Source organism: Coprococcus sp. AM100_B19A (assembly GCF_027662015.1).
Classification (GTDB): Bacteria; Bacillota; Clostridia; order Lachnospirales; family Lachnospiraceae; genus Allocoprococcus; species Allocoprococcus comes.
In genome coordinates this window covers 115,343-230,685 of record NZ_JAQDKN010000003.1, presented here as the reverse complement: position 1 = coordinate 230,685, position 115,343 = coordinate 115,343, and the positions used below count along the sequence as shown (strand labels likewise).

Below are 115,343 nucleotides of genomic sequence, written 5' to 3'. Positions count from 1 at the left end.
TTTATGCACTGAATAATTTCTTTTAACTGTCCTGTACTGCCTCCGATAAAAGCATGGGTCGGCATTTCCAGTGCTTCCAGTGCTTCCGGTGCAACTCCTTCTATAACCTGAATCTGGTCTGCCCGGAATTTCTGCATATTCTTCCTGATCAGTTCTGCACCCTCCGGATTCTTCTCTATTGCATAAACGCGGAGATTCTCTCCCTGAAGAGCAGCCTCTATAGACACTGAACCGGTTCCGGCCCCCACATCATATATTACTGCATTCTTTGTAAGCTTCAATTTTGCAATGCTGACTGTCCGCACTTCCTCCTTCGTCATCGGAACACTTCCACGGATCAGCTCCTCATCTGCAAGATGAATTCCTGTTCTCTTTTCCGGCTTTGGATTCTCGATCAGAATAGTGGTAAGATCACCAAAATCTTCTGCCAGAAGCTCGTTTCCTTTTTTGATTACAATCTCTTCATCCGGATAAGACAAATGATTTCCAACCGAAACGGTTACTTGTTCCAGATGGTAATATTTCAGTTTTTCGCAGATCTCTTTTCCCGCACTTTTTCCAAGGATCAGAAATGTCTTTTCATGGTTTGCAACTACATGGATAAAATTCTGACTTCTTCCATGCATGCTGAGAATCTTCGCATCCTCCCAGCTTTTTCCAAGCTTTGCCGCAAGATAGATTACAGATGAAATCCCCGGAAAAATCTGTACTTCATATCCGTCTTTTTTCAGAATATCCGCCAGCTTTTTTGCCCCGCTGTAAAATCCGGTATCCCCGGAAAACAGCACCGTACATCTGGTCTTTTCCTCCTGCTCATCTAGGATTGCTCTGATTTTTTCCGGCAGATACTCTGCATAGCAGCATTTCTTTTTTTCCCGGAATCCTTCCAGCATCCGCGTAGCTCCGATCAGCACATCACTTTCCGCAATGATCTTTCTGACCTCTTCCGTAAGCGTTCCTTTGCTTCCCATCCCGATCCCGGCAAGATTTACCTGGCATTTTCGGTTTTCCACAGTTATTCCTCCAATCGATAGCCTCTCGGTGTCACCATTTTCCCATCCACATTTCTCGTCTGGCTGTTGCCGATATAAACGGTTGTAAACATATCGACCTCCGTATCCTTCAGCTCAGAAAGTGTCAGAATATGTGCATCTTCGCCTTCACGTCCGATGTTCCGCACATAACCGCAGACTGTATCCGGGCTCTGGTACTCCAGGATATACTCGCATGCCTTTTTCAGGTAATCTGCCCGTTTCCGGCTGGACGGATTATACAGACAGATCACAAAATCCGCCATCGCAGCTCCGCGGATCCTCTTTTCAATCTTCTCCCACGGTGTCAGAAGATCACTCAGACTGATCACTGCAAAATCATGCATCAGAGGTGCACCAAGAACTGCCGCACCGCCATTTGCCGCCGTGATCCCCGGCACGACCTCCAGCTCCACCTCCGGGTAGCCCTGTCCCATCTCATAGAGCAGACCTGCCATTCCGTAAATTCCGGCATCCCCACTGCATACCATAGCTACCGTTCTTCCTTTCATCGCCTCATCCATTGCCATCTCACAGCGGATCACTTCCTGCCGCATTGGTGTGGAAAGATACTTTTTATCCGGAAACCTTTCCCGTATCAGTCCCGTATATACGGTATACCCGATAATAACCTCACTTTTTTCCAGTGCCGTGGACGCCTGGTATGTCATTTCTTTCTCAGCACCCGGTCCAAGACCGATTACATAGACTTTTCCAATTTTACACATTTCCTGCACCTTCTTTTCCTTTGCCCTGCCTGAACTCTGTTGTAAACTCCGGATGATATAGAAGTGACCGTTCATACTCTCCGCCAAGAACCTCACCAACCACGATCAGTGCTGTCTTTGTAATTCCATTCTCCTTTGCTGTCACCGCAAGATCTTTCACCTTACATCTGCACACCTTTTCATCCTCCCAGGTTGCCTTGTAAACGATCGCTGCCGGAGTCTCCGGCTGATAACCGCCTTCGATCAGACGCTTCGACAGTTCTTCCAGCATCCCGGTACTTAAAAAGATTACCATCGTTGCCTGGTGCGCAGCGAAGCTTTCAATGGATTCTTTTTCCGGAACCGGTGTTCTTCCTGCCATCCGTGTGATCACCACAGACTGTGAAATCCCAGGAAGAGTATATTCTGCATTCAGTGCAGATGCCGCTCCGCAAAAGGAGCTGACTCCCGGGCACACTTTATAAGAAATATTCTCCTTTTCCAGCAGATCCATCTGCTCTTTGATCGCACCATACAGACACGGATCACCCGTATGCAGCCGGACAACTTTTTTTCCCTGCTTCTCTCCGGAAATCATCACTTCCGTCACTTCTTCCAGCGTCATCTTCGCACTGTTGTAGATCTGACAGTCCTTCTGACATACGGTAAGAAGCTCCGGATTTACCAGTGAACCGGCATACACCACTATATCTGCTTCCTCCAAAAGCTTCTGCCCCCGTACTGTGATCAAATCCACAGCACCGCTTCCTGCTCCAACAAAATGAATCATTTTTCTTTCTCCTTTGCTATTACAATTGAAAAATATCCCGCATCTTCCGGTATTTCTTCTGTGCGTTTGTAAATTTTTTCTCCATCCATTCCGCAGTTCATGACCATTTTCGCCTGCTGTCCTTCCTCTTTCAGAACAGCTTTGACCTGCGCCATCTTTTTCCCGGTCTTCATAAGAACCTTCGTCCCCGGAAGCTTCAACTTTTCTTCAATTCCATAGGACACCGGAAAAACATGCAGCTCCTGCCGGTTCTCCACAAGCGAGATCTCCAGCCTTGCTGCCGCAGCACAAAAAGACGGAATCCCGGAAAAGATCTCCCCCTGATATCCCATCTTTTTCAGTCTTTTATAAATATAAATTCCTGTCGAATACACGGTCGGATCTCCAATCGTCAGAAAAACCAGATTCTTTCCTTTCTCCAGAAGCTCTGACGCCTTTCTTGCACCCGCATCGTGTATCTCTTTCAGTAGCTTTTTTTCCTTGATCATTGGCATAGGAAGATACAGCCGCAGCTTCTTTTTCGTCTCCGGCTCTGCCTCACACGCAATCCTATATGCCAGACATTCTTTTGCAAATGTCTCTTCTTCCCCCTCTTCCAGTTCCGGTTTCTTTAACTCCGGACTGCCAATTGGAAGTACCAATACCTGACACGCTTTAATCGCACGAATTGTCTTTATCGTCATCAGTTCCGGATCTCCCGGACCTACACCCGCAAGGTCAAATCTTCCTGCCATTTTTTTGTCATACCTTTCTACCTATCCGATCTTTTCCCTCAGTTTGTCCACAAGAGATGTCTTCCCAAGAATCCCGAGCTCATCCGAAAACATCAGCGCCCCGACCTTCATCTTCTCGCCTGCACGCTTCGCCAAATGATACTCGATCTTCTCCATCACGGTCCGCATCGTCTCTTCCAAAAGTCCTCTTTCTTCCAGAATGTCCAATGCTTCCTTCGTCGTAAAACACTTCATCAGAGCACAGACTGTCTCACGGTCTGCCCCTGCCATTGCCGCATGGACGGCAAGCACTTCCATTCTTGCATCTGCCTGTCTGGAATGGGTATTCATTACACCTGCCGCGATCTTGACCAGCTTTCCGATATGTCCTACAAGCAGCAGTCCGTCCATCTTCAGCCGCACGCCGTCATCAATCGCATCCCCGATATAATTGCTGCATTTCACCGCAAGCTCCTGGTCATACCCAAGTGTCTGCCTTAAAAAATCATTTCCATAATTTCCCGGTGTCAGATAACAATACCGGTGACCTTCATCACGAAGCATCTTCATTTCCAGGAAAATAGTCTGCGTCAGTGCCTGTTCACTCATCGGTTCTACGATTCCTGATGTTCCGAGTACCGAAATCCCACCTTCGATCCCAAGTCTTGGATTAAACGTTTTCTTCGCGATCTCCACGCCCTGCGGAACATAGATCAGAACGTCCGCGCCACCATCCCAGTCATATTTCTCAATCTGGCTTTGCACCGCTTCCCGGATCATCTGCCGCGGAACCTTATTGATCGCCGCTTCCCCTGCTTCCTGCTCCAGCACCTTCCGGGTGAACCGCCCTACTCCGATCCCACCATCTAAGGTCATTCCTTTTTCCCTTTTTTTCGTGACCTTGGCGTAAACGAAGATCCCGTTCGTCACATCCGGGTCATCTCCGCTGTCCTTCTGAATGGCACAGCTGACAGATTCATTTTCTCTTTGGATCTTTTCTACTTCCAGATACAGTTCGATCCCTTTCGGCGTCATAAGAGATACCTGGCGGATTTCCTCCCCGGAAAAGAGCATTGCCGCTGCCGCCTTTGCTGCTGCCGCAGCACAGCTTCCTGTTGTATATCCACACCGCAGTTCTTTTTGATTTTTCCACACGACCTGCATCTTGTCCATTTCCATTTCATCTCCTTAGTATTCGATGCCTTTCCTTGCCCGGATTCCTTTTTCAAAAGGATGCCGTACCATCTTTACTTCCGAAATATAATCTGCCAGCTCCAGAACCTCATCTGACGGATCCCGTCCGGTCAGAACCACTTCCAGATTGTCCGGTCTGTCTTTTAAGAACTGCACCGCCTCTTTATTCGGGATCAGTCCATACCGGTATGCCGCCATAAATTCATCAATCACAAGCATATCATAATCCCCTGTACTGATTTTCCCCAGGATCGTATTCCACAGCCTGCCATACATCTCTCGGACTTCTTCCTGTTCCTTTTCGGAAAGTGTCTTAAAAAATCCATAGCTTTTTTCCAGATGAAGTACCTCGATCTCCGGGATCCGATCCAGGATCTTCAATTCTCCCGAAAATTCATTTTTTAAAAAACGGGCAAACAGAACCCGCATACCACTTCCAGCTGCGCGAACTGCAAGCCCCGTTGCCGCCGTCGTCTTTCCTTTTCCATCTCCACAGTAAATGTGCAAAAGTCTATTTTTCATATGATTCCAGCTTTCCCATTTCTTCTGCAAATACAAGCAGTTCTTTCATCTTCCGGTTGGTTGTTCCAATCACAATTCCTGCATTTATCACCTTTTTACACTGCCTAATCATCTGCTTTGCCCGTTCAAATGCACGGTCGCTTACCGGTTCAAATGGCTCTTCTTCGATTACGCTGACCGCCAGATGTTCTGCCAGATGATAGTCAATATCATTAGTATACAGGATTCCTGCCGAAAATGGAATCTTTGCTTTCTGAAGGTTCCGGTAAACAGGGATTCCACTGCCTCCGGAAGAGATCACAAATACTTCTGCCTCTCCCTCCGCCTTTGCAAGCTCCACACTTCCGAACACAGGATCAAAATGCCCGTTGTCGATCTCATAAAGTTTCTGGATAAAATCTTCTTTAAAAATCGCCTCCGGCTCTCCATAACCGAAAATTGTATCTCCTTTAACGCACAGGATCTTATCCGAGATCTTCTGCGCCAGATCGATCTCATGAAGTGACATAATGACCGTGATCTGCTTTTCTTTCGCCATATTTTTCAAAATAGTAAGCAACTCCAGCTTATAACGGATATCCAGAAAAGAAGTGGGTTCATCCAGGATCAGTACCTCCGGTTCCTGGCAGATCGCTCTTGCCAGAAGGATCCGCTGTCTCTGCCCGTCACTGATCGCCTCAAAACTTTTTTCTGCGTATTCTGTTGCATGGACAATTTCCAGTGCTTCCTGTGTCTTTTTCTCATCTCCTCGCGTTAATATCCCGAGCCGTCCTGTATAAGGATACCGCCCTGCTGCTACGACCTCATAGCAGGTCATCAGCTCCGGCTTTGCCCGCTGTGTCAGTACCACTGCCATCTGCGTTGCAAGCTCTTTGTAAGATAAGTCTTTCAGATTCTTTTCACCGATCGTCACCTTACCTCCAATGAGCGTAAGCTGCTTGGTAATACTTTTTAAAATCGTAGATTTCCCGGAACCGTTTGGTCCGATCAGTGTCAATATCTCACCTTTTTTAATCTCTGTACAGATATCATGGATCAGTACATTTCCATGATATCCGACAGAAAGATCTTTCATCTGAAAATAGTTCTCACTCATATTTATTTCCCTTTTCTTCCTTTTATCATCATGAAAATTACGATCGGTGCACCAAAGATCGAAGTCACAGTACTGATATTCAGCTCCAGTGGTGCAAATGCCATACGCGCGATCAGATCACATCCCATACAGAACACCGCCCCGCCAAGGAATGTTGCCGGTATCACAACCAGCGGTTTTGCCGTCCCGAGAAGATGCTTGATCAAGTACGGAACTGCGATTCCAACGAATGAAACCGGTCCTGCAAATGCGGTCACACATGCGGAAAATACACTGGAAAGCAGAATCAGAAGCACACGGAACACACGAATATTGACCCCCATACTCTGCGCATACATTTCTCCCAGCTGATACGCTCCGATCGGCTTTGACAGGAAAAAGGTAAGGATCAGTGTGATTCCTACCATAAGCGCTGCTACCTTTACATTGCTCCAGCTCATACCGGAAAAGCTTCCCTGTGACCAGCCATGCAGATTCACGATATCTGAATCCTCCGCAAAAGTCACTACAAAATCAGTTACTGCCGAGCAGATATAACCGATCATGATTCCGCCCACCAGAAGAGTTGCCATATTCCGGATTTTTCTTGCAAGAAGCAGGATAAATCCAATTGAAAGCATAGATCCGATAAATGCTGCAATGATCAGTATATAAGATGATACCAAAGTGTAATATTTTAAAAAGATGATCATCGCCAGAGCGACCATCATCTTTGCACCCGAAGAAATCCCCAGTACATACGGTCCTGCGATCGGGTTGGAAAAAAATGTCTGCAATAAAAATCCGGAAAGGGCAAGTGCCCCTCCCAGAATCCCCGCCATCAGGACACGCGGAAGACGGATTTTCCAGATAATATTCATCTGCACCTGTGTTCCTTTTTTCAGAAACAGGATCCGTAAAATCTCAGGAACCGAGATCTGTACATTTCCGGTATTGATGTTCAGCACTACGATCATGCAAAAAAATGCTGCCAGCACCGCAAAGACTCCCATATATCTTGTATTCCTTTTCCAGTTATTTTTCATTCCTGCCTGTCCCATTTTCTTCTCCGTTTTCTATTTTACATGGTATAAAAATGTCATCTTGCTTTCATCGCCGCCTGTCAGCATCAGATTCATATCCGTGATCAGTTCCCCAACGATATCGGTTGCCTGATACAGATATTTACCGGTACACCATACATTTCCTTCTTTGACTGCTTTGAAATCAGAAAAAAGTGCATCTTTTTCTTCCAGATCTTTTACACTGTTGATTGGATTATCGATACTTGAATTATAAATCAGATAATCTGCATCCGCCGCCTGTGCGTAAAACTCTTCCATTGTAAGTTTTACTGCTGAAGTATTACTGTCATCGCCAGTCAGATCATCGAATACATATCTTCCACCGGAAAGTTCGATCATTTTCGGAATATAATCATCACTTCTTCTTACTACCACCGTTCCGTCACTGCTTACATAGAAAAATGCAACTGTCTTCTCGGTATTCTTAAAATCTTTGAGCGCATCGACATTTTCCACCTGCTTTTCAAAAAATGCATCCGCTGCATCTTCTTTATTCAGCATTGCTGCATAAAGTTTGATCCATTCAGTTCTTCCTAGAGGATGCGATTCATAGCTGGACCGGTCGATCATCACCGGGATATCCAGAGATTCGATCATCTCCTGTACCTTCGGTGTGTGAAGGATCATGGTCGATTCGATGGCAAGATCACAGTCTTCGTCTACCAGCATCTCATAATCCGGTTCACTGTATTTCCCTGCAAATTTCATTTTCCCGTCATCCATCGCTTTGACTGCATTTTCAATATACCATCCGGAAGCCTGGGTACCTGTCATTGTGATATTATCCAGAGAATCGATCGCATTAAAAAGTGCCATTGCAGATGTCGCCGCAAGATAAATATGATCCAGCGGCTGCTGAAGGATCACGTAATCCTCCTCGGCTCCATCCGGCACATCCTGATTTTCCGGGACGACCAGAAATTTTGCATCGTCTTTGATATCGATCATCTTATAGCCGTCTTTGTAGTAATATACCTGAAAACCTTCGGCATATTCCAGATCCATCGCGGATTCATAAGTGAGTCCGTCAATCTCCGGACCTTTTTTTTCTTTGGCACTTTCTTTCGTACTGCTGCTTTCTGTTTTTTTTGTATCTGTTGTATTCTTTTTCGTCTGCCCGCATCCGGTCAGTGCTGCCGTCCCAAGCAGCACTGTACTCAAAAGAATGCACCCCAGACGCATCGTTCTCTTTTTCATTTTCTACCTCTGTATCCAAAAAAGAATCTACCTAGTTTTTTGCAGAAGAATCTGTACTGTCTGTCTGCGCGAAAATTGCCTCGTAAACCTTGCTCCACTCTGCTTTTGCATCATCCTTTTCCTCATCTGCTGACCGGTCAACGATCATCGGAACATCCAGAAGAACAAATTTTTCTGCCAGCTCTTCGTATCTCTTCTGCTGATCTTCTACCGACATTTTCTTCTCATTCTTTTCATCCGGAAGAATTTTATTGGAAAGGATTGCAAGATCACACTTACTCTTCATCAGTTTTTTATTTTCCGGTTTCTTATAGGTTCCTGCATAAATGATCTTCTTAGCTTTCATTGCTTTTGCAATGCCTTCTACCTTACAGTTCTTCTGTTTTACCCCTACTGATGTAATCTGGTCTGTTGCATTCAGCTTATCCAGGATTCCCAGTACTTCCTCTGAACCTACATATGCAGACTTCTTTGGCTTCTGGATCACGATCATTTCTTTATCCAGACCTGCCGGAATTTCTGCGTCTTCCGGGACGATCAGATAACGGACGATCTTTGCTTTGTAAAGCGCAAGCTGTTCTTCCTGTGCCGGTGTCAGTCCGGAATCTGTATCTTCTTTTGTATCCTTTGTCTTGGTCTCTTTTGTATCCTCATCTTTTCTCTGATCGATTTCTAAAAGAGTGATTCCCTGATCATAATGATAGATCTTGAAGTACTTAGCATGCTCTACCTTTGTCTCAGACTGATAAGAAAGTCCCATGATTTCCGGCGCTTTCTCATCCAGTGTATCTGCACTTAAATTGGTCTCCCCACTTACTGTAGTTCCGTCTGCTTTTGCTGCAGCACTTAGGTAAATGAAAATCGAATAGCTGATTTCATGCGCTGTTGACATCTTGGTTGTCATACCGATGATCGTATTGTTCTTGTTCAGTTCTACCGGAATGACAAATGTAGACGTACTTCCGGTTGCTGTCGGATAATAGGTATTTCCATTCGCTTTTACATAGCCATAAGAACTACTGCTAAATACAATGGTAGCATATGCCTGACCGCCTGTCACGGTAATCTTGGTACAACTGATACTGACCTTTCCGGTTCCACCTGACCAGGAAAATTTATCCGGTGTATAGACACCGTCTGCAAGTGTTGTTGCACTGTTTACACGGGCAGTTCCACCATTTAAATCTGCCTCGTATTTGGATTCTTTGTCCGGGGTCTGGTTTGTGCCTGTGCCTCCGGAAGTGGTGCCGGTTCCAAAGTTGGTGTTCTGGCTGGTGTTATTTCCCTGGTTGGTGTTGCCATTATTTCCAGTAGTTCCATTTGTGGAATTGCTATTGTTCAGATTCTTCATGCCTGCTGAGGCGAATGTCAAGGTACGGTCATACCATACTTGCTTTTTATGAGAAAATGCTGCCACTGAAATTCCTGTGTCTAATAAAGAAACCGGAATCGTATAGGTATACATACCATTTTTGTCCACAACATAAGGAATCCACTTGGACTTATCTGCAAGTGCTGCTTCTGCACTTGTTCCTACATACAGATAATCATATCCTGTACCACTGAGTGTAATTTTTGCAGTCATCTCTCCATTTTTTGATGTTAAGATGCAATCCGTAACTTTAAACATGGATGAACTTGAAGTTACGTTTACTTTATAAGAGCCATCACTTACCTGAACATATTTGGTCATTCCTTCTGTCTTGAATGTTAATGTACGATCAAACCATTTACCACCTTTTTTCCCATGTGCTGCAATCTGAATCCCAGTATTCATGCTTTCCACCGGCACTGTAAATACACATTTTCCTTCTACAATTTCTTTAGGCGCAATTAACTGATCTTTTGAAGCTTTTTCAGCATCCTTAGCGGTTCCCACGTATAAATAATCATATCCTGTTCCACTAAGTGTAATATCTGCCTGCATCTTGCCACCAACAGATGTCAGCACGCAATTTACTACACGAAACATTCCACTAGCTGAAGCTGCATCAACATCTACTACATACTTTCCAGTATCCAGTACGTTCTTGTCCTCATTTCCCGGTTTCTGGTTTTCGCCACTTCCGGTTCCCGGTTTGTTCTCTCCTGAATTGCCTCCCTGTTCAGGATTTTCTGTGTCGTCTTTTTTATTTTCTGCTGACGATGAGATATGAAGCGTGTAATCTCCGTCTGCTTTCCTACTCTCCCAACCGTTCTCTTGGCTATGTGGTACAAAGGCAACATCCGTTCCATCTGCTGACAGTGGAAGTTCAAACGTAAATATATACCCTTTGCTTGTTCCCGTTCCAACTATCGCCTTTTCTTCTTTCCGTTCAACTATATCAGCTTTACTTCCAATATAAATTTTATTGTAAGTTTTACTCTCTGTTTCTATCGAAACTTTCAGGTGATCATTTTCTTTTACAACAGAAGACGATCCAACCTTAAACATTTCAAAATCACTGGTAACATTTTTCGCTTCCTGCGTCTTCACTTCCCCGGCATTTTCCGCCGTTTCTTCCGACTTAACCTTCTGCTCCTTTGCAGCCTTCTCTTCGCTCTTTCCGTCTTCGCCCGCTTCTTTTTTCTCTGCCTCAGTTACATTCCCTGTTGCCGCATTTTCTTCTGCTTTCGGCTCTTCCTGACTCTTCTGATTCTCGTCCGTTCCCTGTCCGGCAGTCGTTTCTTCTTCCTGTCCAGTCACTTCTTCAGCCGGCTGACCTGCTGCGTCTGCCGCACCGATTTTTCTGTCTGTTACTTCTACGGTCTGCTGACCTGATTCTGTATTTTCTACTCCTGCCACTGCACTGTCCTCAGCGTAAGCATAAGAAACCGGTGTAACCGACATTGCAACTGCCATGAAAAGTGCAAGAAACTGTTTTGAATTCCTCTTCATAATCCAACTCTTCCTCCTGATGTCCTGATCTTTTGTCGCTTGACAGCTCGATGATGTACATTCGCCAAATTCAGTTCCTCGTGCAAGCATAAATCTGCACTTGGCTCATCGTATGCAAAAAAATCTGCTTCCTTTTTCCTGAAAGCAGACTTCACCTACATCCTCTGCCACCGGAACTCTTTTCCGTATATATGGCAGCACAAAAATCTTGCTTTCATACTCAGTATGAAGCAAGATATCATTTCTTTGTGTATGTAAACACGCTTTCATCGGAAGCAATTTACTCTCTTTCAGCAGGTCTCCTGGCTTATGGATCTTAACAAAGCTGCACCTTCTCACATTTTTTATGCAATGGCTTGCCGCCGCTTTGCTCCTCATTTACAGTGACCGGATCGCTCAGGACTTTCACCTGATTCCCTTTTAAGCCGACCAGAAATTCTTCTGCCTAGCACTGAAAAAGTTTCTTTATTTATTCTTACTCACTATAACAGATATGTTTCTTCTTGACAAGAGTCATCTTTCCTGGTTTATTTCCCTATTTTTCCAAACTCTCCATTAAAAATCCCGGAAGTTTTTGTTTCAAAATCGACACCTTAATGACTATATGTTTATCATAATTTCATGACCTACTTCATTTATATATAGAAAGCGAAGGGGATCGAAATGAGAAAAAAGTGCCAGTGAATGTATGGAAATATTCTGAAATAAGACAATGCAGCCGCCAGATCGACGACTGCATTGTCTTATACTCTTTTTCGTACAATTTTATTTTTTCGCTGCCTCAAAATTACGATGAAGTAATTCGTGGGTCTTTCCTTTCAGAAGTTCATCATATAATGACAGGATCAGCGGATTCTCATTCGACTTCTTAATCTGCGTATTGATATCGGTATCATACAGGCCTTTGCTTCTGGCTATCCTGCTTCTCGGACCTGCCGGGACTGGCTGTCCGCCACCCATGATACATCCGCGCCTGCATGCCATAACCTCAACAAAGTCGTAATGTACCTCGCCCTTCTGGATCTTCTTCATCAGCGCATCTGCATTTCCAAGTCCACTGACAACAGCTGCATGGATAGTACGTCCGTTGTAATCAAACTCTACTTCTTTCAGTCCTTCTTCTCCACGAACTCCACTGAATTTGATCTTATCCATTTCCACACGGTTATGTCCTTCACGAAGGCGCCTGAGTACGGCTTCTGTCACACCACCGGTTACTCCGAAGATCACACCTGCACCAGATCCGATACCAAACGGCATATCGGATGCTTCGATCTCCAGATTTTCAAAGCGGATACCGGATTTCCGGATCATTGTAATCAGCTCTGTTGTAGTCAGTACATAATCAATATCCTGTTTTCCATTCGTGGAAGATTCCGGTCTTAAAATCTCTTCTTTCTTTGCAGTACACGGCATGATCGATACAGAAACGATTCTCTTTCCACCATTCTTTTCCGGATCTTTATAGTATTCACGGATCACAGCACCAAACATCTGCTGTGGTGAACGGCAGGTTGACAGATTTTTTGCCAGATCCGGATAACGGTTCTCACAGAATTTTACCCATGCCGGACAGCAGGATGTAAATAATGGGAGATTTTCTCCGGATGCAAGTCGTTCAAGAAGCTCTTCAGATTCCTCGATCACCGTAAGGTCTGCACCATAAGAAGTATCATAAACTTCATCAAATCCAAGGCGGTGCAACACATTGACGAGTTTTCCCATCACATTTTCCCCTCTTGGAAGGCCGAACTGATCGCCGACTGCGACCCGGACTGCCGGTGCGATCTGTGCGATCACCTTTGTATTCTTATCTGCAAGAAGGTCCCAGATCACTTCGATATTGGTATTGATACTGATCGCACCTGTAGGACAGACAACCCTGCACTGTCCACAGTTTACGCAGTCTGTCTCTGCAATCTTTTTGTTAAATGCCGGTGTTACCAGAGCCTTTGTTCCCCGGTATGCAAAATCAATCGCATTAACAGACTGTACATTGTCGCACATACGGACACAGTCACCACAGAGAATACATTTATTCGGGTCACGCACGATTGACGGTGAACTGAAATCCAGTGGATACTGTTCTTTTGTATTTTCAAATCGGACGGTTGTGACGCCCATACGGTGTGCCAGCGCCTGAAGCTGACATTCTCCACTCTTGATACAGGTTGTACAGTCTCTGCAATGTGCAGCAAGTAAAAGCTCCAGAATCATCTTACGATATTTCATAAGACGCGGAGTATTCGTGTAAATGACCATCCCATCTCTTGGCGGTTCTGAACAGGATGCAAACGTCTTTCCTCTCTCATCTTCTACGGTACACAAACGACAGGCTCCATACACAGACAGTTCTGAATGGTAGCAGAGTGTCGGTATATCTATATCTGCATTACGGATGACAGAAAGTACATTCGGCTCATCTGTAAACTCTACCTTCCTTCCATCTATTGTCATATATCCCATGACTCATTCCTCCTATTTCTCGATATGAATTGCTTTAAACGGACACTGTTCCATGCAGGCTCCGCACTTGATACATTTCTCCTGATTGATATGATAAGGAGATTTCAGCACGCCTTCAATTGCACCTGCCGGACAGTTTCTTGCACACTTCGAGCAGCCCTTGCATATCTCCGGATCGATCTGGAATTTACGCAGATTTGAACAGACACCTGTCCGGCAGCGTTTCTCGTTGATATGTTCCAGATATTCCTCTTCAAATGCATTCATGGTACTGATAACCGGTTTCGGTGCGCTCTTTCCAAGTCCGCAAAGCGCCGTACTCTCAATCATATCTGCCAGTTCACGAAGCTCGTCCATATCGGATGGTTTTCCGTTTCCTGCTACAATACGCTCCAGGATTTCAAGCATTCTCTTTGTACCTTCACGGCAAGGAACACATTTTCCACAGCTTTCTCTCTGTGTAAAACTCATGAAGAATCTGGCAACCTCTACCATACAGGTATCCTCGTCCATGATAACCAGACCGCCCGAACCGATCATTGCCCCGATCTTCGCCAGTGAATCAAAGTCCATCTTACTGTCCAGCTGATCCTCGGTCAGACATCCACCGGACGGACCACCGATCTGTACTGCTTTGAATTTCTTGTCATTCTGGATTCCACCGCCGATGTCATAAATAACTTCGCGCAATGTAATTCCCATTGGTACTTCGATCAGTCCTGTATTTCTTACATTACCGGTCAGTGCAAATGCTTTCGTTCCGGGACTCTCTGGTGTACCGATTCCTTTGAACCAGTCTGCACCATTTGTTACGATCATCGGAACATTGGCATAGGTTTCTACGTTATTAAGAACAGTTGGTCTTGCCCATAATCCCTGCTCTACTGTACGTGGCGGTTTTACTCTCGGCATTCCACGTTTTCCTTCAATGGATGCCGTCAGTGCGCTGCCTTCTCCACAGACGAATGCACCTGCACCACGGTTGATATGTAAATGGAAACTGAAATTGGTTCCAAGAATGTTGTCTCCTAAAAGTCCGATTGCCTCTGCCTGGCTGATCGCTGTCTTCAGTCTTTCAATCGCAAGCGGATATTCTGCACGTACATAGATATAGCCTTCCTGTGCCTGTACTGCATATGCTGCGATCATCATGCCCTCGATCATACGGTGCGGATCACCTTCCATGATACTTCGGTCCATAAATGCACCCGGATCACCTTCATCACCATTGCAGACCACATAGCGGATCTTTTCTTTCTGGGAAGCAACCTGCTGCCACTTTCTGCCGGTGCGGAATCCGGCACCTCCACGTCCACGCAGATTCGAATCATAGATTGTCTGGATCACTGCTTCCGGTGTCATCTCAAAGAGTGCCTTTTCGATTCCGGCATAAGCACCGACTGCAAGTGCACCCCCAATATGCTCTGCGTCGATATGTCCGCAATTCTTCAGTACCAGTCTGGTCTGCTTTGCGTAGAACGGAATCTCTTCCTGTGACGGATAGGTCACTCCATCCATTTTGTAGAGAAGTCGCTCTACCGGTCTGCCACCCAGGATTGTTTCGTTATAAATCTCTTCGCAGTCTTCCAGTTTTACTTTAATATATAAATAATTATATGGCTCAATTCTTACCAGAGGTCCCATCTCGCAGAAGCCATGACATCCACTCTTCATAACCTTTGTATGTGCGATTTCTTCCCCGATCTTTACTTCTACCCCTGTATGATCTTTTGTCAGTTCTTTTAACTTTTCATAAATCTTGCCTGATCCACTTGCCAGACATCCGGTTCCCCCGCAAACCAGTACTCTGCAGTCAGCCGATTGTTTTTTCTGACATTCAATACGATATTCCTTCAATTCCGTTCTGTTTTCAATTTTCATTTTCTTCACCTCTCAGTTCTTCAAGAAGTTTGATTACCTTCTCCGGTGACATCTTCGGATGTACTTCATCATTAACTGTGATCGCAGGTGCAAGTCCACAGGCTCCAAGACAGGATACAGTCTCTACTGTAAAAAGCATATCGTCTGATGTATGCTTGTGCTCATTTAACCCCAGCTCTTTATACAGCGCTTCCAGGATCGGAATGGATTTACGCACATGACAGGCTGTTCCGTCACAGACCTTGATCACATACTTTCCTTTCGGTTCAAATGAAAAATTCTCATAAAAGCTTGCCACACTGTACGCTTTTGCCTCTGTAATCCCGATCTGTTTTGCTACATAGGTAAGCAGTTCCGGTGGAAGATAACGGTATTCCTCCTGAATATCCTGAATGATCGGTATCAATGAGCGTTCCTCCCTTGTATGCATGGCAATGATCTCATCCGTTTTCTGATAATAAGATGCATCTAACATTCCATTTCCTCCTTCGTCATATTGTACATTTCCTTCTTATTATTCTATTATTTTTATGACATTATAACATATATCTATAGTTTTCGTTTATACGTTTCATATATGATAGCTATATATTTTCCAATATATAATAATACAAGAATCAAAAGTATTAGTATTTGTGAATAGACGGATAAATGTGTACCCAGCTCATCAAATACACAAAAAGAGCAGAATGGATATATCTTGGTCCGATATATCATTCTGCTCTCATTTACATCATTTCACGGATTGTTTCTTTTAAATGCTCAATAAATTCTCTTTCGTACAATTTTTTCTGATAACCCTTTTTGTAGATCAGCACATCCCGGATCATCTGTCTGGAAAATCCGGCATGCTTCTGCACCAGATTGTAGTTTTTCCTTAATTTTTCCGGTACTGGCGATACCCACATATAACTGTTTTTTACTTCCCGCAAAATATCAAACTGGCTTCCCCTTTCAAAAATATAAATTTTATTATGTGGATGAAGCGACTCTCCATTCTCACTCAGCTCGGTGTATTCTCCGGTCGGAAGTTTCCAGTCCCCATGCAGGATTTCCACACCATCTTCCAGTTCTTCTCTTGTCTTTAACTCCCTCTTTGCAAGATCTCCATCCGCAGAAGTTAAGATCACATACGGAAGCTCTGCCAGAAGTTCTGCATCCAGCCCTTTCAGATCAAGAAGCGACTGAAAATAAGGTTCATTCTCGCACAGATACCGGATGATTCCCATGGAATACCCGTTCTGCAACACATTTTCAATGGCATGCATAGAACTGTTTTCCTGAAATTCTGCTTTGATCGCCGTTTCCTTGCTCTGCATTCCGATAAACTCTGCAAATGCACTGGAAATGTAACTTGCCCTCGGAACAGTAATCTTAAATGAGAGATTTTCTTTCCCCAGATCACTGCAGTCCCTTTTCATTTCCTCTATTTCGTAAATGATCCTTTTGGCATACTCCAGAAATTTCTGTCCTTCTCTTGTCGCCTTAACTCCCTTTGACGACCGCTCAAAGATAGAAATTCCAAATTCCCGCTCCAGATGCTTGATCGCTTTACTAAGATTTGGCTGCGCCACATAAAGTTCCTTCGCCGCCTTTGAGATTGATCCACTCTTATCGATTTCAACTACATAATGCAAATCTGTCAGATTCATCTTCCCCATCTGCCTTTCTGATCTCTGACTTTATCTCCCCATAACTATTTTCTGAACTTTTATTACAGATTCTTTTCCAGCCATTTACAGACTTCTGAAAATGTTCTCCCTGTTTCTTTTGGTCTTCCTACCGCAACAAGAACTGCCCCTGTTTCCTTTGCTGCCTGTACCTTTTCTCCAAAGCCTCCGGCTTTTCCCGATTCTTTGGTCACAAAATATTTTGCGCCTGTCTGATGGATCGTAGCCACGTTCATCTCCTTTGAAAATGGTCCCTGCATTGCAATGAGATGCTTTCCTTCAAAGCCAAGCGCGACCGATTCCATAACCGCCTGCTCCGTAGAGAGGACTCGCGCAAAGCAGCGCTCTTTATACTCCGTAAGCTTTGTATATTTTATCAGTTCCTTGCTTCCGGTGGTAATCAGGATCTTTCCTTCTGTATTTTGCAGATATTCCACCGCATCTTCAACCGACTGCGCCCAGATCACCCTATCCGCTTCATCCGGCACTGCTTCCATCTTCTCCCGCAGGCAACGCAGATACTGCACACCGGAGATTTCGCAGGCCCTCCTTATCTCCCCAGTCACAAGCTGTGCAAATGGATGGGTTGCATCGATCACCAGATCGATCTGCTTTTCCTTTATCATCTCTGCCATCTGCCTCTGATCCATACGTCCAAAAAAGACTTCCGCATTCTCATGCTCTCCGGTACATTCTTTTCCATATTCGGTTGCGGCACTGACATAAACTTTTACATTTCTTCCATCTAGAAATTCCGTAATCCGCCTTCCCTCTGTTGTCCCTGAAAATATTAAAATCCGCTTCATATTCTGATCCTTACCTTCTTTTCTGCCACTGCTATTGTCACCCGATTCATGCACTGCTTCGGCATCAGAAGCCTGCCATCCTCTCCGGCTGCAAGAATCGCCGCCCGCTCACAGACATTGTCCACACCCGTGACCTTCCTGACAAACTCCGAATGGGAGCTGACACATTTAACTTTTCCCAACTCTTCTGCTGAAAACGTGTAAAATGGAAGCTTCCACTTTGCCGCATAAGAAAGTAATCCCTCTTCTTCTTTTTTCAAATCAATACTGTCGATCTCAATGACTTCCTTTTCTGTAAATCCAAGGATCTTTTTTGCCTCATTGACCGCGCTTTGGATTTCTTCTTCGGAAATCCCTTTGCGACATCCGATTCCCAGCACCAGGTTCTTCGGCGGAAGATCCAGAATCGTCTCTTCTTCCCGCCTTTCACCACTTCTTCCTGCAATCCGGATTCCATATGGATAGTTTCTGAGAAACTCTTCTGTTTCACATAGCTTTAATTCCTCCGGAAACTTTCCTTCTACTGGAAATACACTGTAAAGTCCAATCTTATTCCCATCCAGAACCACAGCTGAAATCTCCTTTGCCTTTTTCCGGTCTGTCAGTACCAGACCATTGCTTTTTGCAAATACATCTACTGCAAACTTTTGTTCTACATCCGTTGCTGTAGTAAGTACTGCCTGCGCATTTATTTTCTCCGCGATTTCCTTTGCAAGCTCTACAGCTCCGCCCACATGTCCCGACAGGAGCGGAATCACATAGCTTCCTTTTTCATCCATCACCAGAACCGGCGAATCGGTAAATTTGTCTTTCACATGAGGGGCGATCATCCGCACTGCGATTCCTGCCGCCCCGATAAAAAACAAAGCCTTCTCTCCCCAGAGGCTGCCTATCCAGCTTTTCTTATCTTCCGGAAAAGCATGAAATCCGTATAATCTGCAAAACCGTGTCAAAGTATACACTTTGACACGGTATCCGCTTTGTATGAAATTCTCTCTGACTTTACAGGCCATCTGACAGCCTGCATCTGTAAAACTCAAGATTACAATTTCCATAAACTTTAGTATTTCTCCATCTGCTCCACGTTCAGTACAAAAATCGTACTTCCGCCTACCTGCACATTGATCGGAACGGACGGTGCTGCGCTCATGCTGCTCTGTCCTGAGATCAATGCCGGGTTTGCATAAGTGATCGTCTTTCTTTCGCCAGAATTCTTCTTGATGATCTTCAGTGCCTCTGCTACCTTCTCATCATCCACTACAACCATGATCGTGGTGCTCTTTTTCTTCAGAAATCCACCGGTTGTAGCCAGCTTTGTTACCATGTATCCGGCAATATTCAGTTCCTCTATCGTCTCCAGTTCATCATCCTTATGCAGGATCGCCATAATCATCTTCATACAAAAACCCTCCTGTCTTATCTGGCTTTTGATGCCAGATCCCTTTTTCTTTTATTTTACCGCATTTACCTGGAAAGGTAAACGAAAATGTTGCATTTTAAAAGATTAGTTGAAATCCAAAACGAACTTTAACTTTGTGCATTACCTGTTACAATAATCTTCTTCAATCCTGCCATCCAGTATCCGGATCACCCGGTGTGCCTGACTGGCAATCTCTTCATCATGTGTGATGATAATAACCGTTCTGCCTGACCTGTGCAGTTCTTTCAGGATTTCCATGATCTCCTGTGTTGATTTCGTATCCAGATTGCCGGTCGGTTCATCGGCAAGAATGATCGGCGGTTTTGCGGCAACCGCTCTTGCCACCGCAACTCTCTGCTGCTGTCCTCCGGACATTTCATTCGGCTTATGCTTCATCCGGTCTTCCAGACCGACACTTTTCAGGGCTTCCATCGCAAGTTGCTTTCTCTCATTTTTTGACACCCCGCGGTATACCAGCGGAAGCTCTACGTTTCCAACTGCATCCAGATTACTGATCAGGTTGAATCCCTGGAAAATGAAACCGATCTCTTTATTCCGCACATCTGCAAGCTGATTATCTGTCATACTCGCCACATCCTGCCCGTCCAGAACATACTTGCCGGAAGTCGGTGTATCCAGACAGCCGAGCATATTCATCAGCGTTGATTTTCCCGAGCCTGAATGTCCCACAATCGCAACCAGGTCTCCTTTTTCGATATCCAGATCGATCCCGTCAAGTGCACGGACTTCATTCTCACCCGGATTGTAGATTTTCTTCATATTTTCTATATGAATCAATGCCCCCATAAATGTTCTCCTTTTCTTTTCGCTCTACTTTACGTTCCTGTTTTCAATATACCTTATTTTGAATCCAATCACAATGCTATCCTCCTGGCATCATGAATTCTTAAGAATTTCCATTGAAAACATCTTTAAATTTCCTTTTTTATAAAAAATATCAATTATACATCTCGTTTAAAAACACTTATGATAAAACTATCATTTCTAAAAAAGGAGATCTGAAAATGACCAATTTAAAATTACCGGAAGATTTTGAAACCTATCCGGAAGCAAGAAAGAATGCTTTTCTGAAAATGAAAGAGCTGAAGGAGTCCGGGCGCAGAATTGTCGGAGTTTTCTGTACCTACACCCCATGGGAACTGATTGAAGCTGCAGACGCAGCTGCAGTTGTACTTTGCGGGATCGGAGATGACAATATCCCGATTGCAGAGACCAGACTGCCACAGAACCTTTGTCCTCTGATCAAGGCAAGCTACGGTGCCGCCCTCGCTGACCGCTGTCCATTCTTCTATTTTTCGGACATGGTGCTCGCAGAGACAACCTGCGATGGAAAAAAGAAAATGTATGAACTGATGTCCGAGCTTAAGCACTGCCATATTATGCAGCTTCCGCCAGGAAAAACAGGCCGCGGTGCGCTGGAATTCTGGAAACAGGAGGTAATCAGCGTCAAAGAAGATCTGGAGGATTTCTATCACATAAGGATCACAGATGAGCAAATCCGCAAAGCAATCCATCTTCGCAACCGGGAACGCAAGGCCGTCCTTGACTTCTTTGAGATTGGACGCTTAAAACCGACCCCGATTACCGGTTATGAGATCAACACAGTTATTTCCTCGAACGAATTCACGGTTGATCTGGAAGAAAAAATCAAATACCTGGAACACCGTACCGCTGAGCTTAAAGAGCTTTATGAAAAGGAATATAAAGGCAAACCATCCCGTCCGAGAGTTCTCATTACCGGATGTCCGACCACCGGCGTGATCGACAAAATTGTACGCCAGATTGAAGAACTCGGAGCAGATGTTGTCGGCTTTGAGAACTGTTGCGGTCCACGTGAGAAAAAAGATCCGATTGATGAGACAAAGGATCCAATCACTGCAATCGCCGAAAAATATCTTCGTGTAAACTGTTCGGTCATGAGTCCGAACCCGGGACGTCTCGAGGCGCTTGATGCCCAGATTGATGAATATAAGGTAGATGGTGTCGTTGAGGTCCTTCTGCAGGCATGTCATACCTTTGCCATTGAGTCCGATGCGATCCGCACCTTTGTCACCAAAGAAAAAGGACTTCCGTATATTGCGATCAATACAGACTATTCTTCTGGTGACCAGGCACAGATCAATACAAGACTCGGGGCATTTATCGAAATGCTCGGTTAAAAGAAAATCCGGTGATCTTTCCTTCGATCACCGGACTTCTTTTTTCTCTTTTTGGCAGAATCATTTAAGCTTCTTCTTTCCCTTCAACAAGGCTGTTCAGCTTCTTGTTAGCCAGGAAGATAAGTGCTGTAAATACTAACATAATGACTGTGATTCCAACAAATACAGGGAACACATCAAATTTTTCAATAAATGCCTGTACAAACGGGCTTAACTTGTTTGCGCCAAATGTAGAAATTGCGATAACCCCCATCAAAAGTGAGAGATATTTCTTCGGCGCATACTTACTTACAAATGCATTACGCAGCGGTGAGAAACACATCTCTCCGATTGTAATAACCGTTACAAACAGGAATGGCCAGAAAACGCTTGCTTTTACAGAAGCATCTGCGCCAACTCCGCGAACCAGTTCACAAACAACCATTACTCCAAACGCAAGTCCTACAAAAAGGAAGCCAAGTGCTACTTTCTTAAACATATTCATATCGCCCTGCGGACGCTCGGCAAGTTTCTTCCAGATGGCTGCCATCACACCACCAAGAACGACACACAAAAGTCCGTTCCATGTAGTAGTAACCCATGACGGCGGAATGTCAAAAGAGCCAATACTCATCTTCACATAATCAGTCATATAAATGACAAGCGCAAGATCCTGCTGATAGTAGAACAGCCAGAAGATAACAGAGAGTGCCGATACAAGAATGATCGCTATCATACGGTTTCTTTCCAATTTTGTAAGCGGCTGCTTATCGTTCTTCCCATCTTCTTTCTTTTCGTTAGACCCGATCACATTTCCATTCTCATCCGTAAGATACTTGAATGGTTTCACACCCTGTCCCTGAAGGTTTTTCCAGTTCAGTACAAACCATGCCAGACCAACGATGCACCAAATCGATGCCACAAAGAAGCACTGACGGAATCCAAGCACATCGCCTTTTTTAAATAAGTGGAGATACAAAAATCCGGTAAGCAGTGAACCTACGAAAGCCCCAACATTTACATAAGAATACTGAATGGAAAATGCAGCATCCAGAAGTTCTTTGTTCTGATATTGTCTTCCGATCAGAGCGTTTAAGTTTCCTTTGAAAAGACCGGTTCCAATCGATACAAGAATGATCATCAGATTGACCATTCCCGGACCTGTTGCCTTCCAGCCTACCAGATATCCGATTGCCATGATAATATATCCCAGAGAGATCGCATATCTCGCTCCCAGCCATCTGTCAGAGATAATTCCTCCGATCAGCGGTGCCATATAGGTGTACGCTGTCAGATTCGCTGCCATGACTGCCGCATCTGTTCGCTCAATACCAAGACCACCCTGTAAAGTTGCAGTGATCAGGAATAGAAGCAAGATTGGCTTTGCTCCGTAAAATGCCAGGCGTTCAAACATAAATGTGATACAACAGGCATAAAAGCCTTTTGGATGTTTTTCATTAGTCTGTGCTTTTCCCATTACTTTTTATTTCCTTTCTGTTTTGGCGACTGTCGACAATCGTCATTCTTTATAAGTAATATAGCATAACTTCACCACTTTTTCAATACAGCTCATGTCTTACACTCTTTTTTTGTTATAATTCAACAAAACACAACAAAAAAAGATGTGGAATATTACTATCCACATCTCTTCATTATTAATATTTATCCATTTACTACTATCTAAAGACTGTAACCTCTCTCTGTATCCTAGACAAGAAAATCAAATGAAAATCCGGAATCCTCTTCCGACAATCCCTGCTCTTTCAAAAGCCTTCGGATCGTTCTCATGTAATGATCGGAAAGAACGTGACAGATTTTCTCCTTGTTCTTTTCCCTGCAGGCATCCACCAGTTCTTTATGAATCGGATACTGTCTTTCTACCACACGCTTTTTATCCGTGCTCAGGCTGAAGCCCGTAACAATATTTCCATAATTCAGCTCTTTCCATGCTTTATAGAGCCTTATCATACCAGTCATCTCTACAAGCAGTCCATGCATCTGGTTATCATAGACAAAAACCTGGTCAAACTGCTCTTCATCCAGTTTTTTCATTTTTTCCAGCACTTCTTCCATCCGGCAAATGGTATCCTCCGGAACGTTTCCGCCCATCAGCTTCACTGCCATGGTTTCGTAATTCGCCCGCATAAGGTAAATTTCAAATGATTCTTCCAGTGTAATTTCTTTTACAGAACATCCTGCATTTCTTACATATTCTATAAGTCCTTCATTTTCCAGCTGTCTAAGTGCCTCACGAATCGGAGCCCTGCTTGTCTTAAATTCCTTTGCCAGATCCTGTTCCACAATCTTCTGTCCCGGCTCCAGCTCCTGGTAAATAATCCTCTTCCGGATAATATCTGCAATATTTTCTCTTAGTGTTCGATATATTAATTCTGCCATTCCTTTTACCCAACCTTGTTACTCATTCTCTGCCATTTCGGTGATCTGACACCATAATTATTATAACAGGACAGTTTCTTTCCTGTCTATAAAAAAATTAGAATGCACTCTGAATTTTATTTTTCTATCGTTCCTCGAAATACGCCTTCTTCAAGATTCGGAAAAACTTGCAGAGAGTTCTTCCGGAACTCCCTGCAAATACTTCTTTATGCAATTTCAAACACACCATCGCCTGCTGCCTTGATATGACAGCTGTAAAATTCTTTGGATGCCTCGATCAGATAACCGGTATCCTTTACACCGGAAGTCTCATAAGCCGAATGCATTGCGAGCTGCGGAAGTCCGATATCCACGGTATTCATGGATACCTGCGCCATTGCAATATTTCCCAGTGTACTTCCACCTGCCGCATCCGAACGGTTGGCAAAAAACTGCACCGGTACACCTGCCTTTTCACAGATTGCCTTGAAAATCGCAATACTTACTGCATCACTGGTATATTTCTGACCGGCATGAGATTTGATCACGATTCCTTCGTTCATATAGTTACAGTTATTTACATCCGTCTTCTGCTGATAATTCGGGTGTACTGCATGTGCATTATCACAGCTCAGCATAAAACTTCCGGCAACTGCACGATAGAAATCTTCCTCATCTTTTCCCAGTGCCTTGTTGATCCGACAAAGCACATCCGACAACAGTGTCGATGCTGCTCCCTGCTTGGTTCCTGATCCAACCTCTTCATTGTCAAAGCAGGCAAATACATTGATATTTTTTGCATTTTCTCCTGCAAGGAAACCATTCAGTGACGCAAACGCACACTGCAGATCATCCAGCTGTGGGCAGGATAAGAATTCCTTCTCTCTTCCCCATACAGATGGCTCCATCCGGTTATACAGGAACAGATCCATACCATAAATCTTCTCTTCTTCTACGCCAAGCTCTTCTGCGATCAGTTTTTTCATCTCACCTGGTTCTTTTGCCGATCCGGCAAAAACCGGAAGCATGTCTACCTGTTTGTTGATCGCACGGCCTTCATTGACTGCGCGGTCCATATGGATTGCAAGGCTTGGAATCATCAGAAGATCTCTTTCTACCTTGACCAATCTGGTCTCCATTCCACTGTCCGTCTTTACAATTACGCGCCCTGCTACCGATAACGGACGGTCAAACCAGGTAGAGCAGATCATTCCGCCATAGCCTTCTGTATTCAGAACGGTGTATTTTTTCTTCACCTCTATCTCTGCATTCTCTTTGATCTTAAAGGTCGGTGAGTCACTGTGGGACGCAGTTACATGAAAGCTGTACTCATCCAGTTGGTTTCCGACTTTAAATGCAAGAATGCTGGAATGGTTACGAGTTACATAATATTTTCCGCCTTTTTCTATTTTCCATTTTTCCGACTCTTTCAGCTCCTGAAATCCTTCTTTTGTAAGAATATCCCGGATTGATTTTACTGCATGGAAAGCAGTCGGCGAGTTCTTTATAAATGATGTAAGTTCTTTAATTGTCTGGTTATCCATAATGTTCCTCCTAGCATTTCAGCCCTTTATTTTCCAGATTCTTTTGCACGTTCACGTTCGGCAAGCTTCGGCATGATAATTCCAAGTGCAGTCAGCACTACCGGTGTGATCACATTCATTGCAAAGGTAAATGGATCTTTGTTATACATTCCCATTATACAACAGATCAGTGTCACAAAAAAACACCATCCTCCGAAAAAGTATGCGATCTTCTGATTTTTCACAAAACGGTATTCTGCCGGAATCCGGTCATATGCCTTACGAAGCGCAATGTACGCCACAAATACCCAGATATAACGAAGCGGCATACATACGGAATTCAGCCTGGTAAGCTGCTGGAGAACCGCTGCTGCTCCCGGAAGGAAGGTCTGCACTACGATGATTGCCCCTGCAAGCACCAAAATCAGTTTAATACCATTGGAATACGCACCATATTTATTCTTTTTACGAAGCCCCGAAGGAATATACTGTGCCGTTTTTTCGTTATCCAGAAGCATACGCAGCGGTGCATCGATACTCAGGATCAGAATTGAAAACTGTCCGATCAGGTTACAGAGTGCATAGATGATCAGGAAAGTATCTCCAATGTGATAGTACTCACCCAGTTTCTGGAATGCCCAATAAGAACCATTTGCCGCATAAGAGTTAAAAGATTCTTCACTGGCGTTAATTACCACCGGGTCAAACATTCTTCCCATCGCGATCGTTCCCAGCATTGCGCATACCAGTACCATAGCAGTCATTGCAATGATTCCTTTCGGGAAGCCTTTGCTTGGATTTTCTACTTTATTTACATAAGGCGAAATTTTTTCACATCCTCCGACTGCAAATACAAGGATTGAAAGCGATGAAAAATATCCAATATTAAAGTTCGGAATCAGATTCTTCAGGCTGAAATCAATCGTTACATAGTCTGCGCCCGGATTGATCGCCGGTGCTGCAAGCATCATGATAATATATAAAATCGACATTACAAACATACTGGTCCCGGCAAGAGAAAGCAGCTTTTTCAGCGGATTCATTCCTTTACTCGCAATAAAACATCCGATCAGGAATACCCCCAGTGTTGCCATCTGTACGCCAATCGTCGGGAATGTATCATAAGTCTCTGCGTTACGGAATACTGCCCAGCTGAGGGCTTTCAGGCTTCCGCTTCCTTTGCTGGCAATGTACGTAATATGGCATGCCCAGTAGGTCCAGCCTGCATAATAGGCTACCTTCGGACCTATTGTATCGTAAACCCATGAGTTTACACCGCCACCGCTGTTTTTAAAAGCCGATCCCAGTTCCCCAACCATCAGTGAATACGGAATAAAATACAGCACAAACATCATAACCCAGCTTAGTATTACCTGAATTCCGTTAAAATAAATGAATCCGTTCAATACATTTCCAAATCCCCATACTGTTGAAAATGCCATAAATGCCAGCGTCATCACCGTGATTTTCTTATTATCAGACATAATTTTACCTCTCTCGTATTTTCATACATTTCCTTTAATTCTATTAAATTCCCCTTTATTCTGCAAACTGTCTAATGATGTCTTTTACAATAAGGACTGCTTTATCCATTCCTTCTACCGTGATATGCTCAAATACGCCATGGAATGCATGTCCGCCCGTTCCAAGATTCGGACACGGAAGTCCTTTGAAGCTGAGTCTTGCACCGTCTGTTCCCCCACGGACCGGTGACACGATTGGTGTAATACCTGCATGCTCAATCGCTGCTTTTGCGTAATCGATCAGCTGCATGCACGGTTCAATCTTTTCGCGCATGTTGTAATAGGATTCTACAATCTCAACTTCCACTTTTCCTTCGCCGTACTTTTTATTCATCTCTTCTGCGATATCACGAAGTTTCTGTGCTCTTGCGTCAAAAGATTTGCGATCAAAATCACGGATAAAGTATTTCATCTTAGTCGTTGTCACATTTCCCTGCACGCTGACCAGATGATAGAATCCTTCATATCCTTCGGTTGTCTCCGGTCTTTCATTTACCGGAAGCATCTGGTGGATCTCGGTTGCAATGGTCTGTGAATTAACCATCACGTCTTTTGCTGATCCCGTATGTACGCTGACACCGTGAATGGTGATAAATGCAGTCGATGCATTGAAATTCTCGAACTGAATCTCGCCTTCCTCATCACCGTCCAAAGTGTAAGCATAGTCAGCACCAAAACCTTCCACATCAAAATGCTTTGCTCCTCTTGCAATCTCTTCATCCGGTGTAAATCCGATGCAGATCTTTCCATGCGGAAGTCCTTCTTTGATGATCTCTTCTGCCACGGTAAGAATCTCTGCGATTCCCGCCTTGTCATCTGCCCCAAGAAGTGTGGTTCCGTCAGTTGTAATCAGAGTTCTTCCCTTTAATTCTGCAAGGTACGGGAACTCATCTACTTTCAGAATATCTCCGGAACCTTTCAGGACAACGTCCTTCCCGTCATAATTCTCAATGATCTGTGGCTTTATATTTTCCCCTGATGCATCTGCCACAGTGTCCATATGCGCAACCAGACCAAGCGACGGCTTGTCTTCGCATCCAGGAGTTGCAGGGATGTGTCCATATACATATCCCTTGTCGTCCACTCTTGCATCTGCGATTCCAAGACCTTTCATCTCTTCTACAAGCATTCTTGCCAGTACCAGCTCTCTGTCTGCTGACGGGACAGTATCGCTTGTCTCATCACTGGTTGTCCATACCGGAACGTAGTTTAAAAATCTTTCGTAAGCTCTCATATTGTTAGGTTCTCCTTTGCTTTTCTTAGTTTCATTTTATTACATAAATTGTCGGATGTACATTGGCGAATGTCGACAATTTATGGGGCTTTATTTTGTTCAATATTTTTTAGGTCCTGGCTCTTCTTCGCAAAGATAAAAGCTTTCCACTTTTTCAGGGAGTGTATGTTTTCATTTGTTAATGAAGTTCTATACTTTCTTGTTCTTTAGTAAAATAACTACAGCATCAGTTCGTGGTAAACTTCGCCGTATAGGTTTTTCCATTTCGCGATACCGTCTTCCAGGATCATGTAACTGTGGGCGCTGTTTTCTTTTGGGATGGAAACGGAGCCTGGATTTAAGTAGAGGTTCTCGTTTCCGAATGGTTCCCAGGCCGGTACGTGGGTGTGACCGTGTAGGAGAATATCGCCTGGCTGCATTGGGATTGGGGTCATGACGTTATGATGGTGTCCATGGGTGGCGTAAATGATCCTGTTGCCGCACGGGATCACTGCATAATCTGCCATGATTGGAAAATCCAGTACCATCTGGTCTACCTCTGTGTCACAGTTTCCGCGTACACAGAATAATTTCTCTTTAACTTCATTTAACATTTTAATTACCTTTTTGGGTTCGTATTCCAGCGGAAGATCATTTCTTGGTCCATGATACAGGATGTCGCCCAGAAGTAACAGTCTGTCCGGACATTCTTTTTTCATCGCATCCAGCATTTCCAGACAATAATATGCGGATCCGTGAATATCTGATGCAATCATTAGTTTCATAACGTTCGTCTCCTTTTCTTCTATCTTTTTGGTAAATATTTCTGTTTCTGTAAATCTTTCATAATTATAAATAGGGGGATTGCGTAGCAACAGAAATGGAGCAATCTGGTATCATCATAAATATTCTGCCGTGACAGATTTCTCACTCTTTTTCATCTCAAACGGTGTACCGGCAAACAGCAGTCTTCCTCCGGCATCTCCTCCTTCTGGTCCTAATTCTACCACATAATCAGCGGATTTGATAAATTCTATGTTATGTTCAATAACAAAAATGGAATTCCCTTCATCCACCATCTGGTTCAGAAGCTTTAACAGACTCCGGACATTCTTGATATGCAATCCGTTTGTCGGCTCATCAAGAATGAAAATACGGTCTTTACTTCCGAGATAGGAAGCAAACTTCATTCGCTGCAACTCTCCGCCGGATAAAGTAGAAAGTGCCTGATTTAGGTGCAGATAAGAAAGTCCTACTTTTTCCAGAGGCTCCAGCGCTTCGCTGATCTTTGTTCCCCTGAAGAATTCCCCCGCCTGTGCAACAGTCAAATCCATCACTTCCGCAATATTCTTTCCATCTACTTCGTATTGCAAAACTTCTTTTGAATACCGAAGTCCTTTACACACATCACAGGTCGTCTCGATGTCATCCATAAATGCCATATCCGATACGATCACTCCTTTTCCCTTACATGCCGGACACTTTCCTGCGCCGTTAAAAGAAAACAAAGATGCCTTCTGACCGCACCGCTTTGCAAATATTTTCCGGATTTCATCTGCGACTCCCAGATAGGTCGCCGGAGTGGATCTGAGACTTGCACCTGCAGCGCGCTGGCTTACAAACACCACATCCTCTCCCATACTGCGGTAAAAGCTTTCCATCAGAGAACTTTTTCCGGATCCGGCAACACCAGCGATCACAACCAGATTTCCTATTGGAAATTCGATGGTAATGTCCTTCAGATTGTGAAGATGGATATGCTCCATCCGCCATATTCCTTTCGCTTCCCTTGCCTTTGCTTTTAGAGAAGTAGTAAGCCGCATCTCTTCTCCGGTCGGCGTATCACTCTTTAAAAGTTCCTTATAACTGCCTTCAAATAAAACTCTTCCACCGGCCATTCCCGGTTCCGGACCCATTTCCACAATGTGATCGGCCATCTCGATCATTTTCCGGTGATGCTCCACCAGAACAACCGTATTTCCACCATCTCTCAATTTTTCCAGTGCACGGCGCATCCGCTCAATATCATGATTATGAAGCCCTGCACTCGGTTCATCCAGAATATACAACAAATCAGAAAGCGAGGAATTCAGACATTTTGCAATCTTGCATCTCTGGATTTCTCCACCAGATAAAGTAGATAACCCTCTGTCCAGAGACAGATATCCCAGTCCGATATCTATAAGTGCAGACAGTTTGGTATGCAGTGTATCCTGAATATCTTTTGCAAGCGGATCTTCTATTTGGTCAATCCACGCACGCAGCTCGGATAATGGAAGTTTTATTACATCTGCAATATTTTTCCCGTCAATTTTGCAGGACAACACCTTCTGATTCAATCTTGCCCCATTACACTCCGGACAAACTCCATGACTGGTGATCGGATCCAATAACTCCCTGTGAAGTTTTCCTTCTTCCGAATTTAGGACACTGCGATACATCCGATGCACAAGACCTTCGTATTTCGCAGTTTTCGGCCAGCCTTCTGGCGGGTTTTTAAGACGTATCTGCGGTGAATACAAAAACAGTTCCAGTTCTTCTTCGGAATAGTCTTTAATCTTCTTATCCAGATCAAACAATCCGCTGTTTGCATAACGGATCCATCTCCACTGCCCCGGCTCAAATGCCACATAATGGATCACTCCGGCATCATTCAGACATTTATCAAAATCTACCAGCTTGTGTACATCCAGATCTGTCACTTCCCCAAGTCCGTTACACCGCAGGCAGCATCCCTGTGGATGATTGAATGAAAAGCTGTCCGAATAACCGACAAAAGGCTGTCCCACTCTGGAAAATAAAAGCCTCAGAAGGGTATAGGTATCCGTATAAGTTCCAACCGTCGACCGCTGATTCGGAGCCGGCTTTTTCTGATTGATCACAATTGCTGCCGGAAGATTCTCGATCCGTTCCACATGCGGTCTTCCGTATTTTGGAAGATACTGCTGTACAAAGCTTGGAAAAGTATCGTTTAATTCCCTGCGCGACTGCGCCGCAAGAGTATCCAGAACCAGCGAAGATTTCCCGGAACCTGATACTCCGGTAAATACTGTGATCTGATGCTTTGGTATCCGGATAGATACATTTTTCAGGTTATTCTCCGTCGCATGGTGAACAATAATCTCATTTGTTTCCATATATTTATATTCCTCTGTTCTACTCTTTCTACAGTAATTCCTGTATTTCTTATTGTATCTTTATCAAAAAAGAAAGTAAATAGCAAGTTTTGGTTGACTTTAGTGTGGTAGATTGATAATATAGTGACGTGACATTTTTTGAAAGTATATGAGGAGAGATTATTATGAAAAAAATAACAGCACTTGCACTTACTTCAGCAATGGTATTATCCCTTGCAGCATGCGGAGGTTCTTCCTCTGACACAAAAAAATCCGACAACTCAAAAAGCTCATCCGAAAGTGATATAGAATATATTCAGGATAAAGGAACTCTTGTAGTCGGAATCACAGATTTTGAGCCAATGGATTACAAAAACGATAAGGATGAATGGATTGGTTTTGACGCCGACATGGCAAAAGCATTTGCAAAAAGTCTTGGCGTAGATGCCGAATTTGTAGAAATTGACTGGGACAATAAAGTTATGGAACTTGACGGAAAAACAATCGACTGTGTATGGAACGGTATGACACTTACTGATGAAGTAACCAGCGCAATGGCATGCACATCCGCTTACTGTAACAATGCGCAGGTAGTGGTCGTTCCTTCTGATAAAGCAGACAAATATCAGGACAAAGACAGTCTTAAGGATCTTTCTTTTGCAGTTGAATCCGGAAGTGCCGGAGAAAAAGCTGTAAGCGGAGAAGGATATGACTACACTGCCGTTTCTTCACAGGCAGATGCCATGATGGAAGTTGCAGCCGGAACCTCTGATGCTGCAGTCATCGACCTTCTGATGGCCGGTGCCATGGTCGGAAAAGGTACCGGATACGAAAATCTGACTCATACCGTTGAGCTTACTACCGAAAAATATGGTGTTGGATTCCGCAAAGGTTCCGACCTTGCAGACAAACTGAACGAATTCTTCAAGACAAGCTACAATGATGGTTCTATGAAGAAATGCGCTGAAACCTATGGGGTTCAGGATGCCATCATTGAGCAGAAATAATATTTAAGGCAGGAACTTTTTATGGATCTGATTATGAAACAAATGCCGGTCGTAGTGTCCGCACTAAATGTCGGCTTTTTACAAACTTTAAAATTATTTATTGTGACGCTGGTCGGTGCCCTTCCTCTCGGACTGGTCATTGCCTTTGGTTCCATGTCTCATTTCAAGCCTCTTAGCTGGCTTGCGAGACTGACCGTCTGGGTGATCCGTGGTACCCCGCTGATGATCCAGCTTCTGATCATCTACTATTTCCCCGGGCTGGTCTTACATAACCCGATCTGGGGTGGTGGTGAAGCAGGGCGTTTCCTTGCAGCAGCCGTATCTTTTATCATCAATTACGCCTGTTATTTTTCAGAAATCTACCGCGGTGGAATCCAGGGTGTTCCGGAAGGTCAGAAAGAAGCCGGTCTTGTACTTGGCATGACAAAGCATCAGATCTTTTTCAAGATCACACTCCTTCAGATGATCAAACGCATTGTACCACCGATGTCAAATGAAATCATCACCCTGGTAAAAGATACTTCTCTTGCACGTATTATCGCGCTGCAGGAGATCATCTGGGCAGGACAGGCATTTATGAAAGGCTCACATGGCATCTCCGGTGCTATCTGGCCGCTGTTCTTTACCGCTGTTTATTATCTTATTTTCAATGGTATCCTGACCGTTCTTCTCGGACGCCTTGAAAAGAAACTGGAATATTTCAGATAAGGAGAATTCATATTTATGCCAATCTTAGAAGTAGAACATATCAGTAAATCTTTTAATAAAACTCCTGTCTTAAAAGACGTTGGATTTAACCTGGAAAAAGGACAGGCTGTTTCCATCATCGGATCTTCCGGAAGTGGAAAGACAACGCTTCTCCGTTGCCTGAACTTTCTGGAACATCCGGATAACGGAATTATCCGGGTAAATGGCGAAACACTTTTTGATGCCTCTGTCCCGGCAACCACTCAGGAATCCGTGATCCGTAAAAAACGACTGCATTTTGGTCTGGTGTTCCAGAACTTTAATCTGTTTCCGCAGTATACCGCTCTGGAAAATGTAATGCTTGCCAAAAAACTTCTCGCCGCAGAGCAGCCGGATTTTAAAGAAAGAAAACGTGAAATCCTGACCGCCATCGAGGTACAGGCAAAGGTTCTTCTGACACAGATGGGGTTGGATAACCGGATGGACAATTATCCGCATCAGCTTTCCGGCGGACAATGCCAGCGAGTTGCTATTGCAAGGGCACTTGCCCTGCAACCGGACATCCTCTGTTTTGATGAGCCGACTTCTGCACTGGATCCGGAACTGACCGGAGAAGTATTAAAAGTTATCCGCGAGCTTGCCGACCAGAATACGACGATGATCATTGTAACCCATGAGATGGCATTTGCACGCGACGTTGCCGATCATGTGATCTTTATGGACGACGGACGCATCGTTGAACAGGGTGATCCGCGTCAGGTGTTTGAAAATCCAAGTGAAGAGAGAACAAAACAGTTTCTTTCGCGTTTTCATGAAGGATAACATGCATTTTTACCGAACCTCATTTTCATTGACTTTCCCTCTGCCGCACCTTATACTTAAAAGTAATGACTTAAGAAACGGGGGAAATATTCTATGTCAAAATCTTCAGCCAAACTGATGACCGAAGGCTCCATCTGGAAGCGTATCGTTGCTTTTGCGATCCCGCTTTTTTGGGGAAACCTTTTTCAGCAGCTATATAACACCGCCGACTCTCTGATCGTTGGAAATTTTCTTGGAAGCTCTGCGCTTGCCGCTGTCAGCTCTTCCGGTAATCTGATCTTTCTTATGGTCGGTCTTTTTAATGGAATCGCCATCGGATCCGGTGTCATCGTCGCCAAATATTACGGTGCCAGAGACATTCCGAATCTGCAAAAATCCATCCATACAACCGTTGGCTTCGGACTGATCTGCGGCGTGATCCTTACCATTGTCGGTATCATTGCCGCACCACAGATCCTGGTACTTATGGGAACACCGGAGGCGGTACTTCCAAACTCAATTACTTATTTCCGGATCTACTTTACCGGCTCACTTGCCTTTGTCATGTACAACTTCTTTGTCGGCATTCTGCAGTCCGTCGGTGACAGTACCCATCCTCTGATCTACTTAATCGTTTCTTCGGTAACGAATATCATTCTTGACCTTGTACTGATCGCAGGTCTTGGATTTGGTGTAGGTGCTGCCGCTTTTGCAACTGTCATTTCACAGTTTTTAAGTGCTATTCTCTGTATGGTACAGCTGCTTCACAGTCCGGAGGAGTTTCGGCTTCATCTGAACCGGATCAATCTGGATTCCTATATGCTCCGCCAGATCATTTCTTATGGTCTGCCAGCAGGACTCCAGAACTCGATCATTTCCCTGGCAAATGTATTCGTCCAGGCAAATATCAACCAGTTTGGGGAAATGGCGGTTGCCGGATGTGGGGCTTATATGAAGATCCAGGGATTTGGGTTCCTTCCGATCACCTGTTTTGCTCTGGCACTTACTACTTTTATCAGTCAGAATCTGGGAGCAAAAGAATATGACCGTGCTAAAAAGGGCGCTGTATTCGGTGTGATCTGCTCTCTTACGATCTCTGAGCTGATCGGTATCTGCGTGCATTTTACCGCTCCACAGCTTCTGTCTGCTTTCAGTTCCACCGCAGAGGTTATCCACTACGGAGCCATGCAGGCACACACGGACACCTTTTTCTACTTCCTGCTTGCTTTTTCACACTGTATGGCAGGAATCATGCGCGGAGCCGGTAAATCCACAGTCCCGATGTATGTTATGCTGGTATGCTGGTGTCTGATCCGCGTTTCTTATATCGTGATCATTTTAAAATTCATCCCGTCCATTCAGATGATCTTCTGGGCTTACCCGATGACCTGGGCGCTCAGTTCCATTGCTTTTCTGATTTATTTCCTAAAGTCAGACTGGATACACGGACTAGAAAGATAAATTTCACAAATTTATACTTGACTCATCGTATACAAAAAACCATTACAGGATCTGATTAAATCACATCTCTCCTGCAATGGTTTTCTTTTATCCTAACCTACATACAGTTTCTCACTGCTGTATCCGTTTTATTTCCATTATTTATCCATTTATATTTCCGTTTCGCCAAGAATACGGAAATGTTTCCTGTCTACTTCGATCAGCCTATCTTTCTGCATCTTCCCAAGCTCATTTGACATCGCGGACCTGTCTACATTCAGATAATCTGCAAGCTGCTGCCGGTTGAACGGGATATCAAATTCTTTCTTTCCGTTTTCCATAGCCTGATAAGATAGATACGACAGCAGTCTTCCCCGGATCGATTTTGATGAAATATGAAAAATCCGTTTCGACAGACGGAGATTCTTCTCTGCGGAAAGCTTCAGCAGATTTTCAATTAACGTATGATGAAACACACACGAATTGGAACAGACTTTCAGTATCCTTCCCACATCAAGAAACAAAATTCTTGCCTCTTCTGCCGCAACTACATTGACCATCAGCTTCTGCCTCGGAATCGCTGCATATGTTTCTGCAAAAATCTCGCCTCTTCCGGCCCGGTCCAGAATGCTGTGATTCCCCCAGATATCATCATTCTCAATGAACACGCTGCCGGAAAGAACCACGCCCATTGAAGTAACCTCATCCCCGGCATGGTAAATGATTTCATCTTTTTTATAAGTCTTTTCTACCGGATTCAGACAGTTCAGCATCTGTCTGGCGTCCTCCTTCGTGACGCCCCGGAAAATTGCTGCCTCCTCAAATATGCCCATTTTCTGCTACTCCTCAATTCTCAATGCATTTCTGTCCGCTTTTTAACCAAATCAAAAAGCAAAACAAATTACGAATATCCACCTGACTTTATTTCCCAAAGTTATTTTTTTCGTTTCTTTCTCTGATATATTCTGCGTAGTCCATCTTCTGTCTCCTTTTGCAATCTTGTTTTTATAACCTTTTCGTCTTAGTATGTGCCCAGATTTCTCCATTACTATACCATTCATGCTTTTGGCACTTACACCATCTTACTATATTTTTGCAGAATCGGCAAATCTATTCTGTTTATCTCAGCCGGATAAAACAACATTCTCTATAGACATTCATTCAATAAGATTTTTAAACTCAATCGTTTCCAACCTATACAAAAAACGGAGAACAAGATTTTTCAAAGTTGTACATGACTTGAACAATCTCGTTCTCCGGTTAATATCTTATGATTTCCTGTTCCCTGACATAACCTCACATTTGTCAGATTCTGCGTCTATTCTATAAACATCGCATCCCCAAAGCTGAAGAATCGATATCTCTCTTTAACTGCTTCTTCATATGCCGCAAGCACATGCTCTCTTCCGGCAAGCGCACTTACCAGCATGATCAGCGTTGACTCCGGTAAATGGAAGTTCGTGATCAGGCAGTCCAGTACCTTGAATTTATAGCCCGGATAGATGAAAATCTCTGTCCATCCACTGCACTCTTTTAACTTTCCGTTTTCATCAGCCGCAGATTCTACGGTCCGGCAGCTTGTCGTTCCGACGCAGATCACCCGGTGTCCGCTCTCTTTTGCACGGTTGATCTTTTCTGCCTCAGATGCCTCGATCCGGTAGAATTCCGAATGCATATGGTGATCCAGAATATCATCCGCTTTTACCGGACGGAAAGTTCCAAGTCCGACATGAAGCGTTACATGCGCAATCTCCACACCTTCTGCTTTGATTTCTTCCAGAAGCTCCGGTGTAAAATGCAGTCCTGCCGTCGGAGCAGCCGCAGATCCGGAATGCTTTGCATACACGGTCTGGTAACGATTCTTGTCCTCCAGCTGGTGGGTGATGTAAGGCGGAAGCGGCATCTGTCCAAGCTGATCCAGAATCTCTTCAAAAATTCCTTCGTATTCAAAATGGATCAGACGGTTTCCTTCCTCTACAACCTCCAGAACTTCCCCTTTCAGAAGACCGTCCCCGAAGCTGACTCTTGCTCCGGGTTTCATCTTCTTTCCTGGTTTTACAAGTGTTTCCCAGACATCATTTCCTTTTCGTTTTAAAAGAAGAACTTCGACTTTTCCGCCGGTTCCTTCTTTTTCACCGATCAGTCTTGCCGGGATAACCTTGGTATCATTGATCACAAGGCAGTCTCCCGGTTTGAGATAATCTTTGATCTCACGGAAAATGTGATGACTGGTTGCACCGGTTTTTTTATCAAGAACAAGCAGTCTGGAACTGGATCTGTCTTCAAGCGGATCCTGCGCGATCAGCTCTTCCGGTAAATCAAAATAAAAATCCTGTCGTTTCATTCTTTTGACCTCTTTTCGCCTACTTACGAAGCTCGATACCCATTTCCTCCAGTGCCTTTAAGATACGGTTCATAGCAGCTGAAATGTCAGCTTCTTCCAGAGTCTTATCTTTTGCACGGAATGTGATAGAGTAAGCAACAGACTTGAAGCCTGCCTTGATCTGAGCGCCTTCATAGATATCGAACAGCTTATAGCTTTCCAGATAAGCGCCACCCTTGTTCTCGATCACTTCTTCAACCTGTCCTACCAGGATGGATTTTGGCATTACCATACTGATATCACGGCTGACTGCCGGGTATTTTGCAATTCCTTCGTATTTTCTGTCAAATGTTGCAAGTTCTGTGATCTGTGGCATATCAATGACAGCAACGTATGCTCTTTCACCGATTCCATAGATATCAGCAACTTCCGGATGAACCTCACCCATGTATCCGACAACCTTTCCATCGTAAACGATGTTTGCCTGACGTCCCGGATGAAGGAAGTTCTTTCCTGCATTTGGATCATAGGTTTCTTTCTTATGAAGTCCGACTTTTTCAAAGAACTCTTCTACAACACCTTTCATACTGAAGAAGTCTCCATCTCCGTACATTCCAAGTGTAAACTGCATTCTTTCGTCCGGCAGTTCTGTCAGTGGAAGTGCCTTTGGAAGATAAATATTTCCAAGCTCGTACAGACGGACATTTTTATTTCTTCTGTTGTAGTTTGTTGCAAGAGATGTCAGCATACCATTCAGAGATGTTGTACGCATGACACTGTAATCTTCTCCAAGCGGGTTCATGATCTGGATTGCCTGACGCATCGGATCATCCTTGTCGAGGAGGAGCTTGTCAAATACCTTCGGGCTTTCAAATGAATAAGTCATTCCCTGACTGAATCCACAGAATTCTGCAATATTTCTTGCTACTTCTTCCACACGAAGCTTGAAAGAAAGCTTACCAGTTGTAGCTTCACCTGTAGGCAGTGTAGTCGGGATATTATCATATCCGTAGAATCTTGCTACTTCCTCCGCAAGATCGGCGATACGGAATAAGTCATGACGGAAGGTTGGTGCGATCACTTCTTTTGCTTCTGCATCATATTCCAGGTCGATCTTTTCAAAATATTTAATCATATCTTCTTCCGGGATGTCTGTTCCGAGAAGTGCATTGATCTTGTCGGCATCAAATGGTACACGTACAGGTTCTTTTTTCTTGCTGTATACATCAACCATTCCTCCGACAACTTCACCGGCTCCCATTTCTTCGATCAGCTGGCAGGCACGGTTGATTGCATCCTCTGCATTATTCGGATCCAGTCCCTTTTCAAATTTACCGGATGCATCAGTACGAAGTCCGACTTTCTTGCTGGATTTACGGATGTTGGTTCCATCGAAGCATGCAGCTTCAAATAACATGGTCTGTACATTGTCAGTGATCATGGAATTTTCGCCACCCATGATTCCGGCAATACCTACCGCTTTTTCGCCATCACAGATCATCAGAACAGAATCATCCATTTCTCTTTCCTGACCATCCAGTGTTACGAATTTTTCTCCTTTTTGGGCATTGCGGACGATGATCTGATGACCTGCGATGGTATCCAGATCATAAGCATGCATTGGCTGTCCGTATTCTTCCATTACATAGTTTGTGATATCAACAAGGTTGTTGATCGGACGGATTCCTACGGAAGAAAGTCTTCTCTGCATCCATTTCGGTGAAGGTCCGATCTTGATATTTTTTACGACTCTTGCACAGTAACGTGGGCAAAGGTCTGTATTTTCTACTTTTACTTTGATGTAATCATTGACATCTTCATCATTTCCGGTTGATGTTACAACCGGTGGCTTGAATTCTTTGTGGAATGTAGCTGCAACTTCTCTTGCGATACCAACCACGCTGAAGCAGTCTACACGGTTGGAGGTGATCTCGTATTCAAATACGACATCATCCAGTCCGAGTGCCTTTACTGCACTTTCTCCGACAACTGCGTCATCATCAAAAATGTAGATTCCATATTCCGGTGCTTCCGGATACATATTTCTGTCTGAACCAAGTTCTTCGATGGAACACATCATTCCGTAGCTGTCGACTCCACGGAGTTTTCCTTTTTTGATCTTGATTCCGCCTTCTACTCTCTGCCCAGGCTCATGTCCGCCCGCAACGCGTCCGCCATCCAGAACAACCGGTACCTTGTCTCCTTCTTTTACGTTCGGAGCACCTGTAACAATCTGTACGGTCTCTGTTCCTACATTTACCTGACAGATGATCAGTTTATCTGCGTCCGGATGTTTCTCAATTTTCTCAATCTGTCCTACTACGATCTTGTCCAGATCAGCATCCAGCTTTGTAAAACCTTCTACTTTTGTTCCGGAAAGAGTCATTGCATCTGTATATTCCTGCGCTGTTACGTCAAGATCCGGAACATACGCTTTAATCCATGATAATGAAGTATCCATTTTATATCTCCTTCTGATTTGTTTATATATTTCTCTTATTCAGTCTCCAAAATCCAGCATCTTTCGATGCTGCCGCAGCTCTTCGCACTGCTCTCTGATTTTGTCGTGCTCACTAGAACTGTTTCAGGAATCTGATATCGTTCTCGTAGAGGAGGCGCATGTCGTCGATCTCGTATTTGAGAAGGGCGATCCTTTCAAGTCCTACTCCGAATGCAAATCCAGTGTATTCTTCCGGATCGATTCCGCACATTTCGAGTACGTGTGGGTGAACCATACCACAGCCGAGGATTTCAATCCATCCTGATCCTTTACAGAAACGGCAGCCTTTTCCGCCACACTTGAAGCATGATACGTCTACTTCTGCACTTGGCTCTGTGAATGGGAAATGATGCGGACGGAATTTTGTCTTGGTATCCGGTCCGAAAAGTTCTTTTGCAAATACTTCCAGAGTTCCCTTTAAGTCAGCAAAGGAAATATTTTTATCGATTACCAGTCCTTCGATCTGATGGAAGGATGGTGAATGGGTTGCATCCACTTCGTCAGAACGGAATACTCGTCCCGGTGCGATCATACGGATCGGGAGCTTGCCCTGTTCCATCACACGTGCCTGAACCGGTGATGTCTGGGTACGAAGCACGATGTCTTTGTTGATATAGAATGTATCCTGTTCATCTTTTGCCGGATGATCTGCAGGAATATTCAGTTTTTCAAAGTTGTAAAGGTCATATTCTACTTCCGGTCCTTCCACAACTTCGTATCCCATACCGATGAAGATACGCTCTACTTCTTCCAGAGCGATCGTATTCGGATGACGATGACCTACTGTATTTTTCTTGGAAGGAAGTGTTACGTCAATAACTTCCTGTTTTAATTTTTCTTCACGGATTGCAGCATCCATTTTCTTCTTTGTCTCATCAAGAAGTTCTTCGATAGCAGCTCTTGTCTCATTCACAAGCTGTCCTACCTTCGGACGTTCTTCCGGAGCTACATCTTTCATTCCTTTTAATACGGCTGTCAGTTCTCCTTTTTTACCAAGGAATTTGACACGTACATCATTTAATTTCTCCGGTACATCAGAAGCCTGGATCTGCTTAATGGCTTCCTGTTTGATGCTCTCAAGTCTTTCTTTCATGATATCCTCCTTAAAACTTGTTTTGGCTATTCATTTGCGACTATAACAGGAAATAAAATTTCCTGTGGAAGAAAAAAGAATGTGCCTTGGCACATTCTGGCACCTGCGGCGATCGCTTGTGACATCTTCCTTATACGCCGCAGTGCACATCCTCGCGGAGCGTTTTTATATATTAGGAAAGAACACTTTCCTAATATATAAAAAAATCGCCCCTAAAAAGGGACGAGATAAATCGCGGTACCACCCTGTTTCCTGCTATTTGAATAACAGGCACTCGGACTGCGTAACGTGCAGGGACGTCGTTTTCTACTTTATTTTCAAAAACGCAGCTCACGTGGGAAATTCGTTTCCTGCCTGAACCGGGGAGAACTTACAGCCGGGGATTCTCCTTCTCTGTCGGAAAACAGTTCACTACTTACACGGTCATTGCTTTTATGATATGTCATATACTTAATTATTGTAACATATGATTTTTTTATGTCAAGCGGTTTTATCCGATAGATTCACCGTTTATCTACGCAAAATCATATTCCGGAACCTGGATGCTGCTTTTTGCAGAACTAATCCTTTTCCAGGATATCCCGCTTTGCATCTACCCAGATACAGTTAATAAGCCCTCCCAGCAGCATCACATACATACAAAAATACAGCCACAGCATCACAAGAATGATCGCCGTCATACTTCCGTACAGACCGGAAAATCCTTTGAAGATTGTCAGATACATTGAAAAAACAAACGAGATCACCAGCCATCCCAGAGAACAGAAAATAGATCCCAGAATCAAATCCCGGAACGGAAGCTTTCGGTTCGGCAAAAAGTGATATACCAGAAGCGAAATTCCAGTCATAACAACAAATGAAATCACTGTTCTCAAACGCATGATCATATCCGTCGTCTCCGCAAGAAACGGAATTTTGTGATATATAAAAATACTGATATTATTACCAAACACAGAAAGTACCAGAGCCATCACAATTGCTGCAATGAACAGGATCGTATAGATGGATGCCCGGATTCTTAAAAATACATAATTTCGTGTCTCACGAAGCTCATATGCACAGTTCAGTCCTGTACTAACCGCAAGTACTCCTTTACCTGCTGACCACAGTGCTACAATCGCAGTGATCGGAATGACCGTCTTCGACTGGTTATATACTTCATTTACAATGCCAACCATAAAATCCTGCATATTTGTCTCCGGAAACAAATTTACCACTGCAGTCATAACATCTGCTTTTGTCACCGGAGTATATTGTATGATAGCAAGAAGCAGCAAAATAATCGGGATCATACTCAGCACAAAAAAATAAGCAGACTGGGCCGCGTATGCTCCCACATGCTTTTGTGACACCTGCCCTGTAATTTCCCGAATCTTGTTTATCGTTTTCATCATATAATAACTCCATTTATCTTATCGGCAGTTTCATTTTTCAAAATAGTTTATCACATTTTCACTTCTTTGAAAACCCAAAAAAACAGTTGCTCTCGCAACTGTCCTTTATCTTTTGTAGTCCCCCGAAATGCCGTTTTCCGTTTTTTGACTCCTAGCACTCCGCTAGGTGGGCGACCGCATCTGCTTTTCTGCCTTCCCCTGCGCAATGAGGGCCTGACATATTACAGAGATATAAGAATCCCGTTTAAAGTATTGTAGGTTCAAAAATACGGAAGTCTCGAACATTCCAGGTTTTCTAAAGCCTATTATAGACCATCAGCCGTGTTTTTTCAACTGTTAATCGTTGAAGATATTTACTTTTTTTACCAGAAATTAAAATACGTTTAACGTACCCATTTCCCGCTTTTTCCACCGGACTTTTCAAGCAGATGGATTTCTCTGATCTCCATTCCCCGGTCAACCGCCTTGCACATATCATAGATTGTAAGAAGAGCGGTATTTACCCCAGTCAGTGCTTCCATTTCCACACCGGTCCTGCCAGTACATGCCGTGTGGCAGATTGCCCGGATCCCATGCTCTTCTTCCAGATATTCAAAATCAATCTCGACTTTGGTAAGGTTTAACAGATGGCACAGCGGAATCAGTTCTGCTGTCTTTTTTGCACCCATGATCCCGGCAATTCTTGCTACGCCAAGAACATCTCCTTTTTTCATGCTGCCTTCCTTTACTTTCTGAAAGCATTCTTCCGACATGCGGATCACCCCGGATGCAAGTGCTTCTCTTTTTGTCTCAGCCTTTTCCCCCACATCTACCATCACTGCATTACCATCTTCGTTAAAATGTGTAAATCCACTCATGATTTTTAACCTCTTTATTTTCTGGCACATTCGCCTTCTGTTCCCCGGAGGATTCCAAGCCCATGCCCAAGTTCAGGAAGCAGAAACTCCAGTGCTTCCTGTACTGCTTTGGGACTTCCCGGGAGATTGATGATCAGCGTTTTTTTTCGGATACCTGATACAGCTCTGCTGAACATAGCACGCTTTGTGATCGTCATCGAATAATTCCGGATTGCCTCTGCTATTCCGTTTGCCATTCGGTCACAGACATTTACCGTCGCCTCCGGTGTCCGGTCCCGCTCGGAGAATCCTGTTCCTCCGGTGGTGAAGATCACATTAAGCTGTCTCTGATCAGCTAGTCTGATCAGCTCTTTTTCCAGTTTTTTCTGCTCATCCGGTAATAAAATCGTTTCTTTAATATCATATCCGGCATCTTTCAACATTTCGACAATCATGGGTCCGCTTTTGTCTTCTCGTTCTCCGACAGAGCCTTTATCACTTAAAGTAATAACTGCCGCTGAAAATGGACGGTCACTTTTCACCTGTTCCATGACAACTTCATCTCCTACCTTGATATGACCTCCGGTGACGACTTCTGCAAAGACGCCCTCTCTTGGCATAATGCAGTCACCCATTCTCTTATAAATCTGACAATGACTGTGGCATTCTTTTCCAATCTGTGTCATCTCAAGTACCACATCTCCGATATGAAATCTTGTTCCAACCGGAAGCGCGCGAAAATCAAATCCTTCCACGATCAGATTTTCACCAAATGCACCATACGCAACTTCTGCCCCTTTTGCACGAAATTCCTGAATCTTTTCATCGGAAAGCAGACTGATCTGACGATGCCATTTTCCACCGTGCGCATCTCCTTCAATCCCCCAGTCCATTTTGACCATGGCTTCACGAACCTCATGTTTTTCGGTTCCTCTCTTTTCACTGATGCAGATTCCCTTCAGTCTTCCCATTTTTATGTTTATCCTCCGATCTGTGACATATTTTTCTGTTCTGTAATAAAATTCTGCTCCTCAAAATGATGCATCTTCGGTTTTCCACGGATCGCCTGTTCGAGACATTTCCGGATTTCTTCTTCCGATCCGTGTCTTGCTGCCTCAAAAACGGAGATAGTATCTGCATAGCACAGACACGCTTTTAACTTTCCGGTTGATGTCATCCGGATCCGGTTACATCTGTCACAGAATTTTCCATGCAATGCACTGATCAGACCGATTTTCCCCTGAAAACCAGGCAGTTGATAATACACAGCAGGTCCGTTCCCAAACCGTCCCTCTAACGGATAAAACTCTCCTTCTATTCCATAAGCTTCTTTCAGTTTTCCAAGCACCCAGGCACCGGAAATGCCATTCTCTGCTCTTCCCTGTCCAATCGGCATCAATTCAATAAAACGGACATCCAGCTTGTTCTTTTTCGCCAACTCTGCCAGACTTTTCCATTCCTCATCATTGACTCCTTTTTGCAGGACCGTGTTGATCTTTACCCGGATCTCGCTTTTTTCTGCCATGAAAATGGATTTTCTGACTCTTTCCAGTTCATCTGCCCCGGTAATCTCCTGATATTTTTCCGGAATCAGTGTATCCAGACTGATATTCACCGCATCCAGCCCCGCTGCAAGAAGATCTTCCAGATTCTCACCCAGAAGAACCCCATTTGTCGTCATTGTTACTTCTTCTGTGCCCGGAATCTGCCGGATCATCCGGATCAGATCTGCGCATCCTTTTCTGACCAGAGGCTCCCCTCCGGTAATCTTAAACCTGGTAATCCCGATCCGGACAGCCTCCCTGCAGATTCGTTCAATCTCCTCATAAGTCAGGATTTCTGACATAGGAATCCACTTTGCGCCATCCGGCATGCAGTACCTGCATCGCAGATTACAGCGGTCTGTGATTGAAATTCTCATATATTCAATTGTTCGTCCATAAGAATCTCTCACAGCCTTTTCCATCCTTTCTTAATTCCAGAGTGGTTCCAGTAACACCTCGATCGTACCGCCGCAGACCATGCCTTCTTCCTCCGCATCATCTCCGGTCATATCCACATATTCTGTCTTTAGTCCTGTATTATTTTCATGCATCATGACTCTCGCTTTTCTTAAAACCTCTGCCTCCATACAGCCGCCTCCGATGGTTCCAACACAGCTGCCGTCTTCCAGGATCAGCATCTTGGATCCCACATTTCTTGGTGCAGAACCCTTTCTTGTAATGATCGTTGCAAGCATCTTCTTTCCCGGATGAACGATATCCAGGATTGCTTCCAGCAAGTCTTCCGGATAACCGCAGACTCTCTTGTTCTGATTCTTTACTTCGATGATTTCCGCCATGATCGCCACACCGATCTCCTCCGGTGTCTCAGCACCGATGTTCAGACCAATCGGACTTTTTATCTCGCCGATTACTTCCTGGCTGCATCCTTTTTCAATCAGATTTTGCTTTACCATCGCACTTCTTCGCCGGCTTCCGATCATTCCGATATAAGCATGTTCCTTCCCAACGATCTTCTCCAGACAAACCTGATCATATCTGTGACCTCTGGTCAGTACAACAAAATACGTATCCTTGTCTCCTTCGATCTGATCCAGGGCATCTTCAAACGGCTGGCAGATCACTTCCGTTGCACCCGCATTTCTGGCATGATCGGCAAACTGCGGACGATCTTCAAGAACCGTGACTTTCCATCCAAGCATAATCCCGATTTTGATCACCGGCACCGATACGTGGCCACCGCCACAAATGACCAGATGCTCCTGCCCTCCAATTATATCACAAAACACCTGCTGCTCTCTGATTTCATAAAGTCCACATTTTTTCAAGTCACCTGCTTCTGAAAAATGTGCTGAAAAGAAACCGTTTTCTTTACTTTCCCAGATTATTTTTTTCTCTGCCAAAATTGCTTTTTCTCCGGCTGCGGATCCTTTTGCCACTGTCAAAAGAACGTAATCCCCCGGCTTTGGTAAATCTTTTAATATCTCAAATACATTTTCCATCCAATCTCATCTACCCTACTACATATTTATTCAGTCTGTCAAATGCTTCTTTTAATACGGTTCCATCCTGAAACGGATCGGAATCTTCCGGCATTTCATCTTTCGCATGACATTTTCTTTTATCCCCATCACATTTTCTCTGCCATGCAATACTTTTATTGTAACAAATTTTTCCGCCAAATGAAATAAGAAGGTGCAGCTCTTTTTGTCTGCACCTTCCCTTTTCCTTTATTTTGTGATCTGATTTTAAAAATACTTTGCATTCAGCTTTTTGACTGTCCATGCAAACCATACCAGTACCGCAAGTACCAGTACTAACATCACCCAGAATAATTTTCCTGTACTCTGCACGTAAGTATTATACAGATCTTCTGCGCCGTACAGGATCAGCACAACCGCAAGCACAAGAAGTTTCGGTCCTGCTGCTGCCCTGTATGCTTCCTTATCCTTACACTTCTTTATATTCGTATCTTTTGGTACAAGAATTGATGTATTGATGATTCCTTTGAATTTAAGTTGAAACCATGCATACAGGCTGTACAAGCCCGCCCCAATACCAATGATACCGAAAATTCCTTCCATTCCGTTCATTCTTTTGCCTTCTCCTGTCTATTTTACGCCAAGAATATTCTTAACGGTCTGCTCCATCTGATCCACATCACATTCCGTATTGTGACGGATCTCGGCATTCATGATCTCTTTGATGGCATTCGGAATCTCTGTACCGGATACTTTCTGAAGCTCCTCGATCAGTTTGAAATCATCCTGTCCTTTATACTTCGGATCGATCGCTGACATAACGCTTCCTGCAAATTTGTATGGACTTGCTGTGGATGCTATTACTGTCTTTCTGTCATCTTTACTGTCTTCTCTGTAAGCTTTATACACCGTTGCAGCTACCGCCGTATGGGTATCCATTACATAACCGGTATCTTCGTATATATCATGGATTGTCTTTGCGACCTGCTCTTCTGTCGCATATCCTGCCGCAAAATCAGCCAGGTTTGCTTTCATCTCACCTGTAATCGCGTAACTTCCCTTTGTCTTCAGCTCAGTCATAAGATCCGTATCTTTTCTTGCATCTTCTCCTGAGATCTTGTAGATCAGACGCTCTAAGTTGCTGGAGATCAGAATATCCATGGACGGAGATGTTGTAAGAACAAATTCACGGTTACGGTCATAAGTTCCTGTCTGGAAAAAGTCATAGAGAACTTTGTTCTCATTGGATGCACAGATCAGCTTTGCAATCGGGATTCCCATATTCTTTGCGTAGTATGCAGCCAGAATATTTCCAAAGTTACCGGTCGGTACAACTACATTGATCTCTTCATCTTCCGCAATCTCTTCATTCTGAAGAAGCTTCGCATAAGCATATACATAATATACAACCTGCGGAACCAGACGTCCGATATTGATGGAGTTGGCAGATGAGAACTGGTAGCCTGCTTCATTTAACTCTTTTTCCAGCTCTTTGTTCTCGAACATTGCCTTCACACCGCTCTGTGCGTTGTCAAAGTTACCGTGGATCGCAACAACAGAAGTATTGTCTCCTTTCTGTGTTACCATCTGCAGCTCCTGTACTCGGCTGACTCCGTTCTTCGGATAGAATACGATGATCTTGGTTCCTTCTACATCTGCAAATCCTGCAAGTGCAGCTTTTCCTGTATCCCCGGATGTTGCAGTCAGAATGACAATCTCATTCTTCACCTGATTCTTCTTTGCAGAAGTAGTCAGAAGGTGCGGAAGAATGGAAAGTGCCATATCTTTGAATGCGATCGTTGCTCCGTGGAACAGTTCCAGATAATAAGCATCCTCCACCTTCGCAAGCGGTGCAATCTCTTCGGTATCAAACTTACTGTCGTAAGCCTTTGCGATACAGCTCTTCAGCTCTTCTTCTGTAAAGTCTGTCAGGAATTCCTTCATAACTGTATATGCGATTTCCTGATAGGTCATCTCTTTGAGCTCACCAAGCGACACCGGAAGCTTCGGAATCGAAACCGGTACAAATAATCCGCCGTCATCTGCCAGCCCTTTTAAGATTGCCTGGGAAGCTGTTACTGTCTTTTCTGCATCTCTTGTACTCTTATAAAGTAAATTCATGGTTCTCCACCCTTCTTATTCTTTCTGATTCACTTCAGCAATCTGCTAAAGTATTTTCCTATTTAGCGATTATAGCATAAGAACCTTTCAAGTGCAATGCCATCCTTATCTGCGTTTCCACTTTCGTCCACACATCCGGCTCAGAAGAAAACACAGGAGCAGTGCCCCGGTCAGAATAACACCGATCAGAAATATCAGAATCTTTACATAAGATCCATCTCCGGTTGCAACCGTCTTTGCTTTCTCAGTTTCCTTTGGCTTTTCCGGACTTTCCGGTTTTTCCTCTTCTGCCGGCTTTTCCTTTTTATAGGTTACACTCTGTCCTTCGTCCTCCAGATCTGCGTGCGCTGCAACCAGCTTTTCCTCCAGATACACTTCCTCAAATACAACAACCTGTTCTCCTTTAAGCTTCGTTGCATCAAACGTAAATTCCATCTGAATTTCTCCGAAATCTGTATCCGGGATCAGCTTTTTCTCTGCGGTCACTTCTTTTCCATCCTGAAGAACCGGCTTTTTGGTCTCCTTATCCATTAATGTGCCTTTAACTACATATTCTTTTCCAATCTCCAGATTTTTCCATTTTACCTGATCTATGACCGTTACCTGTTCTGTCCGTTTCCCGTTATGCGTTCCCGTTTCCCGGTCAGATGCTCTTGTCCCGATCTCCGGTACGGGATGTTCATCATTTGTCAGTGTCCCCAGATCAATTACTCGCATTTCCTTTGTTACTTCCACCTCAAACGCAGGAATCAGCATCCGGTCTTCATTATTTTTACAAGACAGTTCTTCCACCAGATACGTTCCGTAAGGAAGCGCTCCTCTTGTATTATCCGGAGTTCCTTCCCCAAACCAGATCCCATCTTCACTTGTCTTCCCCTCATTCGTGTTGACGGTATGTGGATTCCAGTACGCACCGGTCGAAGCCTCCCCGTTTTTGTCCGTCAGGATCACATGGCTCTCCCCAGTTGCCTGCGATGTGATCCGAAATGGGATATCCGCCAGTCTTTTCAAAGTTTTATCTGCCGCTTTCACCAGCTTTAAGTCCCCACGGATGAGCTTTTCCTTTATTTCCACTGGATTCCATATTTTCAGGGCTTTATAGCTTCCATTTTGCTCCGTTCCAGTCCTGATACAATGTGTAACGGTGTCCACCAGATACCCTTCCGGCGCATGCATCTCCCATACCGTAATCGTTCCAAGCGGAAGCTCGTTATTTTCAAAAAACGGATCCCCGCTGATCAGGTGCGCCTCATCCATCCGGACCACACCATCCGCATCCGACTTCAGCTTCCAACTCCTGAGCGGCACCTTCACACCGATCTCATTTTGATTGTCAAAAATGCTATCAAAAAATGCCACATGAAATTCTGCTCCCGCAAGAGAAAGTCCTGCCTGCGCCTGCCCTTTCCCTGTTTCCGCATCCTGCTTCCGGATCAGGATTTCCACCTTTGTCTTTTCCGGTTCATCCTGACACTCATAGGTCACGGTCTGTCCGGCATTCACCGTGATCTGCCGCAGCTTTGTGTCCAGTACATAACCTTTCGGTGCTTTAGTCTCTTTGATGTCATAGGAACCCTCCGGCAGATTTTCTGCCTTCCCGTATCCTTTCTTGTCTGTCCGGATTACGCAGACTGCCTCGGATGTCCCACTTTTACAGACGGTATACTCTGCCCCTTCCAGTGAGTAGAGCTGATTATCAGCCGTAATCTCTGACCTTGCAGAGCTCTTCATGATCTCCAGGCTTCCGTTATGGGTTGTCTTAAAAAGATATATCGTTGATCTGGATTTTGCCACAAGCTGTGAAATCTGATTGCCACTCGACGGGATAGATGCCGAATGCCAGAACCGGTTATCGTTGCTATTATCTCCCCAGAAAAATCCGATATGGCAGTCTGCATCTTCTTCCTCCCAGGAAACCGGCTCAAAATAGATCACATCTCCTTTTTGCGCTTTTCCGCCCGCAAGCAGCTCCTCAATGGTGTTGTAATGATAGGATTCCACGGCATTGTCTGTCATCCAATGAAACCAGTTGCTCGCATTGACCTTGCCGCCACGGAGACTTCCTTTGTCAATTCCTGACAGATCCGCTCCACATTTTTCCAGAACATAAGCGACAAACCCGGTACAGTTCATTGCCCCATTTCCACCGTAGGCTCCGTTCGGACGCATGCAGTTCTCTGCTGTCAGAGGATATCCGCTGTAAGGCGTTCCCAGATAATAACCGTCCTTTTCGTGGTTTTTTAACTCCTCAAGCACTTTTCCCGGCTCTGCTCCTAATTTTTCATCAAGTTTTACAATCGTTTCTTTCTTTGCGATTCTCTCTGCTGAGTTTGCAGATACGACAGGCATACTGCTGCCCGACAATGATACTACCGCCAGAATCACACTTAGTATTCCGGCAAAATGATTCTTTATATATTTCATAAAAGTTTCTCCTTCTGCCTTTTCAGGTCAGAAAAGAGAATATAAAAGACGAGTACCCTTACTATAAAGGAAGAGTACCCGCTTGTCAATAGTATTTTATTGTTGATCTGCCTCCAGAACGATCACACTTCTCGGTCCCACAAGAATTCTTTCCTCCGAAATCCGTACCGGATTCTGATAAATTTCCTGCTTTTTATCTCCAGTATTTGCCGCCACATGCCAACTATATCCGCCCGGAAGTTGTGGAAGTTCTACCCAGACACCTTCCCAGTATGGATTCATCAGAAGATACACACAGTCTTCTTTTGCCATTTTATTATCATATCCGGCAAACATGACTGCCGCCGTCCGGATCTCCGGTCTGGAAAAATCCAGTTTCCACGGCACTTCACCGTGAAAGCTGATCTCCGGAAATCCAAGACTGCTCGCCCCTGCATCTCCTGTGATCGACGGATGCCGTTTCCGAAATGCCGTCATATAAGCACAAAAATCAAATACATCCTGAAACTTTTCTTTTCTTGTCCAGTCCAGCCAGGAAATCTCGTTATCCTGACAGTAGGCATTATTATTCCCGAACTGAGTATTGCCAAACTCATCACCTGCAAGGAACATCGGTGTCCCTCTGCTGCAAAGCAGGACCGCAAAAGCATTTTTCATCATCCGGTGGCGCAGTTCAACAACCATAACCTGATCGGTGTCCCCCTCTGCCCCACAGTTCCAGCTCCGGTTATCGTCACTTCCATCAAGATTTCCCCATCCATTAGCCTCATTATGCTTCTGGTTATACGAATAAAGATCATACAGGGTAAATCCATCATGGCAGGTCAGGAAATTCACAGAAGCATGTTTTCCGCGGATTCTGGTATCATAGATGTCCGGAGAACCGGCAATTCTCTGAAGCGCTGCTCCTGCTGCCCAAAGTCCCCCTTTTAAATATTCCCGCACGTCATCCCGGTATCTTCCGTTCCATTCTGACCATCTGCGGAATGCCGGAAAACTTCCGACCTGATAAAGTCCGCCGGCATCCCACGCCTCCGCGATCAGCTTTGTGTCTGCAAGCAGCGAATCATAGGCAAGATTCTTTACGAGTGGTGGATTTTCCATCGGTGACCCATCCTCATTTCTTCCCAGGATCGAGGCAAGATCAAACCGGAAGCCGTCCACCCGGTACTCTGCCACCCAGTATCGCAGACAATCCTGGATCATTTTGATCACCACCGGATGATTACAATTCACAGTATTTCCACAGCCACTGAAATTATAATATTTTCCATCGGGTGTCAACATATAATAAATCTGATTGTCAAATCCTTTAAACGAAATAAACGGTCCGCATTCATTTCCTTCTGCCGTATGGTTAAACACCACATCCAGGATTACTTCAATCTGGTTATCATGCAGTTCCCGGATCAGTTCTTTTAATTCTACTCCTTCCCGGTTGTATTCCGTTGATGCTGCATAGCTCGTATTCGGCGCAAAAAAGCTGACTGTATTATACCCCCAGTAATCAATCAGTTTCTTTCCATCAACCTCACGGCTCCCCTGCAGTTCATCAAATTCAAAGATCGGCATTAGCTCCACCGCATTAATCCCCAGTGTTTTCAGATAAGGAATTTTTTCTTTGATTCCGGCAAAGGTTCCAGGATGACGGACACTTTTGTCCATCTTCGTGAATCCCCTGACATGCATCTCATAGATGGTCAGTTTTTCCATCGGGATCTTATCCGGCTTTTCACTGCCCCAGAAGAAATTATTCCGGACTACTCTGGCACGATATCCCCCTGTATTTAGTGCTTTTCCCCATACACTCTGTCCGGTAACTGCCTTTGCATACGGATCCAGTAAAATATGCTTTTTATCAAACAGCAGACCTTCCTTTGGTTTCCACGGTCCGTCCAGCCTGTACGCATATTCAAATTCTTCAATATCCAGTCCGAATACCATCATGGAAAATACATCCCCGATCCGGCAGTTTTCCGGGAATGGGATCACCGCATAAGGTTCCGGTTCCTTTCTGTGAAACAGAAGAAGTTCACATGTCACAGCCCCTTTTGAATGCACTGTAAAATTAACTGCCGACTGAAATGCAGTCGCACCCTCATCACGATACAGTCCGGGACAGATTTCAAATCCATTTACATTTTCTGTCGGAACCCATCTTGGCATCATTTCTTCCAGCATTTTACCAGCTCCTTCCATGTCATGTTTTCAGTATAGCACATTTTTCCGTTTACACATCTTTCCTTTCTGTATATAATATAAAGGATTACATATTTTTTTGCAGCAGACTCAAGGAGGTTTTTTATGACTGCACAGCATCTATATTATTTATTTCAGTGCTTCTTTATATATGCCTTTTTAGGCTGGTGTACAGAAGTTGCGTTTGCCGCTTTTAAAGAACGTCGTTTTGTCAACCGTGGATTCTTAAATGGCCCGATCTGTCCGGTATACGGTTTCGGCGTGGTTGCAGTCATTCATTTTCTGACACCGCTTCGTTCCAACCTGCTCCTGCTATATCTCGGAAGTGCTATTCTTGTTACTGCAATCGAATGGCTGACCGGGTTCATTCTCGAAAAGGTTTTCCATAACAAATGGTGGGATTATTCTAATATGCCGCTCAATCTGAATGGATATGTGTGCCTTTTGTTTTCTCTGATCTGGGGAGTGTTCTGTGTTTTCATCGTAGATGTATTCCATCCACTGATTGACACACTGCTCTCACACATTCCTTTCCTTGTCGGTATCATTCTTGTATGTATTCTGGTGATTGCCGGACTTGCCGATCTCTATGTAACAGCATCCGGTATCCTTAAGCTCAACAAACGTCTTGAAAAAATGCAGGCCATTGCAGACGAACTTCATCAGATTTCCGACAAGCTTGGTGAATCAATCTACAAGCGTACCATTACAGCTATGGAAAAACAGGAAGAGTTCAAAGATACTGTATCTGAGAAGCAGGAAGAATTTAAATCTGCTATTTCCGAAAAACAGGAAGCAATTTCAGACACCCTTGCCGATGTTTCTGACGAAGTAAAAGAACGGATTGCTCTTCTTCGCAGAAGCTACCTGGAAAATGTCAAAGCAACTTCTCATATGCAGAAGCGTATCATGAAAGCTTTCCCGAAAATGCAGAGCCGCAACTACAAAGAATCCTTTGAAGATCTTAGAAACAAACTGAAGGAAATGTCTCTCAAAAAATAACAGGTTGTAAAAAATCCATCTGGTTTTCTTTTAAAAAAAGAAATCAGATGGATTTTTTATCTTTAAAATTATGATGTGAGTATCAAAAGTAAATTTTGCCACTCACTAATGTTTCCTCTTGATCTTGTCCAGATACGGAATCTCGATTGGATCGATTGCATCAAGTGGCTGTTCTTTATTGATCTTCTTTTTGCGTGTGTGCTTTTTCAGAAGTGCACCACCCCGGTTATAAAACCAGAAAGAAAAGATCAGAAGTTTATTGAATTTTCCAATTTTGTCTTTTGTCGTCTTCGTGTAATACTCCCCACCGGACTGGATCTCTCCTTTTTCCCTGATCTGCCGGATCAGATCCAGCTCTGTCTCAATCCGTACCGGAAATTCCGTATACCCCATGCCGACGCAGTCCAGCTTATGCGCATCACTTCCTCCGGTTCCCGGTTTTCCATATTTTTCAGCAAGATACTTCGCCCCTTCATTGGACTGTGGTGGCTCACATGCATTGAAAGTCTCTATAAAATCAAATTTTTCAATCAACTCCGGAGATTTCTGCCATCTTTTCGTATTCGTAAAACTCAGATACTTTTCCCCACACGGATGTGCCGGTCCACAGATTCCTCCATTGTGATGCACAAAATCAATCAGCAGCGAAAGCGGAAGCCCTCTCAGCTCCAGAAGGCGCATCTTTACTCCCTGTGGCATAATGATCAGAATGTGCCCCGCATCCAGTGTATCATACTCTATTCCTTTCAATACGACAAAATCTTTGTATTTTCTCCCTTTGATCGTATTCTTCCAGTGCCGATATCCATTATAGGTGTCATGATCTGTAACCAGCATTCCGCCAATGCCTTTAGACTGCAGCTTTTTAATAAATTCTTCAATCGGCACTTTGCTGTCAATTGATCCTTCTCTTACATGACAATGCATATCTATCTTCATATTTTCATCTCCAGATCTTATATCGTTGATACTATTTTTATTATACCTCTTTTTTTATAACGCTGCAAGAAATACCGGTTTCTTCCAGCCATTCCTGATCAGATACAAAAGAGGATGTATCACATTCTGATACATCCTCTCATCCATCTTATCTATTCTTCATCCTCGTCATCATCATCATCATCCAGATCGATCAGCATGGTTCTTGCCATCTCTATTTCTTCTTCTTTTGATGTTTCTTTCTTGATCGCATTTGCTCTTCGAACCTGCTTCTTGTTAATCTCACTTGACTTCATGATAAACTGAATCACGATTCCGATAAATGTAATCCCAATCGAAATGATCCACATGAAAATCACATTTTTCAGACCTGCCAGATCATAGATCATCATTCCTGCTCCAAAACCGCCTGCTAATGCCGTCGCAATAATCACAAACGGTTCAAACCAGATCATCGCAAGGATTGCGAAAATCAGTCCGACTGCTCCGCAGACTGCCAGCATGATCCAGTTTCCCGCATTTGTAATCGCAAGCACTGTGCCAGCCATTCCCAGAAAGCATACCCAGAAAGCTCCGAATTTCTTAAATACACTGTTCAGTATTGCAAAAACCAAACCCGCAACTCCGGCTGCGATCAGTACCGGAACAACTTCCAGTCCCATAAGATATGTCACGGCAAATCCAAGCAATGCCCCTGCAACAAATCCAATCACTGCATTCCAGACACGGATCAGCTTCAAACCTAAAATTCCAATGAAAACTGATATAACAATTGATACCGCCGAAACAATCACGGCTTCTTTTCCTGCTATAAATACCGCACTGTTTCCCATGATATCCTTCAATACTATACCTATTGATTCCATCCTAATCTCTCCTCCTGTCGTACTTTCCTGTTGTTAAGTCAGACGCTTATTTTGATGAAGAGTCTGAAGATGTATCTGTATCTTCGGTCGTGCTCTTAACCGTTACGCCCTGATCAGCAAAACTGATCGTATTCCATACTTTTTTATGTACTTTAATATCCGTTTTCTTTTTCCATTTCTTACAAATTGACTGATACTGGTCACTCTTTCTCTGTGATACAATGGACTCTTTCTTGGTATCCGTTGCATCACGGTCAAGAAGGCTGACTACTTTTGCAACATAATAGCCATTGTCTGCTTCGATCACGTCTGTTACTTCGCCTTCTTTTAACTTATCAGCAGCTTTGATCAGATCTTCGTTTGGCGATGTCGTATCCGAGTCAAATGTCAGATCGGTGGCTGATGCACCTACTGCTGTTGCAAATACAGAAAAATCTTCTGCCGAAGCCGCATCTTTCTGGAAATCTTCTGCTTTCTTTTTCACTTCTGCTTTTTCGTCATCTGACATATCTGTCGATTTTCCATCACTGCCCGTTGTCTTTGTAGAGAACAGCACATACTGCATTTTCTTCTGTGCTGCTTCCTCATCGGATACATTCGTATCTACATCCGCAGTCATGGCAGTTTCCATCTTCTTCTGAAGTGTCAGAAGTTCCAGTACTTTCTTTACCGTCTTTTCATCGCCCGATACTGCATCTTTTGCAGAACTGTCATTGCTGTCAGTAAATTTCTTCGCAGCATCCTCGATGCTTTTTTCCTCATCATCACTTAGCGAAACTTTATAATCATCCTTGTGCTCATCCAGAATATACATTTCTTCCAGAGAATCCATGATTGAATCCTTATAATTCTCTTCGTAAGTCTTTCCGTCTGTAACTTCTTTTCCCCAAAAATCATCTCCCAGATAACTGCTATATGTTGTTTCAAACTGCGCCTGCTGATATCTTGCAAAAAAGTTCGCCACATCTGCAGTCACTTTCTCATCTCCGACTTCTACCACTGTATCCTGTCCGTTAAACTTGCTTCCACATCCGTTTAAAGATGCAATGCAGGCAACTGCCAGTATACAGGCAACCACTCTTTTTTTCATTTATAAAATTTCCTCCTTGATCTTCTCTCCATTGTACACACTTCTTCACTATGCACTCGTATAGTATATCTTTTTTTTACCTTACTGGCAATCTTTTTCATAAAAAATACACATTATTCTTCGACAAGTCCCTGTATATCTTCGACAATTTTTCCTACATTTTCAAGAATGTGCTCTGCTTTTTCTTTTTTATTTTTCCGAAGTTTACAATAAATAAAATATGGATTTTCTGCATCTGTCTTAAATGTCAGTTCTCCCTTATATTTTGCCAGCAGTTCCGGAATCTTTGCTACATTTACCCTTGCCTTCTCATACATGGTAAATTTGTATTCATCGCCTTTTTGCTCTACCGAAATTACATAAGCCGCATGTGCTTTCGCCTTCAGCTGCGCGATCATCAGAAGCTGCTGCACCTTGCGTGGCGGATCGCCGAAACGGTCAATCAGTTCTTCTAGCATATCTTCCTGTTCTTCTTCTGTCTCAATTGCTGCGATCCGTTTATAGATATCCAGTTTCTGATACTCATTCGGAATATAAGATGCCGGAATATAAGCATCAATATTCAGATCCACGGTTGTCGCATAGGTTTCTTCCGGGATCTCTCCCTTCAGGTGACGGACTGCCTCACTTAACATCTTACAGTAAAGATCGTATCCCACTGCATCCATATGTCCATGCTGTTCCTCCCCAAGCAGGTTTCCTGCCCCACGGATTTCCAGATCCCGCATGGCGATTTTTACACCAGATCCAAGATCTGTAAACTCACGAATTGCCGAAAGACGTTTTTCTGCAACCTCCCGGAGCATTTTGTCTCTTCTGTACAAAAGAAATGCATATGCCATACGGTTCGATCTTCCAACTCTTCCACGTAGCTGATAAAGCTGGGAGAGCCCCATCCGATCTGCATCATGGATGATCATGGTATTGGCATTGGAAATGTCAAGACCGGTCTCGATGATCGTCGTCGATACCAGAACATCAATTTCTCCATTGATGAAATCGTACATAATATCTTCTAACTTGTGTTCCCGCATCTGCCCGTGTGCATATGCCACATTTGCATCCGGCACAAGTTTCTGGATCTTCGCTGCCATTTCAGCTATATCCTGGACACGGTTATAGACATAGTACACCTGTCCCTGGCGGGAAATTTCTCTTTCGATTGCCTCCCGGACCATCTCATCATTCTCCTCCATCACATAGGTCTGGATCGGCATCCGGTCAACTGGTGCTTCTTCCAGCACACTCATGTCACGGATCCCGATCAGACTCATATGAAGCGTTCGGGGAATCGGTGTTGCCGTAAGTGTCAGAACATCAATATTTTCCTTCAGCTTTTTGATCTTTTCTTTATGCTGTACTCCAAAACGCTGTTCCTCATCAATGATCAGAAGTCCCAGATCTTTAAATGCCACATCCTTACTCAATACCCGGTGGGTTCCGATGATGATATCAACCTGTCCCTTTTTCAAATCTTCGATCGTTTTTTTCTGTTGTGCAGGTGTGCGGAAACGGCATAACAGATCCACCCTTACCGGAAATTCTTTCATCCGTTGCACAAAAGTGTTGTAATGCTGCTGTGCAAGAATCGTAGTAGGGACCAGATAGACAACCTGCTTGTTCTCCTGCACTGCCTTGAATGCTGCCCGGATTGCAATCTCTGTCTTTCCAAATCCCACATCCCCACAGATCAGACGATCCATGATCTTTGGACTTTCCATATCCCGTTTTGTTGCCTCGATTGCAAGCTGTTGATCCTCCGTTTCCTCAAACGGAAACATTTCTTCAAATTCTTTCTGCCAGACCGTGTCCTTTTCATAGACAAATCCTTCTTTGGACTGCCGTACTGCATAGAGTTCCACCAGATCTTTGGCGATCTGCCAGACTGCTGTCTTTACCTTGCTCTTCGTGCGATGCCATTCCTGTCCTCCAAGTTTGTTAAGTTTCGGCTTTTTAGCATCTGCACTGGCATACTTCTGGATCTGGTCAAGCTGTGTGGCAAGAATATAAAGATTTCCACCATCAGCATACGAAATCTTCATATAATCCTTTGTCACCTTATCAACTTCTATCTTTTCAATTCCCCGGTAGATTCCAAGTCCATGATTCTCATGCACTACATAGTCTCCCGGTTTCAGATCCGAAAAGCTGCTTATTTTCTGTCCATCATAACTTTTTCGTTTCTTTTTCTTCTTTGTCTTGCCAAAAATATCTGACTCAGATATGACAATAAATTTAATCATCGGGTACTCGTATCCGACTTCTATATGCCCGTAGCATACCATGATCTCCCCTGGATTCACTTCACGTTCCTGATCCTCACTGTAAAAACTGCTCAGATCATAATCACGTAGATCCTCTGCCAGACGTTTTGCCCTTGTTCTGGACCCAGAAATCAGAACCGCCCGGTATCCGTTCCTTTTCAGTCTTTTGAGATCCTGTGTCAGCATCTCAAAGCTGCTATTATACGGGTTAACGCTTTTTGCCTGGATCCCAAACCGCTTTTTCACAAAAAATGGCTTACATTTCATTTCCAGAGCACACATCCCGATCATACAGAATTTGTTCAGAAATTTTATAATTTCATCAGTCGTAAAAAATTCCGGAGCTTCTTCCATTTCCCCGGTCCTTTCCATTTCTTCTGCACGGTTCTCTCTCGCTTTTTCCACTTCATTTTCTGCCAGACGCCCTTTTTCCAGAAGCCTTGCTGGTTCATCCAGGAACACCAGTGTGTCCTTCGGATCAAAGTAGTTGATAAAAGAAACTTTCCGGTCACTTCCCAGTCTGTCATCTGCCGGATAAATAACGATCTGTTCCAGATTCTCTACAGATCTCTGGCTGTCCACGTCAAAAGTCCGTATTGAATCCACTTCATCTCCCCAGAATTCAATACGGATCGGCAATTCCTCGGTAAGTGGGTAAATATCAATGATTCCACCACGAACTGCAAACTGCCCCGGACCATCCACCTGGGCTTCCCTGTCATATCCAAGTTTTATGATCTTCTCCTTCAGCGATTCAAATTCCAGCGCCTCCCCATTGGAAATGGTCAGAATGTCCCCTTTTATTTCTGCTTCCGATGGCAGTTCATCCATGAATCCGTCAATCGTTGTAATGACCGTAACCTGGCTTTTTGCCTCCATCATCATCTGCAAGGTTTCCATCCGCTGTTTGACCAGCTGTTTTCCGTGGATATCTGCCTGATAAAAAAGGAGATCCTTTGCCGGATAATAGCTGGTATTTTCATTTAAAAAACGATATTCTTCGTATAATTTTTTTGCTTTATCTTCACTGGAAAGAACGATCAATGTATGCCCATAACCTTTTCCAAGCGCATACATCAAATGCGTTTTCTGTGATGTCACACACCCGGAAAGAAGCAGCATGCCCGGTTCCCGTCCACGCTCTTCACAGATTTCTTCAATCTCTGCCAGTTCAGATAAAGGAGCCGTAAGTGCATGCATCGCTTTTTGCCTCCTCTTATTCTTTCTTTTTCTGGTTATATTCGTTCATTGCCTGATCGATTGCTCCCTGCATGATCAGAGCAGAAGCTTCACAGGCAAGATCATATCCTTCTTCCATAAGTACACGGTCCTCTTTGGAAAATTTTCCAAGAACATAATCAGCAAGATCATATCCTTTCGGTTTTTCTCCCACACCTACCTTGATCCGTGGAAACACACTGGTTCCAAGATTGGCAATGATATTTTTGATTCCGTTATGTCCACCGGCACTTCCTTTTCTGCGGATCCTGAGTTGTCCGACTTCCAGACTGATATCATCATAAATTACAAGAAGTTCTTCTTCCGGATCGATCTTGTAATATTCCACCAGACTACGGATACTCTCTCCACTCAGGTTCATATAAGTCTGCGGCTTCACAAGAAGCACTTTCTGTCCCTCGATCACTCCTTTTCCGATGAGGGCACGGTGTTTTTTAGTATCGACTGCTATCTGGTATTTCTCCGCCAGGCGGTCCACCACATCAAATCCAACATTATGTCTTGTCCCCTGATACTTTTCATCCGGGTTTCCAAGTCCTGCAATTATAAACATTCTATTCACCTCTGCTTTTTCTCTTTCCTGATTCTACTAAATCCTTTCTCTTTTGTCACGCATTTCTCATGCATAAACTATTTTTTCTTTTCATATAGTTTATTAAGCGGCATAACCTGCCGAAATTCCATACTGCCTAAGGAGGTTCTTTATGAATTCCAAAACAAAAATCATCGTACTTCACATGAAAGAAATTATCTATACTGTTATTTTTGCCACTTTAGGTATTCTCATCCTCTGCCTTTTATTCTTTATGTTCTCCGGAGACCGGCATTCCTCTGTATCCGACAAAAAATATACTCCCGGCGTTTATACCTCTTCTTTTACACTCGGAAATGAAGATCTGGAACTGGAAGTTTCTGTCTCTGACACCTCTATCAATTCCATCCGCATTTCCAATCTAAGTGAGACGGTAACTGCCATGTATCCTCTTCTTCAGCCATCTCTTGAGAATCTGGCTGACCAGATCTGTAAATCCCAGTCCCTTGATCATCTTACACTTTCAAGTGACAGTCCCTATACTTCTCAGCTTCTTCTCAACACCATCCGTGATGCGCTCAAAAAAGCTGCGGCAACCAACTGATGCCGCAGCTCTTTTCCTTTTATTAACCTTCCACGATCAGATACTGTCCGTTCGGAAGTGCGAATACTTCTGAAGCCTCTTCCAGCTCTTCATCACTCATACCACTGATGTCCGCTCCGCTTTCATCCAGATAATCTCTCACATCCTTGATAGAATCTACAACAACCGCCATACAGTCTTCCAAAAACGCTTCTGCCTCTTCCAGTGTCTCTGCAACCGGCTCATCAAAAAGCTGTGACTGCATATTCAGGAATGTCTGCAGACATTCTTCATCATACTCATACATACAGGCAACCCTCCCTTATCTTTCTCACAGAAAAATTTTCTCATCTGAACTATAAATAGTTAAGCAATTCTTCAGCATGTGCAATTGTTGCATCTGCTCCTGTCTCCACAAGAAGTTCTTTGGTCCGGAATCCCCATTCTGCTCCGACTGTAAACATACCGGCAGCTTTCCCTGTCTTCATATCTACATCCGAGTCTCCTATGTATATTCCTTCTTCCGGTGATACCCCTAATTTATCAAGTATCCACAGAAGCCCTTCCGGATCCGGTTTCTTCGGAAATTCACCCGACTGCCCCTGAATATGGTCAAAATATCCTTTTCCAAATGTACTTTCCACTACATCGATCGCCTGCAAATGTGGTTTGTTGGAAAATACTGCAATCTTTATTCCCTTCTTCTTCAGTGAATCTAACATCTGAACAACGCCATCATAAGGACGTACATGGTACATACAATTTTCTCCAAAGATTCTGCTGTACACTTCCATACCTTCTTCAATCCTCTTAAGCTCTGTGTCTCCGGACGCACGAAGTGCACGTTCCATAAGGCATCTGGCTCCATCCCCAACGAAGCTTCGGCACTGGTCTTTGGTAATCGTCTCAAGTCCCATTTCTTCTAACGTCTTATTCGTTGAATAAGTCAGCGAATCCAGCGTATTTGTCAAAGTTCCATCCAAGTCAAAAATACACGCTTTATACATTGCTGTTCTCCTGTTCTTCTGTTCTATGATTATAATAGTATGAACCTTGACAAATTTCAACTGGAAATCTCTATTTTTCTATTCACTTCGCAGATATTGTCGCATAGCCCTGAGTGCATTCTTTTCCAGGCGGCTTACCTGTGCCTGTGAGATTCCGATTTCTTCTGCTACCTCCATCTGCGTTTTTCCTTCAAAAAAACGAAGTCTGATAATATGCTTCTCCCTTTTTCCGAGTCGGTCCATTGCCGCCTGAAGGGACAGCTTCTCCACCCATCTGTCTTCTTTGTTCCTTTTGTCACTGATCTGGTCCATCACATACATAGCATCTCCATTGTCATTATATACCGGCTCATTTAAGCTGACCGGCATCTGGATCGCATCCAGCGCATAGACGATCTCTTCCTTTGCGATCCCGATTTCCTCTGCAATTTCCTGAACAGTAGGTTCTTTCTGGTTTACTTTGACATAATTTTCTTTCGCGTAAATGGCTTTATATGCCGTATCACGAAGTGACCTGCTAACACGGATCGAATTATTGTCCCGAATGAACCGCCGGATTTCTCCAATGATCATCGGTACCGCATAAGTTGAAAATTTTACTTCCAGCTCCGGATTGAAATTATTGATTGCCTTGATCAGTCCGATGCACCCGATCTGAAACAGATCATCCGGATTTTCACTGCTTCCCGAAAAGCGTTTGATCACACTGAGTACCAGACGCAGATTTCCTTTGATATACTGTTCTTTTGCCTCCTCATCCCCCGCTTTGATCTTCTCAAAAAGCACCTCTTTTTCCCCGTCGCTAAGCAGGGGAAGCTTTGCTGTATTTACACCACAGATTTCTACTTTATTAAGTACCATCTCAATAAACCTCCAAATCTTTACTGGTATAAATTTTTCTCAAAACTGTTTTTATTTATTCGATTCCCACTAAAATATTAAAAATATCGCTCCTTGACTTTTTTCGCACTCTTCTGAAAGGATATACATTTTAGTAATATTGTCTGATTTTCTATCATTTTTCTTTAAATTATAGTATAATATACTAAAATAATTTTTACGCAAAGGGGTTGAGTATATGAAACTTACTTTTATCGGTGCCGCCCATGAAGTAACTGGAAGCTGCCATTATCTTGAAGCATGTGGAAAACATATTCTAATAGACTGTGGACTGGAACAGGGACCTGATCTGTATGAGAATCAGGAAATCCCGATCAATCCTTCCATGATCGACTATATCCTCTTAACGCATGCACACATTGACCATTCCGGCAAGATTCCTCTGCTTGTAAAAAATGGTTTTAAAGGAGAAATCATCTGTACATTCGCCACCTCTGATCTGTGCAGCATTATGCTCCGTGACAGTGCACATATCCAGGAATCCGAAGCAGAATGGCGGAACCGAAAGGCACTTCGTTCCGGTGCTCCGCTTTACGAACCACTTTATACTGTACAGGACGCCATGAATGCAGTCGCACTTCTTGCGCCGATCGATTATAACCAGACGATCCAGCTCTGTGAAGGAATCGAACTCCGCTTCACAGATGTCGGTCATCTGCTTGGTTCTTCCTGCATTGAAGTCTGGATCACAGAAGACGGTGTAAGCAAAAAAATCGTATTTTCCGGAGATGTCGGAAATATTGACCAGCCGATCATCAAAGATCCGCAGCATGTGGATGCAGCCGATTATCTTGTCATCGAATCCACCTACGGAAACCGGGTCCATTCTACTGTAAAACCGGATTATATTAAGGATCTTACCAGAGTCCTGCGCGAAACCTTTGCCAAAGGTGGAAATGTAGTCATTCCATCTTTCGCAGTAGGAAGAACCCAGGAGCTTTTATACTTTATCCGTGAGATCAAAGAAAATAATCTTTTGCCGGAATATCAGAATTTTGAGGTTTATGTAGACAGTCCTCTGGCGATCGAAGCAACCAACGTTTTCCAGAAAAATGTACAGTCCTGCTTTGATGAGGATGCAATGGCTCTGATAAGTAAAGGAATCAACCCTCTTCTTTTCCAGGGACTGAAAACCACGATCACCAGTGAAGAATCTAAAATGATCAACTTCAATGACAAACCAAAAGTAATCATCTCTGCTTCCGGAATGTGTGAAGCCGGCCGTATCCGCCATCATCTGAAACACAACCTCTGGAGAAAAGAATGCACGATCCTCTTCGTAGGCTATCAGGCAGTTGGCACTCTTGGCCGCAAGCTTGTCGAAAGCAAACCGGAATCAGTCCGGCTCTTTGGCGAAAATGTAGAGGTTAATGCCCGTATTGAAGTCCTTGCAGGGATCAGCGGACATGCCGATATGAATGGTCTTCTGAACTGGATTGATGGATTCAAAGAGAAACCATCCCACATCTTTGTTGTACATGGAGAGGATTCGGTTACAGATTCTTTCGCTGCTACCATCACAGACCGTTTCGGCATTCCGGCATTTGCACCATACTCCGGAGGCTGTGTTGATCTCGCAACCGATACCATCCTTTCTGAAGGTATCAGGCTTCCGAAAAAAGCAGTTGAAAAGCCGGCCAAAGCACGTGCTCTTACTGCATTCAACCGCGTGGTTGCGGCAGCCAAACACCTCATGGATGTTGTGCTTAAAAATGAAGGTCTTGCAAACAAAGATCTTGCAAAATTCGAGTCACAGATCCAGAATCTTGCTGACAAATGGGATCGTGACGACAGATAAATACCGATCTTATCTTTCCAGAGACCGGCTTCCGACATGGAACGCCGGTCTTTTTCTGTCTTTTTCGACAATTCTTTAAAAAAATCCAGCATTTCAGCATGTCGAATAAAATTATTCTGTTTTTCCCATCTTCTGACAAAATCTGAAACACATCTTTTCTATAATAAAGCATGCTTAAGTACCAAATCTATTTAGCAGCTAAAGAGAAAGAAGGATAAGACTATGCAGTATGAAGTATATCTGGATGTATTGTTTCTGGAAAATATGATGATGGATTTTCTGATTCTTCTGGCAGTAAAAAAAGTATTTCCATGTTCTGCCACTTATGGAAGTCTTCTTGCCGGTTCCTTTACCGGTTCACTACTGACCTGTGCCATTTTATTTTTTCCATGCCCGGTATGGACCCGCTATATCCTGCTGTTTTTCCTGGTAAATTCCTGTATGACAGTGATCGGATTGAAAATCCGGACATTTCCCGTTTTTTTCAAAGCATGGATTCTGCTCTATCTTGCAAGCTTTCTTCTTGGAGGTATCATGAGTTGGCTCCGTCTTTATTTTGGAAAATTTTTCCGGATCATATCTTTTCTTTTCACCCTTGGCATCTGTGGTTTTTTTCTTTTATATCATGGACTTTTGTTTCTAAAGAAACTATGGAAATCACAAGATCATAGTTTTGATGTGATTTTAACTGTAAATGGAAAAGATTTTCATCTGAAAGCCTTTCTGGACAGTGGTAATCATCTTTCTGATCCACTGACCGGAAAGCCGGTTCATATTATCAGCAAAGACGCCTGTCAGAAGATTTCTTCCCAAATCTCACCTGGAAGACTCCGGTACATCCCGTACCGGACTATACAGAAGACGACCAGTATTCTTCCTGTTTTTTCTGTCAAGAAGATGAGAATAACAGGAGAATCTGAATTTTTGATTCAATCTCCACTGATCGGTATTTCCGAACAGAAGAATTTTGGAAACGGAAAATATGAAATGCTATTGCATCCTGAAGATTGTTAGGAGGATTATAATGATGATAAAAGTTGCTGTTTCAGATTGTTTTAAATTGAAAATGATTCCCTCTTTCCGCAGTGTTTTCTTCCCGGAAAAGCAGGAAATCCATTACATAGGAGGGACAGATATCCTGCCGCTCCCACTTAGCAGTGAAGAAGAAGGTCATGCAATTTCCCTTCTCGGAGGCGGGCAGGATGAAGAAGGAAAAAAGCTTCTTATTGAACATAACCTGCGTCTGGTTGTATATATAGCGAAAAAATTTGACAACACCGGTGTAGGTGTAGAAGACCTGATCTCCATCGGCACAATTGGACTGATCAAAGCAATCAATACCTTCAATCCAGAGAAAAATATCAAACTTGCCACCTATGCCTCCCGTTGTATTGAAAATGAGATTCTCATGTATCTGCGCCGGAATAACAAGACCAAACTGGAGGTCTCCATCGATGAACCGCTCAATGTTGACTGGGATGGAAATGAGCTTCTTCTCTCCGATATTCTTGGAACTGAAGAAGATACCATTTATCGTGATATGGAAACCGAAGCAGAACACAAACTTCTTGGGAAAGCCATCGGACGGCTTTCAAACAGGGAACGGGTAATCGTGCAGATGCGATTCGGACTCGGAACCCCCGACGGGGAAGAAAAAACGCAGAAAGAAGTGGCCGATCTTCTTGGAATCTCCCAGTCTTACATATCAAGACTTGAAAAGAAAATTATGCAGAGACTGCGACGCGAAATGGTACGCTATGAACAGTAAACTATAAAAAACAGGGAAACAGTAATTTCTTACTGCTTCCCTGTTATTTCATTCTTATTTCTTGAAGAAATCCGGAATCTTGATAGACTGCTCTTTCACCTTGCTCTGTGGAGTTCTTGCACTCTGAAGCGGTGGTACCTGTGTAGTCTGCTGCTGTACCGGTCTGCCTCCGTATACCGGTCTTTCTACATTGCTGTATTCTCCCGGATTAAACTGTGGACGTGAAATATTGCTTGCTCCCATTCCAGATCCACCGTTCATCATAGCTGCTTTATGTTCCAGTCTTGACTGAAGCTTGCTCTGTGTTCCACCTACATTGTGAAGACCTGTTGCGATAACTGTGATAGTTGCTTCATCTGACTTGGAATCATCATACATTGCACCGAAGATGATGTTTGCATCTTCACCTGCAAGATCCTGTACATATTCTGCTGCATCACTCGCATCCATAAGAGTGATGTCACCTGAAATGTTGATGATAACGTGAGATGCACCTGCGATGGTTGTCTCAAGCAGAGGACTGGCAACTGCCTGCTTAACTGCTTCAAGAGCCTTGTCATCACCTTTGCCCTGTCCGATACCAATATGAGCAATTCCTTTATCTGTCATAACTGTCTGTACATCGGCAAAGTCAAGGTTGATCAGTGAAGGTACATTGATCAGGTCTGTGATACCCTGGATACCCTGCTGAAGAACTTCATCAGCTTTCTTAAGTGCTTCCGGCATAGTTGTTCTTCTGTCTACAATTTCAAGAAGCTTATCATTCGGAATAACGATAAGTGTATCTACATTTTCTTTTAATTTTTCGATTCCGGCAAGAGCGTTGTTCATTCTTGTCTTGGATTCGAATTTGAAAGGCTTGGTTACAACGCCAACAGTAAGTGCTCCCTGCTCTTTGGCAATACGCGCAACAACAGGAGTTGCTCCTGTTCCTGTTCCGCCACCCATACCACAGGTAACAAATACCATATCAGCTCCCTTGAGTGCTGACTGGATCTCTTCGGCACTTTCCTCAGCTGCTTTTTCACCGATCTCCGGTTTAGCCCCTGCACCAAGACCCTTTGTAAGCTTGTCTCCGATCTGCATAAGAGTCGGAGCTTTACATAACTGAAGAGCCTGTTTATCTGTATTGATTGCGATAAATTCAACACCTGCAATCTGTTCATCGATCATGCGGTTGACTGCATTGTTTCCGCCGCCACCTACACCGACTACAATTATTTTAGCTGCTGCTTCTGATTCATTTGTTTTAATTTCTAACAAGAGTTTCTCCTCCTTCGTCACCTTATTATATTATACACCCTAAATGTCAATATGCGCTTAGTTATACATAAGACTATAATATATTTTTTTCCGAAAAATATCAATAGAATTTTGTATATTTTCCTATTTTTTTATCCACTTGACACAGATTATGTTCCAAGGTCCGGAATCACATCTTTTTCGAAGGTAATTGTAATATTATCTGTGTTAAAATTTTCCAGATACAGGGTTCCTCCCTGATCTCCCAGCTTCTCAAGGATCGGCGATATCTGCATGATCCGTTCTTCCAGATTCGTGTGCCCGACATTGACACATTTGTTTCCAAAAAAAAGATACAGATCTGAACCGGAACAAACAATCTTATCCGGCGCGAGATCACATTTTTTCAGTGTCATCGTCATATCCAGAAGGTTCCCAAATGCTTTTTTGTTCGCCTTGCTGACCGGAAGTTCTTTGTAAAGCTGTACTTTCTTTACTTCCAGCCCTTCAATGCACGGGATTCCATCCCACAGCTCCTTTGTCTTTGCAAGTACGATACCATCCTTGTCAAAATAAATACATTCATCACCTGACACGATATAACCGGCCACACGCTTCTCTTTGATCGTCACCTTCACAGTCCACGGATTCTTCATCGTCACATTTGCCTCTTCCATTGCCGGAAGCAGCTCGTGATTCATCAGGTGGTTCCTGATCATCACATACAGAGAATTGGAAGACCAATTATCATCCTGCACCCAGTCTGCAATCTCCTGTCTGCTAAGATACTGATTTCCTGATACTTCGATTTTCCGCACTTGAAAGAGTAAAAGAAACGTAATCATAGCTATGCAAACCAAAATAATGACCAGAATGGCTTTCATGGCAGTCTGCTTTATGATTCTCTTTTTCCTTTCTTTCTGTATCATCCCATCAGGCATCTTCCTCCTTCCGTCATTTGTATATCTCCTGTTTAGTCTACCACTTGTGACACACTTAGCACAAGTCCCATTTCAATTAAAAGAAACATCACCGATGTTCCTCCATAACTGATAAAAGGAAGTGTAATCCCCGTATTCGGAATTGTGTTCGTCACAACTGCAATATTTAAAATAACCTGAATCATCATATGTGCCATCGCTCCGGTCGCGATCAGCGCACCAAAAAGATCCCTGCTTCCGGATGCGATCAGGAAAAAGCGCCAGATCAGAAGCAGAAACAGAAAAACGATAATCCCAGCACCCGCGAGTCCAAGCTCTTCACAAATAATTGAAAAGATCATATCATTCTGTGCCTCAGGTACAAATCCCAGCTTCTGTACACTGTTTCCGATCCCGACTCCGAATACTCCTCCGGATCCAATCGCGTAAAGCCCCTGCAGGGTCTGATAACCCTTTTCATATTTTTCCGGATTTCTCCAGATAGCAAGCCGTTCCAGCCGATAGCTTTCAAGGGCAAGAAAAATCCCCATAAAGCAGGCGCCTGCGATTCCCATCAAGGCAAATTGCGCATACTTCGGGCTTGCAACAAAGATCAGGATCACACCGATTCCCAGAATAATGATCGCCGTGCTTAAATTACTCGCTCCCACAAGTCCCACGATTGGAAGGATCCAGAACATAATCCTGCAAAGTGTCCACATTTTTCCGATTTTTTTTACGTTCTTCGTCACAAGATCCGCCAGAAAAAGAATCAGTGCAACTTTCGCAAATTCTGATGGCTGAAAAGAAAACGGGCCCAAAGCTAACCATCTTTTGGACCCGTTAATTTCTCTGCCAAACAACATGACCGCAACCGAAAGTGCAACTGCTGCCAGATAACCAAATACTGCCAGTCTCTGCCAGATGTGGTAATCCATCCCTGCCACGAACAGCATCAGTACAATTCCAAGCACCGTCGCAAACGCCTGCTTTTTCAGATAGTAAAAGGAATCATGAAATTTCACCTGCCCGTTATATGCACTGGTACTGTATAAGATCACCAGTCCAATCACAACCAGGAGAACAACAATCAACAGAAGCGTGTAATCCATACGCCCCTTTTTCCCTTTTTCCTCCACTTTGTTTCACGCCCTTTGATACAGATTATATGAAATTATTTTATTTCTTTTATAATGCATTCACGTATTTTTTGAATTCTTCCCCACGCACTTCATAGTTCGGGAACATTCCCCAGCTTGCACATGCCGGTGACAGCAGAACTGCATCTCCGGGTCTTGCAAGCTCCACACAGGTATCGAGTGCTTCTTCGAAAGTATCTTTTAAAATACAGTCATGAAATCCGCACTCTGCTGCTTCTTTCTGAATCTGCTCTTTTGTAGCACCGATCAGTACCAGATAGCGGACTTTTCCATCAAAGCTCTGGATCCATTCATGGAAATCGGACTGTTTATCATATCCACCACCAATCAGGATCGTCGGGCGGTTCATTGCCTGGATTCCCTTGATCGCCGCATCCGGATTCGTTCCTTTAGAGTCATTGTAATAGACAACCCCGTTCTTCTCTGCCACATATTCAATACGATGCTCAACCCCCTTAAATGCAAGTACAGACTTACGGATCACATCCAGATCTACACCGTAAGCCGCTGCCATTGCAACCGCTGCCATAACATTCTCATAATTGTGGACGCCAAGGATCTGTAATTCGCCGGTCTTGCAGATGACCGTTCCTTCTTTCTCCTTTTCCGGTTTGTATACAATGTCTTCTCCGTCAAGATAAATGCCCTGTTCCAGTTTATGCTTACTGCTGAAAAATAGAACACTTGCCTGAAATTCATCTGCCATCTTTCTTGTCTCTTCATCTTCATAATTGAGAACACAGATATCTTCTGGTGTCTGATTCTTCGCAATATTCATCTTTGCACGAATATATGCTTCCATCGTATGATGGCGGTTCAGATGATCCGGTGTGATATTAAGAACTGCGCTTACCTTTGGATGGAAGGTATGAATACTCTCCAGCTGGAAGCTTGAAAGCTCTGCCACGATCACAGAATCTTCTCTGGTATCTGCTGCGGCATTCGTATATGGTGTACCGATATTTCCCACAACAAAAACGCTGTCACGGGCATTTTTCATAATCTCGCCTAAAAGAGAGGTTGTTGTCGTTTTCCCATTGGTTCCGGTAATTCCAAGCACATCTCCTTTTCCACATACATAGGCAAGCTCAATCTCGCCCCAGACAGGAATTCCTTTTTCTTTCATAGTCAGAACAACCGGCAGATCAGTCGGCACCCCCGGACTCATTACAACCAGATCAAGACTTTCCATCTCCTCTTCCGGAAAAGCTCCGAGAACAACGCGGACTTTGCTTCCCTCACCAAGCTGTGCTTTCATTGCCTCGGCATCTTTTTTATCATTTCCATCATACAGAATTACCTCTGCCCCTTCTTTTTCCAGCAATCCGCAGGATCCGATCCCACTGATCCCCGCACCGAATACCAACACTTTCTTTCCTTGTAAATCCATTTTTGTAAGCCTCCTATAATGCCAGCAGTGCAACCAGGCACAGAATTGCAGTTACAATTGAAAAAACTGCAACCACCCGTGTCTCGCTCCATCCACACAGCTCAAAATGATGGTGGATCGGCGCCATTTTAAAGAAACGCTTTCCGCCTGTTTTCTTAAAATATGTTACCTGGATCATAACTGATAAAACTTCTACCAGATAGATCAATCCTACGATGATAATGAATAATGGCATCTGGAGCATGTATGCTGTCGAAGCAACAAATCCCCCAAGAGCCAGTGATCCGGTGTCGCCCATAAATACGCTTGCCGGATAAACGTTGAATAATAAGAATCCCAGCAGCGCACCTACCACTGCACAGGTAATCGGTTCGATCCCACTCTTTGTTCCGATCGCAACAACTGTAAAGAAGGTTGCCACAAGAACTGTTACACTGGATGCAAGCCCGTCCAGTCCATCTGTAAAATTCACACCATTGACGGTACCGATCACTGCAATAAAAAGTACCGGAATGGCAAACCAGCCGATGTTCAGATATTTCCCACCTGAAAACGGTATCAGCATGGTAAGCGGTATCTTTGCCACTTTCACGATGTAAAATGCAAAAATCGCTGTAATCACGATCTGGAGTGCCATCTTCTGCATCGGCATCAGTCCATCTGATCTGTGAAGAACAACTTTCAGATAATCATCCAGAAACCCGACCAGTCCGAATCCAATCGTTACAAAAAGTACCGGAATCACCTTCGGATACTCTCTTACATAGATCAGCGAAGTGACCGCAATCGCAAACAAGATCATCACGCCTCCCATCGTCGGCGTTCCGGCTTTTTTAAGATGCGACTTCACCCCGTCTTCTCTCTCTGTCTGATCCATCTTGAGTCTTCTTAAAACAGGAATTACCACCGGTCCTGCTGCCACACTGAGAACAAACGCGATCAGCACCGGTATGACCATTGTAAAATCCATAATACACCTCTGTCTTTCTTTTGTTTTCAAAATCAACCCTTACCTTAAAGGCACAGATTCTACGCTTTAGTATAATGTATCTGCCCTGTTTTTTCAACTGCTTCACGGGTTTTCTTCCCGTTCGATTCCAAGATAGGGAAGAATATTGTCGAAAATATCGCGCACAACCGGAGCTGCTATCGTCCCGCCATAATAGATACCCTGTGGATTGTAAATAATTGCCATTGCTGCTACCTGCGGATCATCTGCAGGTGCAAATCCGATAAAAGATCCTATATAACGGTTCGCACTTCTTGGCAGCGTCTGGCTGGTCGCTGTCTTTCCTCCGATCCGGTATCCTTCGATCTGTGCTTTTTTTCCTCCTCCCTCGGACACAACCGTTTCCAGTATCTTTCTCATCTTTTCTGACGTTTCTTTAGAAAGAATCCGTTTTCTTTTTCCATAAGAAATCGTTTCTTCTTTCTCTCCACTTTCCGCATCATAAACGGCGATGCCAAAATGAGGAGTGATCCTTTTTCCCTCATTCACCAGAGAACATACTGTTGTTGCCATCTGCATCGGTGTCACCTGAAAAGACTGTCCAAACGACATCGTTGCCAGCTCTACCTGCCCTACATTTTCCTTCTTGTGCATGATCGTTGCAGCCTCTCCCGGAAGATCTACACCTGTCTTCCCCATCAATCCGAATTTTTCAAAATATTTATAAAAATTCTCTGTTCCAAGCCGCATCCCTACTTCAATAAAAACCGGATTACAGGAATTCTGCACCCCCTGTACAAACGTCTCGGATCCATGTCCAGTCGTCCTCGCACACCGGATCCGGCGGTCTTCCACAAGCTTGTATCCAGGACAGTAAAAAGTATCTTCTTCTTTGACCACTCCCTCTTCCAACGCCGCCGAAGCAGTAAATACCTTAAAGATCGATCCTGGTTCATAAGTATCATTGATACTCCTGTTCCGCCACATCTGATTCAGCATTGCCTGTTTTTCTTCATCATTCAAAGCGGCATCTGTTCCCTCCGGTAATGTAAACGGGGCATTCAGATCAAACTCTGGAGCATTGACGCAGGCATAGATTTCCCCTGTTTTTGGATTCAGGATCAAAATCACAACTGCATCTGCCTGTTTTTCTTCCATTACTTTTTCCGCAGCCTGCTGTGCATATTCCTGGATATTATAGTCCAGGCTTACCTGCAGAGTGTCTCCGGAAACCGGTTCTACTCTGTCTTCCAGCGTATCCGCAAGCTCAATTCCTCTGGCATCAGTTGTTGTCAGAATCATTCCGTTCACACCTTTCAGATAATTTTCATACTTTACTTCCAGTCCAATGATTCCCTGATTGTCTCCACCGGTAAATCCAAGAACCTTTGAAGCCAGATTGCCATACGGATAGTACCGTTTAAAATCCTCATCTACCTTCACACCGTCCAGTTCATATGCACGAATCCGGTCCCCGGTCTCTTTCTCCACATTTGTCTTTATTTTTTCTCTAGAAGAAACTTTTTCGACTCTTTTCCGAATCATTTCTTTCTCTATTCCCAGCTCATCGGCAAGAACCTGGATCACTCTCTCCGGATCTGTTATCTGACTATGGATAACAGATATGGTACACACCGCTTTATTGGTCGCAAGGACTTTGCCATTTCTGTCAATGATCTCTCCCCTTGCCGCCTTGATCTCCCTCTCCCTTTCGTGCAACGTTTTTGCTTTCTGCTGATAATACGCAGCATCAAATATCATCAGATACACCAGTCTTGCGATCAGAAAAAAAATCATCAGAAGCGCGCTTAAAAATACTACCAGCATTTTCTTTTTATTATAAGTCTTATTCCGCATAAAAACCCCGAAAAACAGATTCTTACTATTACTGTATTATCTGTCTTCCGGGGTTATACCCAAATTACTCAGCCGGAGCCTTTGTAATATTCAAATATGGAAATGCTTCTGCCATAATATCAGAAGCGAGCTGTGAAATCAGGTTGCTGGTCGCTGACTGATCTGGAGCATTCGGTTCATCGATGACTACATAAATCATAATTTCCGGATTCTCCTGCGGTGCATATCCGATAAAGGATACCACGTTCTTATTCTCTCCACGGGGCAATTTTTCCGCTGTACCGGTCTTACCACCGATATCATAACCTTCTACCTGTGCATATCTACCACTACCGTTCTGAACAACACTGTACATATAACTTTTCAGTTTATCAGAAGTTTCTTTAGAAATTGTCTTCTTCTCCAACACCGGATCAATAGTCTGGATCACATTTCCGTTCTCATCCTGAATGGCTTTTACAAGATGCGGTTCATAATAATCGCCACCATTGATCAGAGAACAAAATCCTGTCGCAAGTTGAAGCATAGTTACGTTAAAATTCTGTCCGAAAGAGTTGGTTGCAAGATCCGTTTTGATCATTCCATCCGGTGACTGCAAAATACCAACCGCCTCACCCGGAAGATCAATTCCCGTATACTGACCGAATCCAAAAATACTCTGGTACTTACAGAATTCTTCCGGTCCGATTGCCAGACCAATCTGCATCAGGGCAACGTTACATGAATTTTCCATAACCTGTGTCAGATTCTGCTGCCCGTGTCCACCATTATCATAAGAGATACATTTAATCTCCCATTCATCGATCTGAAGGGAACCACCGCAGTAATAGGTCTCATCGCCTTTCAGTGCACCAATCTCCAGACCTGTTGCAACCGTAAATGGTTTGATCGTAGATCCCGGCTCAAAAGTATCGCTCACGCAGAAGTTTCTCCAGAGTTCATTCAGAGCATCGATCTTATCGTCACTGCTCATTCCGGTTATTTCTTCCTCTGTATAATACTTGGATAGATCTCTCGGATTATTCAGATCATAGGTAGGTGAGGAAGCCATTGCCAGAACTTCTCCGGTATTCGGGTTCATCATGATCACAGCTCCGTTTTTAAATCCCATCCCCTCCTGCGCTTCATCTGTGTGCGCCTGGTTAAACTCTTCCAGATGCTTTTCCACGATAGACTGCAGGTTCGCATCAATCGTTGTTACGATCGTATTTCCATTTATCGGCTCTTTCACCGTGTTTTCAATTGCCGAGTCTTCATTCTGATAACCATATCTGCGTCCATCTGTTCCATTCAACGTTGAATTATAGGATGCTTCCAGTCCGCTTGCTCCCACATTCCCTGATACGCTGAATCCCAGGACATCGCAGGCAAGTGTATTATATGGATATTTTCTGACATAATCCTCTTCCAGCCAGACTCCTTTGATCTTGGAATTTTTCTTCTCTGCCGCTTCAAATGCCTTCGCATCATCGTAGGAAATTCCTTTTTTCAGAATATTGTACCGACTGTCCGGACTGTCCGCGATAATTGCATCCACTGCCGATGCCTTGATCTGAAAATAACTTTTCAGCGCTTTTTTCGTAGCTGCTATGTTTTCAGCTTTTTTTGTCTCGTCTGAAAGTAAGACCTTTGCATCCAGAATCACATTGTATACACGCTCACTTGTCGCAAGCTTTGTGCCGTTTGTGTCTACAATATCTCCACGCTTGAACGGAATCGACCGACTCATATACTGCTGCTGATCCAGTACTGTCTTGGTATAATCTTCTCCTGACGAGGCATTGATATAGGTAATTCTTCCGACAAGAATAACAAAAGCCAGTAATATCGCTATAAAGAGCATTACCAGCTTTTTCTGCATTCCAATCGTGAATTTATGCCTCAGAACGGAAGGCTTTCTTTTTCTTCTTTTTGACATGTTATTCACCTTTGTTCATAAACCTATTTATCTGTTGTCTGTCCAAGCACTCCGCTTTTCGGAATACTTTCGTACTGTTTTACATAATCATTAACCGGGTTCTGATATTCAATAATCTGATCCGAAGTCGCATATCCCATACCCAGATCATTAATTGCACGGTCTCTTACTTCTTCCAGATTCACAGAATCCATTACTACGTTATATCTAGTTGTATTCTCTTCTTTTGCATCTGCCAGTTCCTGCTGCAGCTCGGTAATATGCTCTGTCCGGCTTGTAAGCTCTGCACGTACCTGCAGATACCATACACAGACTACAAGTGCTGCCACTGCCGCAATTGAAAGAAACATCACATATGCAGGATTCATCCGCATTGCTTTTCTTCGATTTTTCAAAATCTGTCTGTCCAGTTTTTTCTTTTTATGTTCTTTTCTTGGTTTCTCTTGTCGCTGTGGCATGACTTCTGCCTGGCGAACTGTATTTCCGTATATGTACATTCCTCGGCTTGTTACTGTACGTCTGTCTGCCTGTATTCTATGACTGTATTTTGCCATACAGCACCACCCTTTCAAATTCTATACGCGCTCAAAGATACGCAGCTTCGCACTCTTAGAACGACTGTTCACTTCCATCTCTTCTTCACTTGGAAGAATCGGTTTTTTCGTAATGACTTTTCCTTTGGAAACTTTTCCACACACACATACCGGAAAAGTACTCGGACACGTGCATGGATTCTCATTCTTTTTAAAAATTCCTTTGACAATTCTGTCCTCCAGGGAATGGAACGTGATGATGCATATCCTTCCTCCCGGATTTAAAATATCAATCATATCGTCAAGTGAATCCCTGAGCACCTCCAGTTCCCGGTTACATTCAATCCGGATTGCCTGAAAGGTTCTTTTTGCCGGATGCCCCGACATCTTCTGAAACTTCATCGGTATAGACTGTCTGATAATCTCTGCCAGCTGCCCGGTTGTTTCAATAGGACCTTTCTCTCTTGCCATAACAATATGTTTTGCTATATTCTTCGCAAATTTGTCCTCACCATAGTCGCGAATAATCCGAAAAAGGTCCATCTCACTGTAGCCATTGACAATCTCCTTTGCAGATAAAGTCTGGCGTGTGTCCATCCTCATATCCAAAGGCGCATCTACACGATAGGAAAAACCACGATCTGCCGTATCTAACTGATAAGATGATACGCCCAGATCGAGTACGATTCCATCGACCTTGTCAATCCCTTTTTCATGGAGCCTCGACTTCATATCACAATAATTGCTCCTGATTATTGTAACTCTCTCCCCGAAGTCGCTTAATCGGGTGCCTGCCGCTTCAATCGCCGCTGCATCCTGGTCTATTCCTATAAAACTCCCCTTGTTGTTTAAACGCCGACATACTTCGTATGCATGTCCGCCTCCTCCAAGTGTGCCATCAACATAAATACCGTCCGGCTTGATGTTCAGTCCTTCGATTGTCTCATCCAGTAATACTGATTTATGCTTAAATGCCATGGTGTCCTCCTAATTAAAAGATCTATTTAGATGCTAAGTCCCAAATCTTCCATGTCACTTGCAATGTCCTCGATATTTTCCTCAACATCAGCTGTACGCGCTTCCCACGCCTCTTTACTCCAGATCTCGACCTTGTCCAGCACACCTGCTAGAACAACCTCTTTTTCAAGATCTGCATAAGCGCGAAGAGAAGAAGATATCAAAACTCTCCCTTGTTTGTCAAGTTCTCCTTCCGTAGCACTTCCAAGAAAGAAACGCTTAAAGTCTCTGGCTTTTTTGTTTGTAAGCGGTAAGGTTCTAAGCTTCTCTTCAAAGGCTTTCCATTCGTTGTCCGGATACAGAAATAAGCAGCCGTCCATCCCTTTCGTAATTACGAAATGTTCTCCCAGACTCTCTCGTAATTTGGAAGGAATAATCAGCCTGCCTTTTGAATCAATACTATGATTAAATTCTCCAGTCAACATAGGATCACCTTCTTTCAAAGTGGTCTGCCACTTTCCATGCCACTTTGCTCCACTTCGCTCCACTTTCTACCACTTGTATCCATTGTACCCCACTTTTCCGCCCTTTTCAAGCACTTTTTCGAATTTATCCATTCTGAAAAAAGTCCGATAAATCATATTTTTTCCCATTTTTCATTCATTTTGTGGTGAAAAGTGGAGCGTTTTATACTCCATTCCCCACACAGTGCATAAAAAAAGTGGAGAAACCGTTCCACAATGGAACCATCTCTCCACTTTCTTCTTTTCATCTACTCAGCAGTGTTAAGTGACTGGACATAATCACTTACAGCAGAATAATCAACTTCTGCTACTGCTCTTGGCTGCTTTGATTCATACATATCATAAGCGGACCATCCAATCCAGACAACGATTGCAAGTGCAATCAGCCCAAGGATCGTATAATCAAAAGCTTTTCGCAAGTTTTTCTTTTTTTCTTCACGCTTTCTATTCGCTTTTGCCTGTTTATAATAATCTACTTTTTTCTGACTCATATCTGCAAGTCTCCTTTGCAATCATCTAACCAGTATATTTTATCACACTTTTACGATTGATACAAGCTATACTGCAATAATTACTCCGCCATCATTCGCATACATGCTGCTGACACCTCTGGTATCCAGAATAATAATATCTTTTAATTTCACACGTTCTTCCAGCATCTTCTTCACATCCTGTGCTCTCTGCGGGCAGTTACAATGCGAAATTGCAAGTACCTTGCTCTCCGGATCTTTCAGATCTGCGATCACACAATCCACCATATTCTTAAGTGCTTTTTTAATTCCGCGCGCCTGACCCAACTGACAAATCTCTCCCTTCGGAGTAGCCCCCATCACCGGCTTAATATTCAGTACTGTTGCCGCAATTGCTTTTAATCCTGTAAGTCTTCCATTCTTACGAAGAGTCTCAAGCGTCTCAAGAACAAAATATGTGTGCTGCTCTTCAATATATGTTTCTACAGCAGCTACCACTTCCTTAAATGTCATGCCCCGCTCTTCACACTGCGCAATCTTCATCCCGATGAGCGTCTGTCCTACTGATGCAGATTTTGAGTTGAACACATAAATATCTTTCTCACCATATTCTTCTTCATATAAATTCTTGCCCAGTACGGCACTGTTATAAGAACCGCTCAGTTCAGAAGACAACGTAACAGCATATACATGCTCCGCATCACAGTGATATCCTTCCATAAACGTCTCCGGAGACGGACAACTTGACTTTGGACATGTCGGGCATTCAGCTACGTTCTTCAAAAATTCAGCCTGATTGAAAGATTCATCATCAATTATATGACAATCTCCAACCTCCAGTCCCAGTGATGCTGTCTCAAACCGACCTGAAGCTTTCATCTCTGCTGTCAATTCTCCACAGCTGTCCACAATCACTTTATAACTCATAATCCAAACCTCCGAAACGTGTCATTTGCATCCATTATACGTGGTTTTCATTACCACTTATAACATCATATCACACTTTTCTTTGAAAAAAAAGCTTTTTTTACCCTTCCAGTTTAATTCTTCTGGAAATTCCAAGTGCCATTCCCATCTCTATCATCAGGAACAGGATGGATGTACCACCATAACTGATAAAAGGCAATGTAATTCCGGTATTCGGCATCATGTTCGTAACTACCATAACATTGAGAATTACCTGGATCGCGATATGTGACATAATCCCTGTCATGATCAGTGCTCCATACAGATCAGGTGCGTTCTGTGCAATAAAAAGCAGTCTGTAGATCAAAAGACCGAACAAAACCAGGATAATGATCGCTCCAAACACCCCAAGCTCTTCACAGATTGCTGACAGGATCATGTCGTTCTGCACTTCCGGTATTACCGTCTTTTGCACACCATTTCCCAGTCCTTTCCCGAAAAAGCCACCTGATCCGATCGCATATAGTCCCTGTACCGTCTGGAAAGAAATCGTTGACGCATATTTTTCCGGGTTCAGCCAGGCAATGATACGTCTGAGTCGGAAGCTGGTGCTGTTCTCAAGAAGTCTTCCGAGGATATATGATCCCGCCACAAAAACAGCCAACCCGCCGCCTGCAATCCACAGAAAAATCTTCTGCTTCTTATGTACGACAAAAAGGATACAGCAGGAAATTCCCATTACAATGATCGCAGAGCTTAGATTATCAGTCAGCACATAAACTCCCAGTGCTGCCAAACCTCCCCACTCCACAACTCCCAACGATCCTTTCAGGGTGTGTACTTTATTCCCCATTCTGCAGATCAGGTATGGGATAAATATGATCACAGCGATCTTCATAATCTCTGCCGGCTGGAATGACTGGTTAGCCGGAAGCCGGAACCATCTTCGTGCACCATTTACCTCAATACCAAGTGGTGTAAATTTAACAAGTGCAAGAAGAAGCATGGATCCCCAATAGCTCATTGCTGCATATTTGGAAAACATATGATAATCCAGGCGAGAAACCCACATCATCGCAACAATACTTCCAAGTCCGATGAGACCCTGCCTTTTCAGGAAGTACATCCCATCTCCGTATTCCGTTCGTGCTTCATAGGAACTGATACTGTATAGCATTACCAGTCCAAAACACATCAGAAATATAATAATCGCCAGAAGACTGTAATCAAAATAATGAACCGCCTGCTTTTCTACAGCCTTCCTTCGTCTGCTTTTAATTCTTTGTGCCATTTATTCACACTCCTACTTAAGCTATAACTACAAAGTCTATATCTTATAAAGTATACCATAATATCCCCCAGACGCACAAGCTTTCCGCACGAAAATAGAGCAGGCTAACTTCTATTCGATTTGTATACAAAAAAATGGTGCCGCTTCTTTGCGACACCATCTTTGTTTTACCAGCTATTCTTTATTTTTTAGCAGCAACTGCTTCTTTGATCTGTTTGGTAAGTTCTGGTACGATCTTATTCAGATCTCCAACGATACCATAGTCAGCTACATCAAAGATCGGAGCTGTCTCATCTTTGTTGATTGCAATGATCAGATCAGATTCTTCCATACCTGCTACATGCTGGATCGCTCCGGAAATACCGATTGCAAAATATACCTGAGGACGAACTGTCTTTCCTGTCTGTCCTACCTGAAGATCTTTTGGTTTCCAGCCATTATCTACAACTGCACGTGAGCAGCTTACTTCTCCGCCGAGTGCTTCTGCAAGATCTTCCAGGATCTTAAAGTTTTCTGCACTTCCGACTCCACGTCCACCGGATACAAGAATCTTGGCATCCATGATATCAACTGTCTCAGATACTGATTTGACAACTTCCATGATTTCAACGTATTTATTATCCGGTGTAAATCCTGGATTAAACTCTTCTACATTTGCCTTTGCACCTTCGATCTTAGCGATCTTCTGCATAACACCAGGACGAACGGTTGCCATCTGCGGACGATTATCCGGGCAGGCGATGGTAGCGATCGTGTTTCCACCAAATGCCGGACGAGTCATAAGAAGCTGATTGTGCTTCTGCTCTTTTCCTGCTACCGGGTTGATCGGGAAATCACCGATCTCAAGCTGTGTACAGTCTGCTGTAAGACCTGTCTGTACTCTTGCGGATACTCTAGGACCAAGATCACGTCCGATTGCAGTTGCGCCGACTAACATGATCTCCGGTTTATATTTTTCGATAACAGATGCCAGTGCATGTGCGTATGGCTCTGTTCTATATTCTTTCAGTTCCGGATCATCTACTACGATTACTTTATCTGCTCCGTATGCTGCAAGCTCATCTGCAAGTCCTTTTACGTCAGAACCGATCAGAACGGCTGCTACTTCTGCATTTAAGTCTGCTGCAAGGTCTTTTGCTTTTCCAAGAAGTTCAAATGCGATTCCGCTCAGTTTGTTGTCTACCTGTTCAGCAAAGACATATACTCCCTTATATTCTTCTAAGTTCATGATATTCACCACTTTTCCTTCTTATTAAATGATATGTTTCTCTGTTAATTTTCCCATCAGGTAAGATACTGCTTCTTCCGGATCAAGAGTAACTTTTTCTCCTGCCCCTTTTCTTACTTTGTCAGATGCTTTCGCAATCTTTGTAGGTGATCCTGCAAGACCGATATTTGCATCATCCAGGGTAGTAAGATCTGCTCTTCCCCATGTTGTGATCTCAGCATCACAAGCATCGAAGATTCCGCCTGGTGTCATATAACGTGGTTCATTTAATTCTGAAAGTGCAGTGATAAGGCAAGGCATTTTTGCTTTCAGTACATGATATCTGTCTTCGAACTGACGCTGTACGATCACACTGTCGCCTTCTACTTTGATATCCTGTGCATAAGAGATTACCGGGATGTCCAGATGTTCGGAAATCTGCGGTCCAACCTGTGCTGTATCACCATCGATTGCCTGACGTCCTGTGATGATCAGGTCATAATCGAGTTTACGGAGTGCTGCTGCGATGGTGCTTGATGTAGCCCATGTATCAGCTCCTCCAAGTACTCTGTCTGTTACAAGAATTGCCTTATCAGCTCCCATTGCAAGTGCTTCACGAAGCACATCGGCTGCTTTTGGAAGTCCCATTGTAAGTACAGTTACTTCTGCTCCATACTGGTCTTTTAATCTAAGTGCGGCCTCAAGACCTGCTTTGTCATCCGGGTTCATAATTGCAAGCATTGCAGCTCTGTTAAGTGTACCGTCCGGATTAAACTGAACTCCGCCTTTTGTATCCGGTACCTGTTTTATACAAACAACTATCTTCACGATTCGTACCTCCTATTTCAATAAGTTTCCAGAAATAACCATACGCTGAACTTCTGAAGTTCCTTCGTAGATTTCTGTAATCTTTGCGTCACGCATCATACGTTCTACATCGTATTCTCTGATATATCCGTATCCACCATGTAACTGAACAGCCTTTGTGGTAACTTCCATCGCTACTTCTGCTGCATAAAGCTTAGCCTGTGCAGCTTCGACAGAGTAAACTTTCTTTGTAGCTTTTGCCATGGCAGCTTTGTATACCATCATCTTTGCAGCCTCTACCTTTGTAGCCATATCTGCAAGCTGGAACTGTGTATTCTGGAACTGGCCAATCGTGCGTCCGAACTGTTTTCTTTCTTTTACATATGCGATTGTTCTGTCAAGTGCACCTTCAGCGATTCCAAGTGCCTGAGCGGCAATACCGATACGTCCGCCATCCAGAGTATGCATGGCGATGCCAAAGCCCTTGCCCTGTGCTCCAAGGAGATTTTCTTTTGGAATACGGCAGTCTTCAAAAATAAGCTCGTATGTTGAAGATCCACGGATACCCATCTTCTTCTCTTTGGTTCCGAATGTGAATCCCGGAGTGTCTTTCTCTACGATGAATGCAGAAATCTCTTTCATCTTTCTGCCACGTTTTTCAACAATACCTGTTACGGCGATAATGATGTAAACATCTGCTTCTTTACCGTTTGTGATAAAGCATTTTGATCCGTTTAATACCCATTCATCTCCGTCAAGAACAGCCTTAGTCTGCTGTCCCTGTGCATCTGTACCTGCCCCAGGTTCTGTAAGGCCGAAAGCTCCAAGCTTTCTTCCTGATGCAAGATCCGGAACGTATTTTGCTTTCTGCTCCGGTGTTCCGTATGTCAGGATCGGGTCTATACAAAGAGAGGTATGCGCAGATACGATTACAGATGTTGTGGCACAAACCTTTGCAAGTTCTTCTACACACATTACGTATGTCAGTGGATCACATCCCTGTCCCTCGTATTCCTTCGGTACCGGAATACCAAGAAATCCATATTTCGCCATTTTTTCAACTGTTGCTCTTGGGAAAACTTCTGTCTCGTCCACTTCCTGTGCAAGTGGTTTTACTTCGTTTTCTGCGAATTCTTTAAACAGAGTTCTCGCCATTTCGTGTTTCTTATCTAATCCGAAATCCATTTATTCTTCCTCCATGTCTTTATTTAGAACATCCATTACTGTGCATCAACCGGAGTTTTTGTGCGGTCTGCATTGTATACATAGAATCCTTTTCCGCTCTTAACTCCAAGGTTTCCACCACGGACCATCTTACGAAGCAGCGGGCATGCACGATATTTGCTGTCGCCTGTTTCTGCATAAAGTACATCCATGATAGCAAGGCAGATATCAAGTCCGATGAAATCACCAAGCTCCAGAGGTCCCATTGGATGGTTTGCACCAAGCTTCATTGCTGCATCGATTCCTGCGATGTCAGATACACCTTCCATCTTGATGAAAGCTGCTTCATTGATCATCGGAACAAGGATACGATTTACTACGAAACCTGCTGCTTCATTAACCTGTACAGGTGTCTTTCCGATTTCTTCTGCGATCTTCTTGATTGCATCTACAGTTTCAGCCGGTGTATTTACGCCTGCGATCACTTCTACTAATTTCATACGGTCTGCCGGGTTGAAGAAATGCATACCGATCATTGGACGGGTAAGTCCGTTGCCGATTTCTGTGATAGAAAGGCTGGAGGTATTTGATGCAAAAATGCATTCAGGTTTTGCGATCTTATCAAGTTCACTGAATGTAGTTTTCTTAACTTCCATGTTCTCAAATGCTGCTTCTACGATCAGATCACAATCTGCGCAGAGATCTTCTTTGAGTCCCGGAGTAATTTTTGCAAGAATTGCATCAACTGCTTCCTGAGTTAATTTTCCTTTCTGAACAAGTCTGTCATAGCCTTTAGCGATTTTAGCTTTTCCGCCTTCTGCCCATTCCTGTTTGATGTCACAGAGTGCTACTTCATATCCATCTACCTGAGCAAATGCCTTTGCAATGCCCTGTCCCATTGTTCCTGCGCCAATAATTCCTACTTTCATTGAAATTACCTCCATTTTATAAATTTAATTTTCCAGGGGAGAGTTAATTCTCCCCTTTATTAAACGAACTTATTTATTAAGGAAAGCTTCTACTTTTCTCTTTTCAAGGAATGCTGCCATTCCTTCTTTCTGGTCGTAGGATTCAAAGCATCCGCCGAAGAGTTTTTCTTCTACTACGATTGCCTCATCCATTCCCTTTTCAAGACCTTCATTGATTGCCTGTTTGCAGTGTCTTACTGCGATCGGTGCATTCTTTGCAATGCCTGCTGCCATCTTCTTTGCTGCCGGCATCAGTTCTTCCTGCGGATATACGGCATTTACAAGACCGATTCTGTAAGCTTCGTCAGCTTTGATATTTCTTGCAGTGTAGATCATCTGCTTTGCCATACCAGGTCCGACAAGTCTTGCAAGTCTCTGTGTTCCACCAAATCCAGGTGTAATTCCAAGGCCAACCTCCGGCTGTCCGAATACTGCATTGTCTGAACAGATACGGATATCACAGCTCATGGAGATTTCACATCCGCCACCAAGAGCGAATCCATTAACTGCTGCGATTACCGGAATCGGAAGTGTTTCGATCTTACGGAAAATATCATTTCCTTTCTTTCCAAAAGCTTCTCCCTCTTCTTTTGTAAGAGTACTCATCTCAGCGATATCTGCACCGGCTACAAAAGATTTTTCTCCTGCTCCTGTAAGGATCAGGCATCTGACTGCATCAAGATCAACACCGTCGATCGTTGCATCAAGTTCATCAAGAACTGCACTGTTCAGTGCGTTCAGTGCCTTTGGACGGTTAATGGTAATAATTCCAACCTGTCCTTCTACTTCATATGTAATAAATTCCATCATCAACATCTCCTTTTGATCTGGTTTATTAATCACGTTCTACGATTGTAGCGCATCCCATTCCGCCACCGATACAAAGTGTTGCAAGACCTTTCTTTGCATCACGTTTCTGCATCTCATGAAGAAGTGTAACAAGGATACGGCATCCTGAAGCTCCTACTGGATGTCCGAGAGCAATTGCTCCACCGTTTACATTTACTTTATCCATGTCGAATTTCAGATCATGTGCTACTGCAAGTGACTGTGCTGCGAAAGCTTCGTTTGCTTCGATCAGATCCATATCATCTACAGAAAGCCCTGTCTTAGCCATTACTTTATTCGTAGCTGCAACCGGTCCGACACCCATGATAGATGGATCTACTCCACCGAGTGCTCCTGCTACCCATGTTGCCATCGGTGTAACGCCGAGCTCTTTTGCTTTTTCTTCACTCATAACAACGATTGCTGCTGCTCCGTCATTGATGCTGGAAGCATTTGCTGCTGTTACAATACCATCTTTTTTGAATGCCGGACGAAGTCTTGCGATTCCTTCTGCTGTTGTTCCCGGACGCGGTCCTTCATCTGTATCAACTACGATGGTTTCTTTTTTCTTCTTCACTTCTACAGGAACAATCTCATCTTTGAATTTTCCTGCTTCGATTGCTGCGCAGGCTTTCTGCTGGCTTGCTGCTGCAAATTCATCAAGCTGTTCTCTTGTGAGTCCCCACTGTTCTGCTACATTCTCAGCAGTGATTCCCATGTGATAGTCATTGAATGCATCCCAAAGTGCGTCATTTACCATTGTATCGATCATCGGTGCATTTCCCATTCTGTATCCATAACGTGCGTTTTTCAGTGCATATGGAGCCATAGACATATTTTCCATACCGCCTGCTACAACGATATCAGCATCTCCTGCCTGGATCATCTGTGCAGCCATGTTCACACAGTTAAGTCCGGATCCGCAAACAACGTTAACCGTAACTGCCGGTGTCTCGACCGGAAGACCTGCTTTTAAAGAAGCCTGACGTGCAACGTTCTGTCCAAGACCTGCCTGGATTACACAACCCATATATACATGATCAACCTGTTCCGGAGCAACACCTGCTCTATTTAAAGCTTCTTTGATAACGATAGATCCTAATTCCGGTGCCGGAGTTGTAGAAAGAGCTCCACCCATACTTCCGATTGCTGTACGACACGCACCTGCTAACACGATTTTCTTTGCCATCACTTTTTCCTCCTTTTACATCTTAATGGTAAGTATCACTTCTTATTAAATATAAGCTGTTTTACTTTCCGTTTTTAAGATTTTCGCAAGGGACTTTTTTGTCCTCTTTTTTTAATATACTACCCATTTCCCGTTCTGTCAAATATTTATCAATCATTTTTTATCATTTAATTTTCTTTTAACATTTTCACCAACATTTTTTTACAATACATCTGCATTATTCGTCATTTCCAACACACCACTTTTATATTGACCTTTCCCAGATATGGTGCTACACTTAAGATTGTTAAAAAATATTCAACCAGAATACTATAATTAAATTATGAATGAGAAGGTGTGAAAATGAGCAAAAGTTTTGAAGAATTAATCTCAAAAGCAAATCAAAAAACCTTAAAGAAAGTCTCTGTTTCCAACGCACAGGATGAGCCGGTACTGCAGGCTGTCAAAGCTGCAAAAGAGCAAAATATCGCAACAGCCATCCTTGTCGGTGATGAAGCCAAAATCCGCGAGATTGCCGCTTCTATTGATATGGATCTGACAGATTTCGAGATCATCAATGAGCCTGATACCGAAGCAGCTGCATTAAAGGCTGTTGAGCTTGTACACAACGGCAAAGCTGATATCCTTTTAAAAGGATTGCTTGAAACAAAGACATTCTTAAAGAGCGTATTGAATAAAGAAGTCGGACTTCGTACCGGAAAGATGCTTTCCCATGTATGTGTATTTGAGATTGAAGGCATCAACCGTCTTCTGTTCTTCACAGACGTAGCTTTCAATACATATCCAACCCTTGCAGATAAAGTCAATATCATCAACAATGCAGTAGAAGTCGCACATGCATGTGGCATCGAATGCCCGAAGGTTGCTCCTCTGTGTGCAGTTGAGACAGTGAATCCAAAGATGCAGCCAACAGTCGATGCCGATAATCTCACCAAGATGTACGAGGGTGGCGATTTCAAAGGATGCCAGATCTACGGACCACTTTCCATGGATCTTGCGATCGATCCGGAAGCAGCTGTTCACAAAGGTGTGACTAATCCAGTAGCCGGACATGCTGATATTCTCCTCTTCCCGAATATCGATGCAGGAAATATCACATATAAGATTCTTGTCCGCACTGCAAAGGTCAAGATCGGTAACGTACTTGTCGGAACAAGCGCTCCGGTTGTACTTACATCACGTTCTGATGATTTCCAGACAAAACTGAATTCTATCGCTCTTGCGACCGTAATCGCAGGATCGATCACAGACTAAGGAGGATCTTTTTATGAGCTATAAAATTTTAGTAATCAACCCGGGATCTACTTCTACCAAGATCGGTGTGTACGAAGACGAAACTTTGTTATTCGAAGAAACACTCCGTCATTCCACCGAAGAGATTGCAAAATATGCAACCATCGTTGACCAGAAAGATTTCCGTAAAGAACTGATCGTAGATATTCTCGCAAAGAACAGCTTCGACATCAAATCTCTGAATGTTGTAGTAGGACGAGGCGGACTTTTAAAACCGATCCCAGGTGGAACCTATCCAGTATCTGACGCACTTCTTGCTGACTTAAAAGCAGGTGTGCAAGGACAGCATGCATCGAACCTTGGAGGCATCCTTGCCCGCGAAATCGGTGATGAGATCGGAGTTCCTTCTTACATTGTTGACCCGGTTGTTGTCGATGAGATGGAACCTGTTGCAAGATATTCCGGAATCCCGGAACTTCCGCGTATCAGTATCTTCCACGCACTGAACCAGAAAGCAGTTGCCAAACGCTACGCCAAAGAACAGAGTGTATCTTATGACTCCCTGAACCTGGTCGTTGTACATATGGGCGGCGGTGTATCTGTCGGTGCTCATAAAAATGGCAAAGTTGTCGATGTCAACAACACACTTGACGGAGACGGACCTTTCTCACCGGAACGTTCCGGCGGTGTACCAGCAGGCGCACTCGTAAAAATGTGTTTCTCCGGTCAGTACACACAGGCTGAAGTATATAAAAAGATCAACGGGAAAGGCGGTCTCAACGGATACCTTGGAACCAACAACATGCGCGACGTTGCAGAACGTGCCTTTGAAAAGGGTGACGAAGAAGCAGCCGGTGTATTCCACGCATTCACTTACCAGGTTGCCAAAGAAGTCGGCGCCATGGCAGCCGTACTTAACGGAAAAGTAGACCAGATCCTTCTCACCGGTGGTATCGCATACAGCGATTATGTAACATCCGAGATCAAGGAAAAAGTCGGCTTCATCGCCCCAATCACCGTCTACCCGGGTGAAGATGAACTCCTCGCCCTCGCTCAAGGCGCTCTCCGTGTATTAAACGGCGAAGAAAAACCTCTGGTATATTAATTTTTTCCAAAACCCTAAAACATGCAAAACGCATATATCTCATCGTAGAAAAAAGTCTGGCACACCTCGCCAGACTTTTTTAGTTACTACGCTTTTATTTAATAATGTCAATAGCTTCGAGGGACAAATTGGGCAAAAGATAATGCGTCTATTCGTCTTTTGTGCAATGGAGATGAAACTCAAAAATCGTGGAAGCCTCTGCTGAACACGATTTTCGCTTTAGGGGGTTCATCGGAATGGTTTGCACAACTAGAATAGACGCATTATCTTTTTCCGAATTTGTCAACACAACCTAAATCATTCAAAAAAGAGCAGACACTTAAAAAGTATCCACCCTTTTTTTCTATCCCTAATCTCTTTTAACTACAGCAGAGCATCCCATTCCGCCACCAACACAAAGTGTTGCAAGTCCTGTATGTACATCTTCTTTCTGCATCTCATACAACAAGCTTACAAGGATTCTTGCACCTGAGCAGCCAACCGGATGTCCGAGAGCAATTGCTCCACCATTGACATTCAGCTTACTAAGGTCAAATCCAAGATCTTTTCCAACAGCTACAGACTGTGCTGCAAATGCTTCGTTTGCTTCGATCAGATCAAAATCTCCGATCTCCATTCCCAGCTTCTTCATAACCTTACGTGTTGAATAAACCGGTCCGATTCCCATGATTGCCGGATCACATCCTGCGAGTTCTCCGCCGATCCATGTTGCCATAGGTGTTACGCCAAGCTCTTTTGCTTTTTCTTCGCTCATAACGATAAGTGCAGCTGCACCATCATTGATTCCGGATGCGTTACCTGCTGTAACCATACCGTCTTTCTTAAATGCAGGACGAAGTTTTGCAAGACCTTCTTTTGTGATTCCTTTACGAGGACCTTCATCTGTATCTACAAGAATCGTTTCTTTTTTCTTCTTCACTTCGACCGGAACAATCTCGTCTTTAAATTTACCTTCTGCCATTGCTTTTTCACATTTGTTCTGAGACCATGCTGCAAATTCATCCAGTTCTTCTCTTGTAAGTCCCCACTGTTCGCAGATATTTTCTGCTGTGATTCCCATGTGATAATTATGGAATGCGTCGGTCAGACCATCCTTGATCATAGCATCTTCGATTGTCGCATTTCCCATACGATATCCATAACGTCCGTTTCTCAACATGTACGGAGCCATTGTCATATTTTCCATACCACCTGCAACGATAATATCTGCATCTCCAGCTGCGATCAGCTTCGCTGCAAGGTTTACACAGTGAAGACCGGATCCACAAAGTACGTTGATAGTTGTTGCCGGTACTTCATTCGGGATTCCTGCATATACAGCTGCCTGACGTGCCGGGTTCTGTCCGTTGCCTGCCTGGATAACATTTCCCATATACACTTCGTCAATCTGATCCGGAGAAACGCCCGCTCTTTTGAGAGCTTCTTTGATTACGATCGTTCCAAGTTCTACAGCCGATGTATTTGCAAACTGTCCGCCCATTACACCGATTGCTGTACGACATGCTCCTGCTAAAACAACTTTTCTTGCCATGATAAAAATCCTCCTTTATTTTGTAAATCACCTGATGTTTTTATTATAATCCTCTAAAAAACAGAATTCAATAGATGCTTGATATTTTTTTAACATTTTTTATGTTCTATTCCAGGTACATGCCTCAATTCGATTGAGAGATTTCTTGATAAATGTTAAACTTTTCTCGGTATTTATACTTATTGACATTCACATCATTATTATGTTTTTTCAAAAAAACAAATTTGTCATTGACATTTATATAGCAATTTGTTAAATTAAAGTTGCTCATATGACTGACGGAAGTGGAATGAACCACAGGGAAATATGAGGATTTGATTATTTAGCCGACCGTCTGGGCGATTCAGCTCAGATGCCGGCTTTTTTTACGCATTTTTATAAGATTATCATAAATCAGGGCTATATAAAAGGCGTAAACATCCATCGGTTCTTCTGGCTGAACCTTTTCATATGTCTGGAATTTGCCAGAACTTTCCGGGCATAAACCGCAGCAACACAGTGTATAATAACCAGGTCATAGGTACTATGGCTCACCCACAAGAAGGAGGAATAACCAAATGATGCAGAAAGAACAATGGCAGGGATTTGAAGGAAGACTCTGGAAAGAAGAAATCAACGTTCGTGATTTTATCCAGAACAACTACACACCTTACGAGGGAGATTCTTCATTCCTTGCAGATCCGACCGAAGCAACAAACCAGCTCTGGGGCAAGCTTCAGGAACTCCAGAAAGAAGAACGTGCAAAAGGCGGCGTTCTGGATATGGAAACAGAAGTGGTATCTTCTCTTACCGCTTACGGTCCAGGTTATATCTGCGAAGAACTGAAAGATAAAGAACAGGTTGTGGGTCTTCAGACTGACAAACCTCTGAAACGTGCATTTATGCCGTTCGGTGGAATCAAAATGGCTGAGGAAGCATGCAAAACTTACGGATATGAACCAAACCCGAAATTCCATAAAATCTTTACAGATTATCATAAAACACATAACCAGGCAGTATTTGATGCCTACACACCGGAAATGAAAAAAGCACGTCACGCAAAAATCCTTACCGGTCTTCCGGATACTTACGGAAGAGGACGTATCGTCGGCGATTACCGCCGTGTTGCCCTCTACGGAATCGATCTCCTGATCGCTATGAAGCAGGACGATCTCGCAAACTGCGGATACGGATCCATGCGTGACAATGTCATCCGTCAGCGGGAAGAACTTGCAGAACAGATCCGTGCCCTCAAGGGTATGAAAGAAATGGCTGCTGTCTACGGATTCGACATTTCCGAGCCAGCAAAAAATGCAAAAGAAGCATTCCAGTGGCTGTACTTCGGATACCTTGCAGCAATCAAGACTCAGAACGGAGCTGCCATGAGTGTCGGACGTGTATCTACCTTCCTTGATATCTACATCAAGAGAGATATGGAAGCAGGAATCCTTACCGAAGAAGAAGCTCAGGAATTAGTTGACCATATGACAATGAAATTCCGTATGGTTAAGTTCGCACGTATCCCATCTTACAACCAGCTCTTCTCCGGTGACCCGGTCTGGGCTACACTGGAAGTCGGCGGAATGGGACAGGACGGACGTTCTATGGTAACAAAGACAGACTACCGTTTCCTGCACACCCTGGAAAACATGGGACCTTCTCCGGAACCGAACCTGACTGTACTTTACACAGAACGTCTTCCGAAGAACTTCAAGGACTACGCTTCACATATTTCTATTGAAACAAGTTCTATCCAGTATGAAAATGATGATGCAATGCGTCCGGTATGGGGCGATGACTATTCTATCTGCTGCTGCGTATCTGCAACACAGACTGGTAAAGAAATGCAGTTTTTCGGAGCAAGAGCAAACCTTGCAAAATGCCTTCTTTACGCGATCAACGGTGGTGTCGACTGCAAGTCAAAAGATCAGGTAGGACCGGCTTACACACCGATCACTTCTGAATACCTTGATTATGATGAAGTAATGGCTAAATACGACAAGATGATGGACTGGCTCGCCGGACTGTATGTAAACGTACTGAACCTGATCCAGTACATGCATGACAAATACTACTATGAAGCATCTCAGATGGCACTGATCGATACCGATGTACGTCGTACATTTGCAACAGGTATCGCAGGATTCTCTCATGTAGTTGACTCCTTAAGTGCGATCAAATATGCAAAAGTGAAAACAATCCGTGACGAAAACGGACTCGTTGTAGATTTCGAGACAACCGGTGATTTCCCGAAATACGGAAATGATGATGACCGCGCAGATGATATCGCAGTATGGCTTCTTCAGACATTTATGAAGAAACTGAAAAAGCATCACACCTACCGTGAATCCGAACCGACAACTTCTATCCTTACCATTACCTCAAACGTTGTATATGGAAAAGCTACCGGTGCTCTTCCGGATGGAAGAAAAGCAGGCGCACCGCTTTCACCTGGAGCAAACCCAAGCTACGGTGCTGAACAGAACGGACTTCTTGCTTCCCTGAACTCCGTTGCCAAGCTGCCTTACGAATGGGCACTTGACGGAATCTCTAACACCCAGACCATCAACCCGAATGCAATCGGACATACTCCGGAGGAACGCATTAACAACCTGGTAAATGTTATGGACGGATACTTCTCTCAGGGTGCTCACCATCTGAACGTCAACGTATTCGGAACAGAAAAACTTCTTGACGCTATGGAACATCCGGAAAAAGAAGAATACGCAAACTTTACGATCCGTGTATCAGGATATGCGGTTAAGTTCATCGACCTTACACGCGAACAACAGCTCGATGTGATCGCAAGAACCTGCCACGATCGTATGTAATTACCGAACTTACACTCTTTTGCCAAACATATCGTTATGCTGGAAGTCATGCATTTTAAAGTGCATGACTTTCGGCACATACAGAGATGCTGCTGGCAACTTTTCCTGCATACTAAGGCATTTAAAAGACTCTGCCTGATCCGCAGTTTTCCAATCACACAATGAAAAAGGAGATTTTCATATGACTCAAATCAAAGGACTTATTCACTCTACAGAAAGCTTTGGTTCTGTTGACGGGCCTGGGGTACGTTTTATTATATTTGTTCAGGGATGTCCACTGAGATGTCAGTTCTGCCATAACCCTGACACCTGGAATATGACAGATAAAAACGGCGCCACCTGGCGCAGTGCCGATGAGCTTCTTGCGCAGGCTCTGCGTTACCGCACTTACTGGAAAAATGGCGGTGGAATCACCGTAAGCGGCGGAGAACCCCTCCTACAGATTGATTTTCTGCTGGATCTTTTCAAAAAAGCAAAGGCAAAAGGTATTCACACAACGATTGATACTGCAGGTGGTCCTTTTACCAGAGAAGAACCATTTTTCTCCAAATTTCAGGAGCTGATGCAGTATACCGATCTTCTTCTTGTTGATATCAAACATATCGATGAAAAAGCTCACAAAGAACTGACCGGAAAAACGAATAAAAACATTCTGGATATGATCCGTTTTCTCTCCGATATCAAAAAACCTGTCTGGATCCGCCATGTGCTCGTACCGGAGCGCAGCGACTATGATGAATACTTAAACCGGTTAAATGATTTTATCCAGACACTTGATAATGTAGAAAGAGTAGAAATCCTGCCTTACCACACACTTGGTGCCTACAAATGGAAAGAGCTGGGACTTGATTATCCACTCAAAGGGATCAATCCACCTTCGAGAGAACGCGTAGAAAATGCAAAGAAGATCCTGCACTGTTCGTAAGACATATTTAAAAAAATAGATGGCAGCTTTCTCTTCATATTTTGCCTGTAATGTGCTATGATTGGTGTAGTGTATTTAAGAGAGGAGAATTATAGCAATGAACGAAAGACTGGAACGCGTATTGCAAAAAATGGAAAAAAAAGGAATCGATCAGTTACTTGTATCTGATCCGCTCAGCATCCGCTTTTTAACGGGCATCATGGTACATCCGGGGGAAAGATTGTACGCTCTGTTGCTTCGTACAAACGGAAAGCACACCATGTTCTTGAACTATCTGTATTATGTATCTGATACAGGATTTGAAGAAGTATGGTTCAGTGATATGGATGATCAGATTGGAGTTCTGACAGAACATATCGATACCAAGGGCGTAATCGGTATCGACAAAACATTTCCTGCTCGTTTCCTGATCCCGCTTCAGGAACGCTGCCCGGAACTGAAAACGGTATGGGGATCTGACTGTGTAGACGGTGTTCGTGCTGTTAAGAATGAAGAAGAAATCAAGATCATGAGACAGGCATCTGTAATCAATGACATGGTTATGGAAAGAGCTGCTGCCTACATTAAAGAAGGCATGACAGAAAAACAGATTGCTGATTTCATTGAAGCAGAATACTACAAAGAAGGCGCAACAGGACTCAGCTTTGATACAATCGTATGCTTCGGTGCTAACGCTGCTGACCAACATCACTCACCAAGCGAGACAAGAACTCTGAAAGCCGGAGAATGCGTTCTGATCGATATGGGATGCATCTGGAACGGTTATTGCTCAGATATGACAAGAACCTTCTACTGCAAGAGCGTAGACGAAGAACAGGCTGCAATCCATGACCTTGTTCGTACAGCGGTTGAGAAAGCAGAAGCCATCATCAAACCAGGCGTACGTTTCTGTGATATCGATGCGCAGGCAAGAGATCTCATCGGCGAAGCAGGATACGGCGAATACTGGAAGATTCGTCTTGGACATTTCATCGGCCAGGAAGACCATGAATACGGTGATGTAAGCCCGATCAACAAGAACGTAGCTGAACCGGGTATGATCTTCTCGATCGAACCGGGAATCTACATCGAAGGCAAATACGGTGTACGTATCGAAGACCTCGTTCTCGTAACAGAAGACGGATATGAACTTCTTAACGTAGTAGATAAAAAATATAGAACAGTTGGTTAATTGTTCTTCCATTACTTCAATATAGAACCAAAAAAGACACGCATTACTGCGTGTCTTTTTTGGTCAACCCCTGGATCGCGTTAACAATTTCCATATACGTTTCTTCGATTGCATCCTGTCCGGGAACCCCACGTAAAAGTGTATTTCCCTTCTCTACAGCTGCTTTCAGCTCATTTACGGATTCATCGGTATAGGTCTCTGTATTAATAGATTCTGTGTTGTCAATTAATGCTTTTAACTGCTTCTTGTCTAACTTCTGTGGTGTGATGGTAATTGTATCGCCAACTTTTTGTGTGGTATTCTTTCCCCCACTCAATTCTTGCCGTACAAAATAAATACCTCCACCAATCACCACACATGCAAGAAGTATGACAAGAACAGAACCTATCTGTGTCCCGCGGTCACGATGAGTTTTCTTTGGTCTTTTTACGATAGTTGGATTCGTATGCTTATTCATATAGAAATATCCTTTATAAACTTCAGGTAGCTGTGAGAGAACTCACAGCCACCTGATTAAATTCACATCATCTGTGCTTATTGCTAAGACCAGATTATGCGTTTCTTCTTCTGAAGAATGCTACAACTGCTGCAGCACCTGCAATAAGAAGTGTTGCTACGTATACGAATACGTTGCTATGATCACCAGTCTGAACTGTATCAGATTTCTGCTCATTTGCTTTCTTAGCAGATTCCTTCTTGTTTGTCTTTTTGTCATCTTTTGCTACTGTTGTAGATGTTTTGTCATCTTTCTTGTTCTCTTCAATTGAAGTACCCGGTTTTTCTTCTGGAGTACTTGGTTTTGAAGGATCAACTGATGGCTGATCCGGATCAACCGGAGTTTCATTCTTTTCAAGAACAGCTGTTACTGTGTAGTCATCAGCTACTCCGTATGGGAATGCGATTGATGTTGCATTCGCATCAACGTTGTAGATTTCTTCGCCGGCTTTGTTTGTTCCTTTCCAGCCTTTGAATGCATATCTTTCATTTGCCACTACTGTCGGAAGGAATCCAAGGTTGTATTCTGCTTCCTGAAGGTTTTCGTTATGAAGTTCTGTTGCTCCTTCGTATCCTTCGAATGATCCTGCTACTGAATCGATTACAACTGTTGCATTTGCTACTGCTACTTCTTCTTCATTCTTTTCAAGAACAGCTGTTACTGTGTAGTCATCAGCTACTCCGTATGGGAATGAAATTGATGTTGCATTTGCATCAAGGTTGTAGATTTCTTCGCCGGCTTTGTTTGTTACTTTCCAGCCTTTAAATGTATATCCTTCATTTGCTACTACTGTCGGAAGGAATTCAAGGTTGTATTTGCTATCCTGAAGGTTTTCGTTATCAAGTTGTGTTGCTCCTTCATATCCTTCGAATGATCCTTCTGTTGAATCAATTACAACATATGCATTTGCTACTGCTACAGCCGGTGTTTCTTCAACTTTTTCAAATTCAGGTGTAATTGTTACATAACCAACATTAGATCCTTCTGGGAAATGTGCAAGTCCTGTCACACCAAATGTTTTAGCATCTGCATCCCAATTCTGTGTTTCAGCGCCTTCAACTTTCCATCCAGTAAACTTGTATCCATCATTTGCTTTTACTGCCGGAATTTCAAACTGCTGGTCTGTGTCTGCAGCAATACCTTTGAAAGAAACAACTGTTGATGGTGCATAATCCGGGAATGATCCTTTTTCTGAATCAATAATATTGAAATAAACTTCTACTGTTTTTTCTTCAGCTTTATTCTCTTCAAAAGTAGCTTCTACAGTATAATTTTGAGATTTTGTACAATCAAACATAAGTTCAAAAGTATCTGTTGTAATGTTAGAGTATACAACATTACCTCCTTCATCTTTTACTTTCCAACCTGTCCATGTATAACCATCTTTTGCTACTACTTTTGGAAGATAGCCCAGTTTGCAACCATCATCCTGAAGATTCTCATTTGTAGTCTCATAAGGTTCTTTGTCTCCGTACACTTCAAAGTAACCTTTGTTAGGATCAACTTTGACCGTTGCGTTAACAACTACTTTTTTAGATTCCTCTTTTTTAGATACAACAGGGACTACGGTTGCAAACCCTTCAACTTTTTCTCCATTATCAGAATATGCTGCATTAACATCACTTAATGTAAAAGTTGTCTTATCTTTTGACCAAGTAGTTGTCTCTGAACCTGTTACTGTCCATCCAGTTATTTCATATCCATCTTTTACATTATATTTAGGAATATCATATACTGCTGAATCCTTATTCCAAAATGTAAACTGATCTGCTGGATTTCCTGAAACAAGTGTTGCATTTCCATCAAAACTATTATTAAAGGTTACTAAAGTAGTAGTTTCCTTTTCTGCCGGAGCATCCTTTTTAAATGTAGCTACTACTTTAAATTCTCCGTCCTTTGGAGCAACCATGCATGACTTAGCGCCAACAAACTCAGTATTTAAGTGATTTACAACACCGTCTGGTTCTGTAATATCCCATCCTGTCCATGTATAGCCATCCTTTGGAATAACAGTCGGGAAATAACTAATTGCATAGTTACTATCTTCCAAATGTCCAGCATTATTGGTATTAGTGCCATCTTCAAAAGATCCTTTTTCGGAATCAACTGTAATAATAGCCCAAGCTTTTCCCTTCCATGTCTCATCTGCATTAGTATATGCAGCAGGAGCATTATCAGCTGCAACAACTGGTACAGCATTTACTCCAACGAGCATTACTGCGACAGAGAACGCACATGCCTGATGAAGTACTCTTCTCTTTTTCATCTCTAATTTCCTCTCTTTCTGATTTTAAAAAGTGATATGCTTTTTTGCATACGTATCCTATCTTGGTTATTATAAGTCTTAATTTTTAAGAAGTCAATATCATTCTTACCTTTTCTAAGACTTCTACATCTTTTTAACGTATTTTTTAAGATTTTGTTTTTCCTTTTCTTCCCCCTCCCGAAAAAATATCGTTTTATTAACAGTTCCGCTAATTTTGCGATTTTTAATGTTATAATCCATATTTTTCAGTCTTTTAATAATAGGTTTTAATATTTAATAATAGGTAATTCCTTGATACATAATTCGATAAAAAACCACAGTTTTCAAAATTGCGTCTTCTTATCTTTGTGCTTTATAATAAGAAAGGAGTAAATTTGAAAGGAAACCGTTTTCATGAAAGACATTGGCAAGATTCTGAAATATGCCCGTGAGAATAAAAAATATACCCAAAACAAGTAATGGAATTAACCGGCATCCACAGGAAATCGCTTTCTGGTTAAGAGAACAACGTTGCCGAGCCAAATCTATCAACCTTTGCGACTCTTGCCAATCTCTATGGTATTTCTGCCGATGAAGTATTAGATATTGGTGGAAAAGCTTCTTCCGACTCTCTGCCTCAATGTGAATTCCAGGTTCTTTCTTTGAACTTGACCCCAAACATCAGGAAGAACTCCTGATTCAAATCACCGCACTTGTCAGATTTTTGCATACAAAAAATATGGCGCCGCAAGTCTCACAATTCCTATTTCGTTAGAGATCATAGGCGGAAAAATTAAAGTTTAGAGATTAAAGTTTGAATATGATAGCACATGTGTATCTTTAATTTTAAGACTTTTTGATTTATTAGTACTTTTTCTAAGAATTCTACTCTTTTTAACGTCTATTTCTTATATAATAGCAATAGTACATACCACTTCACTTATATTATATATGAAATCTTCGAAAGGACGATCGCCCATGGAACATATAGGAGAAATTCTCCGGACAGCACGTGAAGATAATTTTTATACTCAGAAGAAAGTAATAGAACTGACCGGTATCAACCGCAAGACTCTGTCCGGCTATGAGAACAGTGTAGCAGAACCAGATCTTGACACATTTGCCAGATTACTCCGCTTATATCAACTTTCTGCGGATGAAGTATTAGGAATTAAGACTTCTACCCCCCCCCTCGCATTTTTCCCTTTCGCGCTGCGAATGAAAAATGCTTACTCTTTTCCAAAAATTTGACACCAGCCACCAGGAAGAGCTTTTGATTCAGTTTCAATCTCTCGCAGACTATCTCGATAAAAAATCAAAATAAATTGTCATTGCTTTTTCCTGCTCTGACCATTTATAATGAACTTATACTATGTTTGAAGGGGGAACATTTTCATGAAAGATATTGGTAAAATTCTGAAAAACGCCCGTGAGAATAAAGAATATACCCAGAAACAAGTGATGGAATTGACCGGTATCCACAGAAAATCTCTGTCCGGTTATGAGAATAACGTTGCCGAGCCGGATCTCTCCACTTTCGCAACCCTTGCCAATCTGTATGGCATCTCTGCAGATGAAGCTTTGGAAATTGGTGAACCGGATCCTTCTGTTTCTTTGCTTCGTTTTGAATTCCAAGTTCTTTCTTTATTTAAAGAACTCGATGCAAAGCATCAGGAAGAACTTCTGATCCAGATCACCGCACTCGTCAGATATTTAAATGCAAAAAATATGGTGCCGCAAAATCATCAATCCAGATAATTTTGCGGCACCACCGATTTATACATGTAAATTCTTTTCCATTTCCTGACGCATTTCTTTTCCCTTGAAAAGCACCAGTCCGATCAGCATCAGCACGCCCATCCCAATTGAAATCACAGACGGAAATACAATTCGTACCTTACCAGTCAGCAAAAAGATAAATGGTAAGATCATTCCGTAAAGCGCCGCCATCACAAAGTACACCAGATAGTCCTTCGCCTGACGGTAATACACCCTCGATATGATCAGCATCGAAATCATAATCAAGCCACTGACTCCCGGAAGCACAAAGTCAATCGACCAGCCATGCCAGCCGGTCAGCCAGTCCCAGATAATACAGCCGACTGTCACAATGATCAGCTGCCACATGGCATTCTTCAGCAGATTGTACCGCTTGAAGAAACCGACTGCGAGCGCCAACCACATACTGAACGCACCGCCGCACACAAACAGTGACAGATGGAAATTCGTATCAATGCTATAATCCACTCCCAGTGCCGCCACAATCGCGATCATGCAAAGAAATGTAAATATTTTGAAAATCTGCATTCCTTTCGCTTCTGTCATCACACTTTCCGGATACTCCACTTCAAGGATCTCAGGCTTTACTTCCTGCTCTTTCAGAATCTGGAAAAAGTTGTCCTTGATCGCATCACAGTCATATCTGGACGTAAATCCCAGATAAATCTTATCCCGGAAGGAACACATACAAAGCTCTACTTTCGGCGTACTTGTATAAACACCAAAATACCTGATATACGTCTCATAGCTTTCCGGCATCCGGATGATTCCCATGTTGGAAAAAATAGCGGTCACATCACTTTCTGCCGTCCTCGCCCCGATATTGATACAGACATTTTTCAGTTCCAGCGGCGCAAATTTCAGGATTGGATGCACCTGCAAGGCGAAGTAATCGTTCATCCGCTTCTCCATCTTTTCCGTTGTCAGTTCTTCTTTAAAGCATGCATTTACTTTTTGCACAACATCTGTGAACTCTTCTTTTTCACCCTGAAAATGATATCCCGGTTCGATCCAGTTGAAGAAATTGAGCATTGTATTGGTCGGAAAGAAATTACGCAGATTTACCGGAACCATCAGTACAACCGGCTTGCTTTCCTGCCGTCTTGTCATTGTCCGGTGAATCGCACACAGATATACCGCAGTCAGAAATACCGTCATCGATACACCATAAGTCTTTGCCTGATGCCTCAGTTCTTCGACCGGAATTTCTGCCTCTGTCGTCTGCAGGCTTCCAAGCTCGCGCCGGTTTCCGCGAAGCTGATGCGCTGCCGGTTTTTTCTCCTTTTTGCGGTCTGCCTGGTGGGAATAATATCTTTCAAATCCATCTGCTTCCTGATCGAAAAGGCTCTCCGAATACTCTGACAGAACCACATCCTCCAGTCCATCCTCATGATGTGCCAGATACAGATAATTTTTCACCAGCTCCCGTACAAATTCACTGGCACCGGTTCCGTCCGTCAGCACATGAAAGACCTCAAAATTGATTCTCTTTTTGTAATAAGTCACTTCAAAAAGCAGATCTCTCTTATCACGGATATAAAGGCTGCTGCACGGCTCCTTATACTCTTCTCTTACAACCGGTCTTTTATTACTCTGTTCCAGATAATGCCAGAACAGTCCCTTTCGCAGCACGGACAGAAAGATCGGATATTTTTCCAGTGTCCTGTCTACCGCCTTCTGCAGGATCTCCTGCTGTATATCCTCTTTCAATTCACAGTAGAACCGGAATACACGGGTATCCCTTTTACTGCTCGCCGCCGGAAAAAGCTTCGCTGCATTGTCCAGCCTTCTCCAGTGCTTTACATTTGTCTGCGGCATTTTCTATTCCCCCTCCAGAAAATGATTGATATATTCAAAACTTTCCTGTACATGCAGACTCCGGATTCCCAGTGCAAAATATCCGTGAAGTGCATCCTTGATCCGGTGTACTTCCACCCGGTTACCTGCCTCTGCAAGACGTCTTCCATACGCTTCTCCCTCATCCCGGAGCGGATCAAATTCTGACGTCAGGATCAGTGTATCCGGCTGTCCTGACAGATCTTTCTCCAGAATCGGTGCAAAATATGGATTTAACTTGTCCTCTTCCGAACCTGCATAAAGATTAATATAATCTTTTAATTTGCCTGCCGTCAGAAGATAATCCTGCCCGTTCTCCCTTACAGAAGAGAACAGACTCTTCTCTGAATAATCATTATTGACTGCCGGATAGATCAGAATCTGTCTCTTTGGCATAAATTCGCCACGGTCCCGTGCCATAATGGACAATGCAGCTGCCAGATTGCCACCTGCACTGTCTCCAATCAGAGTAATATCCTCCGGCTTTGTATCCGGATGCGTATACAATGCTCTTGCCACGGCATAACAGTCCATAAGCCCGGTCGGGAACTTGTGCTCCGGCGCCAGGCGATATTCTACTGCTGCTACAGTCTGCCCCGTCGCCTGTGCCATCCGGGAACATACTCTCTCATAATTTTCCACATGCTCAGTCGCCCATCCTCCTCCGTGAAGGAAAAGCATGATCTTTCGTCCCTTGATCTGATCTTTTTCCAGACACGATGCTTCATCCGGGAAAAATACCCGGATCGGAACTTCATAATCGCCGTTATATACCTGCAGATCCATTTTTTTATAAAAAATTTTCATCGGATCCAGTCTTTTCAGATCCGCAAGCTGCCTTGATACTTCTACATCAATCCCTCCAAAAGACAGGATTTTCAGGATTGCTTTTGTTGCTATATTGATTGCCATATTTTTCTGTCCTCATTTATTTTTTCATACAGATTTATTCTACCATAGAATGATGTCCCCTACCACTCTTTCTCTTTCCATCTTTGCTACATTAACCCATTTTCAATTTTTCAGATTTCACAATCATCTCATTATTTATTTGACACAGACTGTCAAAACAGTTACCATACACTTATGCACAAGGAGGGTGTATTTGTTTTATGAATAATAAAAAAAATATAGACGACTATTTTGATGACAACTTTGAAGTAACTTATACAGGCGATCTCCCGTCGATCCCTGTGGGGCAGGATGATTATGACGACCGTTATGACGACACAGACTACCTTAACGATTATGAAACTGACGACTACTACGATGAAACAGACAGGCTTGCTCCTGATTATGACGATGATTATGAAGAAGAGGATTCTTATTATGACCGCCAAAGACCAGCCAGACGGACAGAACGGAGAAATTCCCGCAGACGTCCCGATTCCTCTTCCGAAGAACTGGCTGCTCCAATCCGGAATATTGCCCGCACCGGAAGTACTGCCGCTGAGAAACTGACCACTTTCATCCTTCGCCCGGCACCGGTTCTGATGTCCGCCATCATCCTGGCGATTACCTTTTTTTCATTCTGGAATCAGCTGTCTGATTATGGAGATATCAATACACTGACATCCAATCCAGATCTTACTCTGATTGCTTATCTGACTGTCGGAGCGGTTATGCTGATCTGGATGCTGTCTACGTTCTTTTTCACATTAAGTGGCATCCGACACGGAACCGGACGCGGACTTACTTATTTTGTCCTAGTATATGTTCTGTCCTACCTCTTCAGTCTAGCCGCAGCTGCAATTCCTGCTGATGTTCAGTTGCTGACCGGTATCAGAGGCGGTATCCTGGTATTTGGTTCCCTTTACCCGGCATATTTTCCATTCTGCGTGGTGGGAATTATTACTTGTATTTTGCGGAAAATTTTGAAGTAAAACATTCCTCGTACTAAGGCATATGCCTTAGGGCATCCTCATATGGTGTTTTTACTTTATAAGTGAACAACAACTAATTACATGCGAAAAAAGAGTAAGTCAAATCACTCATCTATCTGATTTGACTTACTCTTTTCTTACTTTTGTTTCATTCCCGATGTGTTTCCCAACTTTTGTACTATTTTTTCTATATCATATTCCGGTGCATAGGTATTGGCAATATCATAGATTCTCTGTATCGTCAAGACATCCTCTTCCAGAAAATCTGCAATTTCCTCTGCTGACATCCCTTTTTGCAATTTTTTTATAACAATTGAAACTAATGCTTCCCTGTACCCTTCTTTACGCCCTTCTTTACGCCCTTCTTTACGTCCTTCTTTACGTCCTTCCTCACGTCCTTCTTCACGACCTTCTCGCATCCCAATTATTTTTGCACTTTTCATAAACGAATTATGATCCCACAAAATTTTTTGTCTTTCTTCGTATTCTCTTCTTTTTCTTTCATCTGCACTCATCTTCTCCAGACATTCATAAGCTTCTTTAATATATTCATTTTGCTCTGCCATCTTTGCAAAATCCTTTCTGTTCTTTCCGCTCATAAATCGCATCCACTGGATGATCCCAGTTTCATTCTGACTTTCCGGTGGCAACTTTTTCAATTCCAGAATATGAATCTGCAGCAAGTCCGTCAGCACTTCTCCAGTCTCTTTATCACAGAACATTCCCGCATGATAACATCTGGTATCATTTTCAAAGAAATTAAAGTCCAAAATTCCAACATGAATGCACGGTTTAATTCTATCATAAGTATCCCCTGTTTTCATTTGATCCGTTACCATCTTTGACAGATAATAAAAGCTCCTCTGAAACCAGAATTCAAATGGCACCACCTGCATTTCCAAATCCATCTGCTCTCCATTTTTCAAGAGAACTCTTACATCCAGAATCCCGTATTTATCTTCCGGATATTCTTTCCTTAAAATTGTTGGCATCAACTTTGTTTTCTGAATTTCTTCTGGATCTTTCTTTAGAATTGCCGCAATCAATCCCTGTCTTACTTTTGCATTCTCCATTAATTCTTTGAAGCAGAAATCTACCGTTGGATGCATTATAAAGCTATCCTGATTTTCTGTTAATTGTTTCTTTTCTTCTGTCATATGATTCCCCTTTCTGCATTGTAAAAATATAGAAAGGAAAATCTGACTTTTCTACTATAAATATTTTAACATACTGTCATCCTTTGTAAAGGCAAACTCCCATACTTCTATATTTTCTTTTGCTTTGTTCATTGTCGGGAGTTTACTCGAAAATTGAGCACCGAAAATGAGATACCTTCTGATTATGGTTAATTAGATACTTTTTCGATTTTAGAACTAAATCGAAGTAAAATAACTCTATCACATTTTCCTGAAATCTTATACCCTGCATAACATTTTCGAGCACTTTCGTTGCATTTCAATCATCAGACCATTTTATATGCATATCCAAAAAAATCCCGTACTCCATGTACAAATCACATGAAATACAGGATCTTTTTATTTATCTAACTAGAATTTGATAACTCCAAGAATTATACCTGAGATCAGACAGATAATACTTACACCCCAGATCCAGAAGAAACTGTTCTTGATGTGATCTTTGATCTCCACACCGGCAAGTCCGGTTCCAAGGAAAGTAGCAGGAACAACCGGGCTGATGAAAGTTGCACAGTTACGGCAAACAACCATTGCAATGGCAATATGTGCCGGATTTACACCGAATTCGTTTCCGATTCCGATCAGTACCGGAAGCATTCCGAAGAAGAAGGAATCGGTATCAAACATCAGTGTAAGCGGTACAGATACCAGACCTACGATAAGCGGTAAAAATCTTCCCATAGACTGTGGAACTACGTTTGCAAGTACGTTAGCCATATGAGTCATGATCTCTGTTTGCTGCATCACTCCAAGGAATACACCTGCACAAAGAATCGTAGATGCCATGGTAAGTGCCGGACCTGCATGGGATTTAATGATCTTACCCTGCATTTTTGCACCCGGGTAGTTTACAAAAAGTGCTACTGCACATCCTACCATAAAGATATAGTAAGACGGTACCTTTGCAAGAACCAGGTTTACGATCACTACCAGTGTTACGATTACATTGAATACAAAGAGTTTCGGTCTTGCAAGCTCATTCTTTTCATCATCTGTTACGGCTTCATCTTCAATTCCGCCATACTCGATCTTTTCTGCTGAAGAAGTGCCTGCACCTCTCTTCTTTTCGATATTTCCCCAGATAAATGCTGTTCCAAGTGCAATAAAAATACCTACAACCTGCATTGGAATGATCTGTTTCCACAGTGCATTTGGTTCAATTCCAAGGACAGTAGCCGCACGCATTGTCGGTCCGCCCCATGGCAGAAGGTTCATAACACCCATTGCAGATACACAGATGAGCATCAGAGTTGTCGGTCTCATATTCAGACGTTTGTAAACCGGGAGCATTGCCGGAATTGTGATCAGGAATGTAGAGGCACCGCCTCCATCCAGATGTCCGATCATAGCAATGATACAGGTCATCATGGCAACACCGACTACATTACTTCCGACTTTCTTCATCAATGCATTGATGATCTTGTCGAACATTCCTACATCTGTCATAATTCCAAAGAAAAGTACAGAGAAGATAAACAGCGCTGCAGTACCATGTACTCCTGCTACACCGGCTGTTACAAATTCCCCCATTTCTTCAATCGTAAATGTTCCGGTTGCTACAAGGATCGCACCTGTTACAGTTGATACACTGACAAATGCAAGAGCCGGTACCGTTACATTTCTTAAGAGCAACGCAATCACAATAATGATGGTTGCAAATCCCAATAAGGCAAGCATTGCTTCACTCATGGCATTTTCTCCTTCCTTTTGTACGGGTACTTTTTCGTACCATTTATTTGATGATTCCATTATAAAAACCCAACCTTACACTCTTACAGATTCCTCCTTACATTTTGTTAAGGTAAATCTTTAAAAGTATTAAGGTTGGGTTTGTCTTATCTTACACCTTACAGATATCTGCGTCTTTTTTCTTATACCGGCTGGCTGGCACGATTCCGAATTGCCTCGAGAATTGCGGTATCCGATACCGGTTTTTCTACATATCCGTCAATGATTCCTTTCTGCCGGGCCTCTGCCACCTCACGGCTGACTCCATCAATAATAATAAGCTTCAGCATGTCCGGATATCTGCCTGCAAGCGACATACAGAAATCCACTCCACTGCAATCCTCCATCGTTTCGTCTACTACCAGCACATCTGCCTCCTGCTGTTCCAGACATTTTTGCAGTTCTTCTCTTTTCATACAGGTCTGAATCTGGATCCCGATCTTCTCAAAATTCTTTTTCAGCAGCTGCAATACCTTTGCATTGTCATCTGCCACCACGATCCGATAATCCTTTCTGGGAATATTCTGCACAATCTGTGGCATATGCTCTGTATCCAGTACCGGAAGGTAGATATGAAAGGTACTTCCTTCTCCTTTTTTGCTCTCTGCATAAATATATCCCTTATGTGAAGTAATAATCTGCTCCGCAAGTGCCAGTCCAAGTCCGGTACCCTCTCCCCCTTTTTTCGTTGTGAAAAATGGATCAAAAATCTGACGCAGCGTCTCTTTATCCATTCCACACCCATTATCTTTCACCTGGATATGGATATACTTTTTCCATACATCCGAAAGCTTTTCAATCACTCCCTGAGCCAGTTTTTCTTTTTCTTCTGAATGGCAGGATATTTTGATATTTCCTTGATTTTTTCCAATCGCATGCACCGCATTAACGCAGACATTTAAAAGCACCTGGTTCAGCTGTGTCGCATTTCCAAGGATCATTTCATCATCTACCCGAAACTCACTTTCCATATGGATTAGAGACGTACAGACAGATTCCATCATCCTTTCTGCACGCGTCATGAATTTCTTTATCGAAATATTTTTATAAACGGTCTCTACATTCTTTCGACTCAGGGACGAAATCTGGCGCACTACATCCTTTGCTTTTTCCGAAGCCTCATAAATTTCTTTTGCACTGTCCTGTTCTTCTGATCCTTCCGGAAGTTCCATCATCAGAAGCTCTGCATATCCCATGATCGGAGTCAGAAAATTATTGAATTCATGTGCGATACCACCTGTCATAGTTCCCATGATCTGAAGTCTTTGCTGATGCGCGATACTCTGCTCACTCCGATGCATTTTTTCCAACTGCTCATTCAATTCTTTCAGATCATTGATCTCCCGCACAGCTCTTCTCATATCACGCATCACTCTGCCAAATAAGACAACCGCAATACCGGCAGCCAACAAAATACCAACAAAAATACATACCATTTTCAAGAAACCTTCAGCTATCGGTTCGTACAGATCATCGTAGTCGATCACCGCACTGACTACCCAGAAGCTGTCTCCGATCTGAACCGGAGAATATGCACTGATTTTCTGTACTCTCGGACGTTCTTCATTTGTCCACCAATACGAATAATAATGAGAAATACCTTCTTTTCTCTTCTTCTGATCCTCAATCATCTTCTCCAGACTGGAGTAATCCAGATCCGGATACATTTTCTTCCTTCCTGCAATAACCGGAATTCCCCATTGTTCTTTCTTCGGATGCATGATGATCGTTCCTTCTGCATCTTTGACAACAATGTATCCATTCGTTCCGATGTGAATTCCCGAAATCAGTTTCTGATAATATTTTTCCGCATCGATCATCAGACAGATCTTTCTCCCATCCTTCAAAACACGCTTATATACATTATAGATTTTCCCACCTGTATCTTTTTCCATATAAATGCTATTCTTTGCCGAGCTTTGAGTGAGCAGCTGTGAACTTACAATCTGTACATCCTTGACACTCTCTGAAAGCTTTCCCTGTTCGTCTTCCAGGTACAGATTCGTGATAAAACTGGTCTGTGTGTCTATAAATTCCCGATATAGTTGTTTTGCCTCATCCTGCGGTCTGTTCTCTGCTGTTTTTGCAAGAAAGCTTAAACTTTCCTCATATTCCTCTGTGGACATCGCCATATTTTCACTCAGGATTCTGGTTGTCAGGAGCATCTGTTCCTCCTGGTTCTGCATCAAAGTATCTCTGTACTTTTTCCAGACACCAAATCCTGCAAATACAAGAATTACGATTAAAAAAAGTGGAATCGCAGCAATCAGTGTCTTTTTGTTTTTCTTCATATATTCTCGTCCCCGGTTTGTTATCAATTGACTTGTTCTCTTTCTAATATTATAATGTTTTTTATAAGTTGTATAGAATTTATTGAAATTTTTACTTTTGGGAGGTTGCCTCAATGGCTGACAAAATACTGATCGTAGATGATGATCCGGCAATCTGTAAGCTGCTGGAAAAAGTAATGCACAGCAATGAGCTGGAAACAACAACAGTAAACTGTGGCATGGATGCGCTGTCCATCCTGAAAAATCATACATTTGACCTGATCCTTATGGATATCATGCTGGGAGATATGGAAGGGTTTGAAGTTATCAAAAGGCTTCGCAATCAGGGGATCAGTACTCCGGTTATGATCGTCAGCGGACGTAATGAAGACTATGATTCTCTGTACGGGCTTTCACTTGGAGCGGATGATTATATCACCAAGCCGTTCCGACCGCTTGTACTTGGTGCTAAAGTAAAAGCACTGATCCGCCGCAACAAGAATCTGGTACTCGACAATTCCGATACTCTGGAATGCGGTCCATTCAGCTATGATACCACAACCATGCGTTTTTACAAAAATGGCGAAGAACTTATCCTTTCTTCCAAGGAGTCTGCACTTCTTCTGCTCTTTATGAAGCATCCGCAGCAGGTTTTCACCAAGGACATGATCTATGAGCATGTCTGGGGCAATACTGTTGCCGTTGATGACAATGCAATCATGGTCTACATCAACCGGCTTCGTGGTAAGATCGAGGACGACAGACAGAATCCGGCGTATATCCTGACGATCCGCGGACTGGGATACCGTTTTGTTCCGTAAACGACCTTTTCATCAAGAAGAGGCTCCATCCTGAATCTTCTCCTAATGAAAAAGATGACTTTTCACCCACTCATTTGTGAAAAGTCATCTTTTTTATTCCTCACCAGTCTGGTGCAGTCCATATTCATGGCAGAAAATTTGATTCCCGTTCTCAGTTATTATACGCTCTATTTTACAACTGGAAAGAGGTTCAGGATTGCCCCGTTCTCGTTTGGAATTTTATTGCACAGCATCGCAAGAAACAGTGAGGTGGCAAGTAGATCGGCACACCCACCCGCGCTGATACCACGCTTTATATAATCCGCATCCATGCGGATCAGTTTGTCTAACGCATCTTCTGAGTAGGCTCCGCCTTCCTCCAGAAACTGCATTGCTTCCATCTGTACCTGATAGAGTACTGACGGATTCTTTCTCGATAAAATGTTGGAATCCTGCACCCGGCTCATCAGTGCAAAAAGGATCTGTAATTTGATTCGGTTCCACTCCATTCCCCGCAAAAGTCCATCCTCCAGTACCGGAAGCGCAATATGAAAAACAGATGGGTATCCGGCAAGCGCTTCCCCGCGAATCCCTGTAGTCCCGTATTGTACGAGATTTTTCTCACCGTTACTTTTCGCAGGTTCCTTTCCCAACATCTCAATTTCGGCTCTTAAGATCCTGGCAGTCATCTTCTGCTCCATCCGAAGGATGGATTGTAAAGTAACCGTTTCGTCTTCCTGGATACATCTTCCCGCTGCCGCACTGAATATTCCAAGGGTAAAGATCATCCCTTTATGTGTATTCACATGTCCGGTTGCCCGATACATGGCTTCCTCCGCAAGCATTCCGGTCTTACGGATTTCACGGAAAAGATCTTCCGGCGTACAGGTCAGCTGATATCCCTGATATGCCATTCTAACAAACCACGGATACAACGCCTCTGCACTTCTTTCAAAGGTCTGCACATCCATATCAGTGTGGGCACCACAGGAATACGGATCTACAAGCCCCGGTTTGGGAACCGTATAGACTTCCTCAAGCAGCGCCTGATACGCCATCCGGCCAATCGATTCTGCAAAGTATTCTGCTTTCTCTACTGCCTGATTCTTTCCCATACGGTTCTCCTTTTATATCCAATTGCCAATAACCTGTAAGTTTTCCGATCAGAATTTAATCATCAAATTCAAACGGCTTGATCTGACGGACAACATCCATGATGGTACCGTCACGGCTTTCAATGACACCGACAACACGATCTCCAAACTGTACCTTCTGTGGTTCCCCCGCGATAGAGTAAGCGATATCACGTAATTCTTCGATGGTCTTAAATGGAAGGTCTACATCTTTCATTGCTTCGATCAGATCCTGTCTCTTCGGATTGATTGCAATACCATAATCTGTGATGACAACGTCTACACTTTCTCCCGGTGTTGTGACGGTTGTTACGTCTGTACAGATTGCCGGTGTTCTTCCCTGAAGAAGCGGTGCGATAACGATGGCACATTTTGCTCCGGCTGCTGTATCCGGATGTCCACCCTGCGCTCCTGTGATCATACCATTAGAATCTACAACAACGTTACAGTTGAAGTGTACGTCAACTTCCAGAGCTGCAAGAATTACGAAGTCCAATTTATTGACAACTGCCCCCTTGTTGAACGGGTTCGCATACTCACCTGCACTGATCCGGAAATGATGCAGATCTTTTACAGATTCTACGGCTGCAAGGTCAAAGTCCTGTGTATCCAGAAGTGCATCTACCTGACCGTTGATCAGAAGGTCACACATCGGCTTTGTAAGACCACCCACACCAAAACGCATGCGGATATTTCTTTCTTTCATTACCTTTGCAAGTGAAATAGTAGATGCGATAGAAGCTCCGCCGACACCTGTCTGATAAGAGAATCCATCTTTGAAATACGGTGTATTTACAACGAACTGTGTACAGTAATCAGCCATCATCAGCTTTCTCATATCTGTGGTCGGTTTTGCTGCACCTGTTGCGATCTTCTTCGGATCACCGATCTGGTCTACTTCTACAACATAGTCTACCTTTGTCATTGAAATATGTGCCGGAAAATTCGGAAACGGAACCATGCAGTCTGTGATTGCTACGACTTTGTTTGCATGGAAAGCGTCTGACATTGCGTAGGAAAGTACACCACAGTCAGATTTTCCACCGATACCACGGCAGTTACCGTACTCATCACAGGTCGGAGTTCCGATAAATGCGATATCGATCTGTGTCTCACCTGTTACCAGGGCACGTACACGTCCGCCGTGGGAACGCATGATCGCAAGACCTTTTAATTTACCATTGGAAATAGCTTCTCCGATCTTTCCACGCACACCGGATGACTGGATATTTGTAATGGTTCCGTCTTCAATATACTCTACCAGAGGATCATGTGCTTTTCCAAGGGAACTTGCGCAAATCGTAATGTCTTTGATCCCCATATCATGGATCTCTTTCATTACCATATTTACAACGTAATCCCCTTCACGGAAATGGTGATGGAAGCTGACTGTCATACCGTCTTTGATTCCACATTTTACAAGGACATCATGGATGCTGTCTACCATCTTGCTTCCGTTGGAATTGATCACACATTCGACTTCCGGTCCATGTTTTTTATAAACATGTCCGTCAAAATGATGAACACCCTGAAATACTTCTTTACCAGTTGCTTTTAAAATCTCTTCCGGGATATCTCTACCTACTGCGTTAATCATCTTATAAATCCCCCTTATACACACCTGAAGCTTTTGCAAGCTCGATTGTTCTCTTTGCTCCGTCATAGAAAGCGATATCGATCATCTTACCGTCTACTGTAAATACACCGATTCCCTGTGCTTTCTTTGTATCAATTTCACGGACAACTTTTTCTGCGAAAATGATGTCTTTCTGTTTTGGTGTAAAGATTTCATGAACAATGTTGATCTGTCTTGGGTTGATGATTGATTTTCCGTCGAATCCCATCAGGTGGATATTTTCAACATCCTGACGGAAGCCATCCATATCATCCAGATCTGTGTATACTGTATCAAAGCACTGTACACCAGCTGCTCTTGCTGCGATCACCATGTTCTGTCTTGCTCCCATGAGCTCGATTCCGGTTCCGGTGATGTGTGTCTGAAGGTCTTTGGTGTAATCTCCACCGGAAAGGGCGATACCAAAAAGTCTTTCTGAAGATTCGCAGATATCAAGCGCACGCATTACACCACGTGCAGACTCGATCGCTGCCATGATCAGGACACTTCCTTCTTCGCGTCCAAAATCTTTTTCAGCCTGGATAACTTCAGCTTCTACAATTTTTACATCCTGTGCGGATTCTGTCTTCGGAATACGGATTGCATCGCATCCACCTGCAACTGCACAGCGGATATCTTCTTTCCAGTAAGGTGTATCCAGTCCGTTGATTCTGACTACCCGTTCGCATCCTCTATAGTTAATGGTCTTAAGTGCATGATAAAGAGAAAATCTGGCTGCGTCTTTCTGGTTCTCTGCAACAGCATCTTCCAGGTCAAGCATGATGGAATCCGGTTTGTAAATATAAGGATCCTTGATCAGTCCCGGTTTCTGTGCATTTAAAAACATCATGGTTCTTCTAAGTCTTTTTTTATTCGGATTCATTATCTGATCGCACCTCCCCACGGTAAATCTTCGATCTGTCCTACCGAACGGTAAACAGCTGCTTCGATTCTTGCTTTGATCGTACAGTCAAGGGCTCCTTTATCTACGATTGTAAGCTTTACATTATCGATTCCCAGATTTTCCAGTGTTTCATAAGCTACTTTCTTAATCTGGTTTCCATACTGATTGATCACTGCGCTTTCCAGTGAAAAATCAACTTTTCCTTCCCCGGCTTCTACTGTTACCTGGCAGTCACTGGATTCTAATGTTCCTGCAATTGCAGGTTTCTTGATTTCCATTCGTGCTTCCTCCTTAACATCCTTTTGCATTTGTATTTGCTTCGTTGTGTTTATCATAGGGCTTTTACCTTACAGGAACACCTATGGTTTTCTTAATAATTATTAAGATTTGCATATTTTTGCTGTTACAACCGGTCTTTCCAGTGCCTGTGAATTCATATTTACCCAGCGTTTCATATATACCCTGTCTTCTTTCCATTCAAAAGACACATGATCAAAAAAAGCCATCTCCGGATAGCGCCATTCCATCATCAGCACATTTTCTGACTTCCAGTAAGCGCATGCGGCAATTTTCATTTTATCCATCTCATACTGATGGTGCAGATATCCTCCTGTCATAGATGTTTCCCCATGTATCCAACAGTCGAGTCCTGCTCTTACAAAATGTGTCCCTCTGTGATCTGTCATCCAGAATCTTACTTCATCTTCTGAAAATTCCAGACATATCATTTCAATCCTGTCCTCATTCTCAACCGTATCCATTTCCATTTTCCGGTTTTCTGAAATCAGTCTGTTACTGACGGATCTGTTTTTATTTTCCAGAGACATTCTAAGTCCTTTATTTTTTAATACATTCCACATCTTTTCAGAGAGATTTCTTTCTTCTTTCATCGGATTCAGAATTTCTTTTTGAATCAGTTCCGTCTCCAGGTAATTACTGTCTGCCGCAGTGATAGCGATTACCATATTTTGTTCCGGAACAATCGCACAGGTCTGTCCAAACATTCCATCTGCACACCAGATATCACCCGTATGTGTCCAGTGAAAATTATAGTCTTTTTCTCCTGCTTTCCTTGGTTGTGGATCCTTTTTACCGAGTGCAAGATCCACCCAATCAGCACTTAATAATTGTTTCTCTCCCCATTTCCCCTGATTCAGATAAAGTAACCCAAGTCTGGCCATTCCTTCCACTGTAATACTCACACCATTTCCACCTGAACAGATTCCTTCCGGACTTTCTCCCCAGCTAAACTTCTCCAGGCC

General features: G+C 43.4%; 98 protein-coding genes, 1 other RNA gene, 2 riboswitches and 1 other annotated feature (2 of these 102 running past the window's edge). Of the genes, 19 read left to right on the top strand and 80 right to left on the bottom strand.

The window, feature by feature from the left end; genetic code table 11:
* The 18 genes from cbiE to PGQ33_RS04615 all read right to left on the bottom strand — a co-directional run.
* Window positions 1–1,013 carry the 5' portion of a precorrin-6y C5,15-methyltransferase (decarboxylating) subunit CbiE gene (cbiE, locus tag PGQ33_RS04700; RefSeq protein WP_243034340.1) on the bottom strand. The gene continues 208 nt to the left of window position 1, outside the view, so only the first 1,013 of its 1,221 coding nucleotides appear in the window; its start codon is at window positions 1,011–1,013; its stop codon lies beyond the left edge, outside the window.
* A gap of 2 nt (window positions 1,014–1,015) precedes the next feature.
* Entirely contained in the window at window positions 1,016–1,750 is a 735-nt protein-coding gene (gene cobJ, locus PGQ33_RS04695) for a precorrin-3B C(17)-methyltransferase (RefSeq protein ID WP_044998960.1), read from the bottom strand.
* Window position 1,751: 1 nt separating this feature from the next.
* The gene (cobM, locus tag PGQ33_RS04690; protein ID WP_117555796.1) at window positions 1,752–2,528 is read right to left on the bottom strand and encodes a precorrin-4 C(11)-methyltransferase; all 777 of its coding nucleotides are present in this window, start codon (window positions 2,526–2,528) and stop codon (window positions 1,752–1,754) included.
* The gene (locus tag PGQ33_RS04685) at window positions 2,525–3,262 is read right to left on the bottom strand and encodes a precorrin-2 C(20)-methyltransferase (RefSeq protein ID WP_118217529.1); all 738 of its coding nucleotides are present in this window, start codon (window positions 3,260–3,262) and stop codon (window positions 2,525–2,527) included. The genes cobM and PGQ33_RS04685 overlap by 4 nt, the downstream gene beginning before the upstream one ends.
* Before the next feature lie 21 nt (window positions 3,263–3,283).
* The gene (gene cbiD / locus PGQ33_RS04680) at window positions 3,284–4,420 is read right to left on the bottom strand and encodes a cobalt-precorrin-5B (C(1))-methyltransferase CbiD (protein WP_270205355.1); all 1,137 of its coding nucleotides are present in this window, start codon (window positions 4,418–4,420) and stop codon (window positions 3,284–3,286) included.
* 9 nt (window positions 4,421–4,429) lie between these two features.
* A complete protein-coding gene (locus tag PGQ33_RS04675) occupies window positions 4,430–4,957 on the bottom strand; it encodes a cob(I)yrinic acid a,c-diamide adenosyltransferase (protein WP_118217531.1) in 528 nt (175 codons plus the stop codon).
* Complete coding sequence (locus tag PGQ33_RS04670) at window positions 4,947–6,053, bottom strand: ABC transporter ATP-binding protein (protein WP_270205354.1); 1,107 nt, start codon at window positions 6,051–6,053, stop codon at window positions 4,947–4,949. Before PGQ33_RS04670 ends, PGQ33_RS04675 begins: the two co-directional genes overlap by 11 nt.
* A gap of 2 nt (window positions 6,054–6,055) precedes the next feature.
* Complete coding sequence (locus tag PGQ33_RS04665; protein WP_173825591.1) at window positions 6,056–7,093, bottom strand: FecCD family ABC transporter permease; 1,038 nt, start codon at window positions 7,091–7,093, stop codon at window positions 6,056–6,058.
* Between the two features lie 15 nt (window positions 7,094–7,108).
* On the bottom strand, window positions 7,109–8,314 hold the full coding sequence (locus tag PGQ33_RS04660; protein ID WP_173825593.1) for an ABC transporter substrate-binding protein: 1,206 nt from the start codon (window positions 8,312–8,314) through the stop codon (window positions 7,109–7,111).
* Window positions 8,315–8,345: 31 nt separating this feature from the next.
* Window positions 8,346–11,192 carry a hypothetical protein gene (locus PGQ33_RS04655; protein WP_270205353.1) on the bottom strand — a complete coding sequence of 949 codons (2,847 nt, stop codon included), beginning with the start codon at window positions 11,190–11,192 and terminating at the stop codon, window positions 8,346–8,348.
* A 275-nt stretch (window positions 11,193–11,467) separates the two neighbouring features.
* Window positions 11,468–11,663: riboswitch (cobalamin riboswitch) on the bottom strand.
* 294 nt (window positions 11,664–11,957) lie between these two features.
* Complete coding sequence (locus PGQ33_RS04650) at window positions 11,958–13,658, bottom strand: [FeFe] hydrogenase, group A (RefSeq protein ID WP_117822865.1); 1,701 nt, start codon at window positions 13,656–13,658, stop codon at window positions 11,958–11,960.
* A 12-nt stretch (window positions 13,659–13,670) separates the two neighbouring features.
* Window positions 13,671–15,539, bottom strand: a complete 1,869-nt coding sequence (locus PGQ33_RS04645) for an NADH-quinone oxidoreductase subunit NuoF (RefSeq protein ID WP_008371805.1) — start codon at window positions 15,537–15,539, stop codon at window positions 13,671–13,673.
* Complete coding sequence (locus tag PGQ33_RS04640; RefSeq protein WP_022220742.1) at window positions 15,529–16,014, bottom strand: complex I 24 kDa subunit family protein; 486 nt, start codon at window positions 16,012–16,014, stop codon at window positions 15,529–15,531. The genes PGQ33_RS04645 and PGQ33_RS04640 overlap by 11 nt, the downstream gene beginning before the upstream one ends.
* 253 nt (window positions 16,015–16,267) lie before the next feature.
* Complete coding sequence (locus PGQ33_RS04635; protein ID WP_270205352.1) at window positions 16,268–17,191, bottom strand: LysR family transcriptional regulator; 924 nt, start codon at window positions 17,189–17,191, stop codon at window positions 16,268–16,270.
* A 62-nt stretch (window positions 17,192–17,253) separates the two neighbouring features.
* Window positions 17,254–18,015 carry a precorrin-6A reductase gene (gene cobK, locus PGQ33_RS04630; RefSeq protein WP_270205351.1) on the bottom strand — a complete coding sequence of 254 codons (762 nt, stop codon included), beginning with the start codon at window positions 18,013–18,015 and terminating at the stop codon, window positions 17,254–17,256.
* Entirely contained in the window at window positions 18,012–19,070 is a 1,059-nt protein-coding gene (locus tag PGQ33_RS04625; RefSeq protein ID WP_055246531.1) for a cobalt-precorrin 5A hydrolase, read from the bottom strand. Before PGQ33_RS04625 ends, cobK begins: the two co-directional genes overlap by 4 nt.
* Window positions 19,071–19,075: 5 nt before the next feature.
* The gene (locus PGQ33_RS04620) at window positions 19,076–19,414 is read right to left on the bottom strand and encodes a cyclic-di-AMP receptor (protein ID WP_008371815.1); all 339 of its coding nucleotides are present in this window, start codon (window positions 19,412–19,414) and stop codon (window positions 19,076–19,078) included.
* A gap of 141 nt (window positions 19,415–19,555) precedes the next feature.
* Window positions 19,556–20,242, bottom strand: a complete 687-nt coding sequence (locus tag PGQ33_RS04615; RefSeq protein WP_270202818.1) for an ABC transporter ATP-binding protein — start codon at window positions 20,240–20,242, stop codon at window positions 19,556–19,558.
* Window positions 20,243–20,460: 218 nt separating this feature from the next.
* On the opposite strand from PGQ33_RS04615, the gene PGQ33_RS04610 reads away from it, so the two are divergent.
* Window positions 20,461–21,615, top strand: a complete 1,155-nt coding sequence (locus tag PGQ33_RS04610) for a double-cubane-cluster-containing anaerobic reductase (RefSeq protein WP_117834405.1) — start codon at window positions 20,461–20,463, stop codon at window positions 21,613–21,615.
* Between the two features lie 64 nt (window positions 21,616–21,679).
* Here PGQ33_RS04610 and PGQ33_RS04605 read toward each other — a convergent pair whose 3' ends face one another.
* The 7 genes from PGQ33_RS04605 to PGQ33_RS04575 form a co-directional block, all read right to left on the bottom strand.
* Entirely contained in the window at window positions 21,680–23,071 is a 1,392-nt protein-coding gene (locus tag PGQ33_RS04605; RefSeq protein ID WP_008371821.1) for a peptide MFS transporter, read from the bottom strand.
* 230 nt (window positions 23,072–23,301) lie between these two features.
* Window positions 23,302–23,991 carry a GntR family transcriptional regulator gene (locus tag PGQ33_RS04600; RefSeq protein WP_117834407.1) on the bottom strand — a complete coding sequence of 230 codons (690 nt, stop codon included), beginning with the start codon at window positions 23,989–23,991 and terminating at the stop codon, window positions 23,302–23,304.
* A 206-nt stretch (window positions 23,992–24,197) separates the two neighbouring features.
* On the bottom strand, window positions 24,198–25,514 hold the full coding sequence (locus tag PGQ33_RS04595; protein ID WP_117834409.1) for a M18 family aminopeptidase: 1,317 nt from the start codon (window positions 25,512–25,514) through the stop codon (window positions 24,198–24,200).
* 26 nt (window positions 25,515–25,540) lie between these two features.
* Complete coding sequence (locus PGQ33_RS04590; protein WP_117555764.1) at window positions 25,541–26,977, bottom strand: APC family permease; 1,437 nt, start codon at window positions 26,975–26,977, stop codon at window positions 25,541–25,543.
* A 55-nt stretch (window positions 26,978–27,032) separates the two neighbouring features.
* A complete protein-coding gene (gene pepT, locus PGQ33_RS04585) occupies window positions 27,033–28,250 on the bottom strand; it encodes a peptidase T (protein ID WP_117834411.1) in 1,218 nt (405 codons plus the stop codon).
* 218 nt (window positions 28,251–28,468) lie between these two features.
* Window positions 28,469–29,014: a phosphodiesterase gene (yfcE, locus tag PGQ33_RS04580; protein WP_117834413.1), complete on the bottom strand. Its 546-nt coding sequence runs from the start codon at window positions 29,012–29,014 to the stop codon at window positions 28,469–28,471.
* Between the two features lie 114 nt (window positions 29,015–29,128).
* A complete protein-coding gene (locus tag PGQ33_RS04575; protein WP_270205350.1) occupies window positions 29,129–31,366 on the bottom strand; it encodes an excinuclease ABC subunit UvrA in 2,238 nt (745 codons plus the stop codon).
* A 164-nt stretch (window positions 31,367–31,530) separates the two neighbouring features.
* Between PGQ33_RS04575 and PGQ33_RS04570 the strand changes: the two genes are divergently transcribed.
* From PGQ33_RS04570 to PGQ33_RS04555, 4 genes are all read left to right on the top strand, one after another.
* Window positions 31,531–32,352: a transporter substrate-binding domain-containing protein gene (locus PGQ33_RS04570; protein WP_270205349.1), complete on the top strand. Its 822-nt coding sequence runs from the start codon at window positions 31,531–31,533 to the stop codon at window positions 32,350–32,352.
* Between the two features lie 21 nt (window positions 32,353–32,373).
* Window positions 32,374–33,060 (top strand): amino acid ABC transporter permease, encoded by a 687-nt coding sequence (locus PGQ33_RS04565; protein ID WP_117555754.1) that lies wholly within the window; start codon window positions 32,374–32,376, stop codon window positions 33,058–33,060.
* A 15-nt stretch (window positions 33,061–33,075) separates the two neighbouring features.
* A complete protein-coding gene (locus tag PGQ33_RS04560) occupies window positions 33,076–33,861 on the top strand; it encodes an amino acid ABC transporter ATP-binding protein (protein ID WP_022220749.1) in 786 nt (261 codons plus the stop codon).
* Between the two features lie 93 nt (window positions 33,862–33,954).
* Window positions 33,955–35,301 (top strand): MATE family efflux transporter, encoded by a 1,347-nt coding sequence (locus tag PGQ33_RS04555; RefSeq protein WP_173825609.1) that lies wholly within the window; start codon window positions 33,955–33,957, stop codon window positions 35,299–35,301.
* Window positions 35,302–35,450: 149 nt separating this feature from the next.
* On the opposite strand, the gene PGQ33_RS04550 is transcribed toward PGQ33_RS04555, so the two are convergent.
* The 15 genes from PGQ33_RS04550 to glgX form a co-directional block, all read right to left on the bottom strand.
* Entirely contained in the window at window positions 35,451–36,113 is a 663-nt protein-coding gene (locus PGQ33_RS04550; RefSeq protein ID WP_195501964.1) for a Crp/Fnr family transcriptional regulator, read from the bottom strand.
* A 485-nt stretch (window positions 36,114–36,598) separates the two neighbouring features.
* Window positions 36,599–37,624: a tRNA preQ1(34) S-adenosylmethionine ribosyltransferase-isomerase QueA gene (queA, locus tag PGQ33_RS04545; RefSeq protein ID WP_008371840.1), complete on the bottom strand. Its 1,026-nt coding sequence runs from the start codon at window positions 37,622–37,624 to the stop codon at window positions 36,599–36,601.
* Between the two features lie 19 nt (window positions 37,625–37,643).
* Window positions 37,644–40,064 carry a phenylalanine--tRNA ligase subunit beta gene (gene pheT / locus PGQ33_RS04540; RefSeq protein WP_270205348.1) on the bottom strand — a complete coding sequence of 807 codons (2,421 nt, stop codon included), beginning with the start codon at window positions 40,062–40,064 and terminating at the stop codon, window positions 37,644–37,646.
* A gap of 112 nt (window positions 40,065–40,176) precedes the next feature.
* Complete coding sequence (pheS, locus tag PGQ33_RS04535) at window positions 40,177–41,196, bottom strand: phenylalanine--tRNA ligase subunit alpha (protein WP_008371846.1); 1,020 nt, start codon at window positions 41,194–41,196, stop codon at window positions 40,177–40,179.
* 215 nt (window positions 41,197–41,411) lie between these two features.
* Window positions 41,412–41,632: a binding site (T-box leader), on the bottom strand.
* Between the two features lie 124 nt (window positions 41,633–41,756).
* Window positions 41,757–42,590 (bottom strand): YihY/virulence factor BrkB family protein, encoded by an 834-nt coding sequence (locus PGQ33_RS04530; protein ID WP_082421134.1) that lies wholly within the window; start codon window positions 42,588–42,590, stop codon window positions 41,757–41,759.
* 115 nt (window positions 42,591–42,705) lie between these two features.
* Window positions 42,706–42,886: non-coding RNA, 6S RNA (gene ssrS / locus PGQ33_RS04525), on the bottom strand.
* 87 nt (window positions 42,887–42,973) lie between these two features.
* Window positions 42,974–43,447: a cyclic pyranopterin monophosphate synthase MoaC gene (moaC, locus tag PGQ33_RS04520; RefSeq protein ID WP_055246514.1), complete on the bottom strand. Its 474-nt coding sequence runs from the start codon at window positions 43,445–43,447 to the stop codon at window positions 42,974–42,976.
* A gap of 14 nt (window positions 43,448–43,461) precedes the next feature.
* Window positions 43,462–44,397, bottom strand: coding sequence for an MOSC domain-containing protein (locus PGQ33_RS04515; RefSeq protein ID WP_195501966.1), 936 nt, complete (start codon window positions 44,395–44,397; stop codon window positions 43,462–43,464).
* Between the two features lie 8 nt (window positions 44,398–44,405).
* Window positions 44,406–45,380, bottom strand: coding sequence for a GTP 3',8-cyclase MoaA (gene moaA / locus PGQ33_RS04510; protein WP_044998967.1), 975 nt, complete (start codon window positions 45,378–45,380; stop codon window positions 44,406–44,408).
* An 18-nt stretch (window positions 45,381–45,398) separates the two neighbouring features.
* On the bottom strand, window positions 45,399–46,430 hold the full coding sequence (locus PGQ33_RS04505) for an XdhC family protein (protein ID WP_117555740.1): 1,032 nt from the start codon (window positions 46,428–46,430) through the stop codon (window positions 45,399–45,401).
* 10 nt (window positions 46,431–46,440) lie between these two features.
* Entirely contained in the window at window positions 46,441–46,713 is a 273-nt protein-coding gene (locus PGQ33_RS04500) for a hypothetical protein (RefSeq protein WP_117555738.1), read from the bottom strand.
* The gene (locus tag PGQ33_RS04495; RefSeq protein ID WP_022220753.1) at window positions 46,677–47,021 is read right to left on the bottom strand and encodes a hypothetical protein; all 345 of its coding nucleotides are present in this window, start codon (window positions 47,019–47,021) and stop codon (window positions 46,677–46,679) included. The genes PGQ33_RS04500 and PGQ33_RS04495 overlap by 37 nt, the downstream gene beginning before the upstream one ends.
* Window positions 47,022–47,039: 18 nt before the next feature.
* A complete protein-coding gene (thrC, locus tag PGQ33_RS04490; RefSeq protein ID WP_117555736.1) occupies window positions 47,040–48,530 on the bottom strand; it encodes a threonine synthase in 1,491 nt (496 codons plus the stop codon).
* 105 nt (window positions 48,531–48,635) lie between these two features.
* A complete protein-coding gene (locus PGQ33_RS04485; RefSeq protein WP_270205347.1) occupies window positions 48,636–50,954 on the bottom strand; it encodes a VaFE repeat-containing surface-anchored protein in 2,319 nt (772 codons plus the stop codon).
* A gap of 96 nt (window positions 50,955–51,050) precedes the next feature.
* Window positions 51,051–53,135 carry a glycogen debranching protein GlgX gene (glgX, locus tag PGQ33_RS04480; protein WP_270205346.1) on the bottom strand — a complete coding sequence of 695 codons (2,085 nt, stop codon included), beginning with the start codon at window positions 53,133–53,135 and terminating at the stop codon, window positions 51,051–51,053.
* 123 nt (window positions 53,136–53,258) lie between these two features.
* Between glgX and PGQ33_RS04475 the strand changes: the two genes are divergently transcribed.
* Complete coding sequence (locus tag PGQ33_RS04475; protein WP_008371868.1) at window positions 53,259–54,155, top strand: putative ABC transporter permease; 897 nt, start codon at window positions 53,259–53,261, stop codon at window positions 54,153–54,155.
* 105 nt (window positions 54,156–54,260) lie between these two features.
* On the opposite strand, the gene PGQ33_RS04470 is transcribed toward PGQ33_RS04475, so the two are convergent.
* The 5 genes from PGQ33_RS04470 to pth all read right to left on the bottom strand — a co-directional run bounded on the left by PGQ33_RS04470 (window position 54,261) and on the right by pth (window position 61,106).
* Entirely contained in the window at window positions 54,261–55,094 is an 834-nt protein-coding gene (locus tag PGQ33_RS04470) for a PHP domain-containing protein (protein ID WP_117555728.1), read from the bottom strand.
* Between the two features lie 152 nt (window positions 55,095–55,246).
* The gene (locus tag PGQ33_RS04465) at window positions 55,247–55,960 is read right to left on the bottom strand and encodes a hypothetical protein (RefSeq protein ID WP_173686710.1); all 714 of its coding nucleotides are present in this window, start codon (window positions 55,958–55,960) and stop codon (window positions 55,247–55,249) included.
* Window positions 55,961–56,006: 46 nt separating this feature from the next.
* The gene (locus PGQ33_RS04460) at window positions 56,007–57,050 is read right to left on the bottom strand and encodes a peptidyl-prolyl cis-trans isomerase (protein WP_270205345.1); all 1,044 of its coding nucleotides are present in this window, start codon (window positions 57,048–57,050) and stop codon (window positions 56,007–56,009) included.
* 113 nt (window positions 57,051–57,163) lie between these two features.
* Window positions 57,164–60,514, bottom strand: a complete 3,351-nt coding sequence (mfd, locus tag PGQ33_RS04455) for a transcription-repair coupling factor (protein WP_270205344.1) — start codon at window positions 60,512–60,514, stop codon at window positions 57,164–57,166.
* A gap of 16 nt (window positions 60,515–60,530) precedes the next feature.
* Entirely contained in the window at window positions 60,531–61,106 is a 576-nt protein-coding gene (gene pth, locus PGQ33_RS04450) for an aminoacyl-tRNA hydrolase (RefSeq protein ID WP_195251599.1), read from the bottom strand.
* A 151-nt stretch (window positions 61,107–61,257) separates the two neighbouring features.
* On the opposite strand from pth, the gene PGQ33_RS04445 reads away from it, so the two are divergent.
* Window positions 61,258–61,689: an FMN-binding protein gene (locus tag PGQ33_RS04445; RefSeq protein WP_055246492.1), complete on the top strand. Its 432-nt coding sequence runs from the start codon at window positions 61,258–61,260 to the stop codon at window positions 61,687–61,689.
* 22 nt (window positions 61,690–61,711) lie between these two features.
* Here PGQ33_RS04445 and PGQ33_RS04440 read toward each other — a convergent pair whose 3' ends face one another.
* The 3 genes from PGQ33_RS04440 to sigG form a co-directional block, all read right to left on the bottom strand.
* Window positions 61,712–61,975 carry a hypothetical protein gene (locus PGQ33_RS04440; protein WP_008371877.1) on the bottom strand — a complete coding sequence of 88 codons (264 nt, stop codon included), beginning with the start codon at window positions 61,973–61,975 and terminating at the stop codon, window positions 61,712–61,714.
* A gap of 49 nt (window positions 61,976–62,024) precedes the next feature.
* Window positions 62,025–62,675, bottom strand: a complete 651-nt coding sequence (locus tag PGQ33_RS04435) for an HAD family hydrolase (RefSeq protein WP_117555718.1) — start codon at window positions 62,673–62,675, stop codon at window positions 62,025–62,027.
* Window positions 62,676–62,753: 78 nt separating this feature from the next.
* A complete protein-coding gene (gene sigG / locus PGQ33_RS04430; RefSeq protein ID WP_118217550.1) occupies window positions 62,754–63,536 on the bottom strand; it encodes an RNA polymerase sporulation sigma factor SigG in 783 nt (260 codons plus the stop codon).
* Window positions 63,537–63,753: 217 nt separating this feature from the next.
* On the opposite strand from sigG, the gene PGQ33_RS04425 reads away from it, so the two are divergent.
* The 3 genes from PGQ33_RS04425 (at window position 63,754) to sigE (ending at window position 67,141) form a co-directional block, all read left to right on the top strand.
* Entirely contained in the window at window positions 63,754–65,373 is a 1,620-nt protein-coding gene (locus tag PGQ33_RS04425; RefSeq protein WP_117834438.1) for an MBL fold metallo-hydrolase RNA specificity domain-containing protein, read from the top strand.
* Between the two features lie 222 nt (window positions 65,374–65,595).
* Complete coding sequence (locus PGQ33_RS04420) at window positions 65,596–66,387, top strand: sigma-E processing peptidase SpoIIGA (protein WP_008371882.1); 792 nt, start codon at window positions 65,596–65,598, stop codon at window positions 66,385–66,387.
* A 10-nt stretch (window positions 66,388–66,397) separates the two neighbouring features.
* Window positions 66,398–67,141, top strand: a complete 744-nt coding sequence (gene sigE, locus PGQ33_RS04415) for an RNA polymerase sporulation sigma factor SigE (RefSeq protein WP_008371883.1) — start codon at window positions 66,398–66,400, stop codon at window positions 67,139–67,141.
* A 54-nt stretch (window positions 67,142–67,195) separates the two neighbouring features.
* Here the strand turns inward: sigE and ftsZ are convergent, their stop codons facing one another.
* The 19 genes from ftsZ to PGQ33_RS04320 form a co-directional block, all read right to left on the bottom strand.
* Complete coding sequence (gene ftsZ, locus PGQ33_RS04410; protein WP_022220760.1) at window positions 67,196–68,404, bottom strand: cell division protein FtsZ; 1,209 nt, start codon at window positions 68,402–68,404, stop codon at window positions 67,196–67,198.
* A gap of 149 nt (window positions 68,405–68,553) precedes the next feature.
* Window positions 68,554–69,312, bottom strand: a complete 759-nt coding sequence (locus PGQ33_RS04405) for a cell division protein FtsQ/DivIB (protein ID WP_182450896.1) — start codon at window positions 69,310–69,312, stop codon at window positions 68,554–68,556.
* A 44-nt stretch (window positions 69,313–69,356) separates the two neighbouring features.
* The gene (locus PGQ33_RS04400; RefSeq protein WP_207729718.1) at window positions 69,357–70,415 is read right to left on the bottom strand and encodes an FtsW/RodA/SpoVE family cell cycle protein; all 1,059 of its coding nucleotides are present in this window, start codon (window positions 70,413–70,415) and stop codon (window positions 69,357–69,359) included.
* Between the two features lie 76 nt (window positions 70,416–70,491).
* The gene (gene murD / locus PGQ33_RS04395; RefSeq protein WP_270205343.1) at window positions 70,492–71,853 is read right to left on the bottom strand and encodes a UDP-N-acetylmuramoyl-L-alanine--D-glutamate ligase; all 1,362 of its coding nucleotides are present in this window, start codon (window positions 71,851–71,853) and stop codon (window positions 70,492–70,494) included.
* A gap of 13 nt (window positions 71,854–71,866) precedes the next feature.
* Window positions 71,867–72,823, bottom strand: coding sequence for a phospho-N-acetylmuramoyl-pentapeptide-transferase (mraY, locus tag PGQ33_RS04390; protein ID WP_055157373.1), 957 nt, complete (start codon window positions 72,821–72,823; stop codon window positions 71,867–71,869).
* Window positions 72,824–72,925: 102 nt separating this feature from the next.
* Window positions 72,926–74,659 (bottom strand): peptidoglycan D,D-transpeptidase FtsI family protein, encoded by a 1,734-nt coding sequence (locus PGQ33_RS04385; RefSeq protein ID WP_270205342.1) that lies wholly within the window; start codon window positions 74,657–74,659, stop codon window positions 72,926–72,928.
* A 64-nt stretch (window positions 74,660–74,723) separates the two neighbouring features.
* Window positions 74,724–76,577: a peptidoglycan D,D-transpeptidase FtsI family protein gene (locus tag PGQ33_RS04380; protein ID WP_270205341.1), complete on the bottom strand. Its 1,854-nt coding sequence runs from the start codon at window positions 76,575–76,577 to the stop codon at window positions 74,724–74,726.
* Between the two features lie 23 nt (window positions 76,578–76,600).
* On the bottom strand, window positions 76,601–77,131 hold the full coding sequence (locus tag PGQ33_RS04375; RefSeq protein WP_270205340.1) for a hypothetical protein: 531 nt from the start codon (window positions 77,129–77,131) through the stop codon (window positions 76,601–76,603).
* 21 nt (window positions 77,132–77,152) lie between these two features.
* Window positions 77,153–78,088 carry a 16S rRNA (cytosine(1402)-N(4))-methyltransferase RsmH gene (gene rsmH, locus PGQ33_RS04370; protein WP_008371903.1) on the bottom strand — a complete coding sequence of 312 codons (936 nt, stop codon included), beginning with the start codon at window positions 78,086–78,088 and terminating at the stop codon, window positions 77,153–77,155.
* A 26-nt stretch (window positions 78,089–78,114) separates the two neighbouring features.
* Window positions 78,115–78,552 (bottom strand): division/cell wall cluster transcriptional repressor MraZ, encoded by a 438-nt coding sequence (gene mraZ / locus PGQ33_RS04365; protein ID WP_022220764.1) that lies wholly within the window; start codon window positions 78,550–78,552, stop codon window positions 78,115–78,117.
* Between the two features lie 287 nt (window positions 78,553–78,839).
* A complete protein-coding gene (locus PGQ33_RS04360) occupies window positions 78,840–79,082 on the bottom strand; it encodes a hypothetical protein (RefSeq protein ID WP_008371907.1) in 243 nt (80 codons plus the stop codon).
* 66 nt (window positions 79,083–79,148) lie between these two features.
* Window positions 79,149–79,988, bottom strand: coding sequence for a DegV family protein (locus PGQ33_RS04355; protein ID WP_270205339.1), 840 nt, complete (start codon window positions 79,986–79,988; stop codon window positions 79,149–79,151).
* Window positions 79,989–80,088: 100 nt separating this feature from the next.
* On the bottom strand, window positions 80,089–81,258 hold the full coding sequence (locus PGQ33_RS04350; RefSeq protein WP_270205338.1) for an FtsW/RodA/SpoVE family cell cycle protein: 1,170 nt from the start codon (window positions 81,256–81,258) through the stop codon (window positions 80,089–80,091).
* A 181-nt stretch (window positions 81,259–81,439) separates the two neighbouring features.
* Window positions 81,440–82,486, bottom strand: coding sequence for an electron transfer flavoprotein subunit alpha/FixB family protein (locus tag PGQ33_RS04345; protein ID WP_008371912.1), 1,047 nt, complete (start codon window positions 82,484–82,486; stop codon window positions 81,440–81,442).
* 24 nt (window positions 82,487–82,510) lie between these two features.
* Window positions 82,511–83,293 carry an electron transfer flavoprotein subunit beta/FixA family protein gene (locus PGQ33_RS04340; RefSeq protein ID WP_055246468.1) on the bottom strand — a complete coding sequence of 261 codons (783 nt, stop codon included), beginning with the start codon at window positions 83,291–83,293 and terminating at the stop codon, window positions 82,511–82,513.
* Window positions 83,294–83,305: 12 nt separating this feature from the next.
* On the bottom strand, window positions 83,306–84,457 hold the full coding sequence (locus tag PGQ33_RS04335; RefSeq protein WP_055296816.1) for an acyl-CoA dehydrogenase: 1,152 nt from the start codon (window positions 84,455–84,457) through the stop codon (window positions 83,306–83,308).
* 35 nt (window positions 84,458–84,492) lie between these two features.
* Window positions 84,493–85,365, bottom strand: a complete 873-nt coding sequence (locus PGQ33_RS04330) for a 3-hydroxyacyl-CoA dehydrogenase family protein (RefSeq protein WP_022220766.1) — start codon at window positions 85,363–85,365, stop codon at window positions 84,493–84,495.
* 69 nt (window positions 85,366–85,434) lie between these two features.
* Complete coding sequence (locus PGQ33_RS04325) at window positions 85,435–86,211, bottom strand: enoyl-CoA hydratase-related protein (protein WP_022220767.1); 777 nt, start codon at window positions 86,209–86,211, stop codon at window positions 85,435–85,437.
* Between the two features lie 28 nt (window positions 86,212–86,239).
* Entirely contained in the window at window positions 86,240–87,421 is a 1,182-nt protein-coding gene (locus PGQ33_RS04320; RefSeq protein WP_022220768.1) for an acetyl-CoA C-acetyltransferase, read from the bottom strand.
* Between the two features lie 342 nt (window positions 87,422–87,763).
* Between PGQ33_RS04320 and ptb the strand changes: the two genes are divergently transcribed.
* Together ptb and buk are read left to right on the top strand one after the other, a co-directional pair.
* Window positions 87,764–88,675 (top strand): phosphate butyryltransferase, encoded by a 912-nt coding sequence (gene ptb, locus PGQ33_RS04315; protein ID WP_022220769.1) that lies wholly within the window; start codon window positions 87,764–87,766, stop codon window positions 88,673–88,675.
* A gap of 13 nt (window positions 88,676–88,688) precedes the next feature.
* On the top strand, window positions 88,689–89,759 hold the full coding sequence (buk, locus tag PGQ33_RS04310) for a butyrate kinase (protein WP_055157356.1): 1,071 nt from the start codon (window positions 88,689–88,691) through the stop codon (window positions 89,757–89,759).
* Between the two features lie 349 nt (window positions 89,760–90,108).
* On the opposite strand, the gene PGQ33_RS04305 is transcribed toward buk, so the two are convergent.
* Window positions 90,109–91,290, bottom strand: a complete 1,182-nt coding sequence (locus PGQ33_RS04305; protein WP_270205337.1) for an acetyl-CoA C-acetyltransferase — start codon at window positions 91,288–91,290, stop codon at window positions 90,109–90,111.
* A 261-nt stretch (window positions 91,291–91,551) separates the two neighbouring features.
* Window positions 91,552–91,637: riboswitch (ZMP/ZTP riboswitch) on the top strand.
* 210 nt (window positions 91,638–91,847) lie between these two features.
* On the opposite strand from PGQ33_RS04305, the gene pflB reads away from it, so the two are divergent.
* The 3 genes from pflB (at window position 91,848) to PGQ33_RS04290 (ending at window position 96,196) form a co-directional block, all read left to right on the top strand.
* Window positions 91,848–94,100 (top strand): formate C-acetyltransferase, encoded by a 2,253-nt coding sequence (pflB, locus tag PGQ33_RS04300; protein ID WP_270205336.1) that lies wholly within the window; start codon window positions 91,848–91,850, stop codon window positions 94,098–94,100.
* Between the two features lie 181 nt (window positions 94,101–94,281).
* Window positions 94,282–95,025 (top strand): pyruvate formate-lyase-activating protein, encoded by a 744-nt coding sequence (pflA, locus tag PGQ33_RS04295; RefSeq protein ID WP_117555696.1) that lies wholly within the window; start codon window positions 94,282–94,284, stop codon window positions 95,023–95,025.
* Window positions 95,026–95,122: 97 nt separating this feature from the next.
* Entirely contained in the window at window positions 95,123–96,196 is a 1,074-nt protein-coding gene (locus PGQ33_RS04290) for a M24 family metallopeptidase (RefSeq protein ID WP_270205335.1), read from the top strand.
* Between the two features lie 43 nt (window positions 96,197–96,239).
* On the opposite strand, the gene PGQ33_RS04285 is transcribed toward PGQ33_RS04290, so the two are convergent.
* Together PGQ33_RS04285 and PGQ33_RS04280 are read right to left on the bottom strand one after the other, a co-directional pair.
* Entirely contained in the window at window positions 96,240–96,653 is a 414-nt protein-coding gene (locus tag PGQ33_RS04285) for an FIVAR domain-containing protein (RefSeq protein ID WP_175305693.1), read from the bottom strand.
* Window positions 96,654–96,747: 94 nt separating this feature from the next.
* Window positions 96,748–98,958, bottom strand: coding sequence for an InlB B-repeat-containing protein (locus PGQ33_RS04280; RefSeq protein ID WP_270205334.1), 2,211 nt, complete (start codon window positions 98,956–98,958; stop codon window positions 96,748–96,750).
* 957 nt (window positions 98,959–99,915) lie between these two features.
* On the opposite strand from PGQ33_RS04280, the gene PGQ33_RS04275 reads away from it, so the two are divergent.
* Entirely contained in the window at window positions 99,916–100,188 is a 273-nt protein-coding gene (locus tag PGQ33_RS04275) for a helix-turn-helix domain-containing protein (protein WP_242854864.1), read from the top strand.
* Window positions 100,189–100,332: 144 nt separating this feature from the next.
* Window positions 100,333–100,695: a helix-turn-helix domain-containing protein gene (locus PGQ33_RS04270; protein WP_022220639.1), complete on the top strand. Its 363-nt coding sequence runs from the start codon at window positions 100,333–100,335 to the stop codon at window positions 100,693–100,695.
* Between the two features lie 18 nt (window positions 100,696–100,713).
* Here PGQ33_RS04270 and PGQ33_RS04265 read toward each other — a convergent pair whose 3' ends face one another.
* Both PGQ33_RS04265 and PGQ33_RS04260 read right to left on the bottom strand, forming a co-directional pair.
* Window positions 100,714–102,534, bottom strand: a complete 1,821-nt coding sequence (locus PGQ33_RS04265) for a DUF6320 domain-containing protein (protein WP_270205333.1) — start codon at window positions 102,532–102,534, stop codon at window positions 100,714–100,716.
* A gap of 3 nt (window positions 102,535–102,537) precedes the next feature.
* On the bottom strand, window positions 102,538–103,464 hold the full coding sequence (locus tag PGQ33_RS04260; protein ID WP_008371960.1) for an alpha/beta hydrolase: 927 nt from the start codon (window positions 103,462–103,464) through the stop codon (window positions 102,538–102,540).
* 200 nt (window positions 103,465–103,664) lie between these two features.
* On the opposite strand from PGQ33_RS04260, the gene PGQ33_RS04255 reads away from it, so the two are divergent.
* A complete protein-coding gene (locus PGQ33_RS04255) occupies window positions 103,665–104,435 on the top strand; it encodes a hypothetical protein (protein WP_117834450.1) in 771 nt (256 codons plus the stop codon).
* Window positions 104,436–104,572: 137 nt separating this feature from the next.
* Here PGQ33_RS04255 and PGQ33_RS04250 read toward each other — a convergent pair whose 3' ends face one another.
* The 3 genes from PGQ33_RS04250 to PGQ33_RS04240 form a co-directional block, all read right to left on the bottom strand.
* Window positions 104,573–105,592, bottom strand: coding sequence for an Rpn family recombination-promoting nuclease/putative transposase (locus tag PGQ33_RS04250; RefSeq protein ID WP_270205332.1), 1,020 nt, complete (start codon window positions 105,590–105,592; stop codon window positions 104,573–104,575).
* A 390-nt stretch (window positions 105,593–105,982) separates the two neighbouring features.
* Window positions 105,983–107,320, bottom strand: coding sequence for a CitMHS family transporter (locus PGQ33_RS04245; protein WP_055157528.1), 1,338 nt, complete (start codon window positions 107,318–107,320; stop codon window positions 105,983–105,985).
* Window positions 107,321–107,502: 182 nt separating this feature from the next.
* Entirely contained in the window at window positions 107,503–109,650 is a 2,148-nt protein-coding gene (locus PGQ33_RS04240) for an ATP-binding protein (protein ID WP_270205331.1), read from the bottom strand.
* 113 nt (window positions 109,651–109,763) lie between these two features.
* Here PGQ33_RS04240 and PGQ33_RS04235 point away from each other — a divergent pair, with 113 nt between their 5' ends.
* Window positions 109,764–110,450, top strand: coding sequence for a response regulator transcription factor (locus PGQ33_RS04235; protein ID WP_008371972.1), 687 nt, complete (start codon window positions 109,764–109,766; stop codon window positions 110,448–110,450).
* A 167-nt stretch (window positions 110,451–110,617) separates the two neighbouring features.
* Here the strand turns inward: PGQ33_RS04235 and citG are convergent, their stop codons facing one another.
* The 5 genes from citG to PGQ33_RS04210 form a co-directional block, all read right to left on the bottom strand.
* Window positions 110,618–111,544 (bottom strand): triphosphoribosyl-dephospho-CoA synthase CitG, encoded by a 927-nt coding sequence (citG, locus tag PGQ33_RS04230; RefSeq protein WP_270205330.1) that lies wholly within the window; start codon window positions 111,542–111,544, stop codon window positions 110,618–110,620.
* Window positions 111,545–111,599: 55 nt separating this feature from the next.
* Window positions 111,600–113,159: a citrate lyase subunit alpha gene (gene citF / locus PGQ33_RS04225; protein ID WP_008371975.1), complete on the bottom strand. Its 1,560-nt coding sequence runs from the start codon at window positions 113,157–113,159 to the stop codon at window positions 111,600–111,602.
* A 1-nt stretch (window position 113,160) separates the two neighbouring features.
* Window positions 113,161–114,060 carry an aldolase/citrate lyase family protein gene (locus tag PGQ33_RS04220; protein WP_117822794.1) on the bottom strand — a complete coding sequence of 300 codons (900 nt, stop codon included), beginning with the start codon at window positions 114,058–114,060 and terminating at the stop codon, window positions 113,161–113,163.
* Entirely contained in the window at window positions 114,060–114,359 is a 300-nt protein-coding gene (gene citD, locus PGQ33_RS04215) for a citrate lyase acyl carrier protein (RefSeq protein WP_044998939.1), read from the bottom strand. The genes PGQ33_RS04220 and citD overlap by 1 nt, the downstream gene beginning before the upstream one ends.
* A 102-nt stretch (window positions 114,360–114,461) precedes the next feature.
* Window positions 114,462–115,343, bottom strand: partial view of a serine hydrolase domain-containing protein gene (locus PGQ33_RS04210; protein WP_270205329.1) — the 3' portion only. 558 nt of this gene lie beyond the right edge of the window; 882 of the gene's 1,440 nt are visible here — the last part of the coding sequence; its start codon lies off the right edge, out of view — the gene reads right to left on this strand; it ends in the stop codon at window positions 114,462–114,464.

Excerpts from the sequence above, each read along its gene's own strand:
- cobM (WP_117555796.1), bottom strand. The coding sequence starts at position 2,528 with ATGATTCATTTTGTTGGAGCAGGAAGCGGTGCTGTGGATTTGATCACA.
- PGQ33_RS04685 (WP_118217529.1), bottom strand. The coding sequence starts at position 3,262 with ATGGCAGGAAGATTTGACCTTGCGGGTGTAGGTCCGGGAGATCCGGAA.
- cbiD (WP_270205355.1), bottom strand. The coding sequence starts at position 4,420 with ATGGAAATGGACAAGATGCAGGTCGTGTGGAAAAATCAAAAAGAACTG.
- PGQ33_RS04675 (WP_118217531.1), bottom strand. The coding sequence starts at position 4,957 with ATGAAAAATAGACTTTTGCACATTTACTGTGGAGATGGAAAAGGAAAG.
- PGQ33_RS04670 (WP_270205354.1), bottom strand. The coding sequence starts at position 6,053 with ATGAGTGAGAACTATTTTCAGATGAAAGATCTTTCTGTCGGATATCAT.
- PGQ33_RS04665 (WP_173825591.1), bottom strand. The coding sequence starts at position 7,093 with ATGGGACAGGCAGGAATGAAAAATAACTGGAAAAGGAATACAAGATAT.
- PGQ33_RS04660 (WP_173825593.1), bottom strand. The coding sequence starts at position 8,314 with ATGAAAAAGAGAACGATGCGTCTGGGGTGCATTCTTTTGAGTACAGTG.
- PGQ33_RS04655 (WP_270205353.1), bottom strand. The coding sequence starts at position 11,192 with ATGAAGAGGAATTCAAAACAGTTTCTTGCACTTTTCATGGCAGTTGCA.
- PGQ33_RS04650 (WP_117822865.1), bottom strand. The coding sequence starts at position 13,658 with ATGGGATATATGACAATAGATGGAAGGAAGGTAGAGTTTACAGATGAG.
- PGQ33_RS04645 (WP_008371805.1), bottom strand. The coding sequence starts at position 15,539 with ATGAAAATTGAAAACAGAACGGAATTGAAGGAATATCGTATTGAATGT.
- PGQ33_RS04640 (WP_022220742.1), bottom strand. The coding sequence starts at position 16,014 with ATGTTAGATGCATCTTATTATCAGAAAACGGATGAGATCATTGCCATG.
- PGQ33_RS04635 (WP_270205352.1), bottom strand. The coding sequence starts at position 17,191 with ATGAATCTGACAGATTTGCATTATGTAGTTGAAATCGATAAGAGTGGA.
- cobK (WP_270205351.1), bottom strand. The coding sequence starts at position 18,015 with ATGAAGCGGATTTTAATATTTTCAGGGACAACAGAGGGAAGGCGGATT.
- PGQ33_RS04625 (WP_055246531.1), bottom strand. The coding sequence starts at position 19,070 with ATGGAAATTGTAATCTTGAGTTTTACAGATGCAGGCTGTCAGATGGCC.
- PGQ33_RS04620 (WP_008371815.1), bottom strand. The coding sequence starts at position 19,414 with ATGAAGATGATTATGGCGATCCTGCATAAGGATGATGAACTGGAGACG.
- PGQ33_RS04615 (WP_270202818.1), bottom strand. The coding sequence starts at position 20,242 with ATGGGGGCATTGATTCATATAGAAAATATGAAGAAAATCTACAATCCG.
- PGQ33_RS04610 (WP_117834405.1), top strand. The coding sequence starts at position 20,461 with ATGACCAATTTAAAATTACCGGAAGATTTTGAAACCTATCCGGAAGCA.
- PGQ33_RS04605 (WP_008371821.1), bottom strand. The coding sequence starts at position 23,071 with ATGGGAAAAGCACAGACTAATGAAAAACATCCAAAAGGCTTTTATGCC.
- PGQ33_RS04600 (WP_117834407.1), bottom strand. The coding sequence starts at position 23,991 with ATGGCAGAATTAATATATCGAACACTAAGAGAAAATATTGCAGATATT.
- PGQ33_RS04595 (WP_117834409.1), bottom strand. The coding sequence starts at position 25,514 with ATGGATAACCAGACAATTAAAGAACTTACATCATTTATAAAGAACTCG.
- PGQ33_RS04590 (WP_117555764.1), bottom strand. The coding sequence starts at position 26,977 with ATGTCTGATAATAAGAAAATCACGGTGATGACGCTGGCATTTATGGCA.
- pepT (WP_117834411.1), bottom strand. The coding sequence starts at position 28,250 with ATGAGAGCTTACGAAAGATTTTTAAACTACGTTCCGGTATGGACAACC.
- yfcE (WP_117834413.1), bottom strand. The coding sequence starts at position 29,014 with ATGAAACTAATGATTGCATCAGATATTCACGGATCCGCATATTATTGT.
- PGQ33_RS04575 (WP_270205350.1), bottom strand. The coding sequence starts at position 31,366 with ATGGAAACAAATGAGATTATTGTTCACCATGCGACGGAGAATAACCTG.
- PGQ33_RS04570 (WP_270205349.1), top strand. The coding sequence starts at position 31,531 with ATGAAAAAAATAACAGCACTTGCACTTACTTCAGCAATGGTATTATCC.
- PGQ33_RS04565 (WP_117555754.1), top strand. The coding sequence starts at position 32,374 with ATGGATCTGATTATGAAACAAATGCCGGTCGTAGTGTCCGCACTAAAT.
- PGQ33_RS04560 (WP_022220749.1), top strand. The coding sequence starts at position 33,076 with ATGCCAATCTTAGAAGTAGAACATATCAGTAAATCTTTTAATAAAACT.
- PGQ33_RS04555 (WP_173825609.1), top strand. The coding sequence starts at position 33,955 with ATGTCAAAATCTTCAGCCAAACTGATGACCGAAGGCTCCATCTGGAAG.
- PGQ33_RS04550 (WP_195501964.1), bottom strand. The coding sequence starts at position 36,113 with ATGGGCATATTTGAGGAGGCAGCAATTTTCCGGGGCGTCACGAAGGAG.
- queA (WP_008371840.1), bottom strand. The coding sequence starts at position 37,624 with ATGAAACGACAGGATTTTTATTTTGATTTACCGGAAGAGCTGATCGCG.
- pheT (WP_270205348.1), bottom strand. The coding sequence starts at position 40,064 with ATGGATACTTCATTATCATGGATTAAAGCGTATGTTCCGGATCTTGAC.
- pheS (WP_008371846.1), bottom strand. The coding sequence starts at position 41,196 with ATGAAAGAAAGACTTGAGAGCATCAAACAGGAAGCCATTAAGCAGATC.
- PGQ33_RS04530 (WP_082421134.1), bottom strand. The coding sequence starts at position 42,590 with ATGATGAAAACGATAAACAAGATTCGGGAAATTACAGGGCAGGTGTCA.
- moaC (WP_055246514.1), bottom strand. The coding sequence starts at position 43,447 with ATGAGTGGATTTACACATTTTAACGAAGATGGTAATGCAGTGATGGTA.
- PGQ33_RS04515 (WP_195501966.1), bottom strand. The coding sequence starts at position 44,397 with ATGGGAAGACTGAAGGGAATCTGCATCAGTGAAAAGAGAGGAACCGAA.
- PGQ33_RS04505 (WP_117555740.1), bottom strand. The coding sequence starts at position 46,430 with ATGGAAAATGTATTTGAGATATTAAAAGATTTACCAAAGCCGGGGGAT.
- PGQ33_RS04500 (WP_117555738.1), bottom strand. The coding sequence starts at position 46,713 with ATGGACAGTCAAAAAGCTGAATGCAAAGTATTTTTAAAATCAGATCAC.
- PGQ33_RS04495 (WP_022220753.1), bottom strand. The coding sequence starts at position 47,021 with ATGAACGGAATGGAAGGAATTTTCGGTATCATTGGTATTGGGGCGGGC.
- thrC (WP_117555736.1), bottom strand. The coding sequence starts at position 48,530 with ATGAATTTACTTTATAAGAGTACAAGAGATGCAGAAAAGACAGTAACA.
- PGQ33_RS04485 (WP_270205347.1), bottom strand. The coding sequence starts at position 50,954 with ATGAAATATATAAAGAATCATTTTGCCGGAATACTAAGTGTGATTCTG.
- glgX (WP_270205346.1), bottom strand. The coding sequence starts at position 53,135 with ATGCTGGAAGAAATGATGCCAAGATGGGTTCCGACAGAAAATGTAAAT.
- PGQ33_RS04475 (WP_008371868.1), top strand. The coding sequence starts at position 53,259 with ATGACTGCACAGCATCTATATTATTTATTTCAGTGCTTCTTTATATAT.
- PGQ33_RS04470 (WP_117555728.1), bottom strand. The coding sequence starts at position 55,094 with ATGAAGATAGATATGCATTGTCATGTAAGAGAAGGATCAATTGACAGC.
- PGQ33_RS04465 (WP_173686710.1), bottom strand. The coding sequence starts at position 55,960 with ATGGAATCAATAGGTATAGTATTGAAGGATATCATGGGAAACAGTGCG.
- PGQ33_RS04460 (WP_270205345.1), bottom strand. The coding sequence starts at position 57,050 with ATGAAAAAAAGAGTGGTTGCCTGTATACTGGCAGTTGCCTGCATTGCA.
- mfd (WP_270205344.1), bottom strand. The coding sequence starts at position 60,514 with ATGCATGCACTTACGGCTCCTTTATCTGAACTGGCAGAGATTGAAGAA.
- pth (WP_195251599.1), bottom strand. The coding sequence starts at position 61,106 with ATGTTTATAATTGCAGGACTTGGAAACCCGGATGAAAAGTATCAGGGG.
- PGQ33_RS04445 (WP_055246492.1), top strand. The coding sequence starts at position 61,258 with ATGAATTCCAAAACAAAAATCATCGTACTTCACATGAAAGAAATTATC.
- PGQ33_RS04440 (WP_008371877.1), bottom strand. The coding sequence starts at position 61,975 with ATGTATGAGTATGATGAAGAATGTCTGCAGACATTCCTGAATATGCAG.
- PGQ33_RS04435 (WP_117555718.1), bottom strand. The coding sequence starts at position 62,675 with ATGTATAAAGCGTGTATTTTTGACTTGGATGGAACTTTGACAAATACG.
- sigG (WP_118217550.1), bottom strand. The coding sequence starts at position 63,536 with ATGGTACTTAATAAAGTAGAAATCTGTGGTGTAAATACAGCAAAGCTT.
- PGQ33_RS04425 (WP_117834438.1), top strand. The coding sequence starts at position 63,754 with ATGAAACTTACTTTTATCGGTGCCGCCCATGAAGTAACTGGAAGCTGC.
- PGQ33_RS04420 (WP_008371882.1), top strand. The coding sequence starts at position 65,596 with ATGCAGTATGAAGTATATCTGGATGTATTGTTTCTGGAAAATATGATG.
- sigE (WP_008371883.1), top strand. The coding sequence starts at position 66,398 with ATGATGATAAAAGTTGCTGTTTCAGATTGTTTTAAATTGAAAATGATT.
- PGQ33_RS04405 (WP_182450896.1), bottom strand. The coding sequence starts at position 69,312 with ATGATACAGAAAGAAAGGAAAAAGAGAATCATAAAGCAGACTGCCATG.
- PGQ33_RS04400 (WP_207729718.1), bottom strand. The coding sequence starts at position 70,415 with ATGGATTACACGCTTCTGTTGATTGTTGTTCTCCTGGTTGTGATTGGA.
- murD (WP_270205343.1), bottom strand. The coding sequence starts at position 71,853 with ATGGATTTACAAGGAAAGAAAGTGTTGGTATTCGGTGCGGGGATCAGT.
- mraY (WP_055157373.1), bottom strand. The coding sequence starts at position 72,823 with ATGGATTTTACAATGGTCATACCGGTGCTGATCGCGTTTGTTCTCAGT.
- PGQ33_RS04385 (WP_270205342.1), bottom strand. The coding sequence starts at position 74,659 with ATGCGGAATAAGACTTATAATAAAAAGAAAATGCTGGTAGTATTTTTA.
- PGQ33_RS04380 (WP_270205341.1), bottom strand. The coding sequence starts at position 76,577 with ATGTCAAAAAGAAGAAAAAGAAAGCCTTCCGTTCTGAGGCATAAATTC.
- PGQ33_RS04375 (WP_270205340.1), bottom strand. The coding sequence starts at position 77,131 with ATGGCAAAATACAGTCATAGAATACAGGCAGACAGACGTACAGTAACA.
- rsmH (WP_008371903.1), bottom strand. The coding sequence starts at position 78,088 with ATGGCATTTAAGCATAAATCAGTATTACTGGATGAGACAATCGAAGGA.
- mraZ (WP_022220764.1), bottom strand. The coding sequence starts at position 78,552 with ATGTTGACTGGAGAATTTAATCATAGTATTGATTCAAAAGGCAGGCTG.
- PGQ33_RS04360 (WP_008371907.1), bottom strand. The coding sequence starts at position 79,082 with ATGAGTCAGAAAAAAGTAGATTATTATAAACAGGCAAAAGCGAATAGA.
- PGQ33_RS04355 (WP_270205339.1), bottom strand. The coding sequence starts at position 79,988 with ATGAGTTATAAAGTGATTGTGGACAGCTGTGGAGAATTGACAGCAGAG.
- PGQ33_RS04350 (WP_270205338.1), bottom strand. The coding sequence starts at position 81,258 with ATGGCACAAAGAATTAAAAGCAGACGAAGGAAGGCTGTAGAAAAGCAG.
- PGQ33_RS04345 (WP_008371912.1), bottom strand. The coding sequence starts at position 82,486 with ATGAACTTAGAAGAATATAAGGGAGTATATGTCTTTGCTGAACAGGTA.
- PGQ33_RS04335 (WP_055296816.1), bottom strand. The coding sequence starts at position 84,457 with ATGGATTTCGGATTAGATAAGAAACACGAAATGGCGAGAACTCTGTTT.
- PGQ33_RS04330 (WP_022220766.1), bottom strand. The coding sequence starts at position 85,365 with ATGAAAGTAGGAATTATTGGCGCAGGAACAATGGGACAGGGCATTGCA.
- PGQ33_RS04325 (WP_022220767.1), bottom strand. The coding sequence starts at position 86,211 with ATGGAATTTATTACATATGAAGTAGAAGGACAGGTTGGAATTATTACC.
- PGQ33_RS04320 (WP_022220768.1), bottom strand. The coding sequence starts at position 87,421 with ATGGCAAAGAAAATCGTGTTAGCAGGTGCGTGTCGTACAGCAATCGGA.
- ptb (WP_022220769.1), top strand. The coding sequence starts at position 87,764 with ATGAGCAAAAGTTTTGAAGAATTAATCTCAAAAGCAAATCAAAAAACC.
- buk (WP_055157356.1), top strand. The coding sequence starts at position 88,689 with ATGAGCTATAAAATTTTAGTAATCAACCCGGGATCTACTTCTACCAAG.
- PGQ33_RS04305 (WP_270205337.1), bottom strand. The coding sequence starts at position 91,290 with ATGGCAAGAAAAGTTGTTTTAGCAGGAGCATGTCGTACAGCAATCGGT.
- pflB (WP_270205336.1), top strand. The coding sequence starts at position 91,848 with ATGATGCAGAAAGAACAATGGCAGGGATTTGAAGGAAGACTCTGGAAA.
- pflA (WP_117555696.1), top strand. The coding sequence starts at position 94,282 with ATGACTCAAATCAAAGGACTTATTCACTCTACAGAAAGCTTTGGTTCT.
- PGQ33_RS04290 (WP_270205335.1), top strand. The coding sequence starts at position 95,123 with ATGAACGAAAGACTGGAACGCGTATTGCAAAAAATGGAAAAAAAAGGA.
- PGQ33_RS04285 (WP_175305693.1), bottom strand. The coding sequence starts at position 96,653 with ATGAATAAGCATACGAATCCAACTATCGTAAAAAGACCAAAGAAAACT.
- PGQ33_RS04280 (WP_270205334.1), bottom strand. The coding sequence starts at position 98,958 with ATGAAAAAGAGAAGAGTACTTCATCAGGCATGTGCGTTCTCTGTCGCA.
- PGQ33_RS04275 (WP_242854864.1), top strand. The coding sequence starts at position 99,916 with ATGGAACATATAGGAGAAATTCTCCGGACAGCACGTGAAGATAATTTT.
- PGQ33_RS04270 (WP_022220639.1), top strand. The coding sequence starts at position 100,333 with ATGAAAGATATTGGTAAAATTCTGAAAAACGCCCGTGAGAATAAAGAA.
- PGQ33_RS04265 (WP_270205333.1), bottom strand. The coding sequence starts at position 102,534 with ATGCCGCAGACAAATGTAAAGCACTGGAGAAGGCTGGACAATGCAGCG.
- PGQ33_RS04260 (WP_008371960.1), bottom strand. The coding sequence starts at position 103,464 with ATGGCAATCAATATAGCAACAAAAGCAATCCTGAAAATCCTGTCTTTT.
- PGQ33_RS04255 (WP_117834450.1), top strand. The coding sequence starts at position 103,665 with ATGAATAATAAAAAAAATATAGACGACTATTTTGATGACAACTTTGAA.
- PGQ33_RS04250 (WP_270205332.1), bottom strand. The coding sequence starts at position 105,592 with ATGACAGAAGAAAAGAAACAATTAACAGAAAATCAGGATAGCTTTATA.
- PGQ33_RS04245 (WP_055157528.1), bottom strand. The coding sequence starts at position 107,320 with ATGAGTGAAGCAATGCTTGCCTTATTGGGATTTGCAACCATCATTATT.
- PGQ33_RS04240 (WP_270205331.1), bottom strand. The coding sequence starts at position 109,650 with ATGAAGAAAAACAAAAAGACACTGATTGCTGCGATTCCACTTTTTTTA.
- PGQ33_RS04235 (WP_008371972.1), top strand. The coding sequence starts at position 109,764 with ATGGCTGACAAAATACTGATCGTAGATGATGATCCGGCAATCTGTAAG.
- citG (WP_270205330.1), bottom strand. The coding sequence starts at position 111,544 with ATGGGAAAGAATCAGGCAGTAGAGAAAGCAGAATACTTTGCAGAATCG.
- citF (WP_008371975.1), bottom strand. The coding sequence starts at position 113,159 with ATGATTAACGCAGTAGGTAGAGATATCCCGGAAGAGATTTTAAAAGCA.
- PGQ33_RS04220 (WP_117822794.1), bottom strand. The coding sequence starts at position 114,060 with ATGAATCCGAATAAAAAAAGACTTAGAAGAACCATGATGTTTTTAAAT.
- citD (WP_044998939.1), bottom strand. The coding sequence starts at position 114,359 with ATGGAAATCAAGAAACCTGCAATTGCAGGAACATTAGAATCCAGTGAC.